We start from the raw sequence: 115343 nt of genomic DNA, 5'->3' as shown, positions 1-115343 counted from the left end.
ACCCGGCAGGGGCTCGGGAGCTTCGTCAGGCGGGCGCCGCGCCGCATCGAGGTCTCCGTCGACTCCGAGACGCGCCGGCATCGTCCTTCGGACATCGCGGGCATGGCGGGCGTGTTCGGCGGCGGCGAGCGGGTCGTGGAGCGCGCGGAGGTGGCGCATGCCGTGGCGGCCGGGCACCTGCGGCTGCCCGGCGGCGTCGTGCACGAGATCACCACCCTGCTCCGCAACGCCGAGCGGCCCTGCGTGCTCAGCCGCTACCGCCTGGCCCCCGAGCTGGCCGGGCTGCGCCTCGACGCCAAGGCGGGCGTGCTCGCCTCGCTGGAGGCGGCCGGCCACGCCTACCGCTACGCCTGGCACGCCATCTCGGCCGAGCCCGCCGACCTGCACGACCAGAGCATGCTGGAGATGCAGGCGGGCGAGGCGGTGCTGGTGCGGGAGGGGCTGCTCACGCACGACGGGCAGCCCCTGTGCCATGTCGAGCGGCGCTGCCGCGGCGACATGATCTCGTTCGTCACCCGATATGACTGAGCAGGACCTCGGTGTCCAGCTCGTAGACCGGCGGCGCGGCCGACAGCGGCACGAGCGTGGCGAGCGCCCCTGACGGGCCGAGGTCCACGCGGGTGAACGCCTGCAGCGGCAGCGCCCGCGTGCGACCCGCCGGGGGCATGGTGTCGGCGGCGTAGGCGCTGCCGGGGCCCACCCATACCGGGATTCCGGCCAGCGTGCCGGCGCTCGCGCTGTGCGTGTGACCGGCCAGCACGAGCCGCACGTCCGTCCCTGCCAGCACGCGGGCCAGCCGTTCGGGTTCGCGCAGGCCGATGCCGTCCATGAGGGGCAGCACGCTGGGGATCGGCGGGTGGTGCAGCACCAGCACGCTGCCGTCGGGCGCGGGCGTGGCGAGCGTGTCCGCCAGCCAGGCGAGCTGGTCGTCGTCGAGCTCACCGTGGTGGCGGCCGGGCGCGGAGGTGTCCAGTGCGACCAGCCGCAGGCCGCCCGCCATCGTGACGGCGTCCCAGGGGCCCTCCACTGCGCGCGGGCGGGCGGCGGCGTTCAGCCCGGCCAGGCCCGCGCGGAAGGCGGCGCGCTCGTCGTGGTTGCCCATGGCGGTCACGACGACCGCGCCGAGCGCGCGTGCGGCCTCCCCGACCACCTCCGCCGGCAGCCGGTACGAGGCCAGGTCCCCCGACAGGACGACGGCGGAGACGTCCAGCGCGGCCCGCAGGGCCCCCACCGGGTCCGCCGAGCCGTGCAGCGGCCCCTCCGGTACGACGTGGACGTCGGTGTGATGGATCAGCGTGTACGTCATGACTGTGACGATGCACGGCGCTACTGAACGTGATCAGTCATCTATGTGAGTAGAGTAGGACATTTCGGGCGCACGGCGCGTCTCCGCGCGTGCGACGCCGTCTCCGACGTACCTTTGGCATCATGGCCACCCGTACGCCGAAAAGCGCATCGAAGGGGCCGGCGAAGCGGTCGACCTCGCCTCGATCGACCCCCGCGAAGCGGCCGGCCACGGCGGCGGGGCGACCGAGGGCGAAGGCCGCGAGCTCCGGCCGCAAGTCCTCCGTGACCCATCCCGACCCGATCAGCTGGGTCTTCACGATGATCGGCAAGCTGATCGTCGGGCTGTGGATGCTGCTCGCCAACGGCATCGGCAGCACCGCCCGCGCGCTCGGCAAGAACGCCCGCGAGCTCGACCCCGCACACCGGCGCGACGGCGTGGGCCTGTCGGTGCTGGCCGGCGCGATCGTGCTGGCCGCGATGACCTGGCGCAACGCCGAGGGCACGGTCTCCGGCGTCGTGAACACCGTCGTGCACGCCGTGTTCGGCTCGCTGGCCTGGGCGCTGCCGCTGCTGCTCGGCCTGCTGGCCTGGCGCTACCTGCGCCACCCCGACCAGAACGCCGACACCGGCCGCATGGTCATCGGGTGGAGCGCGCTCATGGTCGGCGTGCTCGGCGTCATCCACGTGGCCAACGACACCCCCTACCCGGCGGGCCAGGGGCAGGGCATGGACAAGGTGTCGGCCGCCGGGGGCATGATCGGGTTCATCGTGTCGGCGCCGCCGATGAGCATCCTGCCGTCCTGGATCACGATCCCGCTGCTGCTGCTCCTGTCCGGGTTCGGCGTGCTGGTGATCACCGCCACGCCCGTCCACCGCATCCCCGAGCGGCTGTCGGAGCTGCGGCACATGTTGTTCGAGCGGCACGCCGAGCCGCTCGCGCCGCGCGAGCCCGCCAAGCGCCGGCCGCGGACCAAGAAGGCGGACGTCGAGGGCGCCGAGACGGTCAAGCCGTACGACACACCGGTCCTCGCCGAGAAGGACAAGCTGGCCGACCACTCGCCGGAGATCGTGCCGGGGCTCGTCGACGGGCCCGCGGACGAGGAACCGTCCGTGCCGGAGCGCAGGCCGGAGCCGCCGGAGCCCACGCCCGCGCCGCGCAAGGTCGAGCAGCTCGTGCTGTCGCCGCAGGCGGGGCCGTACAGCCTGCCCGACCTGCAGTTCCTCAAGCCCGGCACCGCGCCCAAGCCGCAGACCAAGGCCAACACGACCGTGGTCAACGCGCTGACCAGCGTGCTGGAGCAGTTCACCATCGACGCGCAGGTGATCGGCTTCACCCGCGGCCCGACGGTCACCCGCTACGAGATCGAGCTGGGCCCGGCGGTCAAGGTGGAGAAGGTCACCGCCCTCACCAAGAACATCGCCTACGCCGTCAAGTCGGCCGACGTCCGGATCCTGTCCCCGATCCCCGGCAAGTCGGCGATCGGCGTCGAGATCCCCAACGCCGACAAGGACCTGGTCGCGCTCGGCGACGTGCTGCGCTCGCAGGTGGCCCAGGCCGACCACCACCCGATGATCGTGGGCCTGGGCAAGGACGTCGAGGGACGTACCATCGTCGCGAACCTCGCCAAGATGCCCCACCTGCTCATCGCGGGCGCGACCGGCGCCGGCAAGTCGGTCTGCGTCAACGGCCTCATCACCAGCATCCTCATGCGCTCCACCCCCGACGAGGTGCGCATGGTGCTGGTCGACCCCAAGCGCGTCGAGCTCAGCGTCTACGAGGGCATCCCGCACCTCATCACGCCCATCATCACCAACCCCAAGAAGGCCGCGGAGGCCCTGGAATGGGTCGTGGGCGAGATGGACCGCCGCTACGACGACCTGGCCGCCAGCGGCTTCCGGCACGTCGACGAGTTCAACAAGGCCGTGCGTGCGGGCAAGCTGGTGCCGCCGCCGGGCAGCGAGCGGGTCTACCAGCCGTACCCGTACCTGCTGGTGATCGTGGACGAGCTGGCCGACCTCATGATGGTGGCCCCGCGCGACGTCGAGGACTCGATCGTGCGCATCACGCAGCTCGCCCGCGCGGCCGGCATCCACCTGGTGATCGCCACCCAGCGGCCCTCGGTCGACGTCGTCACCGGCCTGATCAAGGCCAACGTGCCGTCCAGGCTGGCCTTCGCGGTGTCGTCGCTGACCGACTCGCGGGTCATCCTCGACCAGCCGGGCGCCGACAAGCTGGTCGGCCAGGGTGACGCGCTGTTCCTGCCGATGGGCGCGAGCAAGCCCATCCGGATCCAGAACGCGTACGTCTCGGAGAAGGAGATCGCCGAGATCGTCGCGCACTGCAAGGAGCAGATGCAGGTCGAGTACCGCGACGACGTGGCCGCCGCGCCGGTCAAGCGGGAGATCGACGAGGAGATCGGCGACGACCTCGACCTGCTGATCCAGGCCGCCGAGCTGATCGTGACCACCCAGTTCGGCTCGACCTCGATGTTGCAGCGCAAGCTGCGCGTCGGCTTCGCCAAGGCCGGACGCCTGATGGACCTGCTGGAGAGCCGCAACGTGGTGGGCCCCAGCGAAGGCTCCAAGGCCCGCGAAGTGCTGGTGAAACCGGACGATCTGCCCGGGTTGCTGGCCGACCTGCGTGGCGAATGACCCCAATGCACAGGTCCACGGCGATAACTGATTGAATATGAACCACTACGCACTGTCGTGGTGGGGAGGCGTTCGCTGTGCAGGAACAGAGCATCGGGGCCATGCTGGCAGCGGCCAGGCAGGCGGCGGGAATGACGGTCGCGCAGGTCAGCGCGGCGACCCGGATCCGAGAAACGATCATCAACCGGATGGAGCAGGAAGACTACGACCAGTGCGGGGGGGCGTTCTACGCCCGCGGTCACGTCAAGGCCATAGCCAAGGTCGTCGGGCTCGATCCCGAGGCGATGGTCCACCTGTTCGACCAGCAACACGGCGGGGCGCCGCAGCCCGTCCGCGCCGCAGCCGTGTTCCAGGCCGACCGCACGCTCGCCCTGCGCGAGCGCCGGGGCCCCAACTGGACGATGGCGCTCGGCGTGGCGCTGGCCGTCGTGGTGGTGTTCGGCACGGTGCGGGTGCTCGGCGGCGCGAGCGACCAGGTGCGCACGGCCGACGTGCACGCCATCACGCCCAAGCCCAGCGTGCCGCCGAACACGCCCATCACCGAGGGGCCCCGCGCCGCGGCGGCCAAGGGCAAGCCGGGCAAGAACATGGTCACCCTGAAGATCAAGGCCAGGCGTACGTCGTACGTCAACGTGCGCGACGGTCAGGGCCGGATGCTCTTCGCCGGGATGTTGAAGGCCGGAGACAGCTCGACCTGGCAGGCCGCCGAGAAGGTCAGCCTGCTCCTCGGTGACGCCGGAGCGGTGTCCTTGCAGGTCAACGGCAAGAAGGTGGACAAACTCGGGGGCCGGGGGGAGATGGTGAGCCGCTCGTTCGGCCTCGACGCGACGCCTCCGCGGTAGTCCGGCGGGGAGGCCGTGCATCAGGTGGTGGCCAACTCCCGATACCGTAGTGTTCACCATGTCATCCCGCCGAACCGCATCGCTGATCACCCTGGGCTGCGCGCGCAACGAGGTCGACTCCGAGGAGCTGGCCGCGCGACTCGAGGCTGCCGGCTGGCAGCTGGGCGACGACGACCCCGACGTCGTCGTCGTCAACACGTGTGGCTTCATTGACTCGGCCAAGAAAGACTCCATCGACACGCTGCTCGCCGCCGCCGACTCCGGGGCGAAGGTGGTGGCCGCGGGTTGCATGGCCGAGCGCTACGGCAACGAGCTGGCCGAGGCACTGCCCGAGGCGAGCGCCGTCATCTCCTTCGACGACTACACCGAGATCGGCGGCCGGCTCGACGACGTGCTGGCCGGGCGCCCGCTCAAGCCGCACACGCCGCGCGACCGCCGCACGCTGCTGCCCATCTCGCCGGTCGAGCGCGGCAGCGCGCCCAAGACCGGCATCCCGGGCCACGGCGAGCTGCCCGACGGGCTGGCGCCCGCCAGCGGCCCGCGCGTGCTGCGCAAGCGCCTCGACGAGAGCCCGGTCGCCTCGCTCAAGCTGGCCTCGGGCTGCGACCGGCGCTGCACGTTCTGCGCCATCCCGGCCTTCCGCGGGGCCTACGTCTCGCGCAACCCCGACGAGCTGCTCGCCGAGGCCGACTGGCTGGCTCATCGCGGCGTGCGCGAGCTCGTCCTGGTCTCGGAGAACTCCACCTCCTACGGCAAGGACCTGGGCGACCTGCGGGCGCTGGAGAAGCTGCTGCCGCAGCTCGCCGCCGTGCCGGGCATCGACCGGGTGCGGGTCAGCTACCTGCAGCCCGCCGAGCTGCGGCCGGGGCTGATCGACGTCATCACCGCCACCGAGGGCGTGGCCGACTACTTCGACCTGTCCTTCCAGCACGCCAGCGGGGGCGTCCTGCGCCGGATGCGCCGTTTCGGCGACCCCGAGCGTTTCCTCGGCCTCCTGGAGAGCGTGCGCAAGGGCGCTCCCGAGGCGGGCGTGCGCTCCAACTTCATCGTGGGCTTCCCGGGCGAGACCGAGGAGGAGTTCGGCGAGCTGGTCGGCTTCCTGGAGCAGGCCAGGCTCGACGTGATCGGCGTGTTCGGCTACTCCGACGAAGACGGCACGGAGGCGGCCAACCTGCCGGGCAAGCTCGACCAGGAGGTCATCGACGAGCGCGTGCGCGTGCTCACCGAGCTGGCGGAGGAGCTGACCGCCCAGCGCGCGGAGGAGCGCATCGGCACGGAGGTCGACGTTCTCATCGACGACGACCTGGGAGACGGCGGCTACGAGGGCCGGGCCGCCCACCAGGGCCCGGAGGTCGACGGCTCGGTGACGGTCCAGGGCATCGGCCTGGTCAAGGGACAGATCGTGCGCGCGGTCGTGGTCGACGCCGAGGGGGTTGACCTGATCGCGCGCATCAAGGCCAGTCCATGACCAGGGACGAGCGCCGCGTGGTAAGCCCGTGGAACATCGCCAACGTCCTCACGGTCCTCCGGTTGGCGCTCGTCCCCTTCTTCGTCGCATGCCTGTTCCTGCCCGGCACCGGCTGGCGGCTGGCCGCCCTGGGGGTGTTCGGGGTCGCCTCGATCACCGACCACCTCGACGGCGAGCTGGCCCGCCGCTACGGGCTGATCACCGATTTCGGCAAGATCGCCGACCCGATCGCCGACAAGGCGCTCACCGGGGCGGCGCTGGTGTGCCTGTCGATCCTCGACGAGCTGCCGTGGTGGGTCACCATCGTGATCCTGGGCCGCGAGCTGGGCATCACCCTGCTCCGGCTGGTCCTGCTGCGGCACGCGGTCATCCCGGCCAGCTACGGCGGCAAGGTCAAGACCGTGCTGCAGATCGCCGCCATCGTGCTCTACATCCTGCCCGGGGTGCCCGACCCGCTGCGCTGGGTGGTGATGGGTGCGGCCCTGGTCGTGACCGTCGCGACGGGCGTCGACTATCTCGTACGGGCGGTCAAGCTGCGCCAGGTCGCCAGACGGGCGCGTGGGGAGTGATCTGAGCGATGGCGGACGTGGCCGAGGTTCTGGCCCTGCTGGTGCGGCACGACGCCACCGTGGCGGTGGCCGAGTCGCTGACCGGCGGGCTCATCGGGGCCGCGTTCACGTCGGTCCCGGGGGCGTCCAAGGCGTACCGGGGCGGGGTGATCTCCTACGCCACCGATCTCAAGCGCGATCTGCTGGGCGTGCCCGGCGAGCTGCTGCGGCGCGAGGGGGCCGTGCATCCCGAGGTGGCCGCGGCGATGGCCGAGGGCGTCGCCCGGGTGTGCGGGGCGGCGTACGGGCTGGCCGTGACGGGTGTGGCCGGCCCCGAGCCGCAGGACGGAAAGCCCGTGGGCCTGGTGTACGCCGCGGTCCACGGCCCCGGCGGGGAGAACCTGGTGCGTGAGTTGAGCCTTGAGGGGTCGCGCGAACGTATCCGGGTAAGGACGGTGGACGAGGCAGTCGATCTCCTTGCAGGTGTGCTGAAGGCCAACAAAGGGGAACATTCCGGATGATTACCGTGTTACGTCCCGAGCGAACATGCGAAGCACGGTCTGACGCGGTGTCGGTGGATACGGGTACGGTGGAGCTGTGAGTGAGGTCCGTGAGCCAACTGCAAGCACCGAGCGCCCGGCAGGCGGGCCTGATGAGTCGCGCGACCAGGCACGAGCGGCAGACCCGGGGAGGCGACGCCCCATGATGACGGCGAGGAGTATGTACGAAGCCAAGAAGACCAATGTGCGGCACGATCCGATCGCGCGGGGCGTGGTGAAGACATCCACGCCGGGGAGGGAGCGACAGATGATTCTGCTGCGTCAGCTGCTCGGTGACGTGCTGAGGCGGTTGCGGGTGCGTCAGGGGCGCACGCTACGCGAGGTGTCCACGCTGGCGCGTGTCTCGCTCGGTTATCTTTCCGAGGTCGAGCGTGGCCAGAAGGAAGCCTCGTCCGAGCTGCTCGCGTCCATTTGCGGTGCCCTCGGAGTGCCGCTCTCGCAGGTGTTGCGTGAGGTTTCCGACCAGTTCGCGCTGGCGGAGCTCCAGGCCGCGCCTGTTCTGGCCGACATGCCCGAGCACGAGCGCCTGCCCCTTGCCGAGACGGTTCCCGGTTCGATCGGCGACACCGTGTTCCCCGAGGTCAAGGACATGGTGGCGGCCTAACGCGGCTGGCAGCCACCACACCACAGGATCAGCCTTTCCTGTGGCTGTGCCCCCATCTCCCCGCGGCTGATGCGCGTGCCGCATCGGCGACAGGGTCTCCCTGCCCTGCCGTAGACCCAGGTCTGGTTCGCCGGGCGGCGATCACCTGTCGTCACCGTGCCGCCATGCCCCTTGTTGGCCTCCAGCAGCCGGTGGGCCAGCGTGACGAGCCCTTCGAGATCCTCGATCTCCCCGACCTTCTTCCACGGCCAGACCCCGCGCAGGAACAGGGTCTCGGCGCGATAGATCGTGCCGATCCCCGCCAGGTTGCGCTGATCGAGCAGCGCTTCGCCGATCGTCCTGTCCGGTGCCGCTCGTAGCCTTCGCACGGCCTCGCCCGGATCCCAGTCGGCGCCCAGCAGGTCAGGCCCCAGGTGCCCCACCAGCCGCTCCTCGTCGGCGGTCGTGACCAGGTCGACCATGCCGAGCTTGATCCCCACCGCCTGCCACTCCTCGTTGGCCAGGATCAGCCGCACCTGGTCGCCGCCGGCCGTGCGCCGCCCCGCGGGCATGACCCGCCAGCTTCCGTCCATGCGCAGGTGGGTGTGCACGGTCAGGCCGCCCTCGACCCGGGTCAGCAGATGTTTGCCCCTGGAGACCGTGGTGAGCACCGCACGGCCGCTCAGGTCCGCCGTGGCGTGCCGCGGGACGCGGAAGTCCGATCTGGTCAGCACGCGGCCGTCGAGCGCGCCACGCAGGCGCGCCGCGGTGCGGTAGACGGCGTCTCCCTCGGGCATCCCTCCAGTCTAGGTACCCGCCTCCCGGCCGGGGCGGCGGCGGCCACGGGCCCGAGGGCGCCCGCCATGCCCGCCGCCATGCCCGGCCAGAGGGTCAGTCCCAGGCGGCGGGGTCGGCGGCGAGCTGGCGGACGCGCTCGGGAAGGCTGCCCGTGGCGACCTGTTCGAGCGTGACCTCCTCCAGGATGGCGCGCTCGGTGGCGCGCAACGCGATCCACACCTGCTGCAACGACTCGGCCGGACCTCGGTAGCCGACATGTTCCGGACGTTCGCCGCGCACGTTGGCCAGCGGCCCGTCCACGGCCCTGATCACGTCGGCGAGCGAGATGTTCGCGGCGGGCCGGGCCAGCACGTAGCCGCCCTCGGGACCCCGCTGGCCGCGCACGAGGCCGGCGCGGCGCATCTGGAGCAGGATGTTCTCCAGGTATTTGGGAGGCATGTCCTGTTCCTTGGCGAGCTCACCCACGGTAGTCGGACCCGCGCCGGCTGCGGCGAGTTCAGCGGCGGCACGGAGGGCGTAGTCGACACGAGCGGAAAGGCGCATGTTCTCGATTATCCCTCCTGGTCAACACTGGTTAGGCGCAAGGTCGTCAGAACGGGCAGGTGATCCGAATACGGCAACCGCGGCGCCTGCGCAGAAATCGCGGTCAACCCCTCGGTGAGCAGCACGTGGTCGATGCGCTCCTTGGGGGCGTCGGCGGGCGAGGTCGGCGGGTCCCCGAACGCGGTCAGCGGGTCGCTCAGCCCGGCCGCCTTCAGCACCTCCATGGCCGGATCGGTGGGCCGGGTGTTGAGGTCGCCCGCCAGGATCACCGGCCGCCTCACCTGCTCCCCGGCTCCGGCGGCGCGGTGCCCGGCCTCGTCGGCGTCCCGGCCGGCGGCCAGGGCGCGGGCGATCGCGGCGACCTCGGGCGCCTGGCCCTCGGGGGCCTGCAGATGGGTGTTGACGATGCCCACCTCCTTGCCTCCCACCTCCAGGACGACCGTCTGGGCCTGCGCGCCCGTGGGGTAGTCGTGGGCGCCCAGAGGGTGGGAGTGCACCTGCTTGACCGGGAGGTTGGTGAGCAGCGCGTCGCCCCACACCTGGTCGGCGGCGGGCGCGAAGTGGTAGCGCATGCCGAGGCCGCGGGCGATCCTGGCCAGGTCGTCGTGGCCGCCGTTGAGCAGCCAGCCGCGGTCCACCTCGCTGAGCAGCACGACGTCGGGCTTCTGGGCGGCGGCCCACGCCGCGATCTTGTCGAGCGACAGGCGGCCGTCCAGTCCGTAGCCCATGCGGATGTTGTAGGCGATCAGGGTGAAGGTGTCGCCCTGCTTGGCCCGTACGGGCGGCGCGGACGGCGCCCCGAGCGTCAGGAGCCCCACCAGCAGGACGGCGACGGGCACCGGCAACCAGCCGATGCGGACCGGCGCGCCCGGCCGCGGCGAGTGCCGGACCAGGGCCGTGACCACGCTGAGGGCGGCCACCAGCACCGCCACCGCCACGAGGACCAGGCCGTTGGGGAAGCCGAGGTTCATGTCGTAGGCCGCGTAGTAGACGAACAGCCCGACGAAGAAGACCAGCCCGCCGCCGAGCACGGCCACTCCCGGACGTCGTCCGGCGGGGCGGTCCGGCCTCGCGGTCCCGGCGAGCAGGGGGCCGAGCCAGCCGATCAGCAGCACGGTGACGTAGGACGCCGACAGGGCGAGCGCCGCCGCGGAGGCCACCAGCAGAACCCCGAGGATGACGTCGAAGACCGGCGACAGCGGCGGGTGGGCGGCCTGCACCACGACCATGACCAGGACGACGGCGAGCAGGCCGGTGCCCGCCAGCACCACCCACAGGTCGGTAGGGCTCTGCTCGGGTTTGGCCCAGCCCGTGGCGGCCACGCCGGTCAGCAACATCGCCGGGCCGAGCAGGAACCACGTCAGCGTGGGCGCGCGGTCCACCTCGGCGGCCGGCGGGCGGAGGAGGCTCAGGAAGGCGGCGCAGACCGAGAGCACCGCCAGCCACGGGACCAGGCCGTCACGCCAGACCAGATCCACGCCGTCCAGCAGCAGATGGACGATCAGCGACAGGCTCAGGCCGCCCATGACGCCGACGGGCACCGCCCGGCGCGGGACGGCGTGGGTGCAGCCGTACAGGAAGACCAGGCCCGCGGTGACGCCGGCCGAGGCGACATAGAGCTGGCTCACGCCCGCCTGCAGCAGGATCCTGGCGAGGACCAGCGCCGCGGCGCCGCCGAGCAGAGCGTGGCGCGGCTTGGCTAACAGCGCCAGGAAAGGCAGGATGAACCAGGCGGCGGCGTAGAGACCCATCAGCTCCGGCGGCGTCTCGCCCGCCCGGCCGAACAGGGTGATCAACGACGGGAGGAAGACTCTCAACACGTCCAGCAGCAGCACGAGGCCGAGCGCGAGCATGATCGCCGGGCCGCGGGGGATGGTCATGAGGCATCCTCGTGTTCGGCTCCGATGATATGCAAGAGCTGGGGCGCTAAACTTCCAACAACCTTTTCGAATTGACGGTGGGAATCAGCGTGGAGCGTCGTCCTGGTGTGCCCAGACTTCTCCGGGAGATCAACGATCGGGCCGCACTGGAGCTGTTGCTGGCCACCGGCCCCATGACGAGGGGGCAGATCGGCGACCTGACCGGTCTGTCCAAGGTCACCGCCTCCCAGACGCTCGCGCGGCTGGAGGAGCGCGGCCTGGTCGAGGTGGTGGGCGCGCAGGCGGGCGGCAGGGGGCCGAACGCGGCGCTCTACTCGGTCATCCCCTCCAGCGCGTACGTGGCCGGTCTGGAGGTCGGGCCCGAGCTCATCTCCACCGCCGTCGCCGACATCCACGGCCGCACGATCGCCGAGGTCACCGTCGATCCCGGCGGCCACGACGACCCGGTGGCCGCCGTGCACGGCGCGATCGTCAAGGCGTGCCGCAGCGCCAAGGTCAGCCTGGCCAAGCTGCGCGGCGTGGTGATCGGCACCCCGGGCGTGGTCGATCCGCGCAGCGGCGACGTGCGCTTCTCCTTCGACCTGCCGGGCTGGCACGAGGGCATCCACGAGGCGCTCGCCGGCGACCTGCGGCGCGAGGTGACGATCGAGAACGACGTGAACCTGGCCGCCATCGCCGAGTACGCCGACGGCGCAGCCAAGGGCGTCGACGACTTCGTGCTGGTGTGGGCGAGCCGGGGCCTCGGCATGGCGGTCATGCTGGGCGGCAAGCTCCACCGGGGGCGTTCGGGCAGCGCGGGGGAGATCGGCTACCTGCCGGTGCCCGGCGTGCCGCTGCCGGAGGACATCCGCACCAAGCCGGGTCGCCTGCCGTCGCTGGCGGGCGGTCTGCAGTCGCTGGTGAGCGCCGAGGCGGTGGCCGAGCTGGCCCGTGGCTACGGTTTCGCGGCCGAGAGCGCCGGCGAGTGCGTCGAGGTCGCGGTGGCGGCCGGGTCCCGCGGTGAGCCGATGCTCGACGAGATCGCCCACCGGCTGGCGCTGGGCGTGGCGGCGGTCTGCGTGATCCTCGACCCGGGGCTGGTCGTGCTGGCCGGGGAGGTGGGCCACGCCGGGGGATCCGCGCTGACCTCCAGGGTGGAGGAGGCCGTGGCGCGGATCTGCCCGGTGCGGCCGCAGGTGGTCACCACGGCGGTCGCCCACGCCAACCCGGTGTTGCGCGGCGCGGTGCTGGCCGCCCTGGACCAGGCGCGCGAGGAGCTCCTCGCGCCCTGATCCGGCGGGCCGTGGCCGCCCGTCTCAGGCGGTGATCAGTTCCACGGCGGCCTGGGCGTTGGCCCTGGCCGCCCCGTACGTGGCGATGTAGGCGGCGCTGTCGGGCCGCCAGACGGGCAGGCCCATCTCGATCACCGTCGTGTCCTGGCGGGCCGCCACCAGAGCGGAGACCAGTTCCTGGCTCGCCTGGTAGCGGTGGGCGTCCTTCACCACGATGACCAGTGACCGGTTCGCGGCCTTGGCCAGCAGGGCGGGGACGTCGGCGGCCGCGGGCTCGACGCGGACGATCTCGGCGTCCGGCAGCCATGGGCCCACACCCCATGGCACGTTCCCCACGGCGATCGTGGGCGGGGTGTCCACCTCGATCACCAGGGGTTCCACCAGGGGTTCCGTCTCGCCGGTCAGCTGCACGGCGCGGCGGGCGGCGTGCAGGCCGACCCCGTTCTGCTCGGCCGCGATCACCTCGGGCGTGCCGAACCAGGCCCGCAGCGCCCCCACGCGGTCGGCCGCCTCCTCCAGCCTGGCGGCCGGCAGGCGGCCCTCGGTCACCGCGGCCACGATCTCCCCGATGACCCGCTGGACGTCGTCCTCGCCGGGGATCGGGCCGAGGCAGATCAGGTCCGCCCCGGCCGCGAGCGTGAGCACGGCGCCGTTGGCCAGGCCGACGCTCTTGGTGATCGCGTGCATGTCCAGCGCGTCCGTGATCACCACGCCGTCGTAGCCGAGCTCGCCCCTGAGGAGCCCGGTCAGAGCGGCGGGTGACAGGGTGGCCGGAGTGTCCCCGGTCACCACCGGAACCGCCACGTGGGCGGTCATCACGGTCTTGGCGCCGGCCTCGATGGCCGCCCGGAACGGCGCGAGCTCGCGGGCGCGCAGCACGTCCAGGCCGACGTCCACGACGGGCACGGCCAGGTGGGAGTCCACCCGGGTGGCGCCGTGGCCGGGGAAGTGCTTGACGCAGGCGGCCACGTTCACCGACTGCAGCCCGTTGACCGCCGCGACCGTGTGCCTGGCCACCAGCGCCGGGTCGGCGCCGAAGGACCTGGTCCCGATCACCGGGTTGTCGGCCTCGGTGTTGACGTCCGCGCTCGGCGCGAGGTCCAGGTTGATGCCGCACGCGGCCAGCTCCGACCCGATCGCCGCGTAGACCCGGCAGGTCAGGTCCACGTCGTCGACCGCCCCCAGCGCCGCGTTCCCCGGGTACGGGCTGCCGACGTGGTAGGCCAGCCTGGTGACGTCCCCGCCCTCCTCGTCGAGCGAGATGACGGGCTCGGCCGAGGCGCGCAACGTCGTGGTGAGCGACCTGACCTGGTCGGGCCCGGCGACGTTGAACCCGAAGAGCGTCACGCCGCCCAGGCCGTTGTCCAGCTCACGCAGCACCCAGTCGGGCGCCGTGGTGCCCTGGAAGGCGACGAGCAGCGTGCCGGCCGCGAGGCGACGCAGCCCCCGATCACTCTGACTCATGGCTCCTCATCACTTGAATGACGGCACGATCGGGTACGGCCCGGACCAGTCCGAGCCGTACGAGGATCAGTGCCTGTTACCCCTTCACGGCCCCGGCGGTGAGACCGGCGACCATGCGGCGTTGTACCAGCAGGAAGAAGACGACCACCGGAAGGGTCATCAGGGTGGAACCGGCCATGATCGCGCCCCAGTCGACGCCCTTCTGGCCGAAGAAGTACTGCAGGGCGACCGGCATCGTGTAACCCTCGGAACCCGACATCAGGTAGAGGGCGAACACCAGATCGTTCCAGGCGGTGATGAACGAGAAGATGCTCGTGGCCACCAACCCCGGCGCGACCAGCGGGAACAGCACCTTCCAGAACGTGGTCAGGCGGCTCGCGCCGTCGATCCAGGCCGCCTCCTCCAGCGTCCGCGGCACCGCGGCCACGAACGTGCGCAACATCCAGATGCCGAACGGCAGCGTCAGCGCGACCTGGGTGATGATCAGCCCGAGGAGCTGGTCACCGAGGCCGACCCGCTTGACCATCATGTACAGCGGGATGAGCAGGCCCTCGGCCGGCAACATCTGCACGATCAGCAGGATGACCAGGAACGTGCCACGCCCCTTGAAGCGGAAGCGGGCGATGGCCGTGGCCGACAGCAGCGCGAAGACCGAGCCGATGAGCACGGTGCCGAGCGCCACGATCGCGCTGTTGCGCATGTAGAGCCAGATGGAGTTGTTCGCCACGCCCTCGGTCAGCACCCGCGCGAAGTGGTCGAAGGTGAAGTGCGTCGGGAACGGGATGAACTCCGTCGTGAAGATCTGGTCGTTCTCCTTGAAGCCGGTGGAGACCATCCAGTAGACGGGGAAGACCGCGTAGAGGAAGACCAGCACACCGGCCGTGTTCAGGAGGATCTTCCCGAGCTTCTTGCGGGCCAGCGCGTTCACATCTCCTCCTGCTTCACGATCTGCCGGACGTACGCGACGGTGATGATGAGCAGGATGATCGTCAGCACGATGGAGATCGCCGCGCCCGTGCCCAGCTTCTGCGGGGGCTTGAACGCCTCCGCGACCGCGTACATCGACAGGTTGAAACCGTCGCGGTTGGTCGGGCCGTTCATCAGCACGTAGAGCTGGCTGAAGACCTTGAAGTCCCAGATGATCGACAGGATCGTCAGGACGGCGAAGACCGGCTTGAGCAGCGGCAGGGTGATCTTCCTGAACGTCCGCCACGCCCCCGAGCCGTCGACCTTGGCCGCCTCGTACAGCTCGGACGGGATGCCCTTGAGACCCGCCAGCACCGAGACCGCGATGAACGGGAACCCGGCCCACACCACGCACACGATCAGCGCGACGTAGAGCGGGAAGGTGTCGTTGAGCCAGGGGGTGCCCGTCCAGTCCTGCTGGCCGGCGGGTGGCGCGGCCAGCCAGTCGGGCAGCAGGTTGAGCAGCCAGTTCACGATGCCGGACTCGGCGTCGAAGAGCGAGCGCCAGATGACGCCCTGCGCGACCGGCGGCACGGCCCAGGCGAACATGCACCCGATGACCACGAACAGGGACATCTTCTTGCCGAGCTTGTTCAGCAGCACGCCGACCGCGGTACCCACGATCAGGGTGAGGCTGACGGCGACGAAGGCGAACACCACGGTGTTGCGCAGAGCCGACCAGAAGATGTCGTTGGAGAGGACCTTGTTGAAGTTGTCCAGGCCCACCCATTCGGCCGGCTTGCTCCCCCTGATCTGCGCGAGCCCGACCTTCTGGAAGGCCATCACGCCGAGCTGGAACATCGGGTAGAGCAGCAGACCCGCGATGACCAGCAGACCGGGGATGAGCAGCACGTACGGGATGCTCCATGTGGGCATCCCGGTGGCCTTGACGGGCCCGCCGCCCTTCTTACGGCGGCGCCCCGGGGCGGGGGACGAGCCCCTGCCCCGGGTGACCGTAGTCGTGTTCGCCATCGTTACTGGTTCAGGATCTCTTCGAGTTCCTTGTTGGCGTCAGCGAGAGCCGTGGTGGTGTCCTTCTTGCCCTCGATGACGGCGCGCGCCGCGTTCTGCAGCACGGCCTTGGTGGCGTCGGCCTCGGCCCAGTTCGGGTCGGCCGGGAACGCCTTGGCCTTGGCGAAGGCCTGAGCGAACGGGCCCTGGGCCGGGTCCTCGTTCAGCGCCGCCAGGGTGTCGGGGTAGACCGGCAGCAGGCCGCCTTCCTTGGCGTAGCGGTCGGCCCAGGTCTTGCTGGTGGCGAGCTTGATGTACTCCTTGCCGAGGTCGGCCTCCTTGGTGCCGCCCCACAGCGCGATGTCGTTGCCGCCGAAGAAGGACGGAGCCAGGCCGCCGGTCTTGGCGGGCAGCGGGAAGAAGCCGAGCTTGTCGCCCTTCAGCTTGCCCTTCGAGTCCTCCTCGATGCCGGGCAGGTCCCAGCCGGCGGTGAGGTACATCGCCACCTTGTTGTTGGCGAAGCGCTTGCGGATGTCGACGGTGTTCAGCGTCAGGTTCGCCTTGCCGGACAGGCCGCCGGTGACCAGACCGGTGTAGGTCTCGAAGCCCTTCTGGAAGCCGGGGTCGGTCAGCTTGCCGACCCACTTGTCGCCCTCCTTGACGGCGAACTCGCCGCCCTCGGACCAGGCGAACGCGGCCAGCAGGTGGTTGGCGTCGGAGCCGCCGTTGAAGGCGAAGCCGTCGACGCCGGCGCCCTTCTCCTTCTGGATCTTCTTGGCCGCGGCGACGAGCTCGTCCCAGGTCTTGGGAACCTCGATCTTCAGGTCGGCGAACCAGTCCTTGCGGTAGAGCACCGCGCGGGCGCCGGCGCCCCACGGGATGCCGTAGATCTCGCCGTCGACCGTCTCGTAGCCGTAGAGGTTCTCGGGGATCTGGGCCCGGTCGCCCTCACGCGCGATGTCGGTGATGGGGGTGAGCGCGTCCTGGCTCTGCCACATCGGGACCTGGTCGTTGCCGATCTCGGTCACGTCCGGGCCGGTGCCGGTCGCGGCGGCGGCGAACTTGTCCGCCACCTGCGGCCACGGGATCCACTCAAGCTTGACCTCGGCGCCGGTCTGCGTCTTGAACTCGGCGTTGAGCTCTTCCATGTACTTGGCGGCGGCAGGGTTGCTGTCGCCCAGACGCCACACGCTGAGCGTCTTGCCCGCGAACTTCGGGCCACTGGAAGCGGGGGCGGCCGCGCTGGACGACGGCTTCGGCTCCTCGCTTGACCCACAGGCGGCCAGGCCCAGGGCCAGGGCGGCCGTGGTGACCGTAGTGGCTGTGATCTTCGCGATCCTCACAGGGTTCTCCCTTCCCGGGTGCTGGCCTACGGTCCGCACCAGGCTGATCGTCAAATGCCGAACGACGCTGTTAAACTAACAAGAAACTTTCTTAAAAGAAACGCTCGTTAGCCATTCGTGACGAGAGGGGTGCGGTAATGAGTCGAAGCCCGGGGATCCCCCGGCTGCTGCGCAGGTTGAACGACCGCTCGGCACTTGAACTCCTCCTCGCGGACGGTCCGCTGACCCGCGCCGAACTGGGGGAGCGAACGGGGCTATCCAAGGTAACCGCAGGTCAGCTGCTTGCTCGCCTCGAAGAGCGGGGGCTGGTGGAGGTTGCGGGCGAGCGTGCCGGCGGCCGGGGGCCGCACGCCGCCCTGTACGCCGTGGTTCCGTCGAGCGCGTACGTCGCCGGGCTGGAGGTGCTGCCCGACAGCCTCACTGTCGGTGTGGCGGACATCACAGGTAAAATCGTTGTCGAGGTGACGGTCAACCCGTCCGACGCCCGCGACCCGGTCAAGGCGGTCCACTCGGCCGTGCAGCGGGCCTGCGCCACGGCCAGCGTCGAGCTCTCCCAGCTCCGCTCCTTCGTCATCGGCACCCGGGGCGTCGTCGATCCCCGCAGCGGCGACGTGCGCTGGTCCTACGACCTGCCCGACTGGCACGTCGGCGTGCTGGCCAGCCTGCGCCAGACCCTCGGGGTCTCGGTGACGATAGAGAACGACGTCAACCTGGTCGCCCTGGCCGAGAGCCGCTACGGCGCCGCCGTCGGCCACGACGACTTCGTGGTCATCTGGGCCGGCGTCGGCCAGGGCCTCGGCGTCATGCTCGGCGGCCGGCTGCACCGCGGCATCACCGGCGGCGCGGGCGAGATCGGCTGGTTGCCGGTGCCGGGCGAGCCGCTGCCGGCCGACGTCTCGCAGCCGCAGTCGGGCTCGTTCCAGCGCCTGGTGGGCCACGACGCCCTGCGCGGCCTGGCCGGCGAGCACGGCGTGATCGGCTACACCGTGCCCGACCTGGTCCGCAACGGCGACGAGGACTACCTGGACGAGGTGGCGGGCCGCCTGGCCGTGGGCGCGGCGGCCGTGGCCGTCGTGCTCGACCCCGGGCTGATCGTGCTCAGCGGCGACGTCGGCCGGGCCGGCGGCGAGCGGCTGGCCGCCAAGGTGGAGGAGGCCGTGGCCCGCGTGTGCCCGAGCCAGCCGACCGTGGTGACCACCAAGGTGACCGGCAACGCGGTGCTGCGCGGGGCCATGGTCGCGGCCCTGGAGCAGGCCCGGGAGCAGGTTTTCTCCGACACTGTGTGAGAATTTCTGCCCATGTGGCAGCTCGACACCGACGTAGTCCTCATCTCCGATCCGCGCGTCTCGGCGATCCCCGTCCGGGAGTGCGGTGAGCCGCTGGCCGACGTACGCGGGCGGTTGCGGGTCGACACGCGGATGGCCGACGACGACGGCGCGTACGCGCACCTGCGCGCGGGGCTGCTCGACCGGCTGGAGCAGGCCGAGAGCTCGTTGCCCGACGGCTTCCACCTGCTGATCGTCGAGGGATACCGGCCCATCGCCACCCAGCGGCGCATCTTCGAGGGCTACCGCGCCGAACTCCTGACCACTTACCCCGATATGACGCCCGCCGAGTCCTATGTCGCGGCGAGTCGTTATGTGTCGCCCGTCGAGGTCGCCCCCCACACCGCCGGCGCCGCCGTCGACCTGACCCTGTGCGCCCCCGACGGCACCGAGTACGACATGGGCACCCAGGTCAACGACAACCCCGAGGAGAGCGGCGGCGCCTGCTACACGGCCGCCGCCGGCATCCCCGCCGAGGCCCGCGCCCACCGCAAGATCCTGGCCGCCGCCCTGGAGCCCGTGGGCCTGGTCAACTACCCGACCGAGTGGTGGCACTGGTCGTACGGCGACCGCTACTGGGCCATGTCCACCGGCGCCCCCGCCGCCCTGTACGGTCCTGCCCCCTTCTAGCCAGGTTTTCCCCCGGCAGCGGTACGGGCACAACCTGTGGCGGAGGCTCTTCGGACTCCCCAGCGAGGTGTGCATGGTTCCGTTGATCGGGATCGAAGAGGAATACCTCGTCGTCGATCCCCGCACCCGCCACGTGTCCCCCCGGGCGGCCGAAGTCCTGGCCGCCGCGACGGACATGCTCGACGTGGCCCACGAGATCACCCGTTTCCAGGTGGAGGCCCGTACGCCGCCCTCCGCCGACCTCAGTGAGCTGGGCTCCCAGCTACGGGCAGCACGGAAGGAGGTGGCCGAGGCGGCCCGGTCGTGCGGCCTGGCGGTCGTGGCCAGCGGCATCCCGGTGCTCGGCAACGTCATGCCGCCGCCGCTCACCGACGACCACCGCTATCAGCAGGGCAAGGAGCTCTACCGGGCGTTGCAGGACGAGATCAGCATCTGCGCGCTGCACGTGCACGTCGACGTACCGGACGAGGAGATCGCCGTCTACGTCGGCAACCATCTCAGACCCTGGCTGCCGACGCTGATCGCGCTGGCCGCCAACTCGCCGTTCTTCGTGGGCCGCGACACCGGCTACGCGTCCTGGCGGGTGATCAGCTGGGGGCGGTGGCCGGTGTCCGGGGCGCCGCCGTTCTTCCCGACGTTCGGCGACTACGAGCTGGCGCTGCGGGCGCTGTCGGAGTCGGGCGCGCTGATGGACCCCAAGACGGTCTTCTGGGACACCCGTCCGTCGCCGAGGCTGCCGACGGTCGAGATCAGGGTGGCCGACGTGCCGCTCGACGTGAGCGACAGCCTGACGATCATCGGCCTGATCCGGGCCCTGGTCGTGACCGCGTTGCGGGAGGTGGCGCGCGGCGACCGCGGGCTGCCGATCCCGTCGGAGGTGCTGCGGGCCGCCTACTGGCGGGCGGCCCGGGACGGCCTGGTCGGCGACAGCCTCGACGTGCGGCACGGAACGCTCGTGCCCGCCACGGTGATGGCCCGCCGCCTGTTCGGTCACGTGAGCGCCGCGCTGGCCGAGGCCGGCGACCTGACCTTCATCGAAGAGGGTCTGGAACGGCTGCTGAGCAAGGGCTCCGGGGCGGCGCGTGCACGCCCGGGGCAACGACCTGACCGACGTGGTGGACGATCTGATCGAGGCCACCGTCGCCTGACCCGCCCGTTCAACGCAGCTACAGCGCAGTTTCAACGCAGCGCGAGCACCGCCGCAACGCCGAGGCCGAAGGTCACGACGACGCCGCGCAGCACGTTCGGCGGCATGAGCCGGGCCACGCGGGTGCCGAGGAAGCCACCCGCCAGGCTGGCCGGCGCCACCACCGCCACGGCCTGCCACTCCACCGGGCCGAACAGCGCGAACGCCACTACCGACACCGTACTGACGACCAGCGACAACGCGGCCCGTACGGCGTTGACCCGGTGCAGGTCGTCGTGCAGGAACATGCCGAGCACGGCCAGCAGCAGCACGCCCATCCCGCCGTTGAAGTAGGCGCCGTAGCAGCCGCCCAGGAACACCCCGGCGTACACCAGCCTGCTCGGAGGCTGCCCGGCCGCGCCGCCGAAGCGGTCCTTGAGCCACGGCTGGGCCAGCAGCGCGAGGCTGGCGAAGGTCACCAGCCACGGCACCAGCGAGTCGAACAGCCGGCCCGGCGTGAGCAGCAGCAGCGAACAGCCCGCCACGGCGCCCGCCACGGTGGCGGCCGACAGCGCCGTCACCCTGCGCCGCTGCCCGCGCAGCTCGGCACGGTAGCCGACGACACCGCCCAGGTAGCCGGGCCACAGAGCCACCGCATTGGTCACCGACGCCGTGACGCCCGGGTAGCCGAACGCCACCAGCGCCGGGAAGGAGATCAGCGTGCCGCCCCCGGCCAGAGCGTTGACCACCCCCGCCAGCACCCCGGCCCCACCCAGAAATCCAAGCTCACCAACCGTCACCACCCCACCCCCAATCGGGACGCGCGGTCGGTGGTGGTTCTCGCCTCCGGTCGGCGGGTGTGGGTCGGTGGTGGGGGCGTCCCTGCCTCTGGTCGGGGCGTGCGGTCGGTGGTCGTCCTCGCCGTCAGCCGGGACGCGCGGTCGGTGGGTGTCGGTGGAGAGTGGGGTGCGAGGGCGTGGTTGGTCATCGGCCTGCTGCGTAGCCCTGGGCGCCGCGGGGGTTGGCGGCGGCCCGCAGGAAGGCGCCGTCGCGGGCCACCGCGCTCAGCCTGCCGAGCGACCACGGACCCTCGACCTCGACCTCGTGCCCCCGCCGCCGCAGCTCGGCCACCACCCCCGGGTCGAGCCGCTCCTCGACGTGCAACACCCCGGGACGCGAGCCACGCGGGAAGAACGAGCTGGGAAAGTGCGCGGAGTGGAACATGGGCGCCTCGATCGCCTCCTGGAGGTTCAACCGCCCGTGCACGACGGCCAGGAAGAAGTTGACGCTCCACTGGTCCTGCTGGTCGCCGCCCGGGGTGCCGAACGCCAGCCACGGTCTCCCGTCCCGGGTGGCGAACGACGGCGAGAGCGTGGTGCGCGGGCGCGCGCCGGGCCGCAGCGAGGCGGGCAGCCCCTCCTGCAACCAGAACATCTGCGCCCTGGTGCCCAGACAGAAACCCAGCTCGGGGATCGTGGGGGAGCTCTGCAACCAACCGCCGCTGGGCGTGGCCGAGACCATGTTCCCGAACCGGTCCACGACGTCCACGTGACAGGTGTCGCCCCGCACCGCGCCGTCCGGCGTCACCGTCTGCTCGCCGGCGCCGGTCATAGTGCGCGGGCGGCCGGTCGGCGGTGCGTCGTGGCGGGCGACCGTCGGCTCGCCGATCCCCGGACGAACGGGCGCGGAGGTCGCGGGGGAGACGGCCGCCGTGCCGGGCGGGAGGAGCGGCAGCCGCGGCTCCCGGCCGCCGGGCGCGCCCGGCCGCAGTTCCAGACTGGCCTCGGCCCCGATCAGCCGCCGCCGCTCCTCGTTGTACGCCGTGCTCAGCAGGTCGGTCAGGGGCACGTCCGTGTCGCCGTACCAGCCTTCGCGGTCGGCGAAGGCGAGCTTGGCCGCCTCGGTCACCAGGTGCACGTAGTCGGCGCCCAGGAAGTCGACGGCGTCGAGGTCGAACCCGGACAGCAGGGCGAGCTGCTGCAGGAAGACCGGCCCCTGCCCCCAAGGTCCCGTCTTGTACACGGTGTGCCCGCGGTAGTCGAAGCTCACCGGCTCCTCGACCGTGGCGGACCAGCGGGCGAGGTCGTCCCCGGTGAGCAGGCCGCCGTGGACCTCGCCCGAGCTGTCCCGCCAGGCGGTGCCGGTGCTGAAACCGGCGACGGCCTCGGCGACGAAACCCTCGTACCAGGCATGTCTGGCGGCGGCGAGCTGACCTTCGCGGGTGGCCGACGCGGCCTCGGCCTCGGCGACCAGCCTGCGGTAGGTCGCCGCGAGCACCGGGTTGGCCAGTTTCGAACCGGGCGCCGGGACTTGGCCGTCCGGCAGCCAGGTGGCCGCCGACGTGGGCCAGTCGCGTCTGAACAGCTCCTCGACCGTCCCGATCGTGGCGGCGATCCGGTCGAGCACCGGCACGCCATGCTCGGCGTAGTGGATCGCCGGGGCCAGCACCTCGGCCAGCGACCAGGTGCCCCAGCGCTCCAGCAGCAGCATCCAGCCGCCGAACGCGCCCGGCACCGTCGCCGCCAGTAGACCCGTGCCGGGGACGACGTCCAGCCCCATCGCGGCGAAGCGCTCGACGGTCGCGGCGGCGGGGGCCACGCCCTGGCCGCACACCGCCGACACCTTCTGCTCCTCCTCGCTCCACAGCAGGATGGGCACCTCGCCGCCGGGGCCGTTCAGGTGCGGTTCGGCGACCTGGAGCACGAACCCGGCGGTCACCGCCGCGTCGAAGGCGTTGCCGCCGCGCTCCAGCACGCCCATCCCGGCCGCCGAGGCCAGCCAGTGGGTGCTGGCGACCATGCCGAAGTCGCCCGTCAGCTCGGGCCTGGTGGTGAACAACGGTCTCTCCTCCGGGGGACGGTTCAGGAGACTGTATACAATCCCCGCATCTCACCCCCGCCGCGGGGTGCCGGTTGCCGCCTGTGCGTCCGGGTGGTCCGCGTCGTTCGGGTGGTCGGTGTCGTTCCGGTTGTCTGCGCCGTCCGGGTGGTCCGCGTCGTCCGGGTGGTTCGCCGTACGGGTCACGGCCGCGAGGAACGACCGGCGGGCGGCGGCGACGTGCGCGACCGCCCTGGCCTGGGCCTCGTCCTCGTCGCCCGCCGCGATGGCCTCGCACAGGCTCAGGTGCTCCGTCCAGGAGTGCGGCCCCCGGGCGGCGGCGGTCTGGCTGAAGACCCACTGCGCCCGCAGCACCATGGGCCTCATCATCAGATTGAGGTAGGAGTTGCCCGCCGCCTCGCCCACAGCCAGGTGGAAGGCGGTGTTGAGCTCGGCCACCTCCGCCGGTCGTCCGGCGTCCACGGCCTCCCTGGCCGCGTCGAGCACACGGCGCAGCCGCGCGACGGCCTCGGGCCCGCGTTTGCGCGCCGCCAGCCGGGCGGCCAGGCCCTCGACCGCCATGCGCACGTCGAAGAGCTCCTCGCCCTCCTCGGCCGTCAGCCGCGCGACCCTCGCGCCGACCCGCGGGACCACCTCGACGAACCCCTCGGCCGCCAGCACCCGGATGGACTCGCGCACGGGGTTGCGCGACACGCCGAGCAGCGCAGCCAGCCGATCCTCGACCAGCCGTTCCCCCTGGGCCAGCTCGCCGGACAGTATGCGACGACGCAACTCCTCGGTGACCTCGCCCAGCAGCGTCGTACGGGCGGCGCCCCGCATCACATCAGCCATATGGCCGCCCATCGTATACAAATCCGTGGACAGCCGATCAATCACCGCCGACTGGTCAGGCGCGTAGGCGCAGGCCCCGCGGGGTCGGATGGAACCCGGCCGCCTCCAGGGCAGCCGCCAGCGGCGATTCCACGATGGACGCGCCGTCGGCCCGCTCCACCGTCAGCTTCCCGAGCGCCCCGTCGCGCACGGCCAGCGCCAGCGCGTCGACCGCCGGTTGCAGCCGCTCGTCGTCGGCGAACGACAACAACGTCTTGCCGCCCCGCTCCACGTAGAGGACGAGGTGGCCGTCCACGAGCACGACCAGCGCGCCCGCCTTCCTGCCCGGCTTGTGTCCGACGTCGCCGGGACGTTGCGGCCAGGGCAGCGCGGCACCGTACGGGCTGGCCGGGTCGGCCGCGGCCAGCACCACGGCCCGCCGCCCGGACGCTCCCCGGCCGCGCTGACCGAGCATTCCGGCCTCTCCGCCCTGGTCGAATCCGCCGCCACCGGCCCGCGAGCTCCGGCCGCCCTCCCCGCCGCCGAACCCTCCGCCGCCGAACCCGCCGCTGCCGGACACGCCGCCGCCGGGCTGGCCGGTCTCCCAGGCGGGGACCTCCGGCGGAGAACCGAAGCCCTCGTCCGGCGCACCCCCGGTCGGTGCGACGCTCGGAGCCATGGCACGCATACGGTCGACCGCGCCCGCCAGCGCGAACTGCGCACCCCCCAGCCCTTCGACGAAGTACCCCCGGCGGCACCGCCCGCTCTCCTCATAGGCACGAAGCACCTGGTAGACGGGCGTGAACCCGCCGGGCAGCCGTTCGGAGGTCACCGCCCCGCGCGTCACCACGCCGTGCCGTTCGAGCAGCACCTCGGCCTGCGCGTGCGCCCGCTGCGTCGCGTCGTCGGCGGGACCGGGCAGCAGCCACCACCGCCCGGCCACGGTCGGCGGCCCGCTTCTCGACGGCAGCACGGCCCGGCGCCGCCGCGTCGTGGCGGGCCGGTGCGCGGGACGCCCGGTGCCCAGCGTGGCCCGCAGCGGCGCGAGCGTGTCGCCGGAGACCCGGCCCGACCACACCAGATCCCACAACGCGGAGACCAGCGTCGCGTCGTCGAGTGCTCCGCCCTGGGCCCCGAGCTGGTCGGAGATGCCCCGGAAGAACAGCGCGCCCCCGCCGCGCAGCAGGTCGAGCACGCGCTCGTGCAGCGGCGTCATCGTGATGTCGGCCGGCTCGGGCAGCAGCAGCGGCGCGGTGTCGGCGAAGTAGAGCGACACCCATCCGTCGCCCCCGGGCAACGACCCCTGCCCCACCCACATCACCTCGCCCGACGAGGTCAGCTCGTCGAGCAGCGCCGGATGGTAGCCGGGCACCCGCGAGGGCAGCACCAGCGTCTCCAGGGCCGACGCCGGCACCGCGGCCCCCTGCAACTGCTCGACGGACCGCACCAGCGCGTCCATGGCCCGGGCCGCCCCGGCACGCGAGCCGTCGGACGACGACGTGCCCGAACCGGTGATGCCGTGCCAGGCGGGCAGGAAGCGGGCCAGCGTCTCGGGCGCGACCGGCTCGACCTCCTTGCGCAGCCGGGCCAGCGACCTGCGGCGCAACATCCGCAGCACCCCGGCGTCGCACCACTCCTCGCCCCGGCCGCCCGGCCGGAACTCCCCGTTCACGACGCGCCCCGAGGCGGCCAGCCGGCGCAGCGCGTCGGTGACCACGGCCGCGCCCAGCCCGAACCTGGCGGCGGCGGTGCCGGCGTGGAAGGGGCCGCGAGTGCGGGCGTGCCGGGCCACCAGGTCGGCCAGAGGGTCGGGCAGCGGTTCCAGGAACACGTGCGGCACCCCCACGGGCAGCGGCACGCCGAGCGCGTCGCGCAGCCGGGCGGCGTCCTCGACGGCCGCCCATTGCTCCTCGCCCGCGATGCGCACGCGGATGGCCCGGCGCGCGCGTTCGAGCTCCTCCAGCCAGGACGGGTCGCCGCCGCGCACGCTGACGTCGGGCGTCAGCAGCGGCCCGTGCGAACGCAGCAGGTCGGCCAGGTCTTCGGCGTCGCGCAGCGGCCGGTCGAGCCGGGCCAGCTCGCGTTCACTGCTCACGATCACGTCGGGGTCGAGCAACTCGCGCAGGTCGGCCTGGCCGAGCAGCTCGGCCAGCAGCGTGGTGTCCAGCGCCAGGGCCTGCGCGCGGCGCTCGGCCAGCGGCGCGTCGCCCTCGTACATGAACGCGCCGACGTAGTGGAACAGCAGCGACGCGGCGAACGGCGAGGCCTGCGACGTCTCGACCTCCACCACCCGGATCCGGCGCGCCGCGATGTCGCGCATGAGCTGGACCAGCCCCGGCACGTCGAACACGTCCTGGAGGCACTCGCGCATCGTCTCCAGCACGATCGGGAACGAGGCGTACTGGGAGGCCACGCCCAGCAGATGGGCGGCCCGCTGGCGCTGCTGCCACAGCGGGCTGCGCCGGCCCGGCACGCGGCGCGGCAGCAGCAGCGCCCGCCCCGCGCACTCCCTGAACCGGGAGGCGAACATCGCCGACCCGCCCAGCTCCTCGGTGACGATCTGCTCGATCTCCTCGGCGTCGAACGCCGCCACGTCGGTGGGCGGCTCGGCCAGCGTGTCGGGGATGCGCAGCACGATGCCGTCGTCGGAGTGCACGGCCTGCACGTCGATGCCGTAACGCTCGCGCAGCCGCCGGTTGATCGCCAGCGCCCAGGGCGCGTGCACCCGCGCGCCGTAGGGGGAGTGGATCACCACCCGCCAGTCGCCCAGCTCGTCGTGGAAGCGCTCGACCAGCAGAGTACGGTCGTCGGGCACGTAGCCGGTGGCCTCGCGCTGCTCGTCGAGGTAGGCCAGCAGGTTGCCGGCGGCGAACTCGTCGAGCCCCGCCTCCCTGATGCGGTCGGTGGAACCCTGCTTGGCCTGCTCCCGCAGGAACTGCCCGATCGCCCGACCCAGCTCGGCGGGACGCCCGGCCGTGTCGCCGTGCCAGAACGGCAGCTTCCCCGGCTGGCCGGGAGCGGGCGAGACCAGCACCCGGTCGGCCGTGATGTCCTCGATCCGCCACGACGTCGCGCCCAGCACGAACACGTCGCCCACCCGCGACTCGTAGACCATCTCCTCGTCGAGCTCGCCCACCCGGGACGCCTTCTCGCCCACGAGGAACACGCCGAACAGGCCGCGGTCGGGGATCGTGCCGCCGTTGGTCACGGCCAGCCGCTGCGCGCCGGGCCGCCCCTGGAGGGTGCCGGTGACGCGGTCCCAGACGATGCGCGGCCGCAGCTCGGCGAACTCCTCGCTCGGGTAGCGGCCGGCCAGCATGTCGAGCGTCGCCTCCAGCGCGCTGCGCGGCAGGGTGGCGTAGGGGGCGGCCCGCTTGACCACGGTCTCCAGCTCGTCGACGGTCCACTCGTCGAGCGCGGTCATGGCCACGATCTGCTGGGCCAGCACGTCGAGCGGGTTACGCGGGTAGCGCAACTCCTCGATCTGCCCGCCGCGCATGCGCTCGGCCACCACGGCCGTCTGGACGAGGTCGCCCCGGTACTTGGGGAAGATCACGCCTCGGGAGACCGCGCCCACCTGGTGGCCGGCCCGGCCGATGCGCTGCAGCCCGCTGGCCACGCTCGGCGGGGCCTCCACACACGCCACCAGGTCGACCGCGCCCATGTCGATGCCCAGTTCCAGGCTGGAGGTGGCGACCACGGCGGGCAGCCGCCCCGACTTGAGCGCCTCCTCGATCTGGGCCCGCTCCTCCTTCGACACCGAGCCGTGGTGGGCCCGGACGATCTCCGTCACCACGCCCTTGCTCGCCCCCGCCTGCGCCATCGTCTCGGCGGGCATGCGCCTGGGCGGCGGCGGGGGCTCCCGGTCGTACGGCGGCGTCTCCTGGTCCTGTGGCGGTGTCTCCCAGATCGACAGGTCGATCGCCTCCGGCCCCTGCCGCCGCGTGTAGGCCAGCTCGTTGAGCCTGGTGCACAGCCGCTCGGCCAGGCGCCTGGAGTTGGCGAACACGATCGTCGAGCTGTGGGACTCGATCAGGTCGAACAGGCGGTCCTCCACATGGGGCCAGATCGACCGCCCGGACGACGGCTCGACCTGCTCCGGATCGGGCGCGCCCGCCATCTCCGTCATCTCCGTCATGTCCTCGACCGGGACGATGACCTCGATCTCGATGCGCTTGTCGGACGGCGGCTGCACCACCGTCGCCGGACGCGTGCCGCCGAGGAAGGCCGCCACCTCGCTCACCGGCCGCACGGTCGCCGACAGCCCCACCCGCTGGGCCGGACGCTCCAGCAGCGCGTCGAGCCGCTCCAGGCTGAGCGCCAGATGGGCGCCGCGCTTGGTGGCCGCGACCGCGTGCACCTCGTCGACGATCACCGTCTCGACGTCGCGCAGCGCGTCGCGCGCCTGGCTGGTGAGCAGCAGGAACAGCGACTCGGGGGTGGTGATCAGGATGTCGGACGGCTTGGCGGCGAACCGCCTGCGCTCCTCGGCCGGGGTGTCGCCGGAGCGGATGGCCACCGAGATCTCCGGCACGGGCAGCCCGAGCCGGCGCGCCGTCTGCCTGAGCCCGGCCAGCGGCGCGCGCAGGTTGCGCTCGACGTCGACGGCCAGCGCCTTGAGCGGCGACACGTAGAGCACGCGGGTGCCCGGCTTGTGCCCCTTCGCCACACCCTCGCCCGGGGCCTGGTCGGCCGCCCGCGCCGCGAGCCGGTCGAGCGACCACAGGAACGCCGCCAGCGTCTTGCCCGACCCCGTGGGGGCGACGACCAGCGTGTTGTCGCCGCGCGCGATCGACTCCCACGCGCCCTCCTGGGCCGCCGTGGGCGCCTGGAAGGCGCCGGCGAACCATTGCCTGGTCACCTGGGTGAAGTGGTCTAGCGAGCTCACCAGCACATACTGCCTCGCGCCACCGACAGAAAACGCATTGGAGCGGCGCCGGGTGATTGAGCGGGGGTCAAGGCGGACATACAGCGACCGTGACCATTGATTATGCCGCCGTCGAGACCCGACGCGCACAGTTGCGACATCAGTACGCCTTACCGCACCGGCCGTCGAGCAGCGCCCGTGGCCTGCATCACGTGGCCATGTTGTCGTCCGACGTGGAGCGGACCATCAAGTTCTACCAGGAACTTCTGGAGTTCCCGCTGACGGAGATCATCGAGAACCGCGACTACAAGGGTTCGAGCCACTTCTTCTTCGACATCGGCAACGGCAACCTGCTCGCGTTCTTCGACTTCCCGGGGCTCGACCTCGGCCCGTACCAGGAGGTGCTCGGCGGGCTGCACCACGTGGCGATCTCCGTCGACCCCGCGACCTGGGAACGGCTGCGCGGCAAGCTGGAGATGGCCGGCGTGCCGCACCAGATCGAGAGCGGCGCCTCCATTTACTTCAAGGACCCCGACGGCGCCCGCCTGGAGCTGCTCGCCGACCATCTCGGTGAGATGTACGGTGCGCGAGTTCTATGACTGTTCGTCCCGGCTCAGCGCCGTGACGCCCTGCGCGTACGCGGCCTGCCCGCACGCGGCTCCTGCCTGATTCCCGCGTGCCGCTCCGATCGCTGTCCCTTCTCCTTCTGGACGGTCTGCCGCATCGCGAGTAACAGCCGGCGGCGCCGCGCCCTGTTGGCCTTGGTCCTGGCGGTCTTCGGGGGTGAAGACTTGGGGGTCTTTGGCATGCGGATGTCTTACCCACACCTGACGCGATTCCATACTTGGTCCATGCGCCTGACCGAGTTCTGGAGACGGATGAACGCCCATTTCGGCGAGACCTATGCCGAGTCGTGGGCCCGCGACTACGTGATCGCCCCGCTGGGCGGCCGTACCGTGATCCAGGCGCTGGCCGACGGCGAGAGCGCCAAGACCGTGTGGCGGGCCGTGTGCCAGGTGGAGGACGTCTCGTCCGGGCTACGCTGAGTCCAGCGTCCGGCGAAGGGCGTCCGCCGTGGCCTCCAGGTCGTCCGCGTTGCCCTGGCCGCCCGGCGACCACAACAACGTCCAGCCCCCGCTGGAGGGGGGTGGCGAAGATGATCGTCTGGCGGCGCGTGCGCGGATGCCACACCCACAGCACCGGATCGTCGCCGCCGACCATGCGGCTGACCAGCCCCTGATGGGGCAGCAACTCGGCGAGCGCCTCCAGAAGGGTGCGCCGTTCCCCGGTGTAGCCACTCGCCACTTCGCCGCCTCCCAGCCGATCCCCTGCATGGGAGTCTCCCCAGCTCACGGCGTATGACAACACGTCGGCGGCAACACGCGCGGAAGATCGGGAGCGTCCTCGCCTCCCGTGTCCCACCTGCCACCCGCGCCCCGGTGTCCGCGCTCTTCGGGCCGTTGGGGAGAGCGTCAATGACGTCTCCCCGCGCGGCTCAGGTCCGCGTTCTGCGGGAGGGGCCGGAACCGCGTTCTCGGGGACGGGCCGGATCCGCGTGTTCCGGGACGGGCCAGATGGCGCTCGTCCGCGAGGGCCAGGCGTTCGTCGGACCCGGACCCAGGCAACCGCCCATCCGGGCGCACCCCATCACATCCGTCCGCCGCGCCCGATCCCACGGCCACGACCCCCCGGGTAGACCCCACGGCCAATCGGCCGGCAACCACCATGAACGCGAGCGGCGTCCGAGCACCGGCCTCGCCCTCCTCTGACACGCCGCATGCATCCCAGCAGCGTGTTCGTGATGTGATCGAACAGCCGTTCGGCTACGATGAACTTGCCGAAGCCGGCCACGCCTTCCCCGACCGTCTCAGAAAATGTCGGTGGCAGGCCGTAGCTTTCACTCGACTGATCGGACCACGACCCTCCAGAGGGAGCTCCCATGGCTATCAACGACCGCGAGAAGGCCCTCGAGACCGCGCTCGCTCAGATCGAGCGGCAGTTCGGCAAGGGCTCCGTCATGCGACTGGGCGACGACGCCCGAGCCCCCATCGAGGTGATCCCCACCGGGTCGATCTCCCTTGACGTGGCCCTCGGCATCGGCGGCCTCCCGCGTGGGCGAATCGTCGAGATCTACGGCCCCGAGTCCTCGGGCAAGACCACGATCGCCCTGCATGCGGTGGCCAACGCCCAGCGGGCCGGCGGCATCGCGGCGTTCATCGACGCCGAACACGCCCTTGACCCCGAATACGCCAAGAAGCTGGGCGTCGACACCGACGCCCTGCTGGTCTCCCAGCCCGACACCGGTGAGCAGGCGCTCGAGATCGCCGACATGCTGATCAGGTCCGGCGCGGTCGACATCATCGTCATCGACTCGGTGGCCGCCCTGGTGCCCAAGGCCGAGATCGAGGGCGAGATGGGCGACAGCCACGTCGGCCTCCAGGCCCGCCTCATGTCCCAGGCCCTGCGCAAGGTCGCCGGCGCGCTCAACAGCACCGGCACCACCGCGATCTTCATCAACCAGCTCCGCGAGAAGATCGGCGTCATGTTCGGCAGCCCCGAGACCACGACCGGTGGTAAGGCGCTCAAGTTCTACGCCTCCGTCCGCATGGACATCCGCCGCATCGAGACCCTGAAGGACGGCACGGAGGCGGTCGGCAACCGCACCCGGGTCAAGGTCGTCAAGAACAAGATGGCCCCGCCCTTCCGCGTCGCCGACTTCGACATCCTCTACGGCGTGGGCATCTCCCGCGAGGGCGGTCTCATCGACATGGGCGTCGAGCATGGCTTCGTCCGCAAGTCGGGCGCCTGGTACACGTACGAGGGCGACCAGCTGGGCCAGGGCAAGGAGAACGCCCGCAACTTCCTGAAGAACCACCCCGACATGGCCAACGAGATCGAGAAGAAGATCAAGGACAAGCTCGGGGTCGGTCCGAAGCTCGACACGCCCGCCGAGCCCGCCGCCGCCGTCCCGGCTCCCGCCGCCGCGCCCTCGGGCCGTGGCTCGAAGTCCACCCCCAAGCCGGGTGACGTCTGATCGGTCGGCGCATGAGTGACAGGGATCCGTCGCAGGCGCCCCGTTCCCATGACTGGGGCGCATGGCCCGACCTCCCCGCCTCGGGGGAGCGCAGAAAGCGCGGACCCCGCGGCCCCCGGGCCACCCCCTCCGACCCGACGACCACAGCCACCAGCTCCGAGCCGCCGACCTGGGCCACCCCGTCCGCTTCGGGGGCCCAGGCCACCCCGTCCGATTCGGTGACCAGGGCCACCCCGGCTGAGCCGGTAACCGGGGCGACCGCTCCCGAGCCGGTGACCCGGGCTGCCGGCCGCACGTCCTCGGGCAGGGGCTCACGTGGCGCCGACCTGGCCCGGTCGGCCGCTGACGGCTGGCCGTCGGTAGACGAATGGCACGAACAACGCGCCCGCCTCCGAGCCGCCGCCTCCGAACCCTCCGCCTCCGAACCCTCCACCTTCGAACCCTCCACCTCCGAAGACGACCGCCCCTCGACCGTCCACACCAGGGCGGATGACCCGGCTGCCCACGACGGGCTGGACGACGCGGCCGATCACGCTGGAGCCGATGGCGTGGAGGGCGCGGCCGTCCACGATCAGGCGGACGACCCGGCCGTTCTCCATGAAGTGCGCGATGCGGCCGTTCCCCATGAAGTGGACGACGTGGCGGTTCGCGACGATACGGACAGCGTGGTGGACGATGTGGCCGTCCATGCTCGGGTGGATGACGAGGGCACGTCGGGGTGGCGTACGGGCGGGCGGGCCAATGTCGCGCCCCCGGCGTGGGGCCCTGGCCGGCAGATGGCCGCGCCGGCCTTCCACTGGCCGGGCGACCCCCGCCCCCAAGCCGACGGGAGCCTGAACCATGAGGCTGAGGTCGGGCTGGGTGCTGGGGCGGGCGTCGCGCCTAGCGATGAGGCTGACGTCGGGCTGCGCAAAAGGGCGGACATTGCGCCGGAAGGTGACGCCGGTGTTGGACTGAGGTCCCGTAAGGGCGCTTCCGGAAGACGGAAGAAGAAGGCCCAGGTCGACGAGGGTTTCGCCGGAAGCTCCCTGGATGAGCTGAGCAATCATGACGGTGAGGGTGCTGCCGGGCCTGCTGAGCGGCGTACGAGCAGGCGGAGGGCTCGAGATGGTGAAGGTTTCTCTGAAAGCCCTCTGAATGAGCTGAGTGGCCATGATGGCGAGGATGCTGCTGACGTTGCTCAGCGGCGTACGAGCGGGCAGGGAGATCACGAGGGTGAAGGGGACGCGGGGGCGCCGCCGGCTGGCCTGAGTGGTCAGGACGGCGGCGGTGTCGCTGAGGAGTGCCTGCAGGAGCGGGAAGATGCGCACGAGTCCGGCGGCGTTGGCGGAAGGTCGGAGAGTGAGGCTTCCTCCGAAGAGAAGCGCGGCGCCGATGAGTGGCATTCTGAGGTGCTGGCCGGAAGCAGCTGGTTCGGCGATGAGCAGGACACGGGTGGGAAGAAGCGTTCAGGCAAGGGGCGCCGGACAGGCGGCCGGGGCACTGGACGGGGGAGCGGCAGGGCGAGCGGACGCTTCGGGAGAGGCACGACCGGCCGTAGCGGCCCGTTGTCCGATGGGCCGCCATCTGACGAGCCGTCGCATGACGGGCCATCGCATGACGGGCCATCGCATGGCGGGCCGCTGCCTGATGGGCCGGACGTCGGCAGTTCCGCTGCGGCGGCACCTGCGGCGGACCCGGAGTCCGTTGCGCGGGCCATCTGTCTTCGGTTGCTCACCATGGCTCCCAAGACGCGGGCGCAGCTCGCCGAGGCTCTTCGCAAGCGGGACGTACCGGATGAGGCTGCTGGAAAGGTGCTGGATCGGTTCGTCGAGCTCGGGCTGATCAATGACGAGGCGTTCGCGGAGGCATGGGTCGACTCCCGGCACCACGGCCGGGGCCTCGCGAAGCGTGCGCTCGCGGCCGAGTTGCGCCATCGGGGTGTGGACACCGAGACCGTGAAGGAAGCCGTGGAGCGTCTGGACTCCGACCAGGAGGCCGAGACGGCCCGACGGCTGGTGGACCGCAAGCTCGCCTCCACCCGATCCCTCGACTCGCAGACCCGTACGCGGCGTCTGGCCGGCATGCTCGCGCGCAAGGGGTACTCGTCGGGGCTGGCGTACCGGGTGATCCGGGAGGCCCTCGAACAGGAGGGCATCGACCTGGAGGACGACTTCTCCTGATCCCGAGCTTCCTCCGCCTGACCCGCCACCAGGTCAGTGGTCCCTCACGCTCGGGGCTCAGAGATATGGAGGGGGCGTGGGTCTGTCGCCGGGGCCGGCCCGTCTCCTGCTCGGGGCTTGGGGGAGGGCCTGGAGGTCTGCTGCCGGGTTCGGAGCTCGGGGAGGCCCAGGTGGTTGTGGGGCTGCTGCGGGGTTCGGCGCTTCCCATGCTCGTGGCTCAGGGAGGCGGAGGGGTGGTGGGTTTGCCGCCGGGCAGGTAGTAGCCGTTCTTGCCTTGTGAGCGGGTGCTGCGGATCTTGTTGTTGTCCAGGCGGATCCAGGCGATCTTGTCGATGAGGTTGTTCACCGTGTGCTCCTGTCGGGGTGGGTGAGCCGGGCGTCGGGCGTTCGAAGAGTTTCTCTCGCGGGTGACGGGGGCTGGGGGGACGTCGGAGCCCGACGGTTTCATGGCCGGTGGTCGCCGGGGGCGGGTTGTGGGCTTTGTCTGGGCCATGGGGATTGGAGAGGTGAGGGTGGGGGACAAATGGGGGTGATCGTGGGTTATGTGGTTGATTGGGGAGCTGCGGGCCCGTAAGACACGCTTGAGGACGCGTTTGCTTGCTCGTGACCTGTTCGACGCATAACCTCGACGGCAGTGAGGAGTTACTCCGCGCAGCGCGGATTGCCATACCGGTGAACGACGGACGAACGAGCTCGGTTGATCGAGGCAGGCGAGGTGTCGGCTATGGGGGCCGATGCCCGGTCCGCCTTGGCCTGACATCGGCCCTGGAGACGACGCCGACCGGGCTTTCCGTGGCGCGCACGTGACCCCTCCCGTTTTGGGTCCGCGTTATGAGGTGTTGACGACGCGAGGAGGGCGGGGCGCGCATGCAGCCGCTTGTCGTGGTGCTGATGGTTGCGGTGCTCGTGCTCGCGTTCGGGATGATCGTGGCGCTGCTCGTCGTCATACGCCGTACCTCTGGCGGTTTGCCCCGGAAGGCCGAGCCGAGCCCTGAGCAGGTGGAGGCCGTACACGCGGAGCTTGAGGAGGCGCGGGAGCGGGCCGGAGAGATCCGCGCCAAGGCGGAGAGCGACGCCGAGGAGATCCTGCGCAGGTCGGAGAGTGCCGCCGAGAGCGCCGCGCAGATGCGGCGGGAGGTCGAGGAGGAGAGCCGGACCCTGAAGTCCGAGCTCAAGGAGCTCCGGACCGATCTCGAACGCAGGGAGGCCCGGCTGGCCGAGCGCGAGCAGCGGCTCGACGAGGAGGCCAGGCGGCAGTCCGAGCGAGACAGGAAGCTGGCCGAGACCGAGGTCGAGCTGGCCGACCGGCGCGAGGAGCTGCTCCAGGTCGAGGACGAGCGGCGGGTGATCCTGGAACGGGTCGCCGGGCTGACCGGGGAGCAGGCCAAGTCCGAGCTGGTCAAGGAGATCGAGAACCAGGCCAAGCGCGAGGCGGCGCTGATCATCAGGGAGATCGAGGGCGAGGCCCGCAAGGAGGGCGAGAAGCGCGCCACCAAGATCGTGACGCTGGCGGTCCAGCGGGTGGCGGCCGAGCAGACGGCCGAGTCGGTCGTCAGCGTGCTGCATCTGCCCGGTGACGAGATGAAGGGCCGGATCATCGGGCGCGAGGGGCGCAACATCCGGGCGTTCGAGTCGACCACCGGTGTGAACCTGATCATCGACGACACGCCGGAGGCGGTGTTGTTGTCGTGTTTCGACCCGGTGCGCAGGGAGACGGCGCGGCTCACGCTGGAGAAGCTGGTGCTGGACGGGCGTATCCATCCGCAGCGCATCGAGGAGGCGCACGACCGCAGCCGCCAGGAGGTCCAGGACCTCTGCGCGCGCGCCGGCGAGGACGCCCTGGTCGAGCTGGGCATCACGGACATGCATCCCGAGCTGACGCTGCTGCTCGGGCAGCTTCGTTACCGCACCTCCTACGGTCAGAACGTGCTCAAGCACCTCATCGAGTCCGCGCACATCGCCGGGATCATGGCGGCCGAGCTGAAGATGAACCAGCAGCTCATGAAGCGGTGCGCGCTGCTGCACGACATCGGCAAGGCTCTCACGCACGAGGTCGAGGGCAGTCACGCGCTGATCGGCGCCGAGATCGCCCGCCGGTACGGCGAGCAGGAGGACGTGGTACACGCCATCGAGGCGCACCACAACGAGGTCGAGGTCCGTACGGTCGAGGCGGTGCTCACGCAGGCGGCCGACGCCATCAGTGGCAGCCGTCCGGGGGCGCGCAGGGAGTCGCTGGAGGCGTACGTCAAGCGGCTGGAGCGGCTGGAGGAGATCGCGCAGTCGTACGAGGGCGTGGAGAAGGTGTTCGCCATGCAGGCCGGGCGGGAGATCCGGGTCATGGTCAAGCCGGACGCGATCGACGACATCCAGGCGCAGGTGATCGCCCGGGACGTGGCCAAGCAGGTGGAGGAGGAACTGACGTACCCGGGGCAGATCCGGATCACGGTGGTGCGCGAGTCCCGCGCCACCGAGTTCGCCCGCTGACCCCAAGAAGGCCGCCCGCCGGTCCGACGGTGGCTCGCCCGTTCTGAGGAGCGTGCCCACTGCAGGGGGCTTGTCCGTTCTGAGGAGCGCGGCCATCCCAGGGGGCTTGCCCATTTCAGGAGGCCCACCCATTCCAGGGGGCTTGCGCGTTCTGAGGAGCGCGGCCACTCCAGGAAGCTTGCCCCATTCCAGGAGGCCCGCTTGTTCCGAGCAGCGGGAAAAGGGGCGGGACAGGGGAGGAGCGCCTGATGGCGCAGGTCAGGCCGATGCGGGAGTCTCCGATGGGCGAGGTGGGTGCGAGGGCGGCGCGTCGGCGGGCGCGGGGAGGTGCGCCCGCCGGGGAGGCGCCGCTCGCATCGTCAGGCCAGGCCAGGCCAGGCGGATCCGGAGGGTCGTATCGTCAGGCCAGGCGGATTCGGGGGTCGAGGAGTCCGTAGGCGATGTCCACGACCAGGTTCGCCACCACTACGGCGGTGGTGGCCAGGATGACGACGCCCATGATCACCGGCAGGTCACCGCTGATGAACGCCTGCACCACCGCCTGCCCGATGCCGCCGAGCCCGAAGACCGACTCCGTCACCACCAGACCGCCGATCAGCGTGCCGATGTCCACGCCGAGCTGGGTCACCACGGGGGTCAGCGCGGCGCGCAGGCCGTGCCGGTAGATGACGCGGCCTTCGGGCACACCCTTGGCGCGGGCCGTACGGATGTAGTCCTCGCCCAGGACGTCCAGCATGGAGCCCCGGGTGAGCCGGGCGTACGAGGCCGCCTGGACCATCGCCAACGTGATCCAGGGCAGGATCAGGTGCCGGGCCCATTCGCCGGGGTTCTCGGAGAAGGGCACGTAGGAGTCGGGCGGCAGGATCGGCGCGCCCGCCATGGTGAGCTGGAAGAAGAAGAAATACAGCAGCAGCAGACCGACCACGAACGTCGGCATCGAGACCCCGGCCAGGGCCAGCGTGGTCAGGGCGCGGTCGAGGAACGACCGTACGCGGGTGGCGCTGAGCACGCCGGCGCCGACGCCGAGGCAGAGCCACAGGACGGCCCCGCCGAGCACCAGCGAGAACGTCGGCGGGAAGTCCTGGGCCAGCAGCTTGCCCACCGATTCGCCCGAGAAGTACGACTGGCCCAGGTCGCCGTGCAGGAGCCGGCCCAGGTAGTCGAAGTACTGGACGATGGTGGGACGGTCGAGGCCGAGGTTGTGGCGGATCAGGTCGACCTGCTCAGGGGTGGCCTGGCGGCCGGCCAGCGTACGGGCGGGGTCGCCGGGGGCGACGAAGAACAGGAAGAACGTGCCCAGGGAGACCAGCCACAACACCAGCACCCCGAGCAGTGTCCGCCGCAGCAGGAACCGTCGCAACATCAGCCCTCCACCTCCTGAAGCAACCCCGGCATCCCACCCCGGTCATGAAGCAGCGGCATCGGACCCCCCAGCAGCGGCAGCGGATCCCCCGGTGGCGGCAGCGGATCCCCCAGCGGCGGGCGCGGACGCCGGAGCAGAGGCCGCGCGCCGGTTCCGCCGTCGCCGGCGGCTGAACAGCCGTTCCATCCGGGGATCGATGGCGTCCCTGATCCCGTCGCCCACCAGGTTGAACGCCAGCGTCGTGATCAGCAGCGAGGCCGCCGGGAACCCCAGATACCAGTACGCCACCCGGTAGAAGCCCTGGGCCTCGCTCAGCAGGTTCCCCCAGGACGGGGTAGGGGGAACGATCCCGAGCCCCAGATAGGACAAGGTGGACTCGAACACGATCGCGGCCGGCACCAGCAGCGTGGTGAGCACGATGACGGGGGCCAGCAGGTTCGGCAGGATGTCCACGAACATGATCCGCGCGTCGCCGGCCCCCATGGACCGGGCCGCCTCCACGTACTCGCGTTCCTTGAGCGACAACGTCTGGCCGCGCACCACGCGGGCGATCGCCGCCCAGGAGTAGAACGAGATCACCCCGATCGTCGCGGTCAGCGAGGGCCCGGCGATGGACACCACCGCGATCGCGAAGATCAGGTACGGGAACGACAGGACCACGTCCATGAGCCGGGACAGGATGGTGTCGATGACGCCGCCGTAGTACCCGGCCAGCAGCCCGATGACGACCCCGATCAGCGCCGCCACGCCGGTCGCGACCACGCCGACGAGCAGCGAGACGCGCGCGCCGTACAGGACCCTGATGAACAGGTCGCGGCCGAGGCGGTCGGTGCCGAACCAGAACTCGCCGTTGGGCCCGACGGGCAGGCCCTGGTCGGTGATGCCGGTGTCGCGGAACTGCTCGTCGGGGTCGTGGCCGTTCCAGGCCGAGATGAGCGGCGCGGTCAGGGCCAGCAGGCACAGCAGCACGACGACGATGCCCGAGATCAGGGCCACCCGGTCCGACCTGATCCGCGCCCAGGCGAGCTGCCAGGGGCTGCGTCCGGCGATCGTGCGGTCGGCGACGACGTCGGGGCGGATCTCCGTGAGAGTCATGCGGTCCTCCCGGCGGTCAGGTCCTCGCCCGCCTCGACGGGGTAGTGGCAGGCCACCAGGTGCTCCTGGGGCACCAGCAGCGGTTCCTCGGCCGAGCAGCGTTCGCGTGCCTTCGGGCACCGGGGATGGAAGCGGCAGCCGGCGGGCGGGTCGATCGGCGAGGGCACGTCGCCGGTGAGGATGATGCGGTGCCGCCGTTCGGCCTCGTCGGGGTCGGCCACGGCGGTCGCCGACAGCAGCGCGTTCGTGTACGGATGGCGGGGCACCGCGTGCAGCTCCTCCGCGGTGGCCAGTTCGGCCACCTTGCCCAGGTACATGACCGCGATCCGGTCGCTGACATGCCGCACCACCGACAGGTCGTGGGCGATGAACAGGTACGTCAGCCCGAAGTCGTCCTGGAGGTCCTTGAGCAGGTTGAGGATCTGGGCCTGGATGGACACGTCGAGCGCCGACACCGGCTCGTCGCAGATGATCAGCCGGGGCCGCAGCGCGAGCGCCCGCGCGACCCCGATGCGCTGCCGCTGCCCGCCGGAGAACTCGGCGGGGAAACGGTTGTAGTGCTCGGGGTTGAGCCCGACCCGTTCCATCAGCTCCTGGACGGTCCGCCGCAGCTCCTGGCCGCTCTGCACCCGGTGGATGACGAGCGGGTCGGCGATGATCGAGCCGACCCGGCGGCGCGGGTTGAGCGAGCCGTACGGGTCCTGGAAGATCACCTGGATGTCGCGCCGGTAGGGCCGCATCCGGCGCCGCGGCAGGTTCGTGATGTCGGCGCCGTCGAAGCGCACGCTGCCGGAGGTGATGGGATGCAGGCCGGCGATGCACCGGGCCAGCGTGGACTTGCCGCAGCCGGTCTCGCCGACCAGGCCGAGCGTCTCGCCGGGCGACAGCGACAGGCTGACGCCGTCGACGGCTCTGACCTGGCCGATCGTCTGCTTGATCAGCATGCCGCTGGTGATGGGGAAGTGTTTGACCAGGTTCTCGACTTCGAGCAGCATCAGGCCTCCTCCGCCGTGCCGTGCACCGCCCGTTTGCGCAGCGCCTCGGCCTCCGCGCCGAGCCCGATCGCCTCGTGCGGCAGCCAGCACGCCGAGGCGTGCCCGCGCGCGCCCGTGATGGAGGCCAGCGGCGGCCGTTCGGCGGAACAGACCGGCATCACGTACGGGCAGCGCGGATGGAAGGCGCACCCGGACGGGATCGCGATCAGGCTCGGCGGCGAGCCGGGGATGGGCCGCAGCCGTCCGCCGCGGTCGCCGGTGCTGCCCGGGATCGACTCCAGCAGGCCCTTGGTGTACGGGTGGTGCGGTTGGTAGTAGAGCGTGCGCCGGTCGGCCCGCTCGACGACGAGCCCGGCGTACATGACAAGCACCTCGTCGGCCATGCCGGCCACGACGCCGAGGTCGTGCGTGATGAGGACGAGCGCGATGTCGAACTCGGCCTGCACCCGCCCGATCAGCTCGAGGATCTGCGCCTGGACGGTCGCGTCCAGAGCCGTGGTCGGCTCGTCGGCGACGATGAGCTTGGGGTTGAGCGCGAGCGACATGGCGATCATCGCCCGTTGCCGCATGCCGCCGGAGAACTGGTGGGGGTAGTCGTCCACCCGGCGGTCGGGGCGCGGGATGCCCACCAGGCCCAGCAGTTCGACGGCCCGTTTCCTGGCCTCCGCGCGGCGGGTGCCGGGATTGTGGACGCGGATCAGCTCCTCGATCTGCCAGCCGACCTTGTAGAGCGGGTGAAGGCTGGTCAGCGGGTCCTGGAAGACCACGCTGATCTCCGCGCCGCGGATGCGGCGAAGCTGCTCGTTGTCGAGTCCGAGCAGGTCGACGCCCTCGAACAGGGCCGTACCGGAGATGTCGGCGTCGGGGGTCAGCCCGAGTATCGCCTGGGTGCTCACGGTCTTGCCGCTGCCGGACTCGCCGACGATCGCCAGCGTCTGACCGCGGTCGACGGTGAACGACAGCCCCCGCACCGCCTGGACCACGCCGTCGGAGGTGGGGAAGGACACCTGGAGGTCGGTTACCTCAAGCAGGCTCATATGTCTCCCTCGCGGCCGTCCCGCGGGCCCGCCTGCCGGCGCGCCCGCGGGACGCCGGTCGTCAAGGCGTGTTGGGGTTCAGCCAGAGGTTGGTGACGTCATAGACCTGGTACGACGGCAGGTACAGGGCGTTCTGCACCCGCTTGTTCTTGTAGAGCGGCGTGTTCTGGTTGTTCAGCGGCACGATCACCGCGTCGCCCAGCACCGTCTGGTCGGCCTCGTGCCACAGCGCCGCGGCCTTGGCCTGGTCGGTCTCGGCGAGCGCCCGCTTGATCAGGTCGTCCACCTTGGGGTTGCTGTAGCAGCCGTAGTTGCTGGTGCCGGGGTTGCAGTTGGTCTGGAACAGCGGCTGCATGACCGCGCGGCCGTTGGTGCCGTACCAGTCGGGGATCCAGCCGGGGGCCGACAGGTCCCATTCGCTGTTCTTGGCGTGCGAGGGCGTCTGCAGGTAGGTGTAGTAGTCGCCCTGGCGCAGCGGCAGGCCCTTGACGGTGATGCCGCACTTCTTCAGGTCGGCCGAGTACGACTGGAAGTTGGCCGGGTGGTTGCCCGCGTTGCGGAAGGCGCCGATGAGGGTCAGCCCGTTGGGGTAGCCGGCCTCGCTCAGCAGTTGCTTGCACTTGGCGGGGTCGCCCTGGTCACCAGGCGTCGGGTACGGGTTGTACTCCTGGTAGCCGATGTTGCCCGGTGGGATGACCGTGTGCAGTGCGGTCGCGACGTCCGCGCCGCCGTAGATCTTGGCGATGGCGGTCTTGTTGATCGCGTACTCGATGGCCTGGCGGACCTTGAGCTTGCCCATCGCCCCGCCGGCGTTCTTGCTCTGCAGGTTGAACACCACGTACGGGTTCGTCACCGCGCCGGGGAAGATCGTGAAGTTGGGGTCGTTGCTCTTGAGCTGCGGGATCTGCGAGGTCGGCACCGGCAGGTCCCATGACAGGTCGGCGCTGCCGGCCTCGATCTGCTGCTGGACCGCGTCGGGCTCGCCGACGCCCATCTTGACGTCGATGGCGTTGACGTACTGGTGCCTGATCGGGTCGGACTCCTGCTTCCAGGCCGGGTTCTTCTCCAGCCGGATCGACTTGGTGGCCACGTACGAGGCGATCTTGTACGGGCCGTTGGAGATCACGTGCTGGCGGAAGGTGGCGTCGTCGGGGACGTACTGGTCGTACTCCTGCGGTGCGGCCGAGGCGAAGTTCAGGGCCAGGATGTTGAGGAAGTCACCGGCCGGCTGGGTCAGGGTGAAGACGATCGTCTTGTCGTCCTTGGCCTGCACGCCGGCGATGTCGTGGCCGTTCTGGAAGTCGGCCAGGGCCTTGGCGGTGGGCTTGGCCTTCTCGAACGCCTTGATGTAGGCGTCGCAGTACTCGGCCATGCCCTTGATCGTGCTGGTGTAGTAGCCGGGCGCGCCGGAGCCCGCCACCGGGTTGCAGATGCGCTTGAACCCGCGGACGAAGTCGCCCGCCGTCACCGGCCGCGGCGGCTGGGTGTCCCACTGCACGCCGTCGCGCAACTTGATCGTGTACGTGAGCTTGTCGGCGCTCAGGCCGCCGTTCGCCTCGGTGGGCAGCTCGGTCGCTATGTCGGGCAGCACCTCGTAGCCCTTGGTGGTGTCGGCTCCCGCCGCGACGCCCTGGAGGGCGTACAGCTGGCGCGAGTAGCCGCGCATGATCGCGATGGTGACGACGTAGTAGATGCTGGTCGGGTCGAGATGGTCGACGTCGCCCGAGCCCACGAGCCTGAGCGTGCCGCCCGAGACGGCGCTTCCCGAGCTCTGGCTCGCGGCGGGGGGCGGAGCGGATTTGCTGGTTCCGTTCTGCGTCGCGCAGGAGGTGGCGAGCAGAGTTGCCGCCGCCACCGTGATGATGCTGAGATGGCGCAAGCTGGCCATCTGGCCTCCCTCGTGCCGAGATGGGGGTGTTGTTGGCTGGCACAGCTGGGGCGCGTGTCGTGGCCGCGACGCGCGCCCCACGTTTACTGAGACGAGCAACCCATGCCGGAGGAAGACTGTCGAGGTCGGTTACGTAACTGTTTGCGACTAGCGACTGGTCGGTAATGCTGATTCAGTACGGGAATTGTCTGGAGATCGCGACATTAACTGAATAGCTGCTGGTAGAAAGCCAGCTCGGCGGCCAGGGCCGCGACCCGCGTCTCCAATCGGCGAAATCCGTGGGATTCGCCGTCGAAAGCGAGATAAGTGCAGGAGACGCCGCGCTCGGACAATGCGTCGGCGAAGGCCGTCGACTGCTCGGGCGGCACCACCGGGTCGTCGAGCCCCTGCAGCAGCAGCATCGGGCAGGACACCCCGTCGACCAGGCCGAGCGGCTCCCTGGAGGCGTAGACGGCCGGGTCGTCGCCGACCAGCCACTCGACGTAACGGGACTCGAAGTCGTGGGTGTGCGCGGCGAGCGGCGCGAGCGCGCTGACGCCGTAGTAGGACACCCCGCCCGCGAACACGCCGGAGCGGCAGCAGGCGGCCATCACCGTCCAGCCGCCCGCGCTGCCGCCGCGCACCGCGATCCGGGCCGGGTCGGCCAGCCCGGAGTCGGCCAGCCACTGGGCGGCGGCGACCGTGTCGGCGACGTCGACCAGCCCCCACTGGCCGCGCAGCCGCTCCCGGTAGGCGCGACCGTAGCCGGTGGAGCCGCCGTAGTTGACGTCGAGCACGCCGATGCCGCGCGAGGTCAGGAACGCCTTCTCCAGGTCGAGCGCCGTGTCGGCGTGGGCGGTCGGGCCGCCGTGCACGAACACCACGAACGGCGTCGGCTCCTCGGCGACCTGGTGCAGGAAGGCGTGGACGGGCCGCTCGCCCGGCACGACCACCGGCCGCGGATCGGGCTGCCCGGACAGGTCGGGCAGGCGCTCGTCGGCCCCCGCCAGCGGCTCGGCCCGCCCGGAGGCGACGTCGACCCGCACGACCGAGCGCGGCAGCCGGGCGGCGTGGCCGACGCCCGTCACGGACATGCCGTCGGCGGCGAGGGCGGCCTGCCATCCCGTGTAGGGCAGGTGGAGGTCGTGGAGCGCTCCCGTGGCCGGGTCGAGCACGCCCAGCCGCAGGTCACCGCGCCCGTGCAGGACCGCGAGCCGCCCGTCGGCGAGCACGGTGTACGGCGCGCCGCCGAGCTGCCACGGCGGCTGCGTGAACTCCTCCTCGGCCGGGCACAACGCCCGCGGCGCGGCGCCGTCGAGGCCGCACTCGTAGAGGTTCCACCAGCCGGAGCGGTCGGAGACCAGGTAGAGGGTGGCGTCGTCCTTCCAGGCGGGCGACAGGACGGACTCCGCCTCGCCGCCCAGCACCGTGCGGGTCTGCCCGTCGCGCAGCCGGACGACGCGCAGCTCCGTGCCGTCCCAGGGCATGCGGGGGTGGTTCCAGCAGACGTAGGCCAGGTGGGCGCCGTCGGGGGACGGGACGGGCGAGGCGTAGAAGTCGTGGCCGGACGCCCGCTCCCGGGGCTCGCCGCCCTCCAGCGGGATCGACACGACGGAACGGGTGATCTTGCCGTGCTCGCCGTGGCGCTCGCGCACCGCCCAGACCTCGCCGTCGCGGACGGTCAGGTCGGCGTAGCGGGAACCCTCGGCGGTGAGGGGTTTCGGCTGGCCGTTTTGCCCGAGAATGTACAGGCGCTGGTCGGCCAGACCGGCGAAGACCACGTCGCCGCCGGGCGTCACCGCATAGGGACGGCCGCCGTACTCGTGGACCCTCGTGCGGGCGCTCCAGGGGGCGGGCAGCAGGTCACGGCAGGTGCCGTCGGGCTCACGGCGGACGATCGCGGTGCGGCCGCCCTCGCCCGGACGGTCTTCGGTCCACCACACCCGGCCGCCCTGGGCGACGGGCCAGCCGGGCCGCAGACCGGCGGCGGCGACGTCGCGGGCGGAGATGGCGGACGGCCAGAAAGGCATACCCGCATCCTGCCCGAAGATCCGGGGCCGTGGGGCGCGATCAAGAACATCTCTCCTGCGGCGGCATCGAGGTGGGCAGGTTGAGCCCGGTGTCGCCGAACCACTTGCGCAGCAGCCGCGTGGCCGTCCCGTCCCGCCACATCTCGACCACGGCCTGCTCGGCGGCCTCGCAGGTCACGATGTCGCCCTTCTTCAGGCCGATGGCGTACCGCTCGTCGGTGAAGGGGTCGTTGAGCAGCCGGAACAGGCCGGGGGCCTGCTGGGCGAAGCCGGCCAGGGTCAGGTCCTCGGTGGAGACGGCGTCCAGCTGGTTGTCGCTGAGCTTGCGCACGCAGTCGGAGTAGTTGGCCGCGGGCACGGCCACGACGGGCAGGTCGAGCTTGCCGTCAGGCGGCGGGTCGGCGACGCGCTTGAAGGAGTTGGAGCCCGGCACCTGGCACACGCGCTTGCCCCGCAGGTCGGTGACGGCGCGGATGGACGCGTCGTCGGCCCGGACCATCGTGTCCTGGTGCACGAGCACGTACGGGCCGGCGAAGGTCACCTTGGGCCTGCGGGCCTCGGTGATGGAGTAGGTGGCGAACACCATGTCCACGGTGCCGTTCTGGAGCAGCGCCTCGCGGCCCGCCGCCGGCGCCTCCCGCCAGGTGATGCGCACGGGCCGGCCGCGGGCCAGCTTGGCGACTACGTACCGGGCGACGTCCACGTCGAAGCCCACGGGGTCGCCGGGGCCGGCCTTCAGGCCCAGGCTCGGCTGGTCCCATTTGGTGCCCACGATGACCTGGCCGGTGCCCCTGATCTTGCCCACGACGGTGGAGTAGGCGCCGCCGCCGCCGCACGCCACCGGTACGGCGAACGCGGCCGTGCCGGCCAGCGCCACCACGACTCCACGCATCCGCACGCACAGGAGTCTGTGGGCTCGGCGGCCCGGCCGGGCCGGTCTGCGTGCCGCACCGGCGAAGATCTGAGGCTTTCTTTACGAGACGGCGGCGGGACGGGGATCCCGCCGCCGTGCTCGTCGCCGGGCCCGTCGCCGGGCCGGCAGGTCACTCCACGGGGATGTCGGGCGCCATGCCGCCGCCCTCGGTGCCCTGGCCGGTGCCGACGCCGACGGCCGCCGCGCCGGGGGTGGCGATCGGCCGCGCCGAGGTCTTCCTGCTGCGCCTGCTGCGCCGCTCCAGCAAGGTGGCCAGGTAGCTCAGCGTCATGTTGAGCGCCACGTAGATGACGCCGATGACGATCGCCGCCGGGATCAGCGAGCCGAAGTACGCCGCCGGCAGCACCTTGAACCCGGTGTTGAGCAGGTCGACGTAGGCGATGATGTAGCCGAGCGCGGTGTCCTTCAGCAGCACCACGAGCTGGCTGACGATCGCCGGCATCATCGTCGTGACCGCCTGCGGCAGCAGCACCAGGCGCAGCACCTGGTTCTTGCGCATGCCCACCGCGTAGGCGGCCTCGGCCTGGCCCTTGGGGATGGCGTGCACGCCCGCGCGCACGATCTCCGCCAGCACCGAGCCGTTGTACAGCATCAGGCCCAGCACCACGGCGATGAAGGCGTAGTCGCCGCCGCCGGCGATGGCGGGCGCCAGGTAGAAGATGAAGAAGATCAGCAGCAGCAGCGGGATGGCCCTGAAGACCTCCACCACCGTGGCCGCCGGGATCCTGATCCAGGCGTGGTCGGAGAGCCTGGCCAGGCCGAAGACCGCGCCGAAGACCAGCGCGAGCACCGCCGCGGTGGCCGCCGCCTTGAGCGTGCCGAGCAGGCCCGGCAGGATGAACTCCTGCCACACCTCGGCCGTCAGGAACGGCTGCCAGATCTTGCCTTCCCACTGGCCCTTGGCGTCGAAGCCCTGGTAGACGAAGTACACGACGGCCAGGACCGCCACGAGGCTGACCGCCGTCAGCAGGTGGTTGCGCAGCCGGCCGCGCGGGCCGGGTGTGTCGAACAGGACGGATGCGCTCATCGGGCCACCGCCAGACGCCTTGCCAGCCAGCCGGAGAGGAAGCCGATCGGCATGGTGAGGACCATGAAGGCCACGACCACCCCCAGGAAGATCGGGATCGACGCGCCCGTGGTGTCGAACGTGAGCTTCATCTCGGCGGCCACGTCACCGGCGAACCCGCCGGCCACCGCCACCGTGGTGTTCTTGATCATGGCGATCATCACGCTGCCCAGCGGCGCGATGACCGACCGCAGCGCCTGCGGCAGGATGATCATCCGCAGCGACTGCATGAAGGTCAGCCCGATCGCCCTGGCCGCCTCCGCCTGCCCCATCGGCACCGTGTTGATGCCGGAGCGCACCGCCTCGCACACGAACGCCGCCGTGTAGACCGAAAGGCCCATCGCGACGATCCAGAACGAGTTCGTCCGCGGCACGTCGGAGAAGATCAGGCCCAGCTGGTCGCTCAGGCCCAGCGCCGAGAACGCCAGCACCAGGGTCAGCGGGGTGTTGCGCACCACGTTCACATAGACCGTGCCCGCCGCGCGCAGGACGGGCGTCGGGGAGACCCGCATCCCGGCCAGGATCGTCCCGAGGATGAGGGAGACGACCGCGGCCACGAGTGCGAGCTTGATGTTCTCCAGGAAGCCCAGCGCGAGGTTGGGGAGGTACTTGATTAGTTCGTCCATCGTGCTCCACCGCATAGAGCGGCGGCGGCCGGGATCCCGGCCGCCGCCTCTGGCGTGACTAGCTGCAACCCTCGGCCGGAGGCGCGGTCTCCGACAGCTTCAGGCCCTGGATGCCGCCGAACCACTTCTCCAGCAGCTGCTTCATGGTGCCGTTGTCCCACAGCTTCTTCACCGCGGTGTTGACGGCCTCACACGTCTTGCTGTCGCCCTTCTTCAGGCCGATGCCGTACTTCTCGTCGGTGAAGCCCTGGCCGAGCACCTTGAAGTTGCCGCCGGCCTGCTTGGCGAAGCCCGCCAGGATCAGGTCGTCGGTGGTGACGGCGTCGAGGTTGCTGCCCGACAGCTTCTGCACGCACTCGGAGTAGGTGGCGGCGTCGACGGTCGTGGCGTCGATGTCGAGCTTGCCGTCCGGGGGCGGGTCGGTGACGCGCTTGTAGGAGTTGGAGCCGGCCGCCTTGCAGATCTTCTTGCCCTTGAGGTCCTGCGGGGTGTTGATCGCGGTGTCGTCCTTGCGGACCATGATGTCCTGGTGCGCGATCACGTACGGGCCGCCGAAGGACACCTTGCCCTTGCGCTCCTCGGTGATGGAGTACGTGGCGAAGATGATGTCGACGGTGCCGTTCTGGAGGAAGGGCTCGCGGTTGGAGGAGGCCGACTCCTTCCACTCGATCGAGGCGTCCTTGCCGCCGTTCATCTCCTTCAGCACGGCCTTGGCGACGTCGACGTCGAAGCCCTCCGGCTCCGACCCCTTCTTCAAGCCCAGGCTCGGCTGGTCCCACTTGGTGCCGACCACGACCTTGCCGCCGTCCTGGACCTTCTCCAGGACGCTGGCGTAGGTCTTGTCCCCGCCGCAGGCGGCGAGCGCGGCGAGCATGCCCACTCCCGTGACCACCGCTCCCAAACGACGCATGTGCATGTATACCTGCCTCAAAATCTCAGTGCGTGAGGATCTTCGAAAGGAAATCACGCGCGCGGTCGGTCTGCGCGTTGGTGAAGAACTCGTCGGGGGTGTTCTCCTCCACGATCTGCCCGTCCGCCATGAAGACCACCCGGTTGGCGGCCCGGCGGGCGAATCCCATCTCGTGCGTGACGACCATCATCGTCATGCCGTCACGTGCCAGCCCGATCATCACGTCGAGCACCTCCTGGACCATCTCCGGGTCCAGGGCCGAGGTGGGCTCGTCGAAGAGGATCATCTTCGGGTCCATGGCCAGCGCACGTGCGATCGCGACCCGCTGCTGCTGGCCGCCGGAGAGCTGGGCCGGGTACTTGTCCGCCTGCGCGGCGATGCCCACCCGTTCCAGCAGCTCCATGGCCCGCGCGTCGGCCGCCTGGCGGTCCTTGCGGCGCACCTTGATCGGGCCGAGCGTGACGTTCTCGCGAATGGTCTTGTGCGCGAACAGGTTGAAGGACTGGAACACCATGCCGACCTCGGACCGCAGCCTGGCCAGCCCCCTGCCCTCCTCGGGCAGCAGCTGGCCGTCGAACACGATCCTGCCGTCGTCGATCGTCTCCAGGCGGTTGATCGTCCGGCAGAGCGTGGACTTCCCACCGCCCGAAGGGCCGATGACCACCAGAACCTCGCCACGAGAGACGGTCAAGTTGATGTCCTTCAGGACGTGCAACGCCCCGAAGCGCTTGTTGACGCCCTCCAACTGAACGAGTGGAGTGGCGTCGCCGTTCTCCGTCATGGACCAAAACGGTAGAGGTCATTAAGACGCTGGTCACTAACCAGGTGGTACCGATCCGGTCACATCGTGCCGTCAAGCTGGTGTTTTAGACGGGGGCGGCTGCCGCGAGCCGGACAACGACTACCCTTGAACCTGCCATGACTGTGACCCAGGAGAGCGCCCGCACGTACGAAGTGCGCACATACGGGTGCCAGATGAACGTGCACGACTCCGAGCGCCTTTCCGGCCTGCTGGAAGACGCCGGCTACGTGCCGGCCCCCGACGGCGCGACGGCCGACGTCGTCGTGTTCAACACGTGCGCCGTGCGGGAGAACGCCGACAACCGCCTTTACGGAAACCTCGGCCATTTGCGGCCGGCCAAGATGGACAACCCGCGCATGCAGATCGCGGTGGGCGGCTGCCTGGCCCAGAAGGACCAGGGCGACATCGTCCGCAAGGCGCCCTGGGTCGACGTCGTCTTCGGCACCCACAACATCGGCTCCCTGCCGGTGCTGCTGGAGCGGGCTCGGGTGGCCGGCGAGGCGCAGGTCGAGCTGAAGGAGTCGCTGGAGGTCTTCCCCTCCACGCTGCCCACCAAGCGCGAGTCGGCCTACGCGGCGTGGGTCGCGATCTCGGTCGGCTGCAACAACACCTGCACGTTCTGCATCGTGCCCTCGCTGCGCGGCAAGGAGAAGGACCGCCGTCCCGGCGACGTCCTGTCCGAGGTGCGCACGCTCGTCGGCCAGGGCGTCCTCGAGGTGACCCTGCTCGGACAGAACGTCAACACCTACGGCGTCGAGTTCGGCGACCGGCTGGCCTTCGGCAAGCTGCTGCGCGCCTGCGGCGACGTCGAGGGCCTGGAGCGGGTGCGCTTCACCTCGCCCCACCCGGCCGCCTTCACCGACGACGTCATCGCCGCCATGGCCGAGACGCCCAACGTCATGCACCAGCTCCACATGCCGCTGCAGTCGGGCTCCGACCGCGTGCTGCGGGCCATGCGCCGCTCCTACCGCGCCGAGCGTTACCTCGGCATCATCGAGCGGGTGCGGGCCGCCATGCCCGACGCGGCCATCTCGACCGACATCATCGTCGGCTTCCCCGGCGAGACCGAGGACGACTTCCAGGCCACCCTCGACGTCGTCCGGCAGAGCCGCTTCGCCAACGCCTTCACCTTCCAGTACTCCATCCGTCCGGGCACCCCGGCGGCCACGATGGAGGACCAGATCCCGAAGGAGGTCGTCCAGGAGCGTTACGAGCGCCTGGTGGCCCTGCAGGAGGAGATCTCCTGGGAGGAGAACAAGAAGCAGGTCGGCCGCACGCTGGAGGTGCTGGTCGCCGAGGGGGAGGGCCGCAAGGACGACGCCACGCGCCGCCTGTCCGGCCGCGCCGCCGACAACCGGCTCGTGCACTTCGCGGTGGGCGAGGAGACCCCGAGGCCCGGTGACATGGTCACCGTCGAGGTCACCTACGCCGCCCCCCACCACCTGGTCGCCGACGGCGCGGTCCGGGCGCTGCGGCGCACGCGGGCCGGCGACGCCTGGGAGGCCCGCCAGGGCGCCCCGGCGAAGGGGCCCGGCGTGCTGCTCGGCATGCCGTCCGTCGGCCGCCCGGCGGCTCCCGCCCCGGCCGCCGGAGCCTGCTCGGCCCACTGAGTCACCGCGTTCCCGCACCCCGCCGCCCCTTCCGGACGGCGGGGTGTTCGGCGTGGGTCAGCGGCGGAGGCGGTCGAGGAAGCTGTAGCACGGCTGCCGGCGGAAGTCGTCGAACGTGGCGCACGGGTCGGGCGCGCCGGCCCGTACGGAGGGAGGCGGCGGCGGGGGAGGCGCCTGACGGTCCGGCTCGGGGACGACCCGTTCCCTGGGCGGCGCCTGCGGGGACGCGTGCGGAGCCGGACGGCGTACGGCGGCCCGCCGGGACGGACGCGGCGGCGCGACGAGCGGCGGACGCGTCGGAACCGCCTTGAGTGAGACCGGGGACGACGGCCCGCCCTCCACGGGCCTGCCCTTCCACGGCTCGCCCTGCACCGGCGGGAGCGAGGGCTCGCCCGGCTCCGTCGTCGTGGGCCGGCCGGGCGCCGGCACGGCCTCCATCCAGCCCGGCGACCAGGGGCCGGGCGACCAGGGGCCCGCCGACGGTGTGGGCGGCGCCGGGGACGGCTCGGCCACCGGTGAGACCGCGATCTGCGAAGGAAAATGCGATCTTGGGATAAGCGGTGTTTCCTGATCGAATTCACGACGGCTTTGCGGGCGCGATTCCGGAGAACTGGTGAATGCCAGGAAAATCCCGAGGCCGGCCGTGACGAGTACCCCGGCCGCTCCGGCCGCGGCGCCCAACCGGGGACGGCCACCTGGGCAAACAGATCTTTGGGGGGACAAGTCGTGATTCCTTTGTGATTGGTGTGCGAGCATTCCGCTGATGCGGCTAGTGTGGTCCATCACCCGCGGAAGCCGGCGAGCTTTCCCCGATACGACCGCAGGGAGCTGCACCACCATGCATGATCCGACCGAGACGGATCGTCAGGAGATCCTTTCTGGGCCGGGCCCGTCCCCGAGGCCCCCCGGCAAGAGCAGGAAGACCGCCATCATCGCCGCGTCGGCCCTCGTCGGCGTGCTCGCCGCGGGCGGCGCCGGCTACCTGCTGGCGGCCAAGCCCGGCCCGAGCACCCAGCAGGAGCAGGGCTCCGGCCGCCCGTCCCCGGCCACGAGCGCCGGCGACGAGGTGTTCGAGGCCGACGAGGAGGCCACGATGGGCGACGCCACCACCGACGCCCCCGACGACGGCCTGCCCACCGACGGTTCCGACGACTCCGCCATGGGCGACGCCGTCACGGACACGGGCGGCGGCTCCGACCCCGCCGACAAGGGATCGACCGGTTCCGACGGCACCGGCGGCACGACGCAGACGGGCACCGGCAAGAAGCCCGGCACACCGTCCACCAAGGCCCCGCAGCCGGATGGCGACAACCCCGCCGACGGCCCCGCGGGGGAGCTGACCGGCCAGTGCGCCAAGAACGGCTGCTGAGCGGACCGCGCCAAGTGGCTCGCCCTTTCCGGCCGGTAATGGACCTGCTGGAGAGCCGGCCGTCCTCGTAGGGTGCCGGGCATGACGACTGACAGAGCGGCCACGTTGCGCCGGCTGCACGTGCCCGGCAGCCCGCTGATCCTGCCCAACGTCTGGGACGCCGCCTCGGCGCGCGCGGTCCAGGAGGCCGGGTTCCCGGTGGTGGCCACCGGCAGCGCGGCCGTCTCCCGCGTGCTGGGGTACGCCGACGGCGAGAGCACGCCGGTCGGCGAGATGATGGCCGCCGTCGCCCGCATCGCCAGGGCCGTGGACGTGCCCGTGACCGCCGACGTCGAACGCGGTTACGGCCTCGCGCCCGGCGAACTGGCCGAGCGGCTGGCCGAGGCGGGGGCGGTGGGCTGCAACGTGGAGGACTCCGACCCGCGTACCGACGAGCTGGTCGACGCCGGGGCGCAGGCGGACTTCCTGGCCGGGATGCGGGCGGCCGCGGGCGACGCCCTGGTGATCAACGCGCGGGTCGACACCTACGTACGGGGCCTGCGCGACCGGGCGGCGGCCGTGTCGCGCGGCCGGCGCTACCTGGAGGCGGGGGCCGACTGCGTGTACCCGATCACGCTGGCGGACGAGGACGAGATCGCGGCCCTCGTCGCCGAGGTGGGCGGGCCGGTGAACATCCTGTTCCGGCCGAAGGCGCCGTCGTACGCGCGGCTGGCGGAGCTGGGGGTGGCCAGGATCAGCTTCGGCGGCGGCCTCCACCAGGCGGCCCACGCCTACACCGAGCGCCTGCTCACGGCCATCGGACAAGGCCACGACCCCTACACAACCTGACCACCGAACTCAGCGCGCGCACCGGGGTCCTGAGGGTTTGGGGCGCTGCACGCGTTGGGGTGTTGAGGGGTGCGGGCCCTGGGCGGGCTGGCCGTCGGGGGGTGGCGGGTGGCGCGTACGCTTGCGCTCGTGCTTGTCGCCGCGGCCGTCTGCCCGCAAACCCCGCTGATCGTGACCGGGCTGCCCGAGCTGCGCGCGGCCTGTCGTACCGCGGTCGCCGCGCTCCGGGCCGCCCGTCCCGACGTGCTGGTCGTGGTGGGCGGCGCGGAGACGACCCGCTCCTACGACGGCGCCGCGGCGGGCAGCCTGCGGCCCTGGGGCTTCGAGGTCACGGTGGGCGAGGGCCCGCCCGTGCTGCCGCTGTCCCTGACCGTCGGCCGCCGCCTCCTGAACGACGCCGACCAGCCCTCCAACCGGCCGCCCACCACCGACGCCGAACGACCCCCCACTCGATCGCGCACTCACGACGCCGAGGGGGTTCCCGCGCAGGCGGTTGCCTTTGACGCGGCTCCGGCCGAGTGCCGGGCGATCGGTGCCGAGCTGGCCGCCCTCGGGCGAGTCGCGCTGCTGGTCATGGCCGACGGCTCGGCCTGCCTGACCCCGCGGGCCCCGGGCCGGTACGACGAGGCGGCGGGGCCGTACAACGACCTGATCGCCGAGGCGGTCGGCAGGGCCGACGCGGCGGCGCTGGCCGCGCTCGACCCCGTCGAGGCCGACCGGCTCTGGGTGACCGGCCGCGCGGCCCTCCAGGTGCTGGCCGGCGCGGCCGAGGGGACGCCCCTGACGGGCACGCTCCTCATGCAGTCGTCGCCCTACGGCGTCGGCTACTTCACAGGCGTGTGGAGCTGACGAGGCGGCACCGGGAGACGCGTCAAGCCAGGGGTCGGCGGCGGGGGACGGGGATGCGCATCAGGTCGCGGGCCGTGATCACTTCGCCGTCGAAGCTGCGCCGCACCTCCTCCACGAACGACGGCTCCTCGGCGAACCCGTACCGCTCGGAGAAGTGCGTGAGCACCAGCCTGCGCACGCCCGCGTCGGCCGCCACCACGCCCGCCTCGAACGCCGTCAGGTGCCCGTACTCCTTGGCCAGCGCGCTCTCGGCGGACAGGAACGTCGACTCGATCACCAGCAGGTCGGCCCCGGAGGCCAGCTCGAAAACGGCGTCGCACAGGCGGGTGTCCATGACGAACGCGGCGCTCTGCCCCGGCCTGGGCTCGCTGCACTCGGCGAGCGTGACGCCCCGGACCGAGCCCTTGCGCTGGAGCTCGCCGACCTCCGGGCCGCGGATGCCGTGGCGGGCCAGCCGGTCGGGGAGCATGCGGCGGCCGTGCGGCTCCTGGATGCGGTAGCCGTACGACTCGACGGGGTGGGACAGGCGGCGGGCGATCAGGGGCCCCACCCCGGCCAGCGCGCCGGAGACCGGATGCTCCTCGATCACCGTCGTGTCGGCGAACGCGGCCGCGTGCCGCAGCCTGCGCCAGTAGGTCTCGCCGGCGGCGGGGAAGACCGCGCGCACCGGATGGCGCACCCGGTCGCGGGCGATGCGCTGCACGACCCCGGGCACGCCCAGGCAGTGGTCGCCGTGGAAGTGGGTCACGCAGAGCCAGTGGACGTCGTTCGCGCTCAGCCCGGCATGCAGCATCTGCCGCTGCGTGCCCTCGCCCGGGTCGAAAAGGTAGCCTTGCCCGTCCCAGCGCAGAAGGTACCCGTTGTGGTTACGGTGTCGGGTGGGCACCGCGCTGGAGGTGCCCAGCACCACGAGTTCACGTGAGGACATGATGACCACGGTCGCGTTCGCCGAGGTGCCGACGCCGGTCGGCCCGTTCGTCCTGGCCGTCACCGAGCGGGGGCTGGTCGCCTCGGGATGGGGATCGCCCGCCGGACTGGCCGGCCGGCTCGGCCTGGCTGAGGTTCATGATGCGGATCGTACGGCCTCCGCCGTCGCCGAGCTGAACGCTTATTTCGCCGGCGAGCTGCGCACGTTCAGCACCCCCGTGGACTGGCGGCTGATGACGGGCTCCCGGCTGCAGGTGCTGCAGGCCCTGCACCGCGTCCCGTACGGCACCGCCGTCACCTACGGCGAGCTGGCCCGGCGCGCCGGGTCGAGCGTGCCCGCCCGCGGCATCGGCTCGATCATGGGCTCCAACCCGATCCCCATCATCGTGCCCTGCCACCGGGTGGTCGCGGGCAACGGGCTGGGCGGGTTCAGCGGCGGCGTGGGGGTGGAGACCAAGCGCTGGCTGCTGACCCACGAGGGATACCTCCAGCCGACGCTCCTCGACCTGTAGGTGGTCCGTCCACACCCGGACAGTTGACACACTGGTCGGTGTGCGCCAGCAGCCAGTCATCGCCGTCGTGGGCCCCACGGCGGCCGGGAAGTCCGATCTCGCCGTCGACCTCGCGCTCCGGCTCGGGGGCGAGTGTGTCAACGCCGACTCCATGCAGCTCTACCGCGGCATGGACATCGGCACGGCCAAGCTCACCCTCGCCGAGCAGCGCGGCGTCCCCCACCATCTGCTGGACATCTGGGACGTCACGGTCACGGCCAGCGTCGCCGAGTACCAGCGGCTGGCCAGGGAGCTGTTCACGAAGATCGACGTACCGGTGCTGGTCGGCGGCAGCGGCCTCTACGTCCGCGCGGCCCTCGACGACCTGGAGTTCCCCGGCACCGACCCGGTGATCAGGGCCCGGCTGGAGGAGGAGCTGGCCGAGCGCGGCCCGGCCCCCTGTACGAGCGGCTGCGCGAGCTCGACCCGGCCGCCGCCGAGGCGATCCTGCCGAGCAACGGCCGCCGCATCGTGCGCGCGCTGGAGGTGATCGAGCACTCCGGCCGGCCGTTCTCGGCCACCATGCCGTCCTACGACGCCGTCTATCCCAGCGTGCAGCTCGGCCTGGAGGTGCCGCGGCCCGAGCTCGACGAGCGCATCGAGCTGCGGGTCGAGCGCATGTGGGCGGCTGGGCTGGTCGAGGAGGTCCGCGCGCTGCTCGGGCAGGGCCTGGCCGAGGGGCGCACGGCGGGCCGCGCGCTCGGCTACGCCCAGGTCATCCGGTTCCTGGAGGGGGAGTGGAGCGAGGAGCAGGCGTTCGCCGAGACGGTCAGGGCGACCAGGCGCTTCGCCCGCCGCCAGGAGTCGTGGTTCCGCCGCGACCCGCGGGTGCGCTGGCTCCCGTACGACGCCCCAGATCTGCTCGAACGCTCCCTCGCGCACATCGCCGACCCGGGTGCGGCATAAACTCAGGCAATGCGGTTTCTCAAGGGGCACGGCACCGAGAACGATTTCGTCATCCTGCCCGATCCCGATGACGGCGTGGAAGTGACGGCCGCGCTCGTGGCCAAGATCTGTGACCGGCGGGCCGGGATCGGCGCCGACGGCGTGCTCCGGGTCGCCAGGACCAAGCAGCACGCCGAGGTGGCCGAGCAGGCCGCGGTGGCCGACTGGTTCATGGACTATCGCAACGCCGACGGCAGCGTCGCGGAGATGTGCGGCAACGGCGTACGCGTCTTCGCCCGCTACCTGGTGGACGCCGGGCTGGTGGAGGGGTCGGAGTTCAGCCTGGCCACCAGGGGCGGCCCGCGCCGGGTCCGCGTCGAGCCCAACGGCGACATCACCGTCGACATGGGCAAGCCCGCCGTGCTGGGGGAGAGCGTGGCGGGCGTCGGCGGCCACGAGTACTCCGGTCTCCACGTCGACATGGGCAACCCCCACCTGGCCTGCGCGATCGGCGACCCGGTCGTCCAGCTCGACCTCAGCCACCAGCCCGGCTTCGACACCGGGGTCTTCCCGGCGGGCGTCAACATCGAGCTGTTCAACCCGGTCGGCGTCAGCCGCGTGGTGATGCGGGTCTACGAGCGCGGCTCGGGCGAGACGCGGTCCTGCGGCACCGGTGCCGTGGCGACCGCCGTGGCCGCCGCGCACATGTCCGGCGACACCACCGGCACCTGGACCGTCGAGGTCACCGGCGGCTCGCTGACCGTCATCCTCGACGAGGACACGAGCTACCTGTCCGGCCCGGCGGTGATCCTGGCGAGCGGCGAGCTGATGCTTGCAGAATGATGTTCTCCTGAGGGATGCTGGGTCCACTTTCCGAACCGAGGAGGGGTTGAGGATGGCGGACCCGCGTACCACGGCGGTCCAGGTCAAGGCGCCGATCGGCCAGTACGGCGGCGGCTTCATGGTCTCCCGCGAGGCCAAGGCCGTCTGCGAGGAGCACGGGCTCGGCCCGCGCGAGCTGTACTTCCGCGGGCGCTGCGGGGTGCTCGGCGAGTGCCATGCCGACGTGGTCACCTCGGTGGCGGTCTTCTTCCCGGCCGCCCACGTCCAGGAGAGCTGGAACGGCGGCAGGAAGATGCCCGTCGAGCAGGCCGTCGAGCTCTACACCGAGGCGTGCAGGCAGTGGGGGCGGCGCAAGTTCGGCGGCCACGACGGCTGCGCCCGGATCGCCGAGCTGCTCGAACCGGTCGTCGCGCAGGCCTCGCCGGTGGGCGCGCCGCTGTTCGCCGGCTGGCGGGCGGTGCCGCTGCCGGACGACGCGCCCGCGCGTGCCGTCCAGCTCATGCACGTCCTGCGCGAGCTGCGCGGGGGCCTGCACGCCAACGCCGTGCTCGCGGCCGGTCTGCATCCTCTGGAGGCCACGCTCGCCGCCGTCCACGACACCACCCCCTTCGGCTACGCCGACGGCGTGACGATCGCCAGGTTCTTCACCTGGCCCGAGCCCTACGCCACCCCCGGCCCCGAGGTCGTGGCGCGGCGGGCCCAGGTCGAGGAGACCACCGACGACCTGATGGCCCCGGTCTTCTCGGTCCTGCGCGACAGCGAATCGGACGAGCTGATCGAGCTTCTGCGTTTTGGGGACGCTCGTTGACCTGGCAGACTGACTGCCCATGGACGTGGACATCTGGGCCTGGGTCGGCGAAACCCAGCAGCAGCTTTCCGAGGCGGGCAACGTTGGCCTCGCCATGGCGCTGGGAGACCTTCCCGCACAGGCCTACGAGGGCCGGTATCCGCAGCTCGACGTGATGGCCCCGGCCATCGCCCAGCAGGCCGAGACGCTGGAGCTGCCCTGGCTGGAGTTCTACGCCCGCTACTGGCACCTCGTGGGCCGCATCGGCGACCGGGCCCAGGGCGCGGTGGCCATCGACGACGCACGGCAGCTGCTCACGTTCGCCCAGCGCGAAGACGTGCGCGAGTGCCCGGCCACCCCGGCCGCCGTCGAGGCGATGGCCATCGTGTGGGCCAACACCGACGGCCCCGGCTACGCCGGCGACCGCCTGGAGACGGTGGGCGCCTTCCTGGAGGGCATGAGCCCGGAGCGGCCCGCCTTCAGCGGCCTGGTCACCCAGTACGTCGCGGCGCTCGTCGACGCGGGCAAGGCCGGCGAGGCCGTCGCCTACGCCGAGTCCGCGGTCGAGCGGCTGCGCACGGCCGGTCGCGGGGCGAGCTGGGAGCTCGGCGCCGAGGGCGCCCGCGCCCTGCTGGCCGCCGGCCGGGCCGACGACGCGCTGGCCGCCCTGCAGGCCGCCGCCGACCTCGCCCCCGACGACCCGCCCGCCAAGGCCCATCGCGAGGGTGTGCGCCGCGCGCTCATCCTGGCCGAGCTCGGCCGCACGGCCGAGGCCGTCGACGCGCTGCCCGACCTCGACGTGGTCGGCGAGCACCCGCGTGTCTTCGTCGAGTGGTCGCGTGCGGTCGCCAAGCTGGCCGGGTCCTCCCAGATCACCAACACCTGGCAGCTCGGCCGGGTGCTGCGCCAGTGGATCGACTACTTCGGCATGATGGGCGGCTACCGCGCCCGCGTCGAGCTCGCGCTGGTCGCGGGCGACCTGGCCGTCGCCAGGAGCGGCGTGTGGCAGGCCCGCCTGCTGGCCGACCTGGCCGAGTCCGGCGCGGCGGAGCTGCGCGGCGAGACCGGCGACCTGACCGAGCGCGTCGCCGCGCTGCGGGCCGCCGCCGACGCCGCCGCCGAGCCCGCGGCCCCCGGGCCCCTGCCGGAGCGGGTCGGCCTGTTCGACGCCGCCGACGGCTTCAACGCCGACCCCGAGAAGTGGGTGGGCTGGCTCGCGCCGCTGTCCGGCGAGGACCTGGAGGCCACCCGCCGCCACACCACCACGCTCGGCTTCCTCGGCTTCCCCGCGGCGGGCGCCGACATCTACTGGAAGCTGCTGGTCGACTCCGGCGACATCGCCTCCGCCGACCCCGACGACGTGGCCTACCTGACCACCCTGCTCATCGAGGCCCGCCAGGACGAGCGCCTCGAGCAGATGGCCGCGCTGCTGCCGCACGCCGCCCAGTACCTCGCGCTGGCCAGGCTGCACAGCGCCCGCGAGCGCTGGCCGGAGACCCTCGACGCAGCCGAGCACGCGGTCGCGGCCGGGGCCGGCATCGAGGCCAGGCGCCTGCTGTCCGGCGCCGCCCAGCAGCTCGACCACAACGACAGGGCGGCCGGCGTGCTGGCCGAGGTGATCGACGAGCTGACCGACGAGGACACCTGGCGCATGGTCGTCATGGCCACCTCGGCGGAAGACTGGGACACCGTGCGCAAGGGCGCGGCCAAGATCGGCATGCCGATCAAGTCCAAGCAGGGCCCGATCGAGGAGGAGATGGGCCTGATCCGGCTCATCCTCCCGGCGCCCGACGGCGGCCAGCGCCAGGTGTTGTCCATCCGCACCGGCCCGGCCACCGCCCGGCTGGCGCTGCCGCAGCCGCGCGGCATGGACTACAACGCGGGCGACCTGGTCGTGTTCGACCCGCAGCTGCTGGAGCCCGTCCCGGAAGACCCGCAGGAGCAGCAGAACTTCGTGCCGCCGTTCGCGGCCGTGCGCATCCTGCGTCCCGGCGGTTACACCAGCTACTTCTTCGACGGCGCCGCGCCGAGCGAGGAGGACTGGGCGGAGTTCACCGAGGTCATGGCCGAGCGCGGCTGGCCGATGTGGGTCTACAGCGACGAGAACTACGCCGTCACCCACCCGACCAGCGGCGAGTCACTGCCGGGCGTGTTCGGCTGGGTCGCGGTGCCGCCGGACGTGTCGGCCGCCGAGGTCGACGCCCTGCTCGACGACGCCACCGAGCGCTGGGTGCACCCGCTGGCCTGGCTCGACCTGGCCCGCGAGATCGACGTCGAGGTCGAGCGGCACGAGCGCATCGTCAAGGAATACGGGCTCTGACGTGCTGGAGCGCTTCAGCCTCGACGGCAAGGTCGCCATCGTCACGGGCGCGTCGTCGGGGCTGGGCGTGGCCTTCGCCCGCGGGCTGGCCGAGGCGGGCGCCGACGTCGTGATCGGCGCCCGGCGCGCGGACCGGCTGGCCGAGACCGGGCGCCTGGTCGAGGAGACCGGGCGTCGCTGCCTTCCGGTCCAGACCGACGTGGCGGTGCCGGAGGACTGCGACGCGCTGGTCGCCGCGGCCGTGGCCGAGTTCGGGGCGGTCGACGTGCTGATCAACAACGCGGGGGTCGGCACCGCCGTGCCCGCGCTGCGCGAGCGGCCCGAGGAGTTCCGCCGGGTGGTGGAGATCAACCTGCACGGCACGTACTGGATGGCGCAGGCGTGCGCGCGGGTGATGCGGCCGGGCTCGTCGATCGTGAACATCGGCAGCATCCTCGGCGCGACCACCGCCGGGCTGCCGCAGGCCGCCTACAGCGCGTCGAAGGCGGCCGTGGCCGGGCTCACCCGCGACCTGGCCCAGCAGTGGACGGCCCGGCGCGGCATCCGGGTCAACTGCCTGGAGCCGGGGTTCTTCGCCTCGGAGATGACCGAGCAGTATCCGCCCGGCTACCTGGAACGCATGCTGGACCTGCGGGTGCCGATGAAACGGGCCGGCGACCCGGCCGAGCTGGTGGCGGCGGCGGTCTTCCTGGCCTCCGACGCCTCGTCGTACGTCACCGGTGTCACGCTGCCCGTGGACGGCGGCATCCTGATCACCTAGACGGTCCTTCCAGTACGTTGTCGGGAATGAGCGCCCCCTACGTACGTTCCTACCGTCCGGCCGATCTGGCCGCCGTCTACGACATCTGCGTGCGCACGGCCGACGCCGGTGGCGACGCCCGCGGCCAGTACGCCTCCGACCTGCTCATGGGCGACATCTTCGCCGTCCCCTACGTCACCCTGGAGCCCGAGCACGCCCACGTCGTGGACGACGGCACGGGCCGGGCCGTCGGCTACGTCGTGGGCACCGCGGACACGGCGGCGTTCGTCCGCCGCTACCGCGAGGAGTGGATCCCGGCGTCCGCGGCCCGCTGCCCCCTTCCCGCCGACCCGCCGGTCACCGCGGACGACCTGATGCTCGCCCTGCACCACCGGCCCGAGCGCATGCTGGTGCCCGAGCTGGCCGATCACCCCGCCCACCTGCACATCGACCTGCTGCCCGACTGGCAGGGCAAGGGCTGGGGACGCCGGCTCATGAGCGCCTTCGTCGACGGCCTGCGCGCCGCCGGGGTGCCGCGGCTGCATCTGGGGATGGTCAGCACGAACACGCCCGCGCGGGCCTTCTACGACCGGCTCGGGTTCGCGGAGCTGGCCGTGGCCGACGCCGGGCCGGTGACGTACCTGGGACGGGACACCTCGCCACTCGGCTAGCTCTTGTCCGTGGGGAGCCAGGGCCTTATGTTCGTTGCGTAGTCCGGTGCGTGTTGCGTATTAAGGAACAACCGGAGGCGTGATGGGTCGGCCGCGCGTGGTGATCATCGGAGCCGGGATCGTGGGTTGCGCGGTGGCCGACGAGCTCACCGAACGCGGCTGGAGCGACGTCACCGTGGTGGAGCAGGGCCCGCTCTTCGCCGCGGGCGGCTCCAGCTCGCACGCTCCCGGCCTGGTCTTCCAGACGAACCCGTCCAAGACCATGACCGAGTTCGCCGCCTACACCGTGCGCAAGTACACCGCGCTCGGCGCGCACTGCTTCCGGCAGGTCGGCGGGCTGGAGGTGGCCACCACCCCCGAGCGCTGGACCGACCTGCACCGCAAGCTCGGCTGGGCGCAGTCGTGGGGCGTCGAGGGCCGCCTGCTGGAGGCCGCGGAGTGCGCCGAGCTGTGGCCGATGCTGGACCGCGACCGGGTGCTGGGCGGCCTCCACGTGCCGAGCGACGGCCTGGCCGCCGCCGTGGCCTGCGGCGAGACGCAGGCGGCGCGGGCCACGGAACGCGGGGCGCGCTTCCTCGGCGGGCACACCGTGACCGGCGTCGAGCAGCGGGGCGGCCGGGTCACCGGCGTGTCCTGCCTGGTCGCGGGGGAGTACCGGACGATCCCGGCCGACGTGGTCGTGTGCGCGGCCGGATTCTGGGGCCCGTCGATCGGGGAGATGGCCGGGCTGACCGTGCCGCTGCTGCCGCTGGCCCACCAGTACGCGAAGTCCGGCCCCCTGCCCCCGCAGCCCGAGGGCCCCATCCTGCGCCACCAGGACCGCGACCTGTACGCCCGGCAGCACGGCGACCGCATCGGCATCGGCTCCTACGCCCATCGCCCCATGCCGGTCGCCCAGCACGAGATCGGCCCCAAGGGCACCACGATGCCCTCGGTCCAGTCGTTCACCGAGGAGGACTTCGAACCCGCCTGGCGCGACGCCGCCGAGCTGCTGCCCGCCCTGGCCGGGTCCAAGTACGAGGACGGCATCAACGGCGTCTTCTCCTTCACCGCCGACGGCTTCCCGCTGATCGGCGAGGCGCCGCACCTGGACGGGTTCTGGCTGGCCGAGGCCGTCTGGGTGACGCACTCGGCCGGGGTGGCCAGGGCGGTCGCCGAGCTGCTGGTGACCGGCCGGTCGCAGGTGGACCTGCACGAGTGCGAGCTGGCCAGGTTCGAGCAGGCGCAACTGTCGCCCGCCTACGTCGAGGAGCGCGGCAGGCAGAACTTCGTCGAGGTCTACGACGTCATCCACCCGTTGCAGCCCATGGAGTCGCCGCGGCCGATGCGGACCAGTCCGTTCCACCCCCGCCAGGTGGAGCTGGGCGCGTACTTCCTGGAGTCGGCCGGATGGGAGCGGCCGCACTGGTTCGACGCGAACGCGCCGCTGCTCGCCGGCATCGAGGAGCCGCGGATCGGCGCCGACCGGCGGGACGCCTGGGCCGGCCGCTACTGGTCGCCCGTCGCCGCCGCCGAGGCGTGGGCCACCCGCGAGCGGGTCGCGCTCTACGACATGACCTCGCTCAAGCGCATCGAGGTCAGCGGTCCGGGAGCGGCGGCCTTCCTCCAGCACATGACCACCAACAACGTGGACAAGAAACCCGGCACGGTCACCTACACCCTGCTGCTGGACGCCGGCGGCGGCATCCGCTCCGACGTGACGGCGGCGCGGCTGGCGGAGGACAGGTTCCAGCTCGGCGCGAACGGCAACCTCGACCTCGACTGGCTGACCCGACACGCCCCCCGCGGGGTGCACATCAGGGACATCACGCCCGGCACCTGCTGCGTCGGCGTGTGGGGGCCGCAGGCCAGGGAGCTGGTGCAGGGGCTCACGGACATGGACCTGTCCAACGACGGCTTCCGCTACTTCACCTGCCGGTCGGGGTACGTCGGGCAGGTCCCGGTGCTCGCGATGCGCGTCTCCTACGTGGGCGAGCTGGGCTGGGAACTCTACACCGGCGCCGACATGGGGCTCAAGCTGTGGGACACGCTGCGGGCCACCGGGATGCCGATCGCGGGCGGGCGGGCCGCGTTCAACAGTCTCCGGCTGGAGAAGGGGTACCGGCTCTGGGGCGTGGACATGACCACCGAGCACGACCCGTACGAGGCCGGGCTGGGGTTCGCGGTCAAGGAGGACAAGGACTTCTACGGCCGCGACGCGCTCCGCGCCGAGCCGTCGCGCAGGCTCGTGCCGCTGCTCAGCGCCGAGGTGGTCATGGGCAAGGAACCCGTCCGGCACGCCGGCCGCGTCGCCGGGTACGTCACCAGCGCCGCGTACGGGCACACCATCGGCCGTGCGATCGCCTACGCCTGGCTGCCGGCCGAGCTGGCCGGACCGGGGACGCGGGTGGACATCTCCTACCTCGGCCGCCGCGTGCCCGCGGAGGTCGCCGCCGAGCCGCTGTTCGACCCCCGGATGGAGAAGATCAGACGTTGACCCACCCCGGCTTCCTCTGGCGCAACCCCGATCCGCGGCCCTCCTACGACGTGGTCGTCGTGGGCGGCGGCGGGCACGGCCTGGCCACCGCCTACTACCTGGCCCAGAACCACGGCCTGACGAACGTCGCCGTCCTGGAGAAGGGCTGGCTGGCCGGCGGCAACATGGCCCGCAACACCACCATCATCCGCTCCAACTACCTGTGGGACGAGAGCGCTGCCCTCTACGAGCACTCGCTGAAGCTGTGGGAGGGCCTGAGCGCGGAACTGGACTACGACCTGCAGTTCAGTCAGCGCGGCGTGCTCAACCTGGCGCACAACCTGGGTGACGTGCGCGAGGGCAGGCGGCGGGTCAACGCCAACCGGCTCAACGGCGTGGACGCCGAATGGCTGGACGCCGACGAGGTCAGGAAGTTCTGCCCGATCGTCAACGTCTCCGGCGGGGCCCGCTACCCCGTCCTGGGGGCCACGTTGCAGCGGCGCGGCGGCATCGCCAAGCACGACCACGTCGCCTGGGCGCTGGCCCGCAAGGCCGACGCGTACGGCGTCGACCTGATCCAGGGCTGCGAGGTGACCGGGTTCGAGATCACCGGGAACCGGGTCACCGGCGTGCGCACCTCGCGCGGGCCCATCGCGGCGGGCACGGTCGCGCTCGCCTCGGCCGGGCACACCTCGGTCCTGGCCGAGCGGGCCGGGATCCGGCTGCCGCTGCAGTCGCACCCGCTCCAGGCGCTGGTGTCGGAGCTGCTGGAGCCGGTGCTCGACTGCGTCGTCATGTCCAACGCCGTCCACGTGTACGTCAGCCAGGCGCACAAGGGCGAACTGGTGATGGGGGCGGGCATCGACGCGTACAACTCCTACGGGCAACGCGGCGGGCCCCATGTGATCGAGGCGCAGATGGCGGCGGCCCTGGAGCTGTTCCCGCTGTTCAGCCGGGTCCGCGTGCTGCGGACGTGGGCCGGGATCGTCGACGTCTCACCGGACGCCTCCCCGATCATCGGCGCCACCCCCGTGGACGGCCTCTACGTCAACGCAGGGTGGGGCACCGGCGGCTTCAAGGCGACCCCCGGCTCCGGCTGGGTGTACGCCGACACGATCGCCAACGGCCGGCCGCACCCGCTCGCCGAGCCGTTCGCGCTGGAGCGGTTCAGCACGGGCGCGCTCGTCGACGAGCACGGCGCGGCGGCGGTGGCCCACTGATGCTGCTCCTCGACTGCCCCCACTGCGGCCCCCGCGACGAGAACGAGTTCCACTACGGCGGCCAGGCCGGGATCGCCTACCCGCAGGCCCCCGGCGAGCTGTCCGACCAGGAGTGGGCCGCCTACGTCTTCCTGCGCGACAACCCCAAGGGCTGGTTCCGCGAACGCTGGTTCCACACGCACGGCTGCCGGACCTGGTTCACCGTCGAACGGCACACGGTCACGCACGAGATCAGGAAGGCGCCATGAGGTTCACCTTCGACGGCCGCCCCCTCCAGGGGGAGCCGGGCGACACGCTGGCGGCCGCGCTGCTGCGCAACGGGGTGCGGGTGGTGGGCCGGGGCGTCGAGTCCGGCCGCCCGCGCGGGGTCTTCTCGGCCGGCCCCGAGGAGCCGAACGCCCTGGTCCGCGTGGGCGCCGACCCGATGCTGGCGGCCACGACCGTGGAGCTGTACGACGGGCTGGAGGCGTGGAGCCTGCGCGGCAAGGGCCGGGTGGACCTCGACGCGGCCGACGACCGGCGTTGCGACAAGGGGTACCTGCACTGCGACGTGCTGGTGGTCGGCGGCGGCCCGGCCGGGCTCGCGGCGGCCGCCGCGGCGCGCGCGGCACGGGTGATCCTGCTCGACGACCAGCCCCGCCTGGGCGGCGACCTGCTGAACAGCCGGGTGCTGCTCGACGGCGCGCCCGCGCTCGACTGGGTGGACTCGCTCGACCTGTCCGGCGTGCGGGTGCTCACCAGGACCACGGCCGTCGGCTACCACGACCACAACTACGTGGTGGCCGTGGAGCGGCGGGCCCGCGGCGAGCGGCTGTGGCACATCAGGGCCCGCCGGGTGGTCCTGGCGACCGGCGCCCACGAGCGCTCGCTCGCCTTCCCCGGCAACGACCGGCCCGGCGTCATGCTGGCCTCCGCCGCCCGCGCCTACGCCAACCGGTACGGCGTGCTCCCCGGCCGCCGGGCGGTCGTCCTCGCCTGCGCCGACTCCGGCTACGAGGCCGCCGCGGACCTGCGCGCGGCCGGCGTGGAGATCGCCGCGATCGTCGATCCGCGCCCCGAAGGACTCACCCCCGGCGCCCTGGCCGGGCAGGTGATCACCGGCACCACGGCCGGCGCGGACGGCGTGCTGACCGGCGTGCGGGTGGGGGAGCGGCACATCGAGGCCGACCTGCTGGCCGTGGCGGGCGGCTGGAACCCCGCCGTGCACCTGTTCAGCCAGTCGCAGGGACGGGTGCGCTTCGACGAGGACGTGCAGGCGTTCGTGCCGGACGCCTCGGCCCAGGCCGAATGCTCCGCCGGCGCCTGCCGCGGCCGGTACGGCACCCGCGAGGCCATCGCCGACGGCCACGCCGCCGGCCGGGAGGCCGCCGGTTCGGCCGCCCGCGAACTCCGCGTGCCCGACTGCGACGAACGGCCGCCGCGGCCGCCCGCCGCGTTGTGGCTGGTCGAGGGGGACGGCGACGAGCCCGCCTTCGCCGATCTGCACCGGGACGTGACCGTGGCCGACCTGGCCAGGGCGACCGGGACCGGCATGCGCTCGGTCGAGCACGTCAAGCGCTACACCACCGCGGGCACCGGCGCCGACCAGGGCAAGACGTCGGGCGCGGTCGTCGTGGGCGTGATGTCGGCCCTGCTCGGGACCGCGCCGGGGCAGGTGGGCACGACCACGTTCCGGCCGCCGTACACGCCGGTGTCGTTCGCGACGCTGGCCGGGCGCGACCGGGGCGCGCTCTCCGACCCGGTCAGGACCACCGCCATGCACGCTTCGCACGTCGCGGTGGGCGCGGTGTTCGAGGACGTCGGCCAGTGGAAACGCCCCCGCTACTTCCCGCTGGACGGCGAGACGATGGAGGCCGCCGTGGCGCGCGAGTGCGTGGCCGCCCGCACCTCCGTCGCCGCCATGGACGCCTCCACCCTGGGCAAGATCGACATCCGGGGCGCGGACGCGGGCGCGTTCCTGGACCGGATCTACACCAACACGTACTCCACGCTCGCCGTCGGCGCCTGCCGCTACGGGCTCATGTGCCGGGCCGACGGCATGGTGTTCGACGACGGCACCACGACCAGGCTCGCCGACGACCACTACCTCATGACCACGACCACCGGCAACGCCGCCGCGGTGCTCGACTGGCTGGAGGAGTGGCGGCAGACCGAGTGGCCGGAGCTCGACGTCTCCTTCACCTCGGTGACCGACCACTGGGCGACGGTCGCCGTGGCCGGTCCCAAGGCGCGGCGGGTGATGGCCGCCGTCGCGCCCGGCGCGCTCGGCCTGCCCTTCATGCGGTACGCCGAGACGGACGTGCTCGGCGTGCCCGGCCGGGTGTTCCGGATCAGCTTCTCCGGCGAGCTGGCCTACGAGGTCAACGTGCCCTGGCCGTACGGCAGGGCGTTGTGGGAGGCCGTGCTGGAGCTGGGCGCGGTGCCGTACGGGACCGAGGCGATGCACGTGCTGCGGGCCGAGAAGGGGTTCGCCATCGTCGGCCAGGAGACCGACGGCACGGTCACGCCGCGGGACCTCGGCATGTCGTGGATCGTCTCCCCGCGCAAGCCCGACTTCGTGGGCAAACGCTCGCACGCCCGCCCCGACACCGCCCGCGACGGCCGCAAACGCCTGGTCGGCCTGCTCGCCGACGACCCCGCGGCGCCGATCGAGGAGGGCGCCCAGCTCGTCAGGGGCGGGCCGGGCGCGCCGATGCTGGGGCACGTGACGTCCGGTTACGCCAGTGCGGCGCTCGGCCGGACGTTCGGGCTGGCCATGGTCAGGGACGTCGTGCCCGGGGACCGGCTCACGGCGGTGTCGGGGGCGGCGGCCACCGGCGTGACGGTCGTCGAGCCGGTCCTGTACGACCCGGGCAACACCCGCCGCGACGGCGACCCCCTGGAGGAGGACGTGCCCGCGGCCCTCGGGGGCGTTCCGGCGCGGGAGAGCCCGGCGGCGGCGTTCGCCGGGCGGTTCGCGGCGGCGAGCGGGCCGTCCGTGCGGCTGCGCGAGCTGCCGTTCGAGCCGATGTGGGAGGTCAGGGGCGCCGATCCCGGCGTGGGCCTGCGGCTCGGCCCGTCGTGGTGGCTGGTGACCGGGGACGCCGAGCCGGGCCCCGGCTGGGTGGACGTCTCGGGGCAGCGGACGATCCTGGAGCTGTCCGGGCCGGCGGCGGACGACGTCCTGATCACCGGCTGTCCCGTGGACCTGCATCCCGACGTGTTCCCCGGGTCCGCGCAGACGCTGCTGGGCCGGGCCTCGGTGATCCTGGAACGGCGGGCGCCCGGCGAGTACCGGATCCACGTCAGGTCGTCGTTCACCGCGTACCTGGCAGAGTGGCTCTTGGACGCCCTTTTGGCGTTATAAGACCATTTAGGGGTACTTGCTATACCTAGACTTTACGAAAACCGAAGTCTGGGGGATCTCGTGCGCGTACGGGCGTTCACGGCCGGTCTGGCCATGGTGTCGATGTTGGCCGGCTGCGGCGGCCTGGAGGCGCAGTCGGGCGGCGGCCCCGACCCGGCCAAACCGGACTCCGCGTCGGTCTCGGACGCCCGCAAGAAGCTGGACAAGCTCAAGGTCAAGGGCCGAGCCCCGCGCACCGGCTTCGACCGCGACAAGTTCGGCCCCGCCTGGGCCGACGTCGACCACAACGGCTGCGACACCCGCAACGACATCCTCAAGCGCGACCTGAAGGACGAGACGTTCAAGTCGGGCACCCACGACTGCATCGTGCTCACCGGCACGCTGGACGACCCCTACAGCGGCAAGACCATCAAGTTCAAGCGCGGCCAGGACACCAGCACGGCCGTCCAGATCGACCACCTGGTGCCGCTGTCGGACGCCTGGCAGAAGGGCGCGCAGCAGTGGTCGCCCACCAAGCGCAAGGAGTTCGCCAACGACCCGCTGAACCTGATGGCGGTGGACGGCCCGCTGAACAACCAGAAGAGCGACTCCGACGCGGCCACCTGGCTGCCGCCGCGCAAGGCGTACCGGTGCGCCTACATCGCCCGCCAGATCGACGTGAAGAGCAAGTACGACGTCTGGATCACCGACGGCGAGAAGAGCGCGATGGCAGGCATACTCAAGGACTGCTGAGAGGCCCGTCGGGGGCGGTCAGCGTCAGCTCCACGCGGGCCCCGCCGCCCTCGGGCGCCGAGACGGCGAGCGTGCCGCCGCACGACTCGGCGGTGCGCCGCGCGATGTCCAGCCCCAGGCCGGTCGAGCCGCCCCCGCTGATCCCCCGCTCCAGCGACCCCGGGTCGAACCCCGGCCCCGAGTCCTCGACGACCAGCAGGGCCCCGGCCGGCCGGGACGACAACCGTACGGCCATGGCGGCCCCTTCCGGGGTGTGCGCGAACACGTTGCCGAGCAGCGCGTCCACGCACGCGGCCAGCTCCTTGCCGCCGACGGCGACCGGCGCGGGCGCGTCGGGCAGCGACACCGACACCGGCCGCCCCTGGTCCTCGGCCAGCACCGACCAGAACCGCACCCGCTCGCGCACCACCTCCGCCGCGTCGCACGAGCCGCGCCCGGCCGAGCGCCGCCGCGCCTCGGTGATGACCGCGCTGACCGCCCGCTCCAGCGCGTCCACCCTGGCCTGGACCCGGGCGGCCTCCTCCGGGTCGCGCAGCGACTCGGCCTCCAGCCGCAGGCCGGTCAGCGGCGTGCGCAGCCGGTGGGACAGGTCGGCGACCGACTCGCGCTCGGCGGCCAGCAGGTCGCCGATGCGCCCGGCCAGATGGTTGAGCGCCAGCGCCACCGACCGCACCTCCGGCGGCCCGCCCGGCTCGGCCCGCGCGCTCAGGTCGCCGCCGGCCAGCCGGTGCGACACGCGGGCCAGCCCGACCACGGGCCTGGTCACGGCCAGCGCCAGCCGGTCGGCCAGCACGATGCCGAGCACCACGAGCCCCAGCCCGAGCACGAGCAGCGCCAGCCAGGCCGCCCGCACGCCGTGCGTCAGCTCGTCGTCCGGCACGAACACCCTGATCACGGCCGTGCCGTCGGGCGACTGCGCCGAGACCAGCACCTCCCGGCCGCCGGGGGCGACGGCGGTCACGCTGCGGCCCGTCGCGGCCAGCCGCACGGCGTCGGAGCGCCCGGCGGGCGCGCCCATCGTGCCCCCGCCGGGCAGGAACACCGTCACCCGCCGCGGCACCTGCTCGACGGCCAGCGGCAGGTCGGGCGTGCCGACCGCGACCGCGACGGACTCGGCGGCGGCGGTGGCCCGGCTCATCGCGCCGTTCTCGGCCACCGTGCCGATCAGCAGCGCCATCGGCACCAGCAGCGCGATCAGCACGAGCGACGTCGTCGCTGCCACCAACAGCGCCAGCCAGCGCCTCACGAGGGCCCGACCAGCTTGACGCCGACGCCCCTGACGGTGTGCAGGTAGCGGGGCTCGGCCGCGGTCTCGCCGAGCTTCCTGCGCAGCCACGACAGGTGCACGTCCACGGTCTTGTCGGCGCCGCCGTACGGGAGCCGCCACACCTCCGTCAGCAGCTCGCGCTTGGTGACCACCTCGCCGGGCCGGGCCGCGAGGAAGTGCAGCACGTCGAACTCGCGCGGCGTGAGGTCGAGGGACACGCCGTCGAGCGTGGCCGTGCGCGCCCGGGGGTCGACCCGCAGCCCGCCCACGGCCAGCGGCTCCGGCGCCGCCTCGCCCGCGCGCCGCAGCACCGCCCGCACCCGGGCGTCGAGCTGCCGGGCGCTGTACGGCTTGACCACGTAGTCGTCGGCCCCCGCGTCCAGGACGGGCACCATCTCGGCGTCGCCGTCGCGGGCGGTCGCCACGATCACCGGCACCCGGCTCACCGCCCGCAACATGCGCAGCAGCTCGACGCCGTTAAGGTCGGGCAGGCCCAGGTCGAGCACGATCAGGTCGGGACGGTCCTGCACCGCCAGCCGCAACCCCTCCAGCGCGGTCGGGGAGGAGGAGACCGCGTGGCCGAGATCGCGCAGGCCCCGGCTCAACGACGTCCGGATGGTCACGTCGTCCTCGATGAGCAGGATGTCAGCCATATACCCAAACCGTAGACGGTCCGTGGCGATGCACCGAGCATCGTTAGCGTCGCCTTAACCTGCGCTTGGCCGTACGTGGGGGAGGGTGAGAGCGTGAAGCGTCTCGTGCTGGCCTGGGCCGTCACCGCGGCCGCCGCGACCGGGGCGGCCGTGGCCGTGCTCGGCCTGCTCGGAACCGGGGTGACCGGCACGTCCAGCCGGGTGCTCAGCGGGCCGGAGGTGCGCGCCGCGCTCTCCACCGCCACCGCGCGCGCCGCCACGCCCATGCCGCGGACGTCCGCCCGCGCCCAGGACCGGCTCATGCGCACCCCGGCCGGCACGGTGATCGCCTCCTGCTCCGGCGGCCTGGTCACCCTGCGCTCCTGGAGCCCCGCCCAGGGCTACTCGGTGGACGGCGTCCAGCCCGGCCCGGCCCGCGAGGCGAAGGTCGAGTTCGAGCCGGAGGACGGCGAAGAGGTCGAACTCAAGATCTTCTGCACCCCCGAAGGCCCCGCCACCCGCTGACCCGCCTCTTCAGAGTCCGGTGGCGATGACCGATCTCATGACGTCGGCCTGCCGCCTGATCTGTCCCAGGACGATCGGGTTGACGCCCTTCGACGCGAACAGCCCCACCATCCGGTCCAGGACGGCGCCCGCCCGCGCCAGATCGCCCCGCCGGGCCTCGGCCCGAGCCAGGCGGCGCAGCACCAGGTTGAGGGTGATGTTGTCGATGCCGTCCTGCCGGACGACCCGGGACAGGTGCTCGATGCCCTGCTCGGGGTCGGGCGGCCGGACGCGCAGCCGTTTGCCCGCGGTCAGCGCCTTGAACCCGCGTTCGGCGTTGAGTCCCTTGACCAGCCGGGCGTAGACGGCGAGCGGGTGGCCGCCGTACCGGTCGAGCAGCTCGTCGAGCGCCTGGTTGCCGGCGCGCAGGGCGGGCGAGTCCGAGCCGAGCAGCGAGAACAGCTTGCCCTGCTGCTCGCCCAGCATCAGCTCGGCCACCGCGTGGTCGTCCCGGCCGGCGGGCGGGCGCACCCGGATCACGCACGGCGGGGACAGGACGCGGGAGCCGTCGGCGGCGACGTACCGGGCGCGGACCCGGTACTCGCCGGGCCGCTGGAAATAGTGGCCGTCGCGGCCGTGGCCGACGTAGGCGCTGCGGTACACGGCCGGGTTGCGGTCGTCCAGGCGGATCTGCGGGGAGGCGTCCACGCAGTGGTGCATCATCGGCCGGTACAGGACGGTCCCGCCGTCCGGCCGGGTGATCGAGACCTGGGTGAACTCGGTGTCGGGATGCAGGTGGCCGTGTGTGGCGCGGGGCCCGCCCGTGACGGCGAGCTTGAGCTCCACCACGACCGGCTCGCCCAGCCCGAACGACTCCTTGGCCCGCAGCTCCAGCCGCAGCCCCGGGTCGCCCTCGACCGGCTGCTCGAACGGGGTCGCCTCGGCGGCCCCGGTGCCGAAGGCGTTCGCGCCCATGGCCACGTCCCGGTAGAAGCCGTGGCGGAGGTGGATCAGCTCCGCGTCGGTGAACTGGAACGGGAAGGCCGCCCAGTAGCCCGGCTCGCCCCCCGGACGGTAGTTCTGCACGTAGTTCATCCACGACAGCTCGCCGAAGCCGCCCTCGGGACCGAGCGGCTGCGGCGGCACGGCCAGGTCCTTCTGCCAGGAGTGCAGCAGGTTGAACGCGTGCCCGAGCTCGTGCATGTACGTCCGCAGCTGCGCCCGCTGGGCCTGCGGCGTCGTGCCCTTGATCTCGTCGTGGAAGACGGCCGAGCCCTGCCGCTGGGAGGCGCCTTCGTAGTCGAACATGATGCCCCGGTAGCCGCTCACGTGCCTGCTCGCCACCAGCAGCCACACCCGCCAGGCCGGCCCGTCCGCATATGCGCTGAAGTGCTGGGTCATCGCGTGGTGCAGCTCGGCGTCGTCCCAGGCCAGGTCGGCGCCGGCGCCGTCCACCGGGATCACGCCGGGCGGGGCGAGGGTCAGCTCCACGCCGGCCTCGGCGTAGGCGGCGGCGACGCTCAGCGTCCTGGCCGGGCAGCCGGTCGGCGCGGGCAGCGAGCCCGTGCCGTACGACACGAACGGCACGGTCCCGGCCACCGAGTCCTGCTCCAGCAGCACGCTGCGGAAGTACGGGGAGGAGTGGGCCAGCCGGAAGTCGTGCCCGGCCAGCGTCGCCGTGCCGTCCCGGCCGGTGACCGTGACCGTGACGTGCCGGTCGGGGGTGTCGAAGGTGAACGCGCCCCGCCCCTCGACGCGCGTGCCGTCACCCTCGGCCCGCACGGCCGGGGCGCCGACGACGAACGAGCCGGCGTAGGAGGTCGTGGAGCCCGCCACGGTGAACAGGTCGCCGCTGACCCTGCCGGTGGGCCTCGGCCCGTCGACGTCGACCCGGAGCGCGAGCCGGGAGTCACCGTCCTGCCCCTCGTACAACCCGCTGATCATGGCCGCTCCCCGGGGATGACTGGGTCATATGCCAGGGAGAATTCTCCGGCGGCGCGGACGTGTCAACGACCTCCGCGAACTTCCAGCGCCCCCAGCAACTCCTCGGACGCCCTGGTGATCGCCTCCACGGCCCGATCGAACGCCTCGGCGTTGTGGGCGGCCGGGGCGCGGAAGCCGGAGATCTTCCTGACGTACTGGAGCGCGGCGGCCCGCACGTCGTCCTCGGTCACGCTCTCGGCGTACGGCGGCCGCAGGGTCTTGATGCTTCTGCACATGCTCTCAACGGTAATAGCCGATGCGCTGGCTTATCTCCCTCGCGCCCGCGGCCAGCAGCTCGCCGACCTCGGGCAGCCGCTCGGGCGTGAGCCGGTACGACGGCCCGGACGCGCTGACCGCGGCCACCACCGAGCCGTCGGCCCCCTGATCGGCGCCGCCACCGCGTTCAGCCCGACCTCAAGCTCCTCCACCGTGGCCGCCCAGCCGCGCCGCCTGATCTCCTCCAGGCCCAGGCCGGCCGGGGAGGTGACGGTGCGGGGGGTGTAGCGCTCCAGCTCGCCGGCCAGGCGCAGGGCGCCGAAGGCGAGCAGCACCTTGCCGCTGGAGGTGGCGTGCGACGGGGTGCGCTGGCCGACCCAGTTGTGGCCGCTGATCGCCGCCGGGCCGCGCACCTGGCTGATGTTGACCGTGTCGCCGTCCTGGGGGACCGCGATGTTGACGGTCTCGCCGACCGCCTCGGCCAGCCGCAGGCACACCTCGCGGCCCTCCCTGGACAGGTCGAGCTGGGCCGTGGCCGCGCCGGCCAGCCGTACGACGCCGAATCCCAGCCGGTAGCGCCCCCGGTCGCCGCTCTGCTCCACCAGCCCGCCCTGCTCCAGGGCGGCCAGCAGCCGGAACGCGGTGGACTTGTGCACGTCGAGCTCGACCGCGAGGTCCGTCACCCGGGTGGCGCCCTCGCGGGCCAGGATCTCCAGGATCGCGATGGCCCGGTCGACGGACTGAACCGTCGTGCTGTTGCTCACAGCGCAACAGAATAGCCGCCGGAGCCGTTCGGCAGGCGCTATTTCGACGTGGCCGGGGCCAGCTCGCGGCCGAAGTCGGAGGCGATCCTCCGCATGCCCTCGGCCAGCTCGTCGCGGTCGAGGGCGTCGATGCGCTCGGCCGGCCCCGACACCGACATCGCGGCCACCACCCGCTCGCCGTCCCGGACGGGCACCGCCAGGCAGTGGACGCCCAGCTCCTCCTCGCCCAGGTCCATCGCGTAGCCGCACTCCTTGACCCGGTCGAGCTCGGCCAGCATGCCGGCCGCGTCGGTGATCGTGTTCGGGGTGCGCCGCGGCATGCCCGTACGCTCGAACACCGCCATCGCCTCGGCGGCCGCCCGCCCGGCCAGCAGCGCCTTGCCCACGGCCGTGCTGTGCGGCAGCACCCGCCTGCCGACCTCGGCGAACATGCGCAACCTGCGCGGCGAGGGCACCTGCGCCACGTAGACGACGAAGTCGCCTTCGAGCACCGCCAGGTTCGCGGTCTCGCCGGACAGCTCCACCATCCGCGTCAGGTACGGCTGCGCCCACACGCCCACCATGCTCTCCGCGATGCCGCCCAGGCGGACCAGCCCGCCGCCCAGCGCGTACCGGCGGTCGGACTCCTGGCGCACGTAACCGCGGGCGAGCAGCGTCTGCAGCAGCCGGTGGATCGTCCCGTACGGCAGGCCCGTCCGCGCCGCTATCTCCGACAGCCCGGCCTCGCCGCCGTGCTCGGCCAGCGCCTCCAGCACGTCGAGCGCCCGCTCGACCGACTGCACGCTCACAGCGACACCCCGCGCAAGGAAGCGTCCAGCACCTCGGCGGTGTGGGCCACCCTGATCTCCTTCCCGGCCCGGCGCATCGCCGTGGCGATCTGCATCGTGCATCCCGGATTGGCCGAGACCAGCAGCTCGGCCCCGGTCGAGGCGACCGCACCCGCCTTCCGGTCGCCGAGGTCGCGGGCCGCCTCCGGCCGCAGGATGTTGTACGTCCCCGCCGACCCGCAGCAGATCGCCGACTCGGGGACCTCCCGCAGCTCCAGCCCGGGGATGCCGCGCAGCAGCTCGCGCGGCTGCGCCCGGACGCCCTGGGCGTGGGCCAGGTGACAGGCGTCGTGGTAGGCGACGGTGAGCGGCAGCGGATGCCGCGTGGCCGCCGGGCCCAGCTCGGCCAGGAACTCCGACAGGTCCCGCACCCGGAACCCGGGATCGGCGCCGAACAGCTCGCCGTACTCCTTCATGACCGAGCCGCAGCCGGCCGCGTTCACCACGACCGTCTCGACCCCCGCCCTCCTGAACGCCCTGACCGTCCGGCGCGCCAGCCGCCGGGCCTGGTCGGCGCGTCCGGCGTGCACGCTGAGCGCCCCGCAGCAGCCCTGCCCGGCCGGGACGAGCACGTCGCAGCCCTCCAGCGCCAGCACCCGCGCGGTGGCCGCGTTCACCTGCGGGAAGAACTCGCCCTGCACGCACCCGGTGAGCATCCCGACCACGGCCCTGCGCCTGCCCCTGGCCCTGACCAGGCGCGGCAGACGCTGCCGGTGCTCCACACGCGGCGCGAGCGCGGCCATGGCGCCCAGGCTCGGATGGGCGCGTGTCAGGAACGGCGCCATCCGCCCGGCCAGCCACATCGTCGGCCGCAGCAGCCGCAGCCTGCGCGGGTAGGGGAACAGGCTGAACACGATCTCGCGCACCGCCCGCTCCCGCGGCTCGCGCACGTGCGTGCGCTCGACCTCGGCCCGGGTCTGCTCGATCAGCCGGTCGTAGCGCACGCCCGACGGGCACGCCGTGACGCACGCCATGCAGCCCAGGCAGGCGTCGAAGTGCCCGGCCATCTCCGGGGTGACCGGAGTGCCCTCGACGTGCTGCTTCATCAGGTGGATGCGCCCGCGCGGCGAGTCCATCTCCTCGCCCCACAACGCGTACGTCGGGCACGTCGGCAGGCAGAACCCGCAGTGCACGCAGTCGCCGATCAGCTCCGGGTCCATGGTCACAGTCCTCCCGCCAGCCGTCCGGGCGACATCCTGCGCCCGGGGTCGAACCGTTCCTTGACCCGCCGCATCAACGGCAGCGCGCTCACCCGCCCCCACCTGTCGACCCCGGCATGCGGCGCGGCCAGCACGTTCACCCGGCCGCCCGCGGCCTCGACCCGCTGCCGCAGCCCGCTCACCAGGCCCGGCAGCGCGTCCTCGGCGACGGGGACGCCCGGCTCCACCAGCACCCGGCCGGCGGCCACCGACCCGCGCAGCGACAGGCCGCACCCGGCCGCCGCCCGCAGCGCCGCGTCGGCCGCCGCGGGCGGGAAACGCACCTCGACCAGCACCTCACCCCGTGGGACGACCCCCACCAGGACGGCGGCTCGCCGGTCACCGCCCCGCCGCCGGCCAGGTCGCGCAGCGCCTCGGCGCGTGCCTGCGCGGCCGTGCCCTCCACCAGCACCGCCAGGGTCACCGGCCCGCCCGGCTCCGGACGGTCCACCTCGACCGCGCTCGGCTCGGCCTGCGCGGCCGCCAGCGCCGCCGCGGCGCCCGGCACGTCGTCCGCGGGCATCCCGGCGACCACCCAGCGCCGCTCGCCGGGCAGCGGATGCAGCCGGAACGTGGCCTCCGCGATCACCCCGAGGGTGCCGTACGAGCCGGTGAACAGCTTGCCGAGGTCGTAGCCCGCGACGTTCTTGACCACCTTGCCGCCCGACCGGGCGACCGTGCCGTCGGCCAGCACCACCGTGACGCCGATGAGCAGGTCGCGGGCGGTGCCGTAGCGGAAGGCGCGGGGGCCGGGCAGGGCGGTGGCGAGGGTGCCCCCGACCGTCGCCTCCTCGCCGAACGGCACGTCGAGCGCCAGCTCCTGCCCCCGCGCCGCGAGCGCCGCCGCCAGCGCCGCCGTCCGCACGCCGGCCTGCGCGCGCACCACCAGGTCGCCCGCCGCGTGCTCCAGGACCGCGTCCAGGCGGGACAGGCCGAGCAGCACGTCGCACCGCTCCGGCGGCGGCCCCCAGTGCAGCTTCGTGCCGCCGCCCGCGGGCACCGCCGCCAGGTCGGCCGCGGCGCACGCGCGCAGCACGGCGGCGACCTCCTCCACGGTCTCCGGCAGTGCCACCCACCGGGCCCCCCACGCGTGCGCGGGATCTTCGGGCCCGGCCGCCCTGACCGTCACGCCGGTGCCCGAGAACGGATCCGCCATCAGAACTGCTCCGCCCTGCCCGACTCGACCAGCGGGTGCGCGCCCTTGCGCACGCCCGGCACCTCGCCGCACAACCGCGGCGTGGGGAACACCTTGCCCGGGTTGGACAGGCCGCCCGGGTCGAACGCGCACCGGACGAGCTGCATGGTGTCCAGATCGGCGCCGGTGAACATCTTCGGCATGTAGCGGGCCTTGTCCACCCCGACGCCGTGCTCGCCGGTGATCGAGCCGCCGTGCTCGACGCACAGATCGAGGATCGCGCCCGAGACCGCCTCGGCCCGCTCGCCCGCGCCCGGCTCGGCGTCGTCGAACAGCACCAGCGGGTGCAGGTTGCCGTCGCCGGCGTGGAAGACGTTGGCCACCCTGATGCCGTGCTCGCGCGAGAGCCGGTCGATGGCCGCCAGCACGCCGGGCAGCGACGTGCGCGGCACGACGCCGTCCTGGACGATGTAGGCCGGGCTGATCCGGCCGACCGCGGCGAAGGCCGACTTGCGCCCCTTCCAGATGGCCGCGCGCTCCTCGGGGCCGGCCGCCACGCGCAGTTCGAACGCGTCCGAGCAGATCTCCGTCAGCCGCGCGAACTCCCGCTCGACCGACTCCCGCGGCCCGTCCAGCTCCACGATCAGCACCGCGCCCGCTCCCCGCGGGTAGGAGCAGGCGACCGCCGCCTCGGCGGCCTCGATGGCCAGCGCGTCCATCATCTCGATCGCGGCCGGCACGATGCCGGCCCCGATGATCGCCGACACCGCCCGGCCGCCCTGCTCGATGTCCTCGAACGCGGCCAGCACCGTGGTCACCGCCTCCGGCGCCCGGCTCAGCCGTACGGTGATCCTGGTGGCGATGCCCAGCGTGCCCTCCGAGCCGACGAACGCGCCGAGCAGGTCGTAGCCCGGGTCCATGCGGTCGAGGACGACCAGGTCGCCGTCGGGGGTGACGATCTCGCACGCCTCGACGTGGTTGACGGTGAAGCCGTACTTGAGGCAGTGGGCGCCGCCGGAGTTCTCGGCCACGTTGCCGCCGATCGAGCAGACCTGCTGGCTGGAGGGGTCGGGGGCGTAGTAGTAGCCCGCGTCGCGCACGGCCTCGGTGATCGCCAGGTTCGTCACGCCCGGCTCGACCACGGCCCTGCGGTTGAGCAGGTCGATCTCCAGGATCCGGCGCATCTTCGAGGTGACGATGAGCACGCCGTCCTCGCGGGGGAGCGCGCCGCCCGACAGGCCCGTGCCCGACCCCCTGGCCACGAACGGCACCCCGAAGTCGTTGCACATCCGGACGACCCCGGCGACCTGCTCGGCCGTCGCGGGCAGCACGACCACGCCCGGCGTCGCCCGGTGGCTGGTCAGCCCGTCGCACTCGTAGGTGCGCAGGCGCACCGGATCGGTGATCACCGAGTCGGGAGGCAGCAGCGAGCGCAGCGCCGCCGTCAGCGTGTCGAGCACCAGTCACTCTCCAGATCCGTCACCTCTAGTGTGCGACTGTTTCCACCGGTCTGGCCAGTTTTCGGAGGGGATTTGGCTGGGTTTCGGGGGGTCCGCTTATGTCCGGCGCTGGCGCGCCGGACATAAGCGGAAATTTCAACATCTACGGCATTTGGGCGTACGCCGGCAGCGTCAGGAACTCGGCGAAGTCGTCGTCCAGCGCCACCTCCTTGAACAGCGCCGTCGCCTGCCCGAACAGCCGCTCGTCGTAGCCCGGCTCGGCCGAGATCCGGGCCAGCTCCTCGGCGATGATCCGCTCGACCAGCTCCTTGGTCACCTGCTCACCGGTGTCGGCCAGCGTGATGTCGTTGTGGATCCACTGCCAGATCTGCGAACGGGAGATCTCGGCCGTCGCGGCGTCCTCCATGAGGTTGTGGATCGCGACCGCGCCCAGCCCGCCCATCCAGGCGGCCAGGTAGCGCAGGGCCACGTCAACGTTGTTGCGCAGGCCCGTCTCGGTGATCTCGCCGGGCGTCTCGGAGACCGACAGCAGGTCGGCGGCCGAGACGCGGACGTCCTCGCGCAGCCGGTCGAGCTGGTTGGGGCGCGCCCCCAGGACGCCGTCGAACACCTCGCGGCACACCGGCACGAGGTCGGGGTGGGCCACCCAGGAGCCGTCGAACCCGTCGCCCGACTCGCGCGTCTTGTCCGCCCGCACCTTCTCCAGCGCCACCGCGTTGACCTCGGCGTCGCGCCGGGAGGGGATGAACGCCGCCATCCCGCCGATGGCGTGCGCGCCGCGCTTGTGACACGTACGCACCAGCAGCTCGGTGTAGGCCCGCATGAACGGGGCGGTCATCGTCACCGCGTTCCGCTCGGGCAGCAGGAACTCCCGCCCCCGCGTGCGGAACTTCTTGATCACGCTGAACAGGTAGTCCCAGCGGCCCGCGTTGAGCCCGGCCGAGTGGTCGCGCAGCTCGTAGAGGATCTCCTCCATCTCGAACGCCGCGGGATAGGTCTCGATGAGCACGGTCGCCCTGATGGTGCCGTACGGGATGCCCAGGAGTTCCTGCGCCCGGGTGAAGACCTCGTTCCAGAGCCGCGCCTCCAGGTGCGACTCCATCTTCGGCAGGTAGAAGTACGGCCCCTTGCCCTTGTCGAGCTGACGCTGCGCGCAGTGGAAGAAGTAGAGCCCGAAGTCGAACAGCGACGCCGACACCGGCCGCCCGTCCACCTGGGCGTGCTTCTCGTCCAGGTGCCAGCCGCGCGGGCGCACCACGATCGTGGCCAGCTCGTCGTCGGGCCGCAGCGCGTACGTCTTGCCGCCGGTCTCGAAGTCGATCGCCCGGTCGAGCGCCTCGCGCAGGTTGAGCTGCCCGGACACGCAGTTCTCCCACAGGGGCGAGTTGGCGTCCTCGAAGTCGGCCAACCACACCTTGGCGCCGGAGTTGAGCGCGTTGATGGTCATCTTCCTGTCGACCGGCCCGGTGATCTCGACACGGCGGTCGGCCAGGCCGGGGGCCGGCGGCGCGACCTGCCAGTCGCCCTCCCTGACCTCCTTGGTCTCCGGCAGGAAGTCGAGCGTCCCGCCGGCCGACAGCTCCGCCTGACGCGTCTGGCGGGCTTCGAGCAGCTCCAGCCGCCTGGCGCCGAACTCCCGCTGGAGAGCCGCCACGAAGCCGAGCGCCTCCGGCGTGAGGATCTCGTCGAACCGTTCGAGCATCGGGCCGGTGATCTCCATGTCCCCCTCTTTTCCGTATAGTGGAAAACCGATTCTGGATTGTGGAAGTGAAGCTACTCCGCTCAGGGTTCCCGGGTCAAAGGCTGGGGTATCCCTGGGGCGCCTTCCGGGGCATCCCCGATGCGCAGGGGGTCATGCCCGCGAAAGGATCGGGGGCATGAAGACGATTGCTGTGGCGGGTGGGCTGCTGGCCGCCGCGCTGGTGCTGACGGGTTGCCGGATCGAGAGCATCGGCGGTGCCACGAACCAGGACACCGTGTCCTACCAGGTGACGGACAAGGTCTCCAAGCTGCAGGTCAGGAGCGACGCCGGCGACACCGTGATCACCGAGACCGACGGCACCGCCGTCCGGGTGATCGAGACGTTGCGCTGGCGGGGCGACGACAAGCCCAAGCCGCAGCACAAGGTCGAGGGCCAGGCGCTTCTGGTGACGTATGACTGCCCGTCGGCCTGGGCGAACTGCAGCGTCGACTACAAGATCGAGGTTCCCAGGGGGCTGGCCGTCGACCTCGACAGCGACTCGGGTGACATCACCTTGCGGGCGCTGAGCGGTCAGCTCGACGCCAGGCTCGACTCCGGCGACCTCGAAGGATCAGGGATGACCGGCAAGAAGGTGTTCGTCAAGGCCGACTCGGGCAACATCGAGCTCAAGTACGCCACCGCGCTGGACAGCGCCGAGCTGGAGGCCGGCTCGGGCGACGTCGTCCTGAAGGTGCCCACGGGGTCCTACGACGTGAAGACCGACGTGGACTCCGGCGACGCCTCCGTCTCCATCAAGTCCGACCCCAGCTCGCCCCGCAAGATCTCGCTGACCGCCGGTTCCGGCAACGTGACGCTCTCGGCGGGATAACCAGGTGATGACGCCGGGGATGTCGTGCCACCATCGTGGGAAGACACCGAGGTGTCCAGACGTTCCCTCATAGAGATGACACGAATGCACGAATACACCGCGCTCGACGAGTTCGAGACCGGCGACATGGACCTCGAGGAGCGCCAGGCGCTGCGCCGCGTGGCGGGCCTCTCCACCGAACTCCAGGATGTCTCCGAGGTCGAGTACCGGCAGCTGCGGCTCGAGCGGGTCGTCCTCGTCGGCGTCTGGACCTCCGGAACCGCCGAAGACGCCGAGAACTCCCTGCTGGAGCTCAAGCTCCTGGCCGAGACCGCCGGGTCCGAGGTGCTCGAAGGGCTCATCCAGCGGCGCCAGAAGCCCGACCCGGCCACCTACATCGGCTCGGGCAAGGCCCTGGAGCTGCGCGACGTGGTCGAGTCGACCGGCGCCGACACCGTGATCTGCGACGGCGAGCTGGCCCCCGGCCAGCTCCGCCAGCTGGAGGAGACGGTCAAGGTCAAGGTCATCGACCGTACGGCGCTGATCCTCGACATCTTCGCCCAGCACGCCAAGAGCCGCGAGGGCAAGGCCCAGGTCGAGCTGGCGCAGCTGCAGTACCTGCTGCCGCGCCTGCGAGGCTGGGGTGGCAACCTGTCCCGCCAGGTCGGCGGTCGCGCCGCGGGCGGCGTGGGCATCGGCGGCCGCGGCCCCGGTGAGACCAAGATCGAGCTCGACCGGCGCCGCATCCGCGAGCGCATGTCCAAGCTGCGCCGCCAGATCAGCGGCATGTCCACCTCGCGCGACACCATGCGCCACCGGCGCCAGCGGCGCGAGGTCCCGGCCGTGGCCATCGCGGGCTACACCAACGCGGGCAAGTCCTCGCTGCTCAACCGCATCACCGGTGCGGGCGTGCTGGTCGAGGACGCGCTGTTCGCCACGCTCGACCCGACCGTGCGCCGCGCCCGCACGCCGGAGGGCCGGCTGTTCACGATCGCCGACACCGTCGGCTTCGTGCGCCACCTGCCCCACCAGCTCATCGAGGCGTTCCGGTCCACGCTGGAGGAGGTCGCCGACGCCGACCTGATCCTGCACGTCGTCGACGGCTCGCACCCCGACCCCGAGGGTCAGCTCGCGGCCGTCCGCGAGGTGTTCGCCGACATCGAGGGCGCCTCCGAGGTGCCCGAGGTCGTGGTGATCAACAAGGCCGACGCGGCCGACCAGGAGGTGCTCGACCGCATCGCCAGGCGCGAGCGCGACAGCATCGTCGTCTCCGCCCGCACCGGCAAGGGCGTCCCCGAGCTCATGCGGCTCATCGAGGAGCGGCTGCCGCGCCTCGACCACGAGGTCAACCTGCTGGTGCCCTACGACCGGGGCGACCTGATCTCGCGGGCCCACAAGGAGGGCGAGGTGCTCTCCGTCGAACACGTCCAGGACGGCACCGTCCTGCACGCCCGCGTGCTGCCGAGTCTGTTCCAGGAGCTGGAGCGGGTGGGCAAGCCGGTCGAACGCGTCTCTTAGCGGGACGGCTGGGCAGCTCTCGCTCAAAGTAGCGCAGAGCTGCCCAAATAGGGCAGTGGTCCCCGAACCCTGGGGTTGCTAGGATGGCCAGACCTAACGTTGGTCTGGTTTTTTGGTTTCGGTTCTGGGTTTCGGATGATGACGTTAAGTGCGACAGTCGTCAGCGGGGCCATGGGGGCGAGGCGTGGCTGGGTGACGGATGGGATGAGTGGTCTTTCTTCCGAATAACCCTGTACACCGAGCCCGGCTGTGAAATAACGTAACTGAACTGAAATCGCCGGGTCACGTCTCCGGCGATACGGTCACCGCACAACATCACGCGGATGAGAGCAGGAGACCCCCCATGTCGTCCGGACCCGGAGCGGACTCAGTGGGCGCGGCACAGGCCGTGCGCTGGGTGCTGCGCCTGCACGGGGTGGTGCGATGACCGTTCGGCTCTTGACCAACATCGGCCGCCTGTGGACAGGTAACGAGGTCCTCAGCAACGCGGCCATCCTCGTGCACAACGACCGCATCGCCTGGGTCGGGCGGGCGCCCGACCTCCCGCAGAGCGTGCCCGGCGTCGTCGACGACATCGTCGACGTCGACCACGTGGAGAACCTCGGCGGCGCGCTCGTCACGCCCGGCCTCATCGACGCCCACACGCATCCGGTCTACGCGGGCAACCGCTACGCCGAGCTGGCCATCCGCACCGGCGGCTCCAGCGCGGCCTCGATCACCGCGGCGGGCGGCGGCGTCGGCTCCACCGTCACCGTGACGCGCGGCACCGACCCCTGGACGTTGTGCAACGGCGTGCGCGAGCGGCTGCGGAGCTGGCTGCTCAGCGGCACCACCACCGTCGAGGCCAAGACCGGCTACCACCTCACCCGCGACGGCGAGCTGGCCGACGTGCGGCTCCTGCGCGAGCTGGAGAAGGAGCCGATGATGCCGCGGGTGCACGTCACCTTCCTCGCGGCGCACGTCGTTCCTCCCGAGTACTTCGGCCGCCAGCGCGAATACGTCGAGGCCGTGGGCGCCTGGTGCGCCGACGCGGCGGCGGCCGGCGCCGACAGCGTCGACGTCTACTGCGACGAGGGCCACTTCACCACCGAGGAATCCCGCTGGGTCCTCGCCTCGGGCCGCAACGTGGGGCTGCTCCCGCGCATCCACGCCGGCCTGTTCAGCCGTCGCGGCGCCGTGCAGCTGGCCGCCGAGCTCGGCTGCGCCTCCGCCGACGGCCTGCACCACATGTCCGACGAGGACATCGCGATCATGTCCCGTTACGGCGTGCCCGCGGTGGTCTGCCCCGCCACGGCGCTCCAGCGCGGCCACGTGCCGCCGGTCCGCCAGATGATCAAGCACGGCGTGCAGATCGCCCTCGGCAGCGACCACAACCCCGGCTACTGCGGCATCACCTCGATGTCGCTGGTCATCGCCATGGCGGTGTCGGCGTTCGGCATGAGCGTCAACGACGCGCTGCGCGCCGCCACGCTGGGCGGCGCGACCGTCCTCGGGGCGCCCGACCGCGGGGTGCTGGCTCCCGGGCGGCTGGCCGACATCGTCCAGTGGGACGCCGACCACGAAGGCGCCTTCGCCTGGTCCTTCGGACTCAAGCCGCGCCGGGTCTGGCGGGGCGGGACGCCCGTCCAGTAACCCCGGACTCGGGATCGGGTGGCTAATCTCGGGATATGCCGCCCTCTGTCGCTGTTGTCACCGATTCCACCGCTTACCTGCCCGCCGTGCCCGGTGTGACGGTGGTGCCGGTACAAGTGGTCGCCCGCGGCATCCCGCACGACGAGGACGCCTTCACCGGCGACCTGGCCACCGCCACCACCTCACGTCCGTCGCCTGCGCGCTTCGCGGCCTGCTATGACGCGCTGGCCGCCGCCGGCGCCACGGGCGTGGTCTCGATCCACCTGTCCGGCGAACTGTCCGGCACCGTCGAGTCCGCCCTCGCGGCGGCCAAGGACGCGCCCGTGCCGGTGGAGGTGATCGACAGCCGGTCCATCGCGATGGGCCTGGGCTATCCCGTGCTGGCGGCGGCGCGGTCGGCCGCCGCCGGCGCCTCTCTGGCCGACGTGGCCGCCGCCGCCCGCCGTACCGCCGCCGTCACCCGGACCTTCTTCTACGTGGACACCCTGGAGTACCTGAGGCGGAGCGGCCGCATCGGCGCCGCCACGTCGTTGTTCGGGTCGGCCCTCATGATCAAACCGCTGCTGCACATCATGGACGGGCGCATCTCCCTGCTGGAGAAGGTGCGGACGTCGGGGCGGGCGATCGCGCGGCTGGAGGACCTGGCGGTGGAGGCGGCCGTGGAGCTGGACGGGTCCGGGGTGGCCGTGCAGCACATGGGGGCTCGGGGGCGGGCCGAGGCGTTGGGGGAGCGGTTGTCGAAGCGGGTGGCGGGGGTTCGTGAGGTGCGGGTGGTGGAGGTGGGGGCGGTGATCGGGGCTCATGTGGGGCCGGGGATGCTGGGGGTGACGGTCACGGCGTACGAGGGGTGACCGGTTTGGCCCTTTTGTTTGAGGGGCCGTCATCTGGTCGGTGCCGTGTTTTCCACAGCCCTCTCGTCTCTTGGCTCCGCCGTCCCCAGAACTCGGTTCGGTAGCTCGGGGCGGGGGTGACCTTCCCTAGGTTCGTCGGCGTGCGATCTCAGGACCCGACGGCAGAGCGGACCATAGCCGAATCCAGGCTCCGGTCGATCACCAGCCCTGCCCGCCGGCCGCGTCCGGGACGCCGCAACAGACATCCCTACGGTGACGAGGCCCAGAACCTCCCGACGTCCCGACTCAGAACAGCCTCACCACCTTCTGTGTCGGCTTTTCCTGCGCCCGTGTCTCCCGCGCTGGCTGCTCCCGCGCTGGCTGCTCCCGCGCTGGGTGGTCCTGCGTCTGTGTCTCCCGTGCTGGGTGGTCCTGCATCCGCGTTTCCTGCTCTGGCTGCTCCTGTGCTGGGTGCTGCTGCGTCCGCTTCTCCTGCGCTCGCTTCTCCTGGTTCCGTGTCTCCTGCGCTGGCTCCTCCTTCGTCTGCTTCTCCTGCAGGCCCTTCTTTCGTGGGCCCTTCCCCGGTAGGGTCGGCGCGGCCGTGGGAGCCCTTCCTGGCGGCTCCTTGGAGTGACTCGCAGGCAAGGCCACCGGCCCGCCAGGCCGCCCCTCAGAGGGCCTCAGGGGCCGACCAGCGGGATGAGCCTTGGCCCGACCTGGGGGATAGGCGTCGGGTTGAGTCCTCGTTCGAGCCATTGGGCGACCACGGGGTTGCGTCTCCCGAGGCGTGGGCTGAGCGTGGGGTTGAGCCCTCCTCCGGCGGGTGGGCTGATGGTGGGGTTGAGCTCTCCTCTGAGCGGTGGCATGAGCGTGGGGTTGAGCCATCTTCCGAGCTGTGGGGCGATCGTGGGGTTGTGCCTTCCGTTGAGTCGGGGGGCGACGGGGGTGAGCCTTCGGCCGAGCTGCGGGGTGAGCCTCGGCCTGAATCGGGGGCCAGGCGTTCGGCGGGGCCTCAGGCGATGTCGCAGCCCGAGTACCAGGCAGAGCGACAGGATGGGCCGGCGAAGAGCGTGCCCCGAGCCGAGCGACGGGCGGGGCGCCGAAGTCGGTCGTGCATCGAGCCCCAGGCCGCCACAGAGGCGCCCCCACACATCCCTCGGCGGCTCACAGGCAGCCCTGCCCCCATGCCCCCGACCTTCCAGGCGTTCCGCGACGCCATCACCTCGGCTCAGCCCTCCACCACCATCGACCTCAGCAAGCCCGGCCTGCGCGTGCTCGTCGCCGTCGGTGCTCTGGCCGTCGCGGTCGCCGCCTTCTTCGTCTGGCGTTCCCAGCCCACCCCCGAGCTCCTCCCGCCGCCACCCGCGACAACCCCTCCATCCCCGTCACCCACCGCCGCCAAGGTGACCGTCCAGGTGGCGGGCAAGGTCCGCAACCCCGGCGTCTACCTGCTCCCGCAGGGCTCCCGCGTGACGGACGCGGTGACGGCGGCAGGCGGGCTCAAACACGGCGCCTCCACGGGCCCCCTCAACCTGGCCAGACGCCTGATCGACGGAGAGCAGATCATCGTGGGCGCCCCCTCCGCGGTCGTGGCCGCCGTACCTCCCGGATATCCCGGCGCCGACCCCGCCACAGCCATCCTCGACCTCAACGCCGCCACCCCCGACCAACTCGAAGAGCTCCCGGGAGTGGGAGAGGTGCTGGCCGCCAGGATCGCCGAGTTCCGCACTGCCCACGGCGGCTTCACCAGCGTGGACCAACTTCGCGAGGTGAGCGGCATCGGCCCGAGAAAGTACGAAGAGATCAAGCCGAAGGTCCGCGTCTGACATGCCGCCCCTCGCCGACCCCTCGCACCCCGGCCCCGCTGCAACCTCCGTGCGTCCCGCCGCCACCGCCCCTCTGCGTCCCGCCGCCACCGGCCCTCTGCGTCCCGCCGCCGCAGACGACGGCGAGCACAAGCGCTCCTGGACACTCGTCCTCCCGGCGCTGTCCGCCTGGGCCGGCGCCCTGATCATGCTCGGCCAATCGCCCATCGTGGGCATGACGACAGCCGCTGTCACCGCCCTGGCCGCCGGCGTCCTGGCCTGGCACACCCGCTCGCCGTTCGCCCGCTCGTCCCTCATCTGTTCGCTGATCAGCAGGTTCCTGCCTGCGGCGTTCGGGTCTGTCCTGTCCGCCTCTCCACTGCTTCTGCCGTTCAGGCGCCACCGGTCGCCACGTCCGTCGTCCTCTCCCTCGGGACGGGTCCCCTCCGGTCGGACTTCGCCCTTCTGGGGTGCCTGGCGGAACGTCGTGCTCGCCACGCTCATCTGCGCGGCGGCGGCCTCCGCGTCTGTCGCCTTCCGAGTCCAGGCACTGACCACCGGCCCGGTGGCCGAGCTCGCCGCCAGGAACGCGACCGTGACCGCCCAGATCGTCCTGTCCGACGACCCGAAGCGCAGGTCACGCAGAAGCGGCCACTTCAACCGGGACAGCTACGTGATCCCGGCCACCCTCAAGATCATCGAGTCCGCTGCGGGGCGGAGAGGTAGATCCACTACCGGTCAACCGGAGGGGAACCGTCCCGGCCTCCTCGGAGGCAGCGACGGAGGTGTGACGCAGGCATCCCCATCACCGGAACGCCAAGCCGTAAATGTCCCCATCACGGTGTTCGTCGGCGGCAACGCCTGGAGCACCCTGCTGCCGAGCCAACGCCTGCAGGTCACCGGCCGCCTGGCGCAACCAACGCCCGGCGACCTGGTGGCGGCCACCCTCCTGGTACGAGGCGAGCCCCGCATCCTGACACCACCTTCGTCCATACAGACCATGGCGGGCACCCTCAGAACCGGCCTCCGGACAGCCGCCGACCCCCTACCGCCCGACCAGCGCGGCCTCCTGCCCGGCCTGGTCGTCGGGGACGTCTCCCGCATCGACCCTCAGGTGGCGGCCGACCTCAAAGAAGCGGGCCTGAGCCACCTGAACGCCGTAAGCGGTGCAAACCTCGCCATCGTCGCAGGTGCCGCCCTGGCGCTCTCCCGCCTGGTCGGCCTCTCCCTGCCGCTGAGAGCCGTTTTCGCGGCTGTCGCGATGCTTGCGTTCACCGTGGTGGCCAGGCCGTCCCCGAGCGTTCTGCGTGCCCTGCTGATGGGCCTGGCCGCCGCCCTCGCCCTGGGTACCGGGCGGGCCAAGGACGGCCTCGCCGCCCTCTCGGCAACCGTCCTCCTGCTGGTGCTGTTCGCACCGGAACTGGCGCGTTCGTACGGCTTCGCCCTCTCGGTCGCGGCGACCGCCGGCATCCTCCTCCTCGCTCCACGCTGGCGCGACAAACTCTCCATGCCACCACCGACGGAGACCTGCGACCGTGACGCCACCACAAGGCCCACGGCGACAGGTCGGAAAGCGGAGAAGGGAAGAGGGCGCGGCAGCGCACAGGGGAGTGCGGCGAGTGCATCCGAAGAGGCCGGTGCCGGTGACTGCCACGCGACTTCGCCCCCGAAGATGCGTCCGCTGGTCGAGGGCATGCCGTCGCAAGGATGTGCCGCTTGCCGAGGTGGCTGGCGGAGGCGCTGGCCGTGTCGGCTGCCGCGCAAGCGGCCGTGACGCCCGTCCTGGTGCTGATGTCAGGTCAGTTGACGTTCGTGGCGGTGCCCGCCAACCTGCTCGTGGCCCCCGCCGTGGCTCCCGCGACCCTGCTCGGTTTCGCCGCCGCCCTGGTGGCCCCGATCTGGCCGGACGCCGCCGGCATGCTGGTCATCCCGGCCGGATACGCGGTGGGCTGGATCGTCACCGTGGCTCACTGGGCCGTGAACGTGCCTCTGGCCACCCTGCCCTGGCCGGGCGGCCTTCCTGGTCTGGGGCTCCTCGCCCTCGCCGTGGCCGTCGCGATCCCGGTGCTCAGGCACCACCGTTGGCGGACGATGGCGCTGCTGACGGCAGGAGCCGCTCTGGTCGCCGTGCTGGTGATCCGTCCGCTGGCGGGGGCTTGGCCGCCCAAGGGCTGGTTGATGGTGATGTGCGACGTGGGGCAGGGCGACGGCCTGGTGGTGGCGGCCGGACCTGGACGAGGCGTGGTCGTGGACACCGGCCCGGACCCGGTCGTCATGGATCGATGCCTGCGCAGGCTCGGAGTCGAGGAGGTTCCCCTGCTCGTCCTGACCCATCCGCACGCTGACCACGTGGACGGCCTTCCGGGCGTGCTCAGGAACCGTCGCGTGGGAGCCGTGATCGTCAGCCCTCGGCCGACGGCGGTGCAGTCCAGCGCGCGGATCTCGGCCGTACTGGCTCGACACCGGATTCCTGAAGGGAACGCGGAACCTGGAACGCGATGGCGGTTCGGCCCGTCCGAGCTGACTGTCGTCGCCCCCGACCCCACGTCAGGCGGCAGGAGCGGCCAGGGCGAAGGCAGCGTGATCAACAATTCCAGCGTCGTCATCCACGTACGCTGGCGCGCCGGTTCCGTCCTGCTCGCCGGAGACCTCGAGACCGAGGCGCAGGACGATCTCGCGCGCCACCTCACCCTGCGTGCCGACATCCTCAAGACCCCGCACCACGGCTCGAATCGCCAGTCCCCGGCCTTCCTCGGCTCGCTGGGTGCACGGGCCGCTCTGATCAGCGTGGGCGCCGGCAACGACTACGGCCACCCGGCCACATCGACCCTCGCCCTCCTCCACCGCCTCGGCGCCGCCATCTACCGCACCGATCGATCGGGTGACCTGGCAGTTGTCGAACACGAAGGCAACCTGGCCGTGGTCCCCCGTGGTCCGTGAGCGGTCCGACGCCGGACGAGCGGGACCCGGGCCCACCGGGGCGCAAGGAAGCGGGGACTGGGGGCCGGTGGGTGGGTTCATCGTCCTGGCGCCCAACATGGGCGTCAGGGCAGCCGGGTGGCGGGCTTCAACGTCTACACGCCGTGAGCCACGTCCACTCCCCAGGCCCTCTCCAGGGGGAGTCTGGGCCTGTACGGAGTCCGGGTCTCCGGCCAGGCGGGGGAGCCTGGGGGCGGTAAGGGCGCCGCGCAGGTGCGGGCCGCTCGGTCGGCTGTCGGGCGTCCTGTCGAACCGAAAGGCCAGCCCCGGAGCTCCTTCGGCTGGTTGATGCGGCGTTCCTGCCGGGGAGGTTGGCTCGTCAACGGGCGTAAGGGCCACCGTCCAGCGACCCGTCCAGCGACCCGCCCCGCGGCCCCGTCCAGCGGCCCCGTCCAGCGGCCCCGTCCAGCGGCCCCGTCCAGCGGCCCCGTCCAGCGGCCCCGTCCAGCGACCCGTCCAGCGGCCCCGTCCAACGGCCCCGCCCGCGACCCGGCCCGCACCCGTTTCGCCACCTCTCGGCAGTGTTGTGCTGCTTGTGGAGCTCGGGATCGCGGGTGACCGTCGGCCGCCGCAGAGAAGTGTGCTTCCTGCGGTGGTCCTTTCCGGAAGGCCATGCCCCCTGAAGGCCGAGGTCGACGGCGACGGCCGGTCGGGGCGTGGAGTCGTTCGATGGCGTCCGGGTGGGGTCGAGGTGTTCGGTCAGGGCGTCGCGGGTCAGCCTGCCGGGCCGGAAGTCGGGGGTCAGATTCGCTTGGCGTCGTTCATGGGCGGCATGCTACTGTCCCTATATCATTCAGCTTCTGAACGATTTTAGGTGAGAACAGTGATTGACCACCGCACCGTGCAGAACGTCTTCGCCGACCTGCAGGACAGCATCGTGGCCCTGAGCGGTACGAACAGTCCCGAGGCCATCAGGCGGTCGGCCGGGGTGCTCGGCACGGTCGCGCAGGCGCTGGAAATCCCCTTCACCGTGTCGGTCGCCCCCAGACCCGGTGGGCCCGGCGTCATCGCCGAACTTCCCGACTCGTCCCCCTTCGTGCGCGGGGGACCATGCTGCTGGGACGACCGGGCATGGCGCGAAGTGATCGCCGCCGAGGACCGCAAAACGCTGGCCGTCTGCGGCGTGACCTCGGAGATCGTCGTCCTGCACACCGCGCTCGACGCCCTGGCCGACGGCTATGACGTGATCGTGCTGGTTGACGCGAGCGGTGGCATGTCGGAGCGCACCGAGAACGCGGCCTTCCGCCAGATCGAAGCGGCGGGTGGCACGGTGACGTCGGTGGCGAGCTTCGTCACCAGCATGGTGCGCGACTTCACCACCCCCGTCGGCCGCGACGTCATCACCGCGCTGCACGGCCTGCGGGGCTAGCGATCATCGCCGCGGCCCCGCCCTCAGGCCCGTCTCCCGTCCAGAACTCCGGAAGAAGTTCCATGAAACTCGCGCCCCATCTGTACCGCCTCGGCAACGACCTCGTGGCCTGCTACCTCGTCGACACCGCCGAAGGCATCACGCTCATCGACGCCGGACTGCCCGGCCACTGGCGGGATCTGCAGCGTGAACTCCGCTTCCTCGGCAAGTTCGTCGAAGACATCCGCGGACTCGTCCTGACTCATGGCGACTCCGACCACATCGGCTTCGCCGAACGGCTGCGAAGCGAGCACGGGGTGCCGGTGTTCGTGCATGCCGCCGACGCCGTCCGGGCCCGTACCGGAGAGAAGCCCAAGGTCGCGGTCGGGCCCGTGCGTCTCGGTCCGGCGTTCGGCTTCCTCGGGTACTCCGTCCGCAAGAACGGCCTGCGCACCCGCTACGTCGGCGAGCTCACCGAGATCGGCGACGGCGACGTCCTGGACCTGCCCGGCAGCCCGGTGATCGTGGGCATGCCGGGACACTCGCCGGGAAGCGTGGCGGTGCACGTCCCGCTCGCGGACGCCGTCTTCGTCGGGGACGCCCTGACCACCCGGCACGTCCTCACCGGACGCGAAGGCCCCCAGCCGGCGCCCTTCACCGACAATCCCGACGAAGCGCTCGGCTCTCTCGACCGGATCGCCCGGCTGCCGGCGTCCTGGGTGCTCCCCGGCCACGGCGCCCCCTGGCGCACGTCACCGGCCCGAGTGGGGGAGGAGGTCCGGGCGGCGTCGGCCGGTACCCGCGGATGAGCCCGGCGCCCACGTCCCTCGAGACCGGCGGCGGTACCGGCCGAGACGGTGACCGATGCCGTGTGACCCGGCGAGCGGGCGGTGAACGCGGGCGGGTCGCGTTCAGGCAGTCTCGTCGGTGATCGCGACGGCGTCTACTTCGAACAGCGTGTTGGGCAGGGCGAGGAGTATCTGAGTGGGTGGCAGGTTTCCCCGGATGTTTGAGAAGGATTTCCAGCGTGTCCTCCGGCGGCGGTATCGGTCGAGAGGGTGATCGATGCCGTGTGGCTCGGCGGGCGGGCGGTGAACGCTGGTGGATCGCGTTCAGGCGGTCTTGTCGATGATCGCGATGGCGTCCACTTCGAACAGCGTGTCGGGCAGGGCGAGGAGCGTCTGAGTGGGTGGCAGGTTTCCCCGGATGTTTGAGAAGGATCTCCAGCTTGTCCCGGTCGTGGTTGACGATGTAGGTGCGGAGCTGCACGACGTGGCCGCGGCCGGCTCACTGCCCTGGTTCGCGGACGTCTGCCTGACCTGATCGGAGATGACGTGGTCACCGCGGTCGGAGGCGTACTGTCCGGCGACGAAGACGGCCTCTCCGCAGGTGCGGGCGATGTGGCTGCAGCCGTGTCCGACCGGGTTGCGCAGAGTCTCGGGGTTATGAGGGTGTGTGACCCCTTTCCGACGTCAGAGCGCAACCCGTCGTGCTACTTCGCGATCGCCTCGCGGACCGACGGCACGATCTCCTGGGCCCAGCGGGCCAGCGTGGTGAGGTCGGTGGCGCCGTGGCCGGAGGAGAAGAGGATGAAGCCAGAGGCGTCGTGCTCCAGCACCGCTTCGGTCAGCTCCTCGACCCACTGCCCGACGGAGCCGCCGATCCAGCGCCCGTCGTGGTCGCGGGTGGCGGCCAGCGGACGGTCGGTGATGCGGCCAGGGAAGTTGTAGATCGTACGGATGTCGCGCGGGTCGCGGCCCACCGCGGCCGCCGCCTCGTCGATGACGGGCCGCGAGGTGCGATACCGCTCGCTGCGCCAGTCGGCGGCGTGGCCGGGGATCCAGCCGTCGGCCACCCTGCCCGTGGCGGCCAGGGATTTGGGCCCGTTCGACCCGGTCCACACCGGGGGCGCGGCCACGGGGGCGGGCTCGATCTGGCGCACCCGGTAGTGGTGTCCCTCGTGGGTGACCGGCGCACCGCCGCCCGACAGCTTCCGGATCAGGACGATCGCCTCCTCGAAGGCGTCCACGGCGTCGCCGGGGGTCTGCCGGGGCACGCCCATGTCGGTGATGCGGTCCCACAGGCCGCCCGCGCCCATGCCGAGCACGACGCGGCCGTTCGACAGCGCCGACAACGACGTCACCGTCCTGGCCAGCATGGGGGCGGGCCTGGTCGGCAGGTTGGTGACATTGGCCAGACCGGCGATGTGCCGCGTACCGCCCAGAAGGAAACCGATCGTGGCGTAGGCGTCAAGCCGCTCGCCGAGGTAGGGATGGTCGGACAGCGAGAAGAGATCAAGCCCGTCCCGGTCGGCCTGCTGGACCATGCGCAGCAGCTCGGGCAGGTCCTCGAAACCGGAATGCGCGCCAAAACCGAACACCACGTCAGATGCGGACACAGTATTGCCTTTCATGTAAGGAGGGGTCACCAGGCGTACGCTTCTGGTGCGGGCTTGGGGCCGTTGGGGCCGGGTGGTGGGAACAACTCGTCCAGTCTGGCCAGGGTGCTTCCGTCGAGGGTGATCGCGGCAGCGCGGAGCGAGCCGTCGAGCTGCCCGGCCGTACGGGGCCCGATGATCGGCGCGGTCACGCCGTCCTGGGCGAGCAGCCAGGCCAGCCCGACGTTCGCCGGCTCCTCGCCGAGGTCGGCGCAGAGCCGCTCGTACGCCTCGATCGTCTCCTGGTGCCGGGCGAGGACGGCGGCCGACCGGCCCGTGGCTCCGCGGGAGGCGCCGCCCTGCTCCCGCTTGCGCAGGACACCGCCGAGGACGCCGCCGTTCAGCGGCGACCACGGGATCAGGCCCAGCCCGTAGTGCCGCGCCGCGGGCAGCACCTCCAGCTCCGCCCAGCGGTTCATCAGGTTGTAGATGGACTGCTCGGCGACCAGCCCGAGCGCGTGTCGCGCCCGTGCCGCCTCCTGGGCCTGCGCCAGGTGCCAGCCGGCGAAGTTGGACGAGCCGAAGTAGAGCACCTTGCCCTGTTGCCGCAGGACGCTGAAGGCCTCCCAGATCTCCTCCCACGGCGTGTTCCTGTCGATGTGGTGCATCTGGTACAGGTCGATGTGGTCGGTGCCCAGCCGCCTGAGCGAGGCGTCGCACGCGCGTCTGATGTGCAGCGCGGACAGGCGGCTCTCGTTGGGCCACCGCCCGGTCGGGAGGTAGAGCTTGGTGGCCAGGACGGTCCTGTCGCGCCTGCCGTCCCCTTGGGCGAACCAGCGGCCGATGATCTGCTCGGTGCGGCCGTCGGCATAGACGTCGGCGGTGTCGAAGAAGTTGACGCCGTGCTCGTGTGCGCGATCCATGATCGCGTGGCTGTCTGGTTCGGACGTCTCCGTCCCGAAGTTCATCGTGCCCAGGGCCAGCCGGGACACCGACAGGCCGCTTCGGCCGAGCTGGACGTGATTCATCTCGGACCGCCTGAGGCCGGACCTTTTGCGCATCGCGGCCTCGGAGGCTGACGCCTGGTGGACGCCAGGCCCACGGCTGTACGACTCGTCATCATGACTCCAACAGAATTCAGTTCGCCTTCCGAACTATAATCGTTCGTAACACGAACTGCAACCGGCCTCGGTCGCCCCTTCGGCGGGTGCGGCGTCGAGTACCAGGTTGTCGGTGCCGCATGGCATGCTGCCTGACATGGCGGGAACCGATCCAGCACTTGTCACCCTGGTCCTCGGCGACGAGGAGCTGCTTGCCGAGCGGGCGGTGGGTGTTGTCGTCGCGGCGGCGCGGGCCGGCGATCCGGGGGCCGAGGTGCATGATCTCGTCGGCGGAAAGGTGGCCACCGGCGAGCTGACCCAGCTGACCTCGCCCTCGCTCTTCGGCGATCGTTCGGTGGTCGTCATCCGCTCGGCGCAGGACCTGCCGAAGGACGTCATCACCGAGGTGGTGTCCTACGCGAAGCAGCCGTCGGACGACACGGTTCTCGTGCTGGCGCACCCGGGTGGGGTGAAGGGGAAGGCGCTGGTCGACGGGGTGAAGAAGGCCGGGGCCAAGGTGGTGACGATCAACAAGGTCACCAAGGCCGGTGAGCGGCTGGAGTTCATCAAGGCGGAGATCAAGCGGGCCGGGCGGAACATCGCGGGGGATGCGGCCCAGGCGTTGCTCGACGCGGTGGGCAACGATCTGCGCGAGCTGGCGGCGGCGTGCAGCCAGCTCGCGTTCGACACCGAGGACAAGACGATCGGCGCGGCGGCGGTGGCGCGCTATCACAAGGGGCGGGCCGAGGTCACCGGCTTCAACGTGGCCGACTCGGCGATCGAGGGGCGCCTGGCCGAGGCTCTGGAGCAGCTGCGCTGGGCTCTGGGCACCGGTGTGGCCCCTGTGCTGCTGGTGAGTGCGCTGGCCGGTGGGCTGAGGTCGCTGGCCAAGGTGGGGAGTGCGCCCCGCAACCTGCGCGGGGGGCAGCTCGCCGCCCATGTGGGGATGCCGCCCTGGAAGGTCGACCGGGTCAAGCGTCAGCTGAACGGCTGGGGGCCGGAGGGGCTGTCCCGGGCGATCCAGGCGGTGGCCACCGCGGACGAGCAGGTCAAGGGCGGCGGGGCGGACGCGGCGTACGCCCTGGAGCATGCCGTGCAGGTGATCGTCGCCAGCCGTACGGGCCGGTAGCGAACACCCGCGCGGCACCTGGGAGGCCAGGTCCTGTGGCGCCCCGGTGATGCTTCTCAGGGGTGGCGTAGGGGGCGGAAGAACGTGGTGATGTCGGTCGCCAGCTGGGCCGGTTCTTCCAGGGGCATGAAGTGGCCGCCTCGGGCGGGGGTGTTCCAGTGGCGCAGGTCGGTCAGGGCGCGTTCGGCGAAGCTGCGGGGAAGGTTCGCCACGGAGGGTTCGTGGCTGAGGGTGACGGCGGACGGCACGGTGATGGGCGGTCGCGGCGGGTTGCGTGGCCAGTCGTAGTACGACTTGAACGAGGTGCCGATCGAGCCGGTGGCCCAGTAGAGGGTCAGCATGGTGAGCAGGGTGTCGCGGTCGAACCGGGATTCCAGGTCACCGTGGCAGTCGCTCCAGTCGCGCAGCTTGTCCACGATCCACGCGGCCAGGCCGGCCGGTGAGTCGAGCAGGGCGGCGGCGATCGTGTCGGGACGGGTGAGCATGATCTCGCTGTAGCCGCCGTCGCGCTGGTCGTAGGCCGCCTCGGCGTCCAGGAAGGCCTGTTCGTCCGGGGTCAGCGGCGGGACGTCCAGGGACGCGGGGGCGGGCGGGTGGATGAGGTGGATCCCGGTCACCTGGTCCGGATAGAGGGCGCCGAGCCAGCCGACGGCCGCGCCGCCGATGTCGCCGCCGAAGGCCCCGTAACGTTCGTGGCCCAGGACCTCGGTCACGAGCAGATGCAGCATGCGGGCCATCGCGGCTCGGGTGAGGGGCTCGTCCGGCAGGTCGGAGTAGAGGAAGCCGGGCATCGACGGGATCACGACGTCGAAGGAGTCGTCGGGGTCGCCGCCGTACCGGGCGGGGTCGGCCAGGCGTGCCGCCAGGGGAAGCATCTCCAGGAAGCTGCTCGGCCAGCCGTGGCAGAGCAGGACGGGCAGCGGGGCGCGGCCGGTGCCGGGGACCCGGATGAAGTGGAGGTCTCGTCCCTGGACGGGGGCCTTGTAGTGGTCCAGCTCGTTCAGGCGGGCTTCCTGGGCGCGGAAGTCGAACCCGTCGGCCCAGTACGTCACGAGTTCCCGCAGGTAGGCCGGGTCGGTTCCGCCCTCCCAGGGGCGGTGGTCCAGCGAGCGGGCGAACCTGGCGTTGCGGAGACGGGTGCGCAGGTCGTCGAGGACGTCGTCGGGAACCTCTATGCGGAACGGCGTCACGGCCATGTGGTCTCCGAGGTCGGAAGTGTCATCCCAGCATGGGTATCACCGGACGCTCGCCGGTCTCAATGCAATTGATTGGGATTCGTCTCCACGTAGAGCATCAGCTGTTTGAGCAGGTTGTCCAGGGTGTCCTGGTCGTCGGGGGAGAGGGTGTTCACCATGGCCGTCTCCAGCACGGCCAGGACGGCCATGGCGTCCGTCCAGAGGTCGTGACCCTTGGGCGTGAGCTCGACGTCCACGCGACGGCGGTCTTCGGTGCTGCGGACGCGGCGTACCAGACCTGCCTTCTCCAGCGTGTCGAGGCGGCCGGTCATGCCGGCGGGGGAGAGCAGCAGCTCGGCGGCCAGCTCGGTGGGGGTGGCGGTGCCGTTGTGAGCGGCGAGCCGGTGGAGCGTCTGGAACTCGAAGTCCTGGACGCCGGTCTGGGCCAGCGCGGCCGCCTTGGCGTGGCCGAGGTGTTTCACCAGCGCCTGCATGCGGGTCACGATGCCCTCCACCCGCTCGTCGAAGGGCGCCTTGCCGCGCCAGCGGGCCAGATGACGATCGACGGAATCCTCCACGACACAGGATCATACGCCAACAAGTAATTTGTTGACGAAACATTCGCTGACGAAATACCTTCTGGGGCATGTCGTTTTCGTTGTTCGCCGGGCCCAGGAACCGGCTGCTGGCCGGACGCTGCATGTCCGCACTGGCCACGGCCATGATCCCGACCACGCTGACCCTGGCCGTGCTGCGCGCCACGGGGTCGGGGGAGGCGCTGGGGCTGGTGCTGGCCTGCGAGATGGTGCCGTTGTTGTTGCTGCTGCCGGTCGGTGGCGTGCTGGCCGACCGCGTCAGGCCCGGACGGGTCGTGCTGCTCGCCGACCTCACGCGATGCCTGGCGCAGGGGCTCATGGCGGTCGAGCTGCTGGCCGGGGTGAATCGGGTTCCCGACCTCGCCGTGTTGTCGGCGGTCTCGGGGGCGGCGATCGCGTTCGGGAGTCCTGCCGTGCCGCGGCTGGTGGTGGCGGTGGTGCCGGGGCCGGACAGGTTGCGGGTGAACGCCCGGATCGGGGTGGTGACCAGCCTGTCGGCGGTCCTGGGGCCGGCGCTCGCGGGGACGCTCACGCTGGCCGCCGGGCCCGGGTGGGCCGCGGGGGTCACGGCGATGTTGTTCGCGTGCTCGGCGCTGACTCTCGGCGGGGTCGTCGGCGGGGTCGTCGGTGGGGTCGGCGGTGCGGATGGCGGGTCCGTGGGCGGGGCGGAGGTCGTGGGGGAGCGGAAGGCGGTCTCCGGCGGGGAGGCCGGGCGGCGGCGGTGGGGGGTCGGGTTCGGGCGGGAGCTGGCCGAGGGGTTCGGGGAGGTCAAGGGACGGCCGTGGTTCCTGGCCTGTGTGCTGGCGCACGGCGTGTGGCACTTCATGGCCGGGTTGTTCCTCACCCTGGGCCCGGTGGCGGCCGTGCAGCGGTTGGGGGGCGAGGCCGGTTGGATGATCATCGTGCAGAGCGGCACGGTCGGGCTGCTGGCGGGGGTGCTGGTCGCGCCGCGCTTGCCGGTGCGCAGGCCGCTGGTGGTCGTTCAGGTGGGGGCCGCGCTCTATCTGCTGCCGATGGTGGCGTTGCCGGTGGCGGTGGGGTTCGGGCTGTCGGCCGTGGTGGTCGCGGTGGCGTACTTCGTGGCCATGGTGGGGCTCGGGGTGCTCAGCCCGTTGTGGGAGACGGTGGTGGCCGAGGAGATCCCGGAGGGGGCGTTGGGGCGGGTGCGGTCGTTCGACCAGCTCATCTCGTTCGCGGCGCGGCCGGTGGGGCTGGCGGTCGCCGCGCCGCTGGCGGCCGTGACCGGGATGGGGGTGCTGATGGTCACCGGAGGGGTGGTGGTCGCCGTCGCCAACCTCGCCGCCGTGGCGCGCTCGCCCAGGCCCGCGCCCCCGCCGCCCGCCGCTGACCGGGATCAGGTGGCGGCCCGGCGCCGCGACTGAGCGACCGGGCGGACCACCGGCGCGGATGGGGGAGGGGAGGGTCAGGTGAGGGCGGGTTCGCGGACGATGCCGTCGCTGATCTCCAGCACCCGGTCCGCCAGCGTGATCAGGCTGGGGTCGTGCGTGGCGACGAGCGCCGTCACGCCCTCGCTGCGCACCAGCGCCCGCAACAGCTCCATGATCTGCCGCCCGGTCTGCGAGTCGAGCTGTCCCGTCGGCTCGTCGGCCACCAGCAGCCTGGGCCGGTTGGCCAGAGACCGGGCGATCGCCACCCGCTGCCGCTGCCCGCCCGACAGCTCGTACGGCCGCTGGTTCATGTGCTGCCCCAGCCCCACCAGCGCCAGCAGCAGCCGGACCCGCTCCTCCCGCTCGGCGGACGGCACGCGGGCCAGCCGCATCGGCACCCCCACGTTCTCGGCCGCCGACAGCACCGGGATCAGCCCGAACGACTGGAACACGAAGCCCACCACGTCCCGGCGCAGCTCCAGCAGGGCGTCCTCGGACATGGACGTGACCTCGCGCCCGTCCACGACGACCCGCCCGGCGTCGGGGCGGTCCAGGCCGCCGATCTGGTTGAGCAGCGTGGTCTTGCCCGACCCCGAGCGTCCGCGGACCGCCACCAGCTCGCCGGGGAACACCTCGAAGGACACCTCGCGCAGCGCGACGACCTCCTTGGGCCCGCTCCGGTAGACCTTGCGGACCCCCTCCACCACGACCAGGGGCTCATTGCTCATGGGAGGGCTCCTCTCGGGCGGGCCAGACGCCGATGTGGTCGGATTCGAGTTCGAGGCGCACCCGGCGTTCCATGTCCAGGGCGTTCATGAAGTCGCGGGGGAGCTGCAGGCGGCCCACGCGGTCCAGCACGGCGTACTCCTCGGCGACGATCTGCCCCTCGGCGCCCTCGCGCCGCAGCGTCTCGCTGCTGGTACGTCCGTCGCGGATGCCCACGGTGCGGTCCACCTGCTCCGACACCAGCGGGTCGTGGGTCACGATGACCACGGTCACGCCGAGCTCCCGGTTCGCCTTGCGCAGGGAGTCGAAGACCTGCTCGGACGTCTCGCTGTCGAGCTCGCCGGTGGGCTCGTCGGCCAGGATGAGCTGCGGCTCGTTGGCCAGGGCGACGGCGATGGCGACCCGCTGCTGCTCGCCGCCCGACATCTCGGGCGTGCGGCGGTCGGCGCAGTAGCCGACGCCGAGGAGCTCCAGCAGCTCGCCGGCGCGGGCGCGGCGCGCCCGGCCGCCGCCGGCCAGCTTCATGGGCAGCTCGACGTTCTCCCTGGCGGTCAGGTACGGCAGCAGGTTGCGCGCGGTCTGCTGCCAGATGAAGCCCACCACGGAACGCCGGTAGCGCAGCCGGTCCTTGGCCGTCATCGCCAGCAGGTCGGTGCCCGCGACCCTGGCCACCCCGGCGGTCGGCACGTCGAGCCCCGACAGCACGTTGAGCAGCGTGGACTTGCCCGACCCGGACGCGCCGACGATGGCCACCAGCTCGCCCTTGTCGATCACCAGGTCGAGGCCCTGCAGGGCGACGACCTCGACGCCCTCGGTCTTGTAGATGCGCACCAGGTTGTCGCAGACGATGTGCGCGTCGGCGCCGAACGCGGTCTTCTCCCGCGTGGCCTTGGCTTCCAGCTCTGACAGGGTCGGGTTCATGTGAGGTCCCCCACTCGAAGGACGGCGCCGAGGCTGCGACGGCGGCTGATGGCGGTGTGCGTGTACGCGCCGAGCACGGCCACGACGGCCAGCCCGGCCGCCAGCGCGGTCGGCGTGAACAGGTCTAGGGAGTAGTCGCCGACGGGCAGGTCGCCGGCGTAGGAGGACAGGTCGACGCCCGGCCCGAGCGCCGTGGGCAGCCCGAGGCCGAGCAGCAGGCCGGCCAGGGCGGTCAGCAGGATCATCGGCATGATCTCCAGGACGGTGAGCCGCTGCGCCTGCCGGTCCGACAGCCCCAGCGTGCGCAGGAACGACAGCGCCCTGGCCCGGTCGGCCGCCCCGATCACCAGCGAGAGGATGACGGCGACCAGCGCGTACGCGGCCAGCGCCACCGTGACCACGACCAGCGTGGTCCGCACGGTGCTGGTCAGCGGGTCGTCCTGGATGGCGGCCAGGGACAGCGCCTGGGACTCCACGGTGCTGAGCGGGACCAGCGGGCGCAGCTCGTCGAGCGCGGGGTTGCCGCGGATGAGCAGGGTGTTCACGGCGGGCCGCACGAGCGAGTCCATCGGCAGGATCATGAACTTGCCCTGGTTGTAGAAGCCGGGCACGGAGGTGATCACACCGCCCTCGGGGACCTTGAGCCGCGACTGCCAGCCGATCTCGTACGTCCCCCGCCCCTTCAGGTCGGGCGAGACGAAGGCGCCGCTCCCGGTGGGCACGCCGATCGGCGCTCCCGCCAGCAGCCCCCGCCACTCGGGCAGGTTCACGGCGATGGCCTCGGCGCGCTCGGCGCCGTACCCGACCTGGACCCGGCCGGTCTGCGCGAGTACGACCTGCTCGACGCCGGCGACTTTGCGCACCCGCTCGATCGCGTCGGCCGGGATCTCGACCCGGGACGTGATCTTGACCGGCGCGCCCACCTGCTGCCAGGACGCCAGCCGCTGCGTGCTCACCAGCCCGTCGGAGATCACCGCGGCGAACACCGACACGCCGAGCGCGGGCAGCAGGATCAGCACCGGCAGCACGGACGCGGAGCGCGCCCTCGCCGCCCTGGTCAACCCCAGGAACGGCACGGCCCCGGGCCGTCGCGCGGCCAGCCGGACGAGCAGCCGCAGCGGGTACGGGTAGCAGCGCAGGATGATCACCGCCGCGGCGAGCGTCAGCGCGATCGGCACCACCAGCAGGAACGGGTCGAACCCGGCCGAGGCCGCCAGCCCGCGGGTGCGCAGCAGGTACGCCCCGGCCAGCGCGAGCACCACCACCAGCACCTCCAGCGTGAGCCGGCGGGCGGACGGGCGGGCGGTGCTGACGTCCGCACGCTGCTCGTGCAGCGGCACGCGGTGCGTGACCGCCAGCCCCGCGGCGGTGTACCCGACGGCGGCCAGCATCACCAGCAGCGGCCCGACGTGCACGATCGGCAGCACGGGCCCGGGGACGAACCAGGACAGCCCGTACCCGGCGAGCCCGGCGGGCACGACGGCGAGCGCGGTCAGCGCCGCGCCGGTGCCCGCCACCTGCCCCAGCGACCCGCCACGCGCCCGCGTCAGCGCCAGCGTGTGGTCGAGCCGGCCGGAGAGCAGCTGCACGGCCAGCACGATCACGCCGACCGCGACCAGCAGCAGCCCGCCGAGCATCAGGTACATCACGGTCTGCGCGGTGGACTGGGCGGCCAGGAAGTCCGTCAGCAGCTTGGACAGCGCGGTCAGCACCCGGTACGGGCTGTACGAGCCCGACGCCTGCAACCCGATCACCCGCTCGAACTCGCTGACGGCCGCCTGGAGGTCGGTCGTGGCCAGCGCGTCGGCCTTGTCCGGGGCGATGGGGAGCACCCAGTTGTAGGACAGGTTGCGCCCGTCGCCGCTGAGCGCGGTCAGCCCGTCGTCGGACATGATCGTCGTGATGTGCTTCTCGAACTCCATCTTGCCCGGCGGCAACATCCTGGTGACGGTCAGGATGTCGCTGTTGTGGCTCCAGTAACGGTCGTCGGCCTTCTTGGCCCTGAACGCGCCGACCAGCTTCACCGCCACGTAGTGGCTCTCGCCGAGCACCTTGACCTGGCCGATCTTCAGGTCCATCGCGGTCAGCGCGGACTCGACCAGGCCCACCTCGATGAGCGGGATCGTCTCGCCCTCGAAGCGCATGGTCGAGGGCTTGCCCGGCGCCTGCCCCTGCACCCAGTCCACCCGCCGGTCGGCGTCGGACAGCCAGCCGAGGTTCATGAACATGGTGCCGCCCGAGCCGTTGATCGGGGTGACCACGGTCTTGGCGCTCATGTGGCTGTCGCCCGTGCCGGCGGGCACCACCAGCGACCGCAGCGCCGGGGGCACGAGCTGGCGCCAGCGCCGGTCCCTGGACTCGAACTGGTCGCGTTCGTGCAGGTCCTCTTCCTTCGACATCGACGCGACCGTCACGGTCAGGTCGGCCTGCTCGGCGGGCGCGGTCCTGAGCGCCTCGCGCAGCGCCTGGTCGAACGACGACTGCATCGCCCTGGGCAGCCCCGCGACGAGCAGGCAGGCGCTCAGCGTCAGCACGAAGAGCACGGCCACCGCGCCCAGGTGCGTGCGGGCCAGCAGCGGGATCCTCACTGTTCCTCCCGAATGCCGAGACCCTGCCTGCGCAGGTTGCGCGCCAGTCCGGCGACGATGGCGAGCAGCACGGCGGCCACCCCGGCGAGCATGGCGCCCGTGGCGCCCCACGGGATGTCGAGCACCACGCCGGGGGTGACCGCCGACGCCTGCCCGGTCAGCACGATGTGCGGCACCACGAGCATGCCCACGACCACGGCGAGCCCGGTCCCGGCCGCCAGTGACAGCGCGATCACGAACGTCTGCTCGATCGCCAGCATCCCGAACATCTGCCGGGAGTTCACGCCGAGCGCCCGCAGGATCGCGAACTCGTTCATCCGCTCGCGGGCCGCGACCGCCGCGTTGACCAGGAAGCCGAGCGCCGCGAACACCAGCGCCGCGAGGAAGCCCAGCATCAGCGCGCCCTGGAGGCCGCTGGCCAGCGGGTCGTCCTGCATCTTGGCGGCCAGGGCGCGCTGGTCGATCGCGGTGACGTCCCATGCGGGGCGGCTGGTGAGCGCGGCCGCCGCCCGGCCGTCCGGGGTGGCGAGCCACCACTCGGTGGCGGGCCTGGGCAGTTGTCCCGCCGCCAGATCCTGCGCCTGCATCGTCCCCCAGTCGGCCAGTACGGCGTGTTGCCCGGCGGTCGTCGTCGGCATCGTCTCCACGACGGCCACGACCTTGACGTCCATCACCCTGCGGTCGATGCTGGCCCGTCCCACCTGGCCGACGCCCAGCTTGAGCGACTCCGCCAGGCCGGCGGTGAGCACCACGGGCAGCGGTCCCCGGACGGGCGGCGCCCCGAAGGCGGCCGTCGCGGGCTGCCGTCCGGTCGCCTTCACCGACACGGCGGGCGCGGTCACCGGCCGCCCGTCGGCGCTGATCCCGGTCACCGTCAGGCTGCCGCTGCCGGAGCGCGGCGCGCTCGCCACCAGCCCGCGCAGCGACAGCGGGTACGTGATCCTCCCGCTCCGCCCCGCCAGCGCCGCGAGGTCCACGTCGACGGTGTTCTCGCCCGCCTTCAGCACGCCCAGCGACACATCGCGCCACACCCCGAGCGCGTCGGACAGGACCAGCCGCACCGGCAGGTCGTCGTCGGCCGTGGCGCGCAGGGTGAGCGCGGCCGGCTGTCCCGGCAGGTCCAGCTTGCCGGCCTGCGGGCCGGTCAGCGCCCGGGAGATCTCGGCGATGGGCCGGTCGGCCAGGTCGGGGCGGAGCTGGAACAGTGTGCCGAGCTTGGCCGCGTCGATCCCGACGAGGATGGCGTTCTCGCTGCTGACCTCGGTCTGGCCGCGGAAGACGGGCGAGGCGGCGGTCACGCCGGGCAGGGCGGTGAACGCCGTGCCGCGGCCCAGCGGGCCGAGCTCCGGGGCGTCCGGCGGGCCGGACAGGCGCAGGTCGGCCCCGGCCTGGTGGCGGGCCTGGTCGAGCTGGGAGGCGCGCCAGGTGGCGGCGGTGGCCATGGACACGATGCCGATGGCGATGGCCATGGTGAGCAGCAGCGCGGGGCCGGCGTACTTGAGCGGGCGCCTGCTGACCTGCCACGCGCCGAGCGCCGGGGCGAGGGACGGGCGCCTGGAGGTGATCCGCTCGGCCACCGCGGAGATGCGCGGGACCAGCCGCAGGCCGAGCATGCCGCCGGTGAGCAGGGCCAGCGCGGGACCGGAGATGATCAGCGGGTCGATGCCGAGCCCGCCGCCCGCGGTCGTGGTGACCGGCGCGCCGTAGTGCTGGAGCTGCCAGATCGCGAGGCCGGCCACCACCAGCAGGGCCACGTCGGCGCCCGCGCGCTCGATCAGCCCGCGCCCGCCGCCGCGCCCGCGCGCCGACTGCTCCTCCACGTACGTGCGCCGCGCGCCCGCCAGCGCGGGCAGCACCAGCAGCACCGCCGAGGCCAGGGCCACGGCCACCGACACCAGGAACGTGCCCAGGCCGACCGAGGGGTCGAGCCGCACGCCGGACGCCCTGATCCAGGGAATCCGGCTCACCAGCCCGAGCAGCGGCGGCCCGAGCAGCGGCGCGACGACCGCGCACGGGACCGCGACCAGCATCGCCTCGCCCCCGGCCAGCGCGGCCAGCCGCATCGTGCCCGCGCCGCGCGAGCGCAGCAGCGCCACCTCCATGCGCCGGTGGTCGGCCAGCAGCCGCGCGGTGAGCATCAGCGCGTACGCCGCCAGCAGCAGCAGCTGCAGCACCGGGATCAGCATGGTCGAACGGGCCACCAGCGAGGCGGTGTCGAGCTGGGTGAGCATCTCGGGCAGGCGGCTGGTGGTCACGCATCTCGGGCAGTCGCCGGCCTTCAGGTGCGTGCCCACCTCGCCGACCGCCACGGCCAGCGGGCGCAGCTGGGCCGGCGTCAGCGAGCGCAGGTCGGGCTCGGCGGTCCAGGTGGCGTTCACGTTGGTGGCGAAGCGGGCGATGAACGTCTCGCGCGAGACCATCAGCGGCCCGTACGTGGTGAAGTCGCCGCGTTCGACGCCTCTGCTGAGCAGCTGCTCCCCGGTCCAGCGCTCGCCGAAGGGGTCGTCCAGCTGGAACACGCCGGTGATGCGCACCTGGACGGGCTCCGGCGACAACCGCCCCACGGTGGTCAGCTCCTGGCCGACCTTGAACCCGGCCGCCGAGGCCGCCGACAGCGAGACCGCCGCCTCCACCCGGCCGTCGGCGGGCCTGGGCCAGGCGCCGGAGACGAGCTTGGCGTGCTGGTCGAGGCCGTCGTAGCTGCCGAACCTGAGCAGCTCGGGCCGCTCCTGCTTCTCCTGGCCGGGCATGGCGTAGGAGTCGGAGCGGAAGCTCGTGGTGAGCGCCGGCGCCTTGGTGTAGGCCCTGGCCAGCTCGGCGCGTACCGCGCGGTCGTAGACGGGGAACGTCTTGTCGGTGACCGGCGCGCTGATCGTCGCGGACGTCTGGCGCAGGGACGCGGTCTCCATCGTCCTGCGCACACCGGCGTCGGCGATGGAGGAGGCGTACATGGTGAGCGCCACCAGCGTGGTGGTGGCCAGCAGGATCGAGCCGAACGCGGCCAGGAGGAGCAACGGCTCGCTGAACGCCCGTTTGACGACCAACGGCCCCCGCATGTGTCCCCCTTCGTCCGTTTAGTGAACCCTCACGGAGAGGGCGGACGAGAGGCAAGGTGATCTTGTTAAGGGATGCTCAGCCGATACCCGGCGGCGATGCCGATGTGATATCGAAACTGTGACAAGAAGCGCACAAAACCAAGAACGCCGCACCCCATGAAGGAGTGCGGCGCCAGCGCTCACCCGGCTGCCGCCGGGTGGCCAGAGCTTACTTGGCGGCCAGAGCGGCGGCCTGCTTGGCGATCGCCGACTTGCGGTTGGCGGCCTGGTTCTTGTGGATGACGCCCTTGCTGACGGCCTTGTCGAGCTGGCGGGCGGCGACGCGCTGCAGCGCCGCGGCCTGCTCGACGTCGCCCTGCTCGGCGGCCTCGCGGAACTTGCGGACGGCCGTCTTCAGAGAGGACTTGACCGCCTTGTTGCGCAGACGCGCCTTCTCGTTCTGCTTGTTGCGCTTGATCTGGGACTTGATGTTCGCCACGAAGAAGCCTCGGTGAAAGTCTAAGGATGGATGGGGCGCGCGGGCTCGATGAGAGGGCGCGCCACACGCAAGTGAACAGGGTACCAATAACCCAGGTGGCTGCTCAAATCAACGCCCCGGGTGTTCTCAGTTTAGGCCAGCCAGCGGGTCATGTACTCCTTCCAGTCCTCTTCGGTGGCGGCGAAATCGACGTACAGGGCCAGGCCGAAGCGCTCGCGGCGGCCGTGGTCGGACAGCGCCAGCCGGGCGCCCTCGGCGGCCATCGCCACGCTCTCGGCGGCGTCCAGCCAGGGCAGGCCGTGGTCGTGGTAGGCGGGGGCGCCGACGAACAGGGACTTGCCGTCCGGTACGAGGTCGAGGGCGAGCGCGGCCTGCCTGGCCACGTAGCCGCCGTAGAGGGACTGCGCGGGGGCGCCCGAGTCGTACGTCATGATGGCGACCTGGTCCACCCGGTTCACGACCTCCTGGAAGTAGCCCTGCGACCAGTACTTGTCGTGGCCCAGGACGAGCCTGCCCGCCGGGCGCATGAGGGGATAGGGCTCGATCTGCGGGGACGAGGTGGACAGCAGCTTCGTGTACGTCCTCGTCCGGTCCAGCAGGTCGAGGAACTCGTCGTCGCCGTCGCCGATCGGCTCGAAGTTGTAGTGGATGCCGTCGTAGCCCGCCTTCATGACGGCGGCCACGCCGGCCAGGACGTTCGCGCGGGACCGGGCGTCGTCGAGGTCGAGGCCGTTCTTGACGGACTGGCCCAGCCAGGCGGAGACGCGGACGCCGGGCAGGTGCCGATGCATCCATGTCACGAAATCTGCGGCCTTGGGGTGCTTGGCGAGGTCAAGGCGGCCGTCCCACTCGAACGGGCCGGAATGGACGTACACGTCCTTGATGCCGGTGGTGCGAAGACGTACGGCCAATTGCTCCACATCCCGCTCCGTACGGCGACCGTCGACCCAGGCGTGGCCGAGCCAGAGGGCGTCGTTGCCGGTGCTCTTCGCCCAGGCCGCCGGGGCACCGGTAAACTGGAGACGGAGCGCGACGGCGAGCAGGCCGGCCAGCGCCACCACGACGGCCACGGCCAGCGCGACCAGGCGCAGGCCGCGGCGGATGACGGTCCGGATAATCATCTGGGCATGTCACCATGAAAGACGCTTGACCTCAACCCTGTCGAAACGGACTTCGGTGCGCACTCAGCCTGGCCAGACCGACCCCGCGTTGATCCGCAACTTCTGCATCATCGCGCACATCGACCACGGCAAGTCGACCCTTGCCGACCGGATGTTGCAGATCACCGGCGTGGTCGACGAACGCTCCATGCGCGCCCAGTACCTCGACCGGATGGACATCGAGCGCGAGCGCGGCATCACGATCAAGTCGCAGGCCGTGCGGCTGCCCTGGGACGGCCACGTCCTCAACATGATCGACACCCCCGGGCACGTCGACTTCACCTACGAGGTGTCCCGGTCGCTGCAGGCGTGCGAGGGCGCGATCCTGCTGGTCGACGCCGCGCAGGGCATCGAGGCGCAGACCCTGGCCAACCTCTACCTGGCCATGAACGCCGACCTGCACATCATCCCGGTGCTCAACAAGATCGACCTGCCCGCGGCCCAGCCGGAGAAGTTCGCCGAGGAGCTGGCCGGCCTGATCGGCTGCGACCCCTCCGACGTGCTCAAGGTGTCGGGCAAGACCGGCGTGGGCGTGCGCGAGCTGCTCGACCACGTGGTGGCGACCGTCCCGGCGCCCGTGGGCCAGGCCGATGCCGCCGCGCGGGCGCTCATCTTCGACTCCGTCTACGACACCTACCGCGGCGTCGTGACGTACGTCAGGGTCATCGACGGCCATCTGAGCAAGCGCGAGCGCATCCTCATGATGTCCACCAACGCCACCCACGAGACGCTGGAGATCGGCGTCATCTCGCCCGAGCCCAAGCCCGCCGAGCGCGGCCTCGGCGTCGGCGAGGTGGGCTACCTGATCACCGGCGTGAAGGACGTGCGCCAGTCGCGCGTGGGTGACACCGTCACCTCCTCGGTCAAGCCCGCCAAGGAGATGCTGGCCGGCTACGAGCACCCCAAGCCGATGGTGTTCTCCGGGCTCTACCCGATCGACGGCGACGAGTACCCCGAGCTGCGCGAGGCGCTCGACAAGCTGCAGCTCAACGACGCCGCGCTGATCTACGAGCCGGAGACCTCGGCGGCGCTCGGCTTCGGCTTCCGCGTCGGCTTCCTCGGCCTGCTGCACATGGAGATCGTGCGCGAGCGCCTGGAGCGCGAGTTCGGCCTGTCGCTGATCTCCACCGCTCCCAACGTGGTCTACCGCGTGGTCATGGAGGACGGCAAGGAGCTCACGGTCACCAACCCGTCCGAGTTCCCGACGGGCGGCAAGATCGCGCAGGTCTTCGAGCCGGTCACCAAGTCCACGATCCTGGCGCCGGCCGAGTTCATCGGCGCGATCATGGAGATCTGCCAGGGGCGGCGCGGCCAGCTCCTCGGCATGGACTACCTGTCCGAGGACCGCGTCGAGATCCGCTACACGCTGCCGCTCGGCGAGATCATCTTCGACTTCTTCGACCAGCTCAAGTCGCGCACCCGCGGCTACGCCTCGCTCGACTACGAGCCCGCCGGCGAGCAGGAGGCCGAGCTGGTCAAGGTCGACATCCTGCTGCAGGGCGAGGCCGTCGACGCCTTCAGCGCCATCGTCCACAAGGACAAGGCCTACTCCTACGGCGTCGACATGGCCAAGAAGCTGCGCGAGCTGATCCCGCGGCAGCAGTTCGAGGTGCCGATCCAGGCCGCCATCGGCGCCCGGGTCATCGCCCGCGAGAACATCCGGGCCATCCGCAAGGACGTCCTGGCCAAGTGCTACGGCGGTGACATCTCCCGTAAGCGCAAGCTGCTGGAGAAGCAGAAGGAAGGCAAGAAGCGGATGAAGATGGTCGGCCGCGTCGAGGTGCCCCAGGAGGCCTTCGTCGCCGCGCTGTCCACCGACTCCAGCGCCGCCGACAAGACCAAGAAGTAGCCGCTACAGACCCAGCACGGCGGGCGTTCGCGCGAGCGCCCGCCAGTGCCGGCCCGGGTCGGGGAGCAGGCGGCGGGCCCGCAGGTCCATCAGCCCGCCGACGCCGGTCAGCTCGGCGGCCAGCTCGCCGTCCGCGCCCCTGAACTCCTGCCTGATCCTGAACGTCTTGCCCTCGCCCCACTCGAACGCGCAGGTCACCTCCACCTCGTCGCCGGCGCGCAGCTCGCGGTGGAAGCGGATGGTGTTCTCCAGCGTCACCGGGCCGACGCCGGCCTCCCGCAGGTCGTCGATCGAGATGCCGGCCGCGCGCAGGCACTCCCAGCGGGCGTGGTCGCCGTACTGGTGGTAGACCACGTTGTTGAGGTGGCCCTGGGTGTCGAGCTCGTAGCCGCGTACGGCGATGCGTACCGAGAAGGTCATGATCGTTCCTCCAGCCAGGCGTGCGATTTGGCGGTGAGGTAGCGCAGGCCGTCGTCGCCGAGCTCCACCCAGTCGCCGCGGGCCCAGCCGCCGGTGGTCTGGGGGGCGAAGCCGTGCCGCTGGAACAGCGCCGACGCCTCCTTCTGGGTGAGGCCGCGGCGGCCCCACTCGGCGATGACCCGGGCCGTGCGCTCGGCCTCGCCCAGCTCCTCCTCGCCGAGCGCGGCGGCCAGCTCCTCCAGGCCGCGCGCCATCAGGCGCAGCGAGGCCTGCACGCGGGCGATGTCCATCGGTGCTCCTCAATCGCTATCCGATTGCTACCGATAGCTTAGCGATGGAAGCGGCTACCCTGAAAGGGTGGAAGTGGTGCGTACGGAACGAATGGTCCTCTCCCGGATCCGCCCGGAGGACCTCGAAGCCGTGCACGAGATCCACTCCGACCCGCGGACGAACGTCTACAGCTCCGCCGGGCCCACCGTCGACCTGGAGGCCAGCCGGGCCATGCTCGACCTGTGGCTGGCCGACTGGGCCGAACGGGGGATCGGCTACTGGGCCGCCCGGCTGACCGAGGGGGCGCAGGTGCTGGGCATCGGCGGCCTGCGGCACGCGGCCCTGGACGGCGAGGACGTGCTCCACCTGTACTACCGTTTCCGCCCCACGGCCTGGGGCCACGGGTACGCGGTCGAGCTCGCCAGGGCGGCCCTGCGCGTCGGGCGCGACCTGGGCACCGTGGTGGCCGTGATCGGGGACGACAACGAGCCGTCCCGCCGGGTGGCGGAGAAGGCGGGCCTGCGCAGGGAGCGCACGATCCCGTACGGCGGCGTGCCGAGCGACCTCTACGTCGCCTGACCCCTCAGAGGCGGGAACGCCGCCCCGGACGGGGCATCACCAGGACGCCCGCCAGCGCCGCCAGGCCCGCCACCGCCTGGGCCGCCAGGAACGCGCCCGGCGCGGCAGGCCCGCTGGCCAGCGCGACCACGGCGGGCAGGCAGCCGAGCAGCGCCAGGTCGGCGCCCGTCGCCGCCCACAACACCGGGCCGGTCGGAACCGCGCCGCCGGGGGTGTCGATGACCGGCATCGAATGGTCGACCGGCCCCCTCCTGGCCATCCGCAGCGCGCCGGCCGCGAGCGCGGGCCCGGTGAGCAGCCCGAACAACCACGTACCGGACGGCAGGCCGCCCACCGCCACGACCCCGGCCAGAGCCAGGGCCGCCCACACGCCGCCCAGCAGGCCGGGCAGCAGCGCCCGCGCCCCCAGCGCCGGACGCCGGCCCACGCCGGTCAGCCGGGCCAGGGCGGGGTTGTCGGCGTCCCGGCGCGCGCCGGACGTGCCGGACGCCGCCACCGCCAGCGCCCCGCCGAGCACGACCAGCCCGAGAGCCGCCGGAGCGGCGCCCGCCTGGGCGAACACGGCGGGCAACGCCGCGCTCGCGGCCGTGGCCGCCAGCCGCCAGGGCCGGCGGCCGAGCCGCACCCAGTCCTGCCAGGCCAGCGCGAGCGGCGCGGGCAGCCCCGGCCACGGCCGTGAGGCGAGCTTCCTGGCCCGCCAGTGGTTGTCCTCGGCGATCCAGCTCAGCGCGCCGGGATCGAGGGTGACGGCGGCGCTGGTGACGTGCCCGGCGCGGGTGGAGGCGGTCAGCAGCAGGCGGGTGGGGATGGCGGCCAGCGAGCCCCACGCCCGGCGGGCCAGGACGGCGGCGAGCGCGGCCATGGCCGACGCCGTGGCGGTGAGCGCGGGCAGGGGGCGCTCGCGGCGGCCGCGAGCGCCGTACGGGCCTGGCCGCTGACGGCGACCACGGCCAGCACCAGGAGCGCGACCAGCACGCCGGTCAGCCAGAGGTTCCAGGCCGGGGAGGACTGGGCGAGCATCGCCAGCGCCATGCCCGCCACGCTCGCCGCCGTCGCCAGCGCCAGCGCGGCCAGCAGCCGCCACACCAGCGCGCCGGGCGCGCCGAGCGCGGCCAGCAGCCCGAGCCCGAGCAGCAGCCCCGCCACCAGCGCGACGAACATGAGCACCCGCCCGGTACGCCCGAGCAGCCGCCGCCGGTCCAGCGGCGAGGTCAGCAACCAGGACGCCTCGGCCGCGGGCACCATCACCGGCCCGGCCACCCGAGCCAGCGCCAGGCAGCCCGCGAACCCCAGCAGCACCAGGGCGACGCCCGCGCCCATCCGCCCCGGCTCGACCGTCCCGCCCAGGCCGGACACCACCGACGACAGCGGCTGCCCGACGACGGCGAGCAGCATGCACAGGCCGAACAGGCTGACGTAACGATCGACCAGCCCGGCGGGGGCCCGCCCGCGCGCCCGGACGAACGCCCGCACCGACCGCACGCTCACCTCGCCCGCGCTCACCGCCCGGCCGCCTTCCCCGCCAGGCCGGTCTCCCGGGCGACGGCGTCGTGGCCGCTCATGCGGGCACCCCCGCGGGGAGACCCGGCGGGCGGCGCCCGCGAGGGTCTGGTCGTGGGTGGCCATCACCACGGTGCCGCCCTCGTCGGCGTACTCCTCCAGGAGTTCGCCGAGCCGGACGCGGAAGGCCGCGTCGAGGCCGCGTTCGGGCTCGTCGAGCAGCAGCAGCGTGCTCGGCCTGAGCAGCGTGGCGGCCAGGCAGAGGCGCTGGCGCTGGCCGGTGGACAGGTTGAGCGGCGGCGCGTCGGCCCGTTCGGTCAGCGCGAACTCCGCCAGCGCCGAATCCACCGTCATGCGGGCCTCGGCGTACACGGCTCCCATGAGCTCCAGGTGCTCGCGTGCCGTGAGCCCCGGGTACCAGGCGGGCTCGTCGCCGAGCAGCGCCACCGCGCGCCAGAAGGGCGCGTCGTCGGCGGGCTCGGCGCCGAACACGCGGACCCCGCCGGAGGTGGCGGGCTGGAGGCCGGCCAGGCAGCGCAGCAACGTGGACTTGCCCGAGCCGTTGGGCCCGACGACCGCCACGACCTCACCCGGCTCGACGGCCAGGTCGAGCCCCCGGAGCACCGGATTGCCCCCGAGCTCGACGGACAGGTCCGTGACTTCGATGATCAAACCGCTCACCGTTCGAGCGTAGCCACCCCGCCGGCCGTCCGCGTGACCGGCCTGCGGGGCCTTTCCGCGGCCTCGCCGAGGGCGGGAGAGCCGATTCTGTCGGTGCCGGTCGCTACCTTTGCTGTTCCCGAACACCAGTGCTACTGGAGGGTGACGTGATTGCTTCTGAGCGATTCGAGCGTGCCGCTGTGCTGGGGGTGGCCGTGGCGGAGGAGACCCGGCGGCTGCTGCGGCTTCACCTGAGACCCGCCGAGGTGGGCGGCGACGGCAGGGTGGTGGTCGACGTGCCCTATCCCGACGCGGCGGTGGTGGCGGCGCTGCTCGACGTCGCGGCCGAGTGCTTCGGCGAACGCGGCGGCTCGGTCGAGGAGACCAGGCAGGCGGCCCTGGAGACCCTGTTACAACTGGCCGAGTTCGACGCCGACTCCCAGCTCGCCCAGGTGGTGCCGGAGCCGGGCGACAGGCGCGGGTGACGGCTCGGCGAACAGGCCAAATGGGCACATATTCGTTCTTCTGCGTCGATGGGCTGAGAAAAGCGGAAAAATCGGTGCGTCACGTGCCTGTCCGTCCGCTACCGTCGCGGCATGCGCATCCTCTCCGTCAACGTCGGGCTGTCGTCCGATGCGGAATGGGCCGGCAAGCTCGGCCGTACGGCGATCGACAAGCGGGCCGTGCCCCACCGGGTGGCGGTGCTGCGCAACGGCCTGGCCGGCGACGAGCGGGCCGACAGGCCCAACCACGGCGCCCCCACCCACGCCGTCTACGCCTACGCCCGCGAAGACTACGACTGGTGGCAGGGCGAGCTCGGCCGCGACCTGCGCGACGGCCGTTTCGGGGAGAACCTGACCACCGCCGGCCTCGACGTCAACGATGCCCTGGTGGGCGAGCGGTGGCGCGTCGGCAGCGCCCTGCTGGAGGTGACCGGCCCGCGCATCCCCTGCGTGGTGTTCCGCAACTGGATGGACGAGCCGGGCTGGCTCAAGCGCTTCACCCGCGCCGCGCGGCCGGGCGCCTACCTGGCCGTGGTGGAGCTGGGCGAGCTGGGCGCGGGCGACGAGGTGGAGATCGTCTCGCGCCCGGAGACCGGCATGACCGTGGCGGACGCCTTCCGCGCCCGCCACGGCGACACCGACGCGCTGGCCCGGGTGCTCGCGGTCCCCGGCCACGACCCGGAGTGGGACGAGATGGCCGCGCGGGCCGGCCGGGCGGGCGGCTAGAGACCGTCCACCCGGCCGGGCGCCCGTCTAGCGCAGGACGGAGTACAGGGCCGAGGTGAGGGAGGCGCGGGCGTCGTCCTGGTCGATCGACCACATCATCGAGCCGCCCAGCCCCTTGAGCCGGATGTAGGCCGCCTTCTGCAGCAGCGACGCCGGGTCGTCGTAGGACCAGAACTCGTTGCCGTCGTACAGCCACATCGCGCCG

General features: G+C 71.9%; 99 protein-coding genes and 2 pseudogenes (2 of these 101 running past the window's edge). 48 read left to right on the top strand and 53 right to left on the bottom strand.

The genetic code is table 11. The features are described 5' to 3' along the window. On the top strand, positions 1–528 hold the 3' portion of the coding sequence (locus ACNF49_RS47060) for a GntR family transcriptional regulator (RefSeq protein ID WP_482941774.1). The gene continues 180 nt to the left of window position 1, outside the view; 528 of the gene's 708 nt are visible here — the last part of the coding sequence; its start codon lies off the left edge, out of view; its stop codon occupies positions 526–528. Here the strand turns inward: ACNF49_RS47060 and ACNF49_RS47055 are convergent. Next, on the bottom strand, positions 512–1306 hold the full coding sequence (locus ACNF49_RS47055) for a metallophosphoesterase (protein ID WP_482941773.1): 795 nt from the start codon (positions 1304–1306) through the stop codon (positions 512–514). The two genes, ACNF49_RS47060 and ACNF49_RS47055, sit on opposite strands and share 17 nt — an antisense overlap. A 122-nt stretch (positions 1307–1428) precedes the next feature. Here ACNF49_RS47055 and ACNF49_RS47050 point away from each other — a divergent pair, with 122 nt between their 5' ends. The 6 genes from ACNF49_RS47050 to ACNF49_RS47025 all read left to right on the top strand — a co-directional run bounded on the left by ACNF49_RS47050 (position 1429) and on the right by ACNF49_RS47025 (position 7961). Further along, the gene (locus ACNF49_RS47050; protein WP_482941772.1) at positions 1429–3939 is read left to right on the top strand and encodes a DNA translocase FtsK; all 2511 of its coding nucleotides are present in this window, start codon (positions 1429–1431) and stop codon (positions 3937–3939) included. Between the two features lie 77 nt (positions 3940–4016). Then, on the top strand, positions 4017–4781 hold the full coding sequence (locus tag ACNF49_RS47045; RefSeq protein ID WP_357985702.1) for a helix-turn-helix domain-containing protein: 765 nt from the start codon (positions 4017–4019) through the stop codon (positions 4779–4781). Between the two features lie 58 nt (positions 4782–4839). After that, the gene (gene rimO, locus ACNF49_RS47040) at positions 4840–6249 is read left to right on the top strand and encodes a 30S ribosomal protein S12 methylthiotransferase RimO (protein WP_352323163.1); all 1410 of its coding nucleotides are present in this window, start codon (positions 4840–4842) and stop codon (positions 6247–6249) included. Continuing rightward, on the top strand, positions 6246–6818 hold the full coding sequence (pgsA, locus tag ACNF49_RS47035) for a CDP-diacylglycerol--glycerol-3-phosphate 3-phosphatidyltransferase (protein ID WP_357985696.1): 573 nt from the start codon (positions 6246–6248) through the stop codon (positions 6816–6818). The genes rimO and pgsA overlap by 4 nt, the downstream gene beginning before the upstream one ends. Before the next feature lie 8 nt (positions 6819–6826). Next, positions 6827–7318: a CinA family protein gene (locus tag ACNF49_RS47030; RefSeq protein ID WP_357985693.1), complete on the top strand. Its 492-nt coding sequence runs from the start codon at positions 6827–6829 to the stop codon at positions 7316–7318. 286 nt (positions 7319–7604) lie between these two features. Then, the gene (locus ACNF49_RS47025) at positions 7605–7961 is read left to right on the top strand and encodes a helix-turn-helix domain-containing protein (protein ID WP_352323171.1); all 357 of its coding nucleotides are present in this window, start codon (positions 7605–7607) and stop codon (positions 7959–7961) included. Here ACNF49_RS47025 and ACNF49_RS47020 read toward each other — a convergent pair. The 3 genes from ACNF49_RS47020 to ACNF49_RS47010 all read right to left on the bottom strand — a co-directional run bounded on the left by ACNF49_RS47020 (position 7958) and on the right by ACNF49_RS47010 (position 11161). After that, a complete protein-coding gene (locus ACNF49_RS47020) occupies positions 7958–8737 on the bottom strand; it encodes a DNA-formamidopyrimidine glycosylase family protein (protein WP_482941771.1) in 780 nt (259 codons plus the stop codon). The two genes, ACNF49_RS47025 and ACNF49_RS47020, sit on opposite strands and share 4 nt — an antisense overlap. Before the next feature lie 94 nt (positions 8738–8831). Further along, positions 8832–9281 (bottom strand): RrF2 family transcriptional regulator, encoded by a 450-nt coding sequence (locus ACNF49_RS47015; protein WP_352323159.1) that lies wholly within the window; start codon positions 9279–9281, stop codon positions 8832–8834. A gap of 8 nt (positions 9282–9289) precedes the next feature. Then, positions 9290–11161 carry an endonuclease/exonuclease/phosphatase family protein gene (locus ACNF49_RS47010; protein WP_482941770.1) on the bottom strand — a complete coding sequence of 624 codons (1872 nt, stop codon included), beginning with the start codon at positions 11159–11161 and terminating at the stop codon, positions 9290–9292. 89 nt (positions 11162–11250) lie between these two features. Here ACNF49_RS47010 and ACNF49_RS47005 point away from each other — a divergent pair, with 89 nt between their 5' ends. After that, a complete protein-coding gene (locus tag ACNF49_RS47005) occupies positions 11251–12432 on the top strand; it encodes an ROK family transcriptional regulator (RefSeq protein WP_357985683.1) in 1182 nt (393 codons plus the stop codon). Between the two features lie 24 nt (positions 12433–12456). On the opposite strand, the gene ACNF49_RS47000 is transcribed toward ACNF49_RS47005, so the two are convergent. From ACNF49_RS47000 to ACNF49_RS46985, 4 genes are all read right to left on the bottom strand, one after another. Further along, entirely contained in the window at positions 12457–13896 is a 1440-nt protein-coding gene (locus tag ACNF49_RS47000; RefSeq protein WP_482941769.1) for a glycoside hydrolase family 3 protein, read from the bottom strand. A 76-nt stretch (positions 13897–13972) separates the two neighbouring features. Next, positions 13973–14824, bottom strand: a complete 852-nt coding sequence (locus ACNF49_RS46995) for a carbohydrate ABC transporter permease (protein ID WP_352323156.1) — start codon at positions 14822–14824, stop codon at positions 13973–13975. Continuing rightward, entirely contained in the window at positions 14821–15834 is a 1014-nt protein-coding gene (locus ACNF49_RS46990; protein ID WP_357985677.1) for a carbohydrate ABC transporter permease, read from the bottom strand. Before ACNF49_RS46990 ends, ACNF49_RS46995 begins: the two co-directional genes overlap by 4 nt. A 2-nt stretch (positions 15835–15836) precedes the next feature. Then, positions 15837–17156, bottom strand: a complete 1320-nt coding sequence (locus tag ACNF49_RS46985; RefSeq protein ID WP_482941768.1) for an extracellular solute-binding protein — start codon at positions 17154–17156, stop codon at positions 15837–15839. Positions 17157–17293: 137 nt separating this feature from the next. On the opposite strand from ACNF49_RS46985, the gene ACNF49_RS46980 reads away from it, so the two are divergent. From ACNF49_RS46980 to ACNF49_RS46970, 3 genes and pseudogenes are all read left to right on the top strand, one after another. Next, positions 17294–18442, top strand: a complete 1149-nt coding sequence (locus tag ACNF49_RS46980) for an ROK family transcriptional regulator (protein ID WP_358001894.1) — start codon at positions 17294–17296, stop codon at positions 18440–18442. A 12-nt stretch (positions 18443–18454) separates the two neighbouring features. Then, positions 18455–19111, top strand: a complete 657-nt coding sequence (locus ACNF49_RS46975; protein WP_482941767.1) for a M15 family metallopeptidase — start codon at positions 18455–18457, stop codon at positions 19109–19111. Positions 19112–19184: 73 nt separating this feature from the next. Then, positions 19185–20144, top strand: a pseudogene (locus ACNF49_RS46970) (carboxylate-amine ligase); the annotation flags it as partial. Between the two features lie 146 nt (positions 20145–20290). Here the strand turns inward: ACNF49_RS46970 and ACNF49_RS46965 are convergent. The 4 genes from ACNF49_RS46965 to ACNF49_RS46950 form a co-directional block, all read right to left on the bottom strand. After that, on the bottom strand, positions 20291–21037 hold the full coding sequence (locus tag ACNF49_RS46965) for a sulfite exporter TauE/SafE family protein (RefSeq protein WP_482941766.1): 747 nt from the start codon (positions 21035–21037) through the stop codon (positions 20291–20293). Between the two features lie 184 nt (positions 21038–21221). Continuing rightward, on the bottom strand, positions 21222–23036 hold the full coding sequence (locus ACNF49_RS46960) for a gamma-glutamyltransferase family protein (RefSeq protein WP_482945680.1): 1815 nt from the start codon (positions 23034–23036) through the stop codon (positions 21222–21224). A gap of 90 nt (positions 23037–23126) precedes the next feature. Then, positions 23127–23906, bottom strand: coding sequence for a GntR family transcriptional regulator (locus ACNF49_RS46955; protein ID WP_482941765.1), 780 nt, complete (start codon positions 23904–23906; stop codon positions 23127–23129). A gap of 55 nt (positions 23907–23961) precedes the next feature. Next, positions 23962–28779, bottom strand: a complete 4818-nt coding sequence (locus ACNF49_RS46950) for an ATP-dependent helicase (protein ID WP_482941764.1) — start codon at positions 28777–28779, stop codon at positions 23962–23964. 83 nt (positions 28780–28862) lie between these two features. Between ACNF49_RS46950 and ACNF49_RS46945 the strand changes: the two genes are divergently transcribed. The 3 genes from ACNF49_RS46945 to recA all read left to right on the top strand — a co-directional run bounded on the left by ACNF49_RS46945 (position 28863) and on the right by recA (position 31786). Further along, a complete protein-coding gene (locus ACNF49_RS46945; protein WP_357985653.1) occupies positions 28863–29351 on the top strand; it encodes a VOC family protein in 489 nt (162 codons plus the stop codon). A 252-nt stretch (positions 29352–29603) separates the two neighbouring features. Further along, positions 29604–29798: a DUF3046 domain-containing protein gene (locus tag ACNF49_RS46940; protein ID WP_357985650.1), complete on the top strand. Its 195-nt coding sequence runs from the start codon at positions 29604–29606 to the stop codon at positions 29796–29798. 893 nt (positions 29799–30691) lie between these two features. Further along, positions 30692–31786, top strand: coding sequence for a recombinase RecA (recA, locus tag ACNF49_RS46935; RefSeq protein ID WP_357985644.1), 1095 nt, complete (start codon positions 30692–30694; stop codon positions 31784–31786). 311 nt (positions 31787–32097) lie between these two features. Here recA and ACNF49_RS46930 read toward each other — a convergent pair whose 3' ends face one another. Then, entirely contained in the window at positions 32098–33171 is a 1074-nt protein-coding gene (locus ACNF49_RS46930) for a hypothetical protein (protein WP_482941763.1), read from the bottom strand. 6 nt (positions 33172–33177) lie between these two features. On the opposite strand from ACNF49_RS46930, the gene recX reads away from it, so the two are divergent. After that, a complete protein-coding gene (gene recX, locus ACNF49_RS46925) occupies positions 33178–33948 on the top strand; it encodes a recombination regulator RecX (RefSeq protein ID WP_482941762.1) in 771 nt (256 codons plus the stop codon). 217 nt (positions 33949–34165) lie between these two features. On the opposite strand, the gene ACNF49_RS46920 is transcribed toward recX, so the two are convergent. Next, entirely contained in the window at positions 34166–34294 is a 129-nt protein-coding gene (locus ACNF49_RS46920; RefSeq protein ID WP_357985631.1) for an NUDIX hydrolase, read from the bottom strand. Between the two features lie 521 nt (positions 34295–34815). Here ACNF49_RS46920 and rny point away from each other — a divergent pair. Then, positions 34816–36432: a ribonuclease Y gene (rny, locus tag ACNF49_RS46915; RefSeq protein WP_357985629.1), complete on the top strand. Its 1617-nt coding sequence runs from the start codon at positions 34816–34818 to the stop codon at positions 36430–36432. A gap of 400 nt (positions 36433–36832) precedes the next feature. Here the strand turns inward: rny and ACNF49_RS46910 are convergent, their stop codons facing one another. From ACNF49_RS46910 to ACNF49_RS46860, 11 genes are all read right to left on the bottom strand, one after another. Then, positions 36833–37795: an ABC transporter permease gene (locus ACNF49_RS46910; protein ID WP_357985627.1), complete on the bottom strand. Its 963-nt coding sequence runs from the start codon at positions 37793–37795 to the stop codon at positions 36833–36835. A gap of 42 nt (positions 37796–37837) precedes the next feature. Further along, complete coding sequence (locus ACNF49_RS46905) at positions 37838–38890, bottom strand: ABC transporter permease (RefSeq protein ID WP_482941761.1); 1053 nt, start codon at positions 38888–38890, stop codon at positions 37838–37840. Continuing rightward, positions 38887–39885 (bottom strand): ABC transporter ATP-binding protein, encoded by a 999-nt coding sequence (locus ACNF49_RS46900; protein WP_482941760.1) that lies wholly within the window; start codon positions 39883–39885, stop codon positions 38887–38889. The genes ACNF49_RS46905 and ACNF49_RS46900 overlap by 4 nt, the downstream gene beginning before the upstream one ends. After that, positions 39885–40922 (bottom strand): ABC transporter ATP-binding protein, encoded by a 1038-nt coding sequence (locus tag ACNF49_RS46895; protein ID WP_357985618.1) that lies wholly within the window; start codon positions 40920–40922, stop codon positions 39885–39887. The genes ACNF49_RS46900 and ACNF49_RS46895 overlap by 1 nt, the downstream gene beginning before the upstream one ends. A 61-nt stretch (positions 40923–40983) precedes the next feature. Beyond that, positions 40984–42810: an ABC transporter substrate-binding protein gene (locus ACNF49_RS46890; protein ID WP_357985615.1), complete on the bottom strand. Its 1827-nt coding sequence runs from the start codon at positions 42808–42810 to the stop codon at positions 40984–40986. A 203-nt stretch (positions 42811–43013) separates the two neighbouring features. Beyond that, entirely contained in the window at positions 43014–44819 is a 1806-nt protein-coding gene (locus tag ACNF49_RS46885; RefSeq protein WP_482941759.1) for a S9 family peptidase, read from the bottom strand. Positions 44820–44859: 40 nt separating this feature from the next. Further along, positions 44860–45711, bottom strand: a complete 852-nt coding sequence (locus ACNF49_RS46880) for a glutamate ABC transporter substrate-binding protein (RefSeq protein ID WP_482945679.1) — start codon at positions 45709–45711, stop codon at positions 44860–44862. A gap of 151 nt (positions 45712–45862) precedes the next feature. Further along, complete coding sequence (locus ACNF49_RS46875; RefSeq protein ID WP_357985606.1) at positions 45863–46780, bottom strand: amino acid ABC transporter permease; 918 nt, start codon at positions 46778–46780, stop codon at positions 45863–45865. After that, positions 46777–47445 carry an amino acid ABC transporter permease gene (locus tag ACNF49_RS46870; protein ID WP_357985603.1) on the bottom strand — a complete coding sequence of 223 codons (669 nt, stop codon included), beginning with the start codon at positions 47443–47445 and terminating at the stop codon, positions 46777–46779. Before ACNF49_RS46870 ends, ACNF49_RS46875 begins: the two co-directional genes overlap by 4 nt. Before the next feature lie 58 nt (positions 47446–47503). Further along, the gene (locus ACNF49_RS46865) at positions 47504–48355 is read right to left on the bottom strand and encodes a glutamate ABC transporter substrate-binding protein (RefSeq protein WP_357985135.1); all 852 of its coding nucleotides are present in this window, start codon (positions 48353–48355) and stop codon (positions 47504–47506) included. 25 nt (positions 48356–48380) lie between these two features. Beyond that, complete coding sequence (locus ACNF49_RS46860; RefSeq protein ID WP_482941758.1) at positions 48381–49136, bottom strand: amino acid ABC transporter ATP-binding protein; 756 nt, start codon at positions 49134–49136, stop codon at positions 48381–48383. A 137-nt stretch (positions 49137–49273) separates the two neighbouring features. Between ACNF49_RS46860 and miaB the strand changes: the two genes are divergently transcribed. Then, positions 49274–50767, top strand: coding sequence for a tRNA (N6-isopentenyl adenosine(37)-C2)-methylthiotransferase MiaB (gene miaB / locus ACNF49_RS46855; RefSeq protein ID WP_357985141.1), 1494 nt, complete (start codon positions 49274–49276; stop codon positions 50765–50767). Between the two features lie 57 nt (positions 50768–50824). Here miaB and ACNF49_RS46850 read toward each other — a convergent pair whose 3' ends face one another. Further along, positions 50825–51280, bottom strand: coding sequence for a hypothetical protein (locus ACNF49_RS46850; protein ID WP_357985144.1), 456 nt, complete (start codon positions 51278–51280; stop codon positions 50825–50827). A 325-nt stretch (positions 51281–51605) separates the two neighbouring features. Here ACNF49_RS46850 and ACNF49_RS46845 point away from each other — a divergent pair, with 325 nt between their 5' ends. The 3 genes from ACNF49_RS46845 (at position 51606) to ACNF49_RS46835 (ending at position 53813) form a co-directional block, all read left to right on the top strand. Next, a complete protein-coding gene (locus ACNF49_RS46845) occupies positions 51606–52136 on the top strand; it encodes a hypothetical protein (protein ID WP_482941757.1) in 531 nt (176 codons plus the stop codon). Between the two features lie 81 nt (positions 52137–52217). Beyond that, entirely contained in the window at positions 52218–52964 is a 747-nt protein-coding gene (locus tag ACNF49_RS46840; RefSeq protein ID WP_482941756.1) for an isocitrate lyase/PEP mutase family protein, read from the top strand. 129 nt (positions 52965–53093) lie between these two features. Beyond that, entirely contained in the window at positions 53094–53813 is a 720-nt protein-coding gene (locus ACNF49_RS46835; RefSeq protein WP_357985152.1) for a class III extradiol ring-cleavage dioxygenase family protein, read from the top strand. 22 nt (positions 53814–53835) lie between these two features. On the opposite strand, the gene ACNF49_RS46830 is transcribed toward ACNF49_RS46835, so the two are convergent. Next, positions 53836–54741, bottom strand: coding sequence for a ribonuclease Z (locus ACNF49_RS46830; protein WP_357985155.1), 906 nt, complete (start codon positions 54739–54741; stop codon positions 53836–53838). Between ACNF49_RS46830 and ACNF49_RS46825 the strand changes: the two genes are divergently transcribed. The 12 genes and pseudogenes from ACNF49_RS46825 (at position 54740) to ACNF49_RS46770 (ending at position 69289) form a co-directional block, all read left to right on the top strand. Continuing rightward, positions 54740–55252, top strand: a complete 513-nt coding sequence (locus ACNF49_RS46825) for a methylated-DNA--[protein]-cysteine S-methyltransferase (protein WP_357985158.1) — start codon at positions 54740–54742, stop codon at positions 55250–55252. The genes ACNF49_RS46830 and ACNF49_RS46825 overlap by 2 nt on opposite strands. Positions 55253–55292: 40 nt before the next feature. Further along, positions 55293–56197, top strand: a pseudogene (gene miaA / locus ACNF49_RS46820) (tRNA (adenosine(37)-N6)-dimethylallyltransferase MiaA). Positions 56198–56206: 9 nt separating this feature from the next. Continuing rightward, a complete protein-coding gene (dapF, locus tag ACNF49_RS46815) occupies positions 56207–57019 on the top strand; it encodes a diaminopimelate epimerase (protein ID WP_482941755.1) in 813 nt (270 codons plus the stop codon). A 52-nt stretch (positions 57020–57071) separates the two neighbouring features. Further along, positions 57072–57827 carry an SCO6745 family protein gene (locus ACNF49_RS46810; protein ID WP_482941754.1) on the top strand — a complete coding sequence of 252 codons (756 nt, stop codon included), beginning with the start codon at positions 57072–57074 and terminating at the stop codon, positions 57825–57827. Positions 57828–57846: 19 nt separating this feature from the next. Beyond that, a complete protein-coding gene (locus tag ACNF49_RS46805) occupies positions 57847–60126 on the top strand; it encodes a tetratricopeptide repeat protein (RefSeq protein ID WP_482941753.1) in 2280 nt (759 codons plus the stop codon). A 1-nt stretch (position 60127) separates the two neighbouring features. Continuing rightward, positions 60128–60886, top strand: a complete 759-nt coding sequence (locus tag ACNF49_RS46800) for an SDR family NAD(P)-dependent oxidoreductase (protein WP_482941752.1) — start codon at positions 60128–60130, stop codon at positions 60884–60886. Between the two features lie 26 nt (positions 60887–60912). Then, positions 60913–61536: a GNAT family N-acetyltransferase gene (locus ACNF49_RS46795; protein WP_357985176.1), complete on the top strand. Its 624-nt coding sequence runs from the start codon at positions 60913–60915 to the stop codon at positions 61534–61536. 82 nt (positions 61537–61618) lie between these two features. Then, the gene (locus ACNF49_RS46790; protein WP_482945678.1) at positions 61619–64012 is read left to right on the top strand and encodes a GcvT family protein; all 2394 of its coding nucleotides are present in this window, start codon (positions 61619–61621) and stop codon (positions 64010–64012) included. Further along, positions 64009–65211, top strand: coding sequence for a sarcosine oxidase subunit beta family protein (locus ACNF49_RS46785; protein ID WP_482941751.1), 1203 nt, complete (start codon positions 64009–64011; stop codon positions 65209–65211). Before ACNF49_RS46790 ends, ACNF49_RS46785 begins: the two co-directional genes overlap by 4 nt. Further along, complete coding sequence (locus tag ACNF49_RS46780; protein WP_357985184.1) at positions 65211–65459, top strand: sarcosine oxidase subunit delta; 249 nt, start codon at positions 65211–65213, stop codon at positions 65457–65459. The genes ACNF49_RS46785 and ACNF49_RS46780 overlap by 1 nt, the downstream gene beginning before the upstream one ends. Continuing rightward, positions 65456–68557 (top strand): 2Fe-2S iron-sulfur cluster-binding protein, encoded by a 3102-nt coding sequence (locus tag ACNF49_RS46775; RefSeq protein ID WP_482941750.1) that lies wholly within the window; start codon positions 65456–65458, stop codon positions 68555–68557. Before ACNF49_RS46780 ends, ACNF49_RS46775 begins: the two co-directional genes overlap by 4 nt. 60 nt (positions 68558–68617) lie before the next feature. Then, positions 68618–69289: an HNH endonuclease family protein gene (locus ACNF49_RS46770; protein ID WP_357985190.1), complete on the top strand. Its 672-nt coding sequence runs from the start codon at positions 68618–68620 to the stop codon at positions 69287–69289. On the opposite strand, the gene ACNF49_RS46765 is transcribed toward ACNF49_RS46770, so the two are convergent. Together ACNF49_RS46765 and ACNF49_RS46760 are read right to left on the bottom strand one after the other, a co-directional pair. Next, entirely contained in the window at positions 69276–70535 is a 1260-nt protein-coding gene (locus ACNF49_RS46765) for a sensor histidine kinase (RefSeq protein WP_357985193.1), read from the bottom strand. The genes ACNF49_RS46770 and ACNF49_RS46765 overlap by 14 nt on opposite strands. Continuing rightward, positions 70532–71209, bottom strand: coding sequence for a response regulator transcription factor (locus tag ACNF49_RS46760; RefSeq protein ID WP_482941749.1), 678 nt, complete (start codon positions 71207–71209; stop codon positions 70532–70534). Before ACNF49_RS46760 ends, ACNF49_RS46765 begins: the two co-directional genes overlap by 4 nt. Before the next feature lie 93 nt (positions 71210–71302). Here ACNF49_RS46760 and ACNF49_RS46755 point away from each other — a divergent pair, with 93 nt between their 5' ends. Continuing rightward, positions 71303–71713: a hypothetical protein gene (locus tag ACNF49_RS46755; RefSeq protein ID WP_482941748.1), complete on the top strand. Its 411-nt coding sequence runs from the start codon at positions 71303–71305 to the stop codon at positions 71711–71713. Between the two features lie 9 nt (positions 71714–71722). Here the strand turns inward: ACNF49_RS46755 and ACNF49_RS46750 are convergent, their stop codons facing one another. From ACNF49_RS46750 to aceB, 9 genes are all read right to left on the bottom strand, one after another. Beyond that, a complete protein-coding gene (locus ACNF49_RS46750; RefSeq protein WP_482941747.1) occupies positions 71723–73636 on the bottom strand; it encodes a hypothetical protein in 1914 nt (637 codons plus the stop codon). Positions 73637–73698: 62 nt separating this feature from the next. Next, entirely contained in the window at positions 73699–73911 is a 213-nt protein-coding gene (locus tag ACNF49_RS46745) for a DUF2277 domain-containing protein (RefSeq protein ID WP_352322770.1), read from the bottom strand. 30 nt (positions 73912–73941) lie between these two features. Continuing rightward, entirely contained in the window at positions 73942–74655 is a 714-nt protein-coding gene (locus ACNF49_RS46740) for an IclR family transcriptional regulator (protein ID WP_482941746.1), read from the bottom strand. Positions 74656–74693: 38 nt separating this feature from the next. Beyond that, positions 74694–75437 (bottom strand): IclR family transcriptional regulator, encoded by a 744-nt coding sequence (locus tag ACNF49_RS46735; RefSeq protein ID WP_482945677.1) that lies wholly within the window; start codon positions 75435–75437, stop codon positions 74694–74696. 2 nt (positions 75438–75439) lie between these two features. Beyond that, positions 75440–76642 (bottom strand): (Fe-S)-binding protein, encoded by a 1203-nt coding sequence (locus ACNF49_RS46730; protein ID WP_357985208.1) that lies wholly within the window; start codon positions 76640–76642, stop codon positions 75440–75442. A gap of 2 nt (positions 76643–76644) precedes the next feature. Beyond that, positions 76645–76869 (bottom strand): hypothetical protein, encoded by a 225-nt coding sequence (locus ACNF49_RS46725; RefSeq protein ID WP_482941745.1) that lies wholly within the window; start codon positions 76867–76869, stop codon positions 76645–76647. Next, positions 76821–77837, bottom strand: a complete 1017-nt coding sequence (locus ACNF49_RS46720; RefSeq protein ID WP_482941744.1) for an FAD-binding oxidoreductase — start codon at positions 77835–77837, stop codon at positions 76821–76823. The genes ACNF49_RS46725 and ACNF49_RS46720 overlap by 49 nt, the downstream gene beginning before the upstream one ends. Further along, positions 77837–79276: an FAD-linked oxidase C-terminal domain-containing protein gene (locus ACNF49_RS46715; protein ID WP_482941743.1), complete on the bottom strand. Its 1440-nt coding sequence runs from the start codon at positions 79274–79276 to the stop codon at positions 77837–77839. The genes ACNF49_RS46720 and ACNF49_RS46715 overlap by 1 nt, the downstream gene beginning before the upstream one ends. 142 nt (positions 79277–79418) lie before the next feature. Beyond that, positions 79419–80996: a malate synthase A gene (gene aceB / locus ACNF49_RS46710; RefSeq protein WP_482941742.1), complete on the bottom strand. Its 1578-nt coding sequence runs from the start codon at positions 80994–80996 to the stop codon at positions 79419–79421. Between the two features lie 157 nt (positions 80997–81153). Here aceB and ACNF49_RS46705 point away from each other — a divergent pair, with 157 nt between their 5' ends. The 9 genes from ACNF49_RS46705 to ACNF49_RS46665 all read left to right on the top strand — a co-directional run bounded on the left by ACNF49_RS46705 (position 81154) and on the right by ACNF49_RS46665 (position 92746). Next, positions 81154–81846: a DUF4097 family beta strand repeat-containing protein gene (locus ACNF49_RS46705; protein WP_357985220.1), complete on the top strand. Its 693-nt coding sequence runs from the start codon at positions 81154–81156 to the stop codon at positions 81844–81846. An 84-nt stretch (positions 81847–81930) separates the two neighbouring features. Continuing rightward, positions 81931–83343 (top strand): GTPase HflX, encoded by a 1413-nt coding sequence (gene hflX, locus ACNF49_RS46700; RefSeq protein WP_357985340.1) that lies wholly within the window; start codon positions 81931–81933, stop codon positions 83341–83343. Between the two features lie 423 nt (positions 83344–83766). After that, the gene (gene hutI / locus ACNF49_RS46695) at positions 83767–84975 is read left to right on the top strand and encodes an imidazolonepropionase (protein ID WP_125633626.1); all 1209 of its coding nucleotides are present in this window, start codon (positions 83767–83769) and stop codon (positions 84973–84975) included. Between the two features lie 35 nt (positions 84976–85010). Beyond that, the gene (locus ACNF49_RS46690) at positions 85011–85826 is read left to right on the top strand and encodes a DegV family protein (protein WP_357985223.1); all 816 of its coding nucleotides are present in this window, start codon (positions 85011–85013) and stop codon (positions 85824–85826) included. 1163 nt (positions 85827–86989) lie between these two features. Then, positions 86990–87631, top strand: coding sequence for a ComEA family DNA-binding protein (locus ACNF49_RS46685; protein ID WP_482941740.1), 642 nt, complete (start codon positions 86990–86992; stop codon positions 87629–87631). Between the two features lie 466 nt (positions 87632–88097). Then, positions 88098–89384: a ComEC/Rec2 family competence protein gene (locus ACNF49_RS46680; protein WP_482941739.1), complete on the top strand. Its 1287-nt coding sequence runs from the start codon at positions 88098–88100 to the stop codon at positions 89382–89384. Further along, entirely contained in the window at positions 89327–90550 is a 1224-nt protein-coding gene (locus ACNF49_RS46675; protein ID WP_482941738.1) for a ComEC/Rec2 family competence protein, read from the top strand. The genes ACNF49_RS46680 and ACNF49_RS46675 overlap by 58 nt, the downstream gene beginning before the upstream one ends. Positions 90551–91403: 853 nt before the next feature. After that, entirely contained in the window at positions 91404–91958 is a 555-nt protein-coding gene (locus ACNF49_RS46670; RefSeq protein WP_482941737.1) for an isochorismatase family protein, read from the top strand. 62 nt (positions 91959–92020) lie between these two features. Beyond that, a complete protein-coding gene (locus ACNF49_RS46665) occupies positions 92021–92746 on the top strand; it encodes an MBL fold metallo-hydrolase (RefSeq protein ID WP_482941736.1) in 726 nt (241 codons plus the stop codon). 683 nt (positions 92747–93429) lie between these two features. Here the strand turns inward: ACNF49_RS46665 and ACNF49_RS46660 are convergent. Beyond that, positions 93430–94335, bottom strand: a complete 906-nt coding sequence (locus ACNF49_RS46660; RefSeq protein ID WP_482941735.1) for an LLM class flavin-dependent oxidoreductase — start codon at positions 94333–94335, stop codon at positions 93430–93432. A gap of 26 nt (positions 94336–94361) precedes the next feature. Then, positions 94362–95342 carry an aldo/keto reductase gene (locus tag ACNF49_RS46655; protein ID WP_482941734.1) on the bottom strand — a complete coding sequence of 327 codons (981 nt, stop codon included), beginning with the start codon at positions 95340–95342 and terminating at the stop codon, positions 94362–94364. Between the two features lie 229 nt (positions 95343–95571). Here ACNF49_RS46655 and holA point away from each other — a divergent pair, with 229 nt between their 5' ends. After that, positions 95572–96543, top strand: a complete 972-nt coding sequence (gene holA, locus ACNF49_RS46650; protein WP_357985250.1) for a DNA polymerase III subunit delta — start codon at positions 95572–95574, stop codon at positions 96541–96543. A gap of 56 nt (positions 96544–96599) precedes the next feature. Here the strand turns inward: holA and ACNF49_RS46645 are convergent, their stop codons facing one another. Next, complete coding sequence (locus ACNF49_RS46645; protein WP_482941733.1) at positions 96600–97739, bottom strand: epoxide hydrolase family protein; 1140 nt, start codon at positions 97737–97739, stop codon at positions 96600–96602. Between the two features lie 59 nt (positions 97740–97798). Further along, positions 97799–98296 (bottom strand): MarR family winged helix-turn-helix transcriptional regulator, encoded by a 498-nt coding sequence (locus ACNF49_RS46640; protein ID WP_357985256.1) that lies wholly within the window; start codon positions 98294–98296, stop codon positions 97799–97801. A gap of 68 nt (positions 98297–98364) precedes the next feature. Between ACNF49_RS46640 and ACNF49_RS46635 the strand changes: the two genes are divergently transcribed. Continuing rightward, on the top strand, positions 98365–99696 hold the full coding sequence (locus tag ACNF49_RS46635) for an MFS transporter (protein WP_482941732.1): 1332 nt from the start codon (positions 98365–98367) through the stop codon (positions 99694–99696). A 41-nt stretch (positions 99697–99737) separates the two neighbouring features. Here the strand turns inward: ACNF49_RS46635 and ACNF49_RS46630 are convergent, their stop codons facing one another. The 6 genes from ACNF49_RS46630 to ACNF49_RS46605 form a co-directional block, all read right to left on the bottom strand. Further along, the gene (locus tag ACNF49_RS46630; RefSeq protein WP_357985262.1) at positions 99738–100430 is read right to left on the bottom strand and encodes an ABC transporter ATP-binding protein; all 693 of its coding nucleotides are present in this window, start codon (positions 100428–100430) and stop codon (positions 99738–99740) included. Next, complete coding sequence (locus ACNF49_RS46625; RefSeq protein ID WP_352352447.1) at positions 100420–101349, bottom strand: ABC transporter ATP-binding protein; 930 nt, start codon at positions 101347–101349, stop codon at positions 100420–100422. Before ACNF49_RS46625 ends, ACNF49_RS46630 begins: the two co-directional genes overlap by 11 nt. Then, complete coding sequence (locus ACNF49_RS46620) at positions 101346–103937, bottom strand: FtsX-like permease family protein (protein ID WP_357985265.1); 2592 nt, start codon at positions 103935–103937, stop codon at positions 101346–101348. The genes ACNF49_RS46625 and ACNF49_RS46620 overlap by 4 nt, the downstream gene beginning before the upstream one ends. Then, complete coding sequence (locus ACNF49_RS46615; protein ID WP_482941731.1) at positions 103934–106993, bottom strand: ABC transporter permease; 3060 nt, start codon at positions 106991–106993, stop codon at positions 103934–103936. The genes ACNF49_RS46620 and ACNF49_RS46615 overlap by 4 nt, the downstream gene beginning before the upstream one ends. Before the next feature lie 208 nt (positions 106994–107201). Then, the gene (rpsT, locus tag ACNF49_RS46610) at positions 107202–107471 is read right to left on the bottom strand and encodes a 30S ribosomal protein S20 (protein WP_106235424.1); all 270 of its coding nucleotides are present in this window, start codon (positions 107469–107471) and stop codon (positions 107202–107204) included. A gap of 131 nt (positions 107472–107602) precedes the next feature. Next, positions 107603–108592, bottom strand: coding sequence for a glycoside hydrolase family 18 protein (locus ACNF49_RS46605; RefSeq protein ID WP_498703546.1), 990 nt, complete (start codon positions 108590–108592; stop codon positions 107603–107605). A 55-nt stretch (positions 108593–108647) separates the two neighbouring features. Here ACNF49_RS46605 and lepA point away from each other — a divergent pair, with 55 nt between their 5' ends. Continuing rightward, positions 108648–110480 carry a translation elongation factor 4 gene (gene lepA / locus ACNF49_RS46600; RefSeq protein WP_357985274.1) on the top strand — a complete coding sequence of 611 codons (1833 nt, stop codon included), beginning with the start codon at positions 108648–108650 and terminating at the stop codon, positions 110478–110480. A gap of 3 nt (positions 110481–110483) precedes the next feature. Here lepA and ACNF49_RS46595 read toward each other — a convergent pair whose 3' ends face one another. Together ACNF49_RS46595 and ACNF49_RS46590 are read right to left on the bottom strand one after the other, a co-directional pair. Then, positions 110484–110900: an acyl-CoA thioesterase gene (locus ACNF49_RS46595; protein ID WP_357985276.1), complete on the bottom strand. Its 417-nt coding sequence runs from the start codon at positions 110898–110900 to the stop codon at positions 110484–110486. Beyond that, the gene (locus ACNF49_RS46590; RefSeq protein WP_352352454.1) at positions 110897–111190 is read right to left on the bottom strand and encodes a hypothetical protein; all 294 of its coding nucleotides are present in this window, start codon (positions 111188–111190) and stop codon (positions 110897–110899) included. The genes ACNF49_RS46595 and ACNF49_RS46590 overlap by 4 nt, the downstream gene beginning before the upstream one ends. 76 nt (positions 111191–111266) lie before the next feature. On the opposite strand from ACNF49_RS46590, the gene ACNF49_RS46585 reads away from it, so the two are divergent. Continuing rightward, a complete protein-coding gene (locus ACNF49_RS46585; RefSeq protein WP_482941728.1) occupies positions 111267–111749 on the top strand; it encodes a GNAT family N-acetyltransferase in 483 nt (160 codons plus the stop codon). A gap of 4 nt (positions 111750–111753) precedes the next feature. Here the strand turns inward: ACNF49_RS46585 and ACNF49_RS46580 are convergent, their stop codons facing one another. Next, positions 111754–112611: a DUF6297 family protein gene (locus tag ACNF49_RS46580; protein ID WP_482941727.1), complete on the bottom strand. Its 858-nt coding sequence runs from the start codon at positions 112609–112611 to the stop codon at positions 111754–111756. Further along, complete coding sequence (ccmA, locus tag ACNF49_RS46575) at positions 112536–113930, bottom strand: heme ABC exporter ATP-binding protein CcmA (protein ID WP_482941726.1); 1395 nt, start codon at positions 113928–113930, stop codon at positions 112536–112538. Before ccmA ends, ACNF49_RS46580 begins: the two co-directional genes overlap by 76 nt. 146 nt (positions 113931–114076) lie before the next feature. On the opposite strand from ccmA, the gene ACNF49_RS46570 reads away from it, so the two are divergent. Together ACNF49_RS46570 and ACNF49_RS46565 are read left to right on the top strand one after the other, a co-directional pair. Continuing rightward, the gene (locus tag ACNF49_RS46570) at positions 114077–114394 is read left to right on the top strand and encodes a hypothetical protein (protein ID WP_482941725.1); all 318 of its coding nucleotides are present in this window, start codon (positions 114077–114079) and stop codon (positions 114392–114394) included. 111 nt (positions 114395–114505) lie between these two features. Continuing rightward, a complete protein-coding gene (locus ACNF49_RS46565; protein ID WP_482941724.1) occupies positions 114506–115138 on the top strand; it encodes an MOSC domain-containing protein in 633 nt (210 codons plus the stop codon). A gap of 27 nt (positions 115139–115165) precedes the next feature. On the opposite strand, the gene ACNF49_RS46560 is transcribed toward ACNF49_RS46565, so the two are convergent. Next, positions 115166–115343, bottom strand: partial view of a glycoside hydrolase family 18 protein gene (locus ACNF49_RS46560; RefSeq protein ID WP_482941723.1) — the final stretch only. The gene runs 1067 nt beyond the window's last position; only the last 178 of its 1245 coding nucleotides appear in the window; the start codon falls outside the window, past its right edge; it ends in the stop codon at positions 115166–115168.

The organism is Actinomadura sp. ATCC 39365 (assembly GCF_054392275.1).
Note: the sequence above shows the minus strand (reverse complement) of the source record. Positions and strands in the feature narration are given on the sequence as shown.

Coding starts and splice junctions, on each gene's coding strand:
- ACNF49_RS46895 (WP_357985618.1), bottom strand. CDS start 40,922: ATGAGCCTGCTTGAGGTAACCGACCTCCAGGTGTCCTTCCCCACCTCC.
- ACNF49_RS46865 (WP_357985135.1), bottom strand. CDS start 48,355: ATGCGTCGTTTGGGAGCGGTGGTCACGGGAGTGGGCATGCTCGCCGCG.
- ACNF49_RS47000 (WP_482941769.1), bottom strand. CDS start 13,896: ATGAGTCAGAGTGATCGGGGGCTGCGTCGCCTCGCGGCCGGCACGCTG.
- ACNF49_RS46900 (WP_482941760.1), bottom strand. CDS start 39,885: ATGCTGCTCGAAGTCGAGAACCTGGTCAAACACTTCCCCATCACCAGC.
- ACNF49_RS46750 (WP_482941747.1), bottom strand. CDS start 73,636: ATGATCAGCGGGTTGTACGAGGGGCAGGACGGTGACTCCCGGCTCGCG.
- pgsA (WP_357985696.1), top strand. CDS start 6,246: ATGACCAGGGACGAGCGCCGCGTGGTAAGCCCGTGGAACATCGCCAAC.
- ACNF49_RS46615 (WP_482941731.1), bottom strand. CDS start 106,993: ATGCGGGGGCCGTTGGTCGTCAAACGGGCGTTCAGCGAGCCGTTGCTC.
- ACNF49_RS46830 (WP_357985155.1), bottom strand. CDS start 54,741: ATGTCCTCACGTGAACTCGTGGTGCTGGGCACCTCCAGCGCGGTGCCC.
- ACNF49_RS46810 (WP_482941754.1), top strand. CDS start 57,072: ATGGCGGACCCGCGTACCACGGCGGTCCAGGTCAAGGCGCCGATCGGC.
- ACNF49_RS46805 (WP_482941753.1), top strand. CDS start 57,847: ATGGACGTGGACATCTGGGCCTGGGTCGGCGAAACCCAGCAGCAGCTT.
- ACNF49_RS46845 (WP_482941757.1), top strand. CDS start 51,606: ATGCATGATCCGACCGAGACGGATCGTCAGGAGATCCTTTCTGGGCCG.
- ACNF49_RS46625 (WP_352352447.1), bottom strand. CDS start 101,349: ATGAACCCGACCCTGTCAGAGCTGGAAGCCAAGGCCACGCGGGAGAAG.
- ACNF49_RS46840 (WP_482941756.1), top strand. CDS start 52,218: ATGACGACTGACAGAGCGGCCACGTTGCGCCGGCTGCACGTGCCCGGC.
- rny (WP_357985629.1), top strand. CDS start 34,816: ATGCAGCCGCTTGTCGTGGTGCTGATGGTTGCGGTGCTCGTGCTCGCG.
- ACNF49_RS46870 (WP_357985603.1), bottom strand. CDS start 47,445: ATGGACGAACTAATCAAGTACCTCCCCAACCTCGCGCTGGGCTTCCTG.
- ACNF49_RS46590 (WP_352352454.1), bottom strand. CDS start 111,190: ATGGACATCGCCCGCGTGCAGGCCTCGCTGCGCCTGATGGCGCGCGGC.
- ACNF49_RS46905 (WP_482941761.1), bottom strand. CDS start 38,890: ATGACTCTCACGGAGATCCGCCCCGACGTCGTCGCCGACCGCACGATC.
- ACNF49_RS46930 (WP_482941763.1), bottom strand. CDS start 33,171: ATGCCACTCATCGGCGCCGCGCTTCTCTTCGGAGGAAGCCTCACTCTC.
- ACNF49_RS46720 (WP_482941744.1), bottom strand. CDS start 77,837: ATGGCGGATCCGTTCTCGGGCACCGGCGTGACGGTCAGGGCGGCCGGG.
- ACNF49_RS46655 (WP_482941734.1), bottom strand. CDS start 95,342: ATGAATCACGTCCAGCTCGGCCGAAGCGGCCTGTCGGTGTCCCGGCTG.
- ACNF49_RS46955 (WP_482941765.1), bottom strand. CDS start 23,906: ATGGCTGATGTGATGCGGGGCGCCGCCCGTACGACGCTGCTGGGCGAG.
- ACNF49_RS47050 (WP_482941772.1), top strand. CDS start 1,429: ATGGCCACCCGTACGCCGAAAAGCGCATCGAAGGGGCCGGCGAAGCGG.
- ACNF49_RS46745 (WP_352322770.1), bottom strand. CDS start 73,911: ATGTGCAGAAGCATCAAGACCCTGCGGCCGCCGTACGCCGAGAGCGTG.
- ACNF49_RS46565 (WP_482941724.1), top strand. CDS start 114,506: ATGCGCATCCTCTCCGTCAACGTCGGGCTGTCGTCCGATGCGGAATGG.
- rimO (WP_352323163.1), top strand. CDS start 4,840: ATGTCATCCCGCCGAACCGCATCGCTGATCACCCTGGGCTGCGCGCGC.
- ACNF49_RS46580 (WP_482941727.1), bottom strand. CDS start 112,611: ATGGCCGCGCTCGCCGCCGTCCTGGCCCGCCGGGCGTGGGGCTCGCTG.
- ACNF49_RS46990 (WP_357985677.1), bottom strand. CDS start 15,834: ATGGCGAACACGACTACGGTCACCCGGGGCAGGGGCTCGTCCCCCGCC.
- ACNF49_RS46705 (WP_357985220.1), top strand. CDS start 81,154: ATGAAGACGATTGCTGTGGCGGGTGGGCTGCTGGCCGCCGCGCTGGTG.
- ACNF49_RS46860 (WP_482941758.1), bottom strand. CDS start 49,136: ATGACGGAGAACGGCGACGCCACTCCACTCGTTCAGTTGGAGGGCGTC.
- ACNF49_RS46980 (WP_358001894.1), top strand. CDS start 17,294: ATGAGTCGAAGCCCGGGGATCCCCCGGCTGCTGCGCAGGTTGAACGAC.
- recA (WP_357985644.1), top strand. CDS start 30,692: ATGGCTATCAACGACCGCGAGAAGGCCCTCGAGACCGCGCTCGCTCAG.
- ACNF49_RS46595 (WP_357985276.1), bottom strand. CDS start 110,900: ATGACCTTCTCGGTACGCATCGCCGTACGCGGCTACGAGCTCGACACC.
- ACNF49_RS46910 (WP_357985627.1), bottom strand. CDS start 37,795: ATGTTGCGACGGTTCCTGCTGCGGCGGACACTGCTCGGGGTGCTGGTG.
- ACNF49_RS46730 (WP_357985208.1), bottom strand. CDS start 76,642: ATGGACCCGGAGCTGATCGGCGACTGCGTGCACTGCGGGTTCTGCCTG.
- ACNF49_RS47010 (WP_482941770.1), bottom strand. CDS start 11,161: ATGACCATCCCCCGCGGCCCGGCGATCATGCTCGCGCTCGGCCTCGTG.
- ACNF49_RS46880 (WP_482945679.1), bottom strand. CDS start 45,711: ATGCGTGGAGTCGTGGTGGCGCTGGCCGGCACGGCCGCGTTCGCCGTA.
- ACNF49_RS47015 (WP_352323159.1), bottom strand. CDS start 9,281: ATGCGCCTTTCCGCTCGTGTCGACTACGCCCTCCGTGCCGCCGCTGAA.
- ACNF49_RS46605 (WP_498703546.1), bottom strand. CDS start 108,592: ATGATTATCCGGACCGTCATCCGCCGCGGCCTGCGCCTGGTCGCGCTG.
- ACNF49_RS47020 (WP_482941771.1), bottom strand. CDS start 8,737: ATGCCCGAGGGAGACGCCGTCTACCGCACCGCGGCGCGCCTGCGTGGC.
- ACNF49_RS46665 (WP_482941736.1), top strand. CDS start 92,021: ATGAAACTCGCGCCCCATCTGTACCGCCTCGGCAACGACCTCGTGGCC.
- ACNF49_RS47055 (WP_482941773.1), bottom strand. CDS start 1,306: ATGACGTACACGCTGATCCATCACACCGACGTCCACGTCGTACCGGAG.
- ACNF49_RS46635 (WP_482941732.1), top strand. CDS start 98,365: ATGTCGTTTTCGTTGTTCGCCGGGCCCAGGAACCGGCTGCTGGCCGGA.
- ACNF49_RS47030 (WP_357985693.1), top strand. CDS start 6,827: ATGGCGGACGTGGCCGAGGTTCTGGCCCTGCTGGTGCGGCACGACGCC.
- ACNF49_RS46795 (WP_357985176.1), top strand. CDS start 60,913: ATGAGCGCCCCCTACGTACGTTCCTACCGTCCGGCCGATCTGGCCGCC.
- ACNF49_RS46940 (WP_357985650.1), top strand. CDS start 29,604: ATGCGCCTGACCGAGTTCTGGAGACGGATGAACGCCCATTTCGGCGAG.
- ACNF49_RS46975 (WP_482941767.1), top strand. CDS start 18,455: ATGTGGCAGCTCGACACCGACGTAGTCCTCATCTCCGATCCGCGCGTC.
- ACNF49_RS46790 (WP_482945678.1), top strand. CDS start 61,619: ATGGGTCGGCCGCGCGTGGTGATCATCGGAGCCGGGATCGTGGGTTGC.
- ACNF49_RS46780 (WP_357985184.1), top strand. CDS start 65,211: ATGCTGCTCCTCGACTGCCCCCACTGCGGCCCCCGCGACGAGAACGAG.
- ACNF49_RS46875 (WP_357985606.1), bottom strand. CDS start 46,780: ATGAGCGCATCCGTCCTGTTCGACACACCCGGCCCGCGCGGCCGGCTG.
- ACNF49_RS46885 (WP_482941759.1), bottom strand. CDS start 44,819: ATGCCTTTCTGGCCGTCCGCCATCTCCGCCCGCGACGTCGCCGCCGCC.
- ACNF49_RS46825 (WP_357985158.1), top strand. CDS start 54,740: ATGATGACCACGGTCGCGTTCGCCGAGGTGCCGACGCCGGTCGGCCCG.
- holA (WP_357985250.1), top strand. CDS start 95,572: ATGGCGGGAACCGATCCAGCACTTGTCACCCTGGTCCTCGGCGACGAG.
- ACNF49_RS46960 (WP_482945680.1), bottom strand. CDS start 23,036: ATGGTCGCCAGCACCCACTGGCTGGCCTCGGCGGCCGGGATGGGCGTG.
- hflX (WP_357985340.1), top strand. CDS start 81,931: ATGCACGAATACACCGCGCTCGACGAGTTCGAGACCGGCGACATGGAC.
- ACNF49_RS46630 (WP_357985262.1), bottom strand. CDS start 100,430: ATGAGCAATGAGCCCCTGGTCGTGGTGGAGGGGGTCCGCAAGGTCTAC.
- ACNF49_RS46645 (WP_482941733.1), bottom strand. CDS start 97,739: ATGGCCGTGACGCCGTTCCGCATAGAGGTTCCCGACGACGTCCTCGAC.
- ACNF49_RS46775 (WP_482941750.1), top strand. CDS start 65,456: ATGAGGTTCACCTTCGACGGCCGCCCCCTCCAGGGGGAGCCGGGCGAC.
- ACNF49_RS46690 (WP_357985223.1), top strand. CDS start 85,011: ATGCCGCCCTCTGTCGCTGTTGTCACCGATTCCACCGCTTACCTGCCC.
- ACNF49_RS46685 (WP_482941740.1), top strand. CDS start 86,990: ATGCCCCCGACCTTCCAGGCGTTCCGCGACGCCATCACCTCGGCTCAG.
- ACNF49_RS46760 (WP_482941749.1), bottom strand. CDS start 71,209: ATGGCTGACATCCTGCTCATCGAGGACGACGTGACCATCCGGACGTCG.
- miaB (WP_357985141.1), top strand. CDS start 49,274: ATGACTGTGACCCAGGAGAGCGCCCGCACGTACGAAGTGCGCACATAC.
- hutI (WP_125633626.1), top strand. CDS start 83,767: ATGACCGTTCGGCTCTTGACCAACATCGGCCGCCTGTGGACAGGTAAC.
- aceB (WP_482941742.1), bottom strand. CDS start 80,996: ATGGAGATCACCGGCCCGATGCTCGAACGGTTCGACGAGATCCTCACG.
- ACNF49_RS46890 (WP_357985615.1), bottom strand. CDS start 42,810: ATGGCCAGCTTGCGCCATCTCAGCATCATCACGGTGGCGGCGGCAACT.
- ACNF49_RS47025 (WP_352323171.1), top strand. CDS start 7,605: ATGATTCTGCTGCGTCAGCTGCTCGGTGACGTGCTGAGGCGGTTGCGG.
- dapF (WP_482941755.1), top strand. CDS start 56,207: ATGCGGTTTCTCAAGGGGCACGGCACCGAGAACGATTTCGTCATCCTG.